The sequence below is a fragment of the Flavobacterium sp. EDS genome (assembly GCF_020991525.1).
Taxonomy (GTDB): domain Bacteria; phylum Bacteroidota; class Bacteroidia; order Flavobacteriales; family Flavobacteriaceae; genus Flavobacterium.
The window spans coordinates 230687-346029 of sequence record NZ_JAJMOZ010000004.1 but is presented as its reverse complement, the minus strand read 5'-3'; the positions used below and the strand labels follow the sequence as shown (position 1 = coordinate 346029).

The window sequence follows — 115343 nt, the reverse complement described above, 5'->3', positions numbered from 1 at the left end:
CAACGTAAATGGCGAATTAAGTAAAGGTGTTGGTCCAAAAGATGTTGCTCTTTATATTATTGCTCAATTAACTACTTCTGGAGGTACTGGATATTTTGTCGAATATGCTGGAGATGTTTTTGAGAATATGTCTATGGAAGGCCGTATGACTGTTTGTAATTTAAGTATCGAAATGGGTGCTCGTGGAGGGATGATTGCTCCCGACCAAAAAACATTCGATTTCCTTGAAGGAAGACTATTTGCTCCAAAAGGAGAAGCTTGGGATAAAGCTGTTGCTTATTGGAAAACCTTAAAAACTGATGCTGATGCTGTTTTTGATGCTGAATTAAACATCAATGCCTCAGATATTGAACCTATGATTACTTATGGTACTAATCCAGGAATGGGAATTGGTATCTCTGCAACTATTCCGAATGCCAATCAAGTTGAAGGTGGTGAGGAAACTTATAAAAAATCTTTAGCCTATATGGGCTTTCATGAAAATGATGTAATGATTGGAAAACCAATCGACTTTGTTTTCTTAGGAAGTTGTACTAATGGCCGTATCGAAGATTTTAGAGCCTTTACAGAAATTGTAAAAGGACGTAAAAAAGCTGATAATGTAACCGCTTGGTTAGTTCCTGGCTCTCATGTTGTTGAAGCACAAATTAAAGAAGAAGGTCTTTTAGATATCTTAACTGAAGCTGGTTTTGTATTACGTCAGCCAGGTTGTTCAGCATGTTTAGCTATGAACGACGATAAGGTTCCTGCTGGAAAATACGCAGTAAGCACTTCCAACAGAAACTTTGAAGGTCGTCAAGGTCCCGGTTCAAGAACACTTTTAGCTAGTCCGATTATGGCAGCAGCAGCGGCTGTAACAGGAAAACTGACAGACCCTAGAGAATTATTTTAATTCTCGCTATACGCTTTAAGCTATAGGCTTTAAGCAAAAAAACTATACAAAATAAACGCTGTGCAAAAAGCTTAAAGCATAAGGCTTATAGCCTAAAGCAGAAAACAGTCTAAAGCAAAAAACAATGGCATACGATAAATTTAATATACTTACTAGTAGTGCAGTGCCGCTACCAATTGAAAACGTTGATACTGACCAAATCATCCCGGCTCGTTTCTTAAAAGCTACAAAACGTGAAGGTTTTGGAGACAATCTTTTTAGAGACTGGAGATATAATGGAGACGACACTCCAAAGACAGACTTCGTTTTAAACGATTCAACTTACAGCGGGAAAATTCTTGTTGGTGGAAAAAACTTTGGTTCTGGATCCTCTAGAGAACATGCTGCTTGGGCTGTTTATGATTACGGATTTCGCGCTGTAGTATCAAGCTTCTTTGCTGACATCTTTAAAGGTAACTGCTTAAATATCGGAGTTCTTCCTGTACAAGTTAGCCCAGAATTTGCTGATACTATTTTTAAAGCTATCGAAGCTGATCCTAAAACAGAATTAGAAATTAATCTTCCTCAACAAACGATTACTTTATTGACAACAGGACAAAAAGAATCTTTTGACATCAATGGATACAAAAAGAATAACATGATTAATGGCTTTGACGACATTGATTACCTGCAAAACATAAAAGGAGACATCGTAACTTTTGCCGATAAGCTTCCTTATTAATACTACAATATAGAAAGCAGTTATATAAGTTTAAGCTTTAGGGCTGAACTCAGTAACTGCTTTTATGATTTTTATTTCAAACCACTTATACGATTTCAAACAAAGAAATAGGTATTAGCACCAAGTTTACAATGGAAAAAAGAAAAATTGAAATAATGGATACGACACTCCGTGATGGAGAACAAACATCAGGAGTGTCTTTTTCTGCTGCAGAAAAACTAACCATTGCACAATTACTGTTAGAAGAATTAAATATTGATCGAATAGAAATCGCTTCGGCACGTGTTAGCGAAGGTGAATTTCAAGGTGTAAAAGGCATCATGTCTTGGGCAGAGGAAAAAGAATACACCAACAGAATCGAAGTTTTGACTTTTGTTGACGGAGGACTTTCTATTGAATGGATGAAAAAATCGGGAGCTAAGGTTCAGAATTTATTAACCAAAGGATCCTTAAATCACCTAACGCATCAATTAAAAAAAACACCTGAACAGCATTTTTCTGAAATTGCAGAAACTATTGCATTGGCAAAACAAAACAATATTGAAACTAATGTTTACTTAGAAGACTGGAGCAACGGAATGCGCAATTCTCCTGAATATGTTTTTCAATATTTAGATTTTTTAGTACAGCAACCCGTAAAAAGAATCTTGCTTCCGGACACTCTTGGCGTATTAATCCCATCTCAAGCTTTTGAATTCATTTCAAAAATCACAGCCAGATATCCTAATATTCATTTTGATTTTCATGCTCATAACGATTACGACTTAAGTGTTGCTAACGTTATGGAAGCTATAAAAGCTGGTATTAAAGGTCTTCACGTCACTGTAAACGGAATGGGTGAACGTGCAGGAAACGCACCACTCGAAAGTACCGTAGCAGTAATCAATGATTATTTACCTGAAGTAAGCATTAACATAAAAGAAACCTCTTTATACTCTGTTAGCAAATTAGTTGAGACATTTACAGGATACAGAATTCCTGCCAACAAGCCAATTGTTGGAGACAATGTATTTACCCAAACAGCAGGAATTCATGCTGATGGAGATAATAAAAACAATTTATATTTTAATGATTTACTTCCAGAACGTTTTGGAAGAAAACGTAAATACGCTCTCGGAAAAACTTCCGGAAAAGCCAATATCGAAAAAAACCTTCAGGAATTAGGACTAAAACTAAATCAAGAGGATTTAAAACTGGTTACCCAACGTATTATCGAATTGGGAGATAAAAAAGAAACGGTCACCAAAGAGGACTTACCATATATCATTTCTGACGTTTTAGACAGTCATACCTATCAAGACAAAATTACAATACAGTCTTACGTATTAATGCACTCGAAAGGAACACGTCCATCATCAACATTAAGTTTAAATCTTGATGGAGAAATCATAGAAGAACACGCACAGGGTGATGGTCAGTTTGATGCCTTCATGAATGCATTGACAAAAATCTACAAAAGCAAAAAAATGACTTTACCAAAGTTGATTGATTATGCCGTTCGAATCCCACCAGGAAGTAGTTCTGACGCTTTATGCGAAACTATCATAACCTGGACAGATAACGGAAAGGAATTTAAAACCAGAGGATTAGATTCTGATCAAACAGTTGCTGCGATTATTGCTACTCAAAAAATGCTTAATGTAGCTAATTAAAGAAGGGACAAAGGTTTCTAATCTTTGTCATTTTAGCTTTAGCCTTTGAACCTTAACAACAAAATATTATAAATAAAATCTCTGACTTACTAAGATGAAACTTAGATTCTTAGAAACTCAGAATCATAGAAACTTAAAAAAAAATGAAATTTAACATCGCCCTTTTAGCAGGAGACGGAATTGGCCCTGAGGTAATTAATGAAGCTGTAAAATTATCTGATGCTATTGCAAAAAAATTCAATCACGAAATAACATGGACACCAGCACTTACAGGTGCTTGCGCAATTGACGCTGTTGGAGTTCCTTATCCTGATGAGACTCACGACATTTGTATGAAAGCAGATGCGGTTTTATTTGGAGCAATTGGTCATCCAAAATATGATAACGATCCTAGCGCTCCCGTTCGACCTGAACAAGGTTTATTGCTAATGCGTAAAAAACTAGGTTTATTCGCTAATGTTCGACCAACATTTACTTTCCCTTCATTAATAGACAATTCACCTCTAAAAAGAGAAAGAATTGAAGGAACTGACTTAGTTTTCTTAAGAGAATTAACTGGAGGTATTTACTTTGGAGAAAAAGGCAGAAAAGACAATGGAGAAACTGCTTACGATAATTGTGTTTATACTAGAGCTGAAGTACAACGTTTGGCTAAAAAAGGTTTCGAGTTAGCAATGACTCGTAGCAAAAAATTATGTTGCGTAGATAAAGCAAACGTACTAGAAACATCTCGCTTATGGAGAGAAACGGTACAAGCAATGGAAAAAGATTACCCTGAAGTAACTGTTTCTTATGAATTTGTTGATGCTGTTGCAATGCGATTAGTACAATGGCCAAACTCATATGATGTATTGATTACCGAAAATTTATTTGGAGATATTTTAACTGATGAAGCATCGGTAATTTCAGGTTCAATGGGATTAATGCCTTCTGCATCTGTTGGAGAACATACTTCATTATATGAACCAATACATGGCTCATATCCACAAGCAACCGGATTAAATATTGCCAATCCACTAGCTACTGTATTATCCGCAGCTATGATGTTTGAAGATGCTTTCGGACTGAAAGACGAAGCAGAAGCAATTAGAGCGGTTGTTAACAAATCACTCGAACAAGGAATCGTTACTGAGGACTTAGCCCCAAAAGGAACCAAAGCATACAAGACCAGCGAAGTTGGAGATTGGTTAGTTGCAAACTTATAGTATTTATTTTGTTTAAGGTTTCACAACGTAGAACTTGAAACAACGTAAAACTTAAAGCAAAATTCTATAACGCAAAAAAGGTGTCAAAATATTGACACCTTTTTTTATATCTTAGAAAAAAATATTAATATCCTCCTCTGTTTCCACCTCCACGGTTGTCTCCACCACGGTTGTTTCCACCATAACCACCACGAGAATCATTTCCTCCACGGTTGTTATTAAAACTTCTTCTTTCGCCTTCTGGTTTTGGCTCAGATTTGTTTACAACGATTGCACGTCCTTGAACAGTAGCTCCGTTCAATTCGTCAATCGCTTTTTGAGCCTCATCATCATTTGTCATTTCAACAAAACCGAATCCTTTACTTCTTCCAGTAAATTTATCAGTAATGATTTTAACTGAATCAACTGCTCCGTAAGCCTCGAAAGACTCTCTTAAATCTGCTTCCTCAATACTGAATGGAAGGCTTCCAACAAAAATATTCATATGTACTTATTTATAATATGCAACAAATGTAATCTTATTTTTTTCTAATCTACTATAAATTAGCTTATTTATGTTTTTATTATCAATAAAAAAAAGTAAGAAGACTCTCAAATACTTTTTTCATAACTTTTAAAATTATCTAATCAGATGAATTAGTCAAAGTAACTGGTACTTTATAAAAAACTCCTTCTTTAAAACGAGCCGATTTTTCGACTGCCATAATATCTTTATTGTCTGGTGCTACAAATGTAAAAGTTCCTGAAATAGTATTCATTTCTTTATTATACTGAGTAATAACTATCTGACCACTTCCTAATTCCTTTCCCGTTTTATATAAAACTCCTTTTTTTGACAATGTACTTGTATAGGTAGCAGTAGAAATATCATCAATACCTAGAACATAAGTCTGAACTTCTGCCAGAGCAGTTTGCAAAATAACACTCTCACTACCCAAATTACCTATAATAATAAGCTTACCATCACTGTCAATGCTTGCGCTAAAATTCGCAGCTCTCCAAAAAACATTATCCTTTAGAGTTTGAAAAGCAGGATTATTAGACACCACCTCTTCCTTGTCGCAAGAAACAAACAACACGAATAAAGACAGTAAAAAGACCCATTTTCTCATAATTCTATTAAAATTTCAGCAAAATTATTAATTAAAAAACAAAATCATCAAATAGCACTCTTAAAAGAAGCATAAAAAACCGACTAATTAGGTACTTAAATTTTTAATCATAAATAAGAAATTGTAATTCAGAATAAAATTATATCTTTGCACCCTTAATTAACAGAGGTCGAGTACCTCAAAATTTAATCATACGATTATGTCAGTAAAAATTAGATTACAAAGACACGGTAAAAAAGGAAAACCTTTTTACTGGGTTGTAGCTGCAGATGCACGCTCAAAAAGAGATGGTAAATACTTAGAGAAAATTGGTACTTACAATCCAAACACAAACCCAGCAACTATCGACTTAAACCTTGATAGTGCAGTTAAATGGTTAAACAACGGTGCGCAACCAACTGATACTGCTAAAGCAATTCTTTCTTACAAAGGAGCTTTGTTGAAACATCACCTTGAAGGTGGTATTCGCAAAGGTGCTTTAACTCAAGAGCAAGCTGATGCAAAATTAGCTACTTGGTTAGAAGCTAAAGCTGGAAAAGTTGATGCTAAGAAAGATGGTTTAACAAAAGCGCAAGCTGATGCTAAAGCTAAAGCTTTCAAAGCTGAACAAGATGTAAACGCAAAACGTTTAGCTGCTGCTGCAAAAGCTGAAGCTGACGCTATAGCTGCTGCTACACCTGCTACAGAAGAAGTTGCTGAAGAAGCTCCTGCTGCTGAAGAAAATAACGAAACAACTGAAGCATAATTATAATTAGCGGGAATGCGTAAAGAAGAATGTTTTTATTTAGGTAAAATCGCTAAAAAATTTAGTTTCAAAGGTGAAGTCTTGGCTTATCTAGACACAGACGAACCTGAGTTATACGAAAACTTGGAATCAGTGTTTGTCGAATGCGACAAACACTTGGTTCCTTTTTTTATTGAAACTAGTTCATTACACAAAAACGATTTCTTAAGAATTCGTTTTGAAGATATGACCACCGAGGAAGATGCTGATGCCATTATAGGCAACGCAATTTACCTTCCTTTAAGTATGTTACCAAAACTTACTGGTAACAAATTTTATTTCCACGAAGTTATCGGATTTGAAATAGAAGACCAACGCTTAGGTATTTTTGGAAAAATAGCTTCCGTAAACGACACTACAGCACAACCTCTTTTTGAAGTTATTAATGGCGAAGTAGAAATGTTAATCCCCATGATTGATCATTTCTTGGTAAAAATAGATCGTGACAACAAAAAAGTTATCATGAATTTACCTGAAGGCTTAGTTGAAATGTACCTATAGAGAAGTATTCAGTTCTCTTTTTTAAATATTCAGTTTTTTTCAGCGAAATCAAAAATCGTTAATCTACAATCATAACTCATTATGTTTCAATTCAAGCAATTTTCTATTCAACAAGATAAAACTGCTATGAAGGTTGGCACTGATGGAGTTTTATTAGGCGCATGGACTCCTATAACCAATCATCCTTTTAGCATCTTAGATATTGGAGCCGGAACAGGTCTTATTGCTTTAATGCTAGCTCAAAGAACAACTGCTGAACAAATTGATGCTTTAGAGATTGACGAAACTGCTTACGAACAAGCGGTAGACAATTTTGAGAATGCTCCTTGGAACGACAGACTATTCTGCTATCATGCTGGACTAGATGAATTCATGGAGGAACCAGAAGATGAATATGACATTATCGTTTCGAATCCACCTTTCTATAGTGAAGATTACAAAACTGATAATGAACAGAGAGATTTAGCCCGTTTTCAAGACGCTATGCCTTTTGAAGATTTAATTGAAGCAGCCGATTTGTTACTTTCAGAAAACGGTATCTTTTCAGTAATTATTCCATTTAAAGAAGAAGATAGGTTTATTACGCTAGCGAAAGAATTCGAATTATTTCCATTTAAAATTACGCGAGTGAAAGGAACACCCACAAGCGACATAAAACGTAGCTTATTAGCCTTTAATCGCATTGAAAAGACAACTATCTCTATCGACGAGTTAATTATCGAAACAGAAAGACATGTTTATACTCCAGAATATATCGAATTAACTAAGGACTTTTATTTAAAGATGTAAATAAAAAGAGAGAAAGAGAACTTCCTCTCTAGTATCTTTTTAAAAACTATTTTTGGCAACACCAGTTTCCAGGATATCTCTTCGGATAAACACCAAAACCACAAGCCTCAACAGAATAGACACAATAACCTGTTTGTTCGGAATATGTCCAATCTCCTACTGCTCCTCCGTTAATTAATTTTTGTTCGCTTTTGGTTAATTTCTGTGTACCCTCTAAGTTTAAAATGCTTTTTAACATAATTTAGATTTTATAGTTTCGTTAATAACCCAACCACTTAAAGACATTTGAGTCTTATGTCTAATCTCGCGCAAGAATATTTTAAATCTATTTTCAAGCTCAAACAAATTATCAGCTTTAAACAGAATAGTATCTTCAAATAACTTTTTCAAACAAACACATGGAATATTAAAAAAACCAAAATGAAAGATAACAATATAACTACGTAAAAGACAGACACATAACTAAAAACAACAAACATAAGGAGTCAATTTTGTTAAATTTTCAACCCAAGATTTCACTGATTTAAAACAGACAAAAAATCAATACAACTAAATTCTAATTCTGTCTAAAAAGACTTTTAAATTGATATAGTATTCTTTCTAGCAATCGAAGATCTTCAGTTACAATTTCAGCATTTCCTTTCATTTCCTGCTGGAAAGGAATCTTCTTATTATATGATGTTTCTAATCCCTTAGTGAGTGAGATATCCAACAATAGATCTCCATCTTTATCTGGAATAAGTGAAATATTTTTAACCTTACCTCTGATGACACCAAATTCCCTATCTGGAAAATTAAATAATCGAATATTAACTTGTTGTCCTAATTTAATTTTCCCTGAATTCTGAGCCTTCGCTTTGGCTTTGCCAATATATCCTTTTTCGGTATCTGGAATAATCGAAAAAACATTCTCCCCCGAAGTAATTGTTTGATTCTCTGTCCATACTTGTAAAAAAGTAACAACACCTGGAATTGATGATCTTAATGTATAAGCCAACTCCCAATCTTTGATTCCTTTTTTTAACTGATAATAAGATTGCATTAAGCTACGCTCTAAATTCACTTCTTCTTTGGTTCCGCTTATTCTCGTACCCTGACTTGATCTAGAGTTTTCTATAAGTGCCGATTTCAACTGCGATATCGATGAAAGCAACCCTTTATAATTCTTATCTGCCTGGAGATAACTTAACTTTTTATTTTCCAGATCCTGTGTCGAAATAACTCCTTTTGAATATAAAGCTTCGAAACGGCTTACATCATTCTTTTGGAGTTGCAATTCGCTTTCATTAATGCTTTTTTGTTGTTGCAAAATAGCTAATCGCTCTTTAATTTGAGTATGCTCAGACTTTTGAGCATTATTTTCTACTTGAAAAGGCTGTAAGTTTTCATTAAGCTTCCAGGCTGCATAATCTTTTTGAAATACTCCATAAGCACTTTCTAACTCACCAAACTGCATATTATTTAACAGAGCAAAAGGAAACTCTTTATTTCTGTCATTTATATTAAAATTATCTACTGTGTTCTTTAAAATAAAGACGTCTTTATAATTTGCTGCATTTTCAATAATTGCAAGTGGTGTATTTTTTGCCACTTTTTCTTTATCTTTTACTAAAATCGCTTCGATTCTACCTGTAGTTTTTCCCACTAATTTCTCAGGTGGTATAGATGTAGTTATACTTATCTCTGTGCCTACTACATCTGGATATTTAAGAAACCAGGAAACAAAAAATAACATACATATTATAGCAAAGATTAAAACCGTTCCCCATCGTATCATCCAATGTGGCACTCGAGTAAGAATATCTTGCACTTCTTCGCTTCTTAATTCAAATTTTGTGTTGTCTTCTGCCATGTTTTAATTTCCTAATTGCAATTGATTACGAACCAATTCAAAATAATTCCCTTTTTGTTCTACTAATGCTGAATGACTTCCAATTTCGATAATCTTTCCTTTGTCTAGAACAACAATCTGATCAGCATTCATTACTGTACTTAATCTGTGTGCAATTACCACAACCGTTTTGTCTTTGAAAAAAATATCTAATTTTCCCATTATAGCTTTTTCATTATTGGCATCTAATGCTGAAGTTGCCTCATCAAAAAATAACATTTCTGGATTTTTATAAACCGCCCTTGCAATTAATAATCGTTGTTTTTGCCCTGTACTCATACCAACACCTTCTGACCCTATCTTGGTATTATAACCAAGTGGCAAACTAGAGATATATTCTTTTATGTTGGCCACATCTGCAGCATACATCAATCGTTCTTTATCTATTTTATCAACTCCAATTGCTATATTATTAGCAATTGTATCACTAAAAATAAACCCTTCTTGCATAACTGCTCCGATGTTATTACGCCATGCTTTTTGCGAAATATTTTTAAGTTGGGTATTCCCTAAATTAATTTCGCCATTATTAGGCTCATAGAATTTTAGCAATAACTTCATTAAAGTAGTTTTTCCGCTTCCACTGACACCTACAATAGCAGTTACTTTGTGCGCAGGAATAATTAGGTTTAGACTATCTAAAACTGGAATATCTGAACCTAAATATCGATACGACAACTCTTTGATGATTATATCACTATCTTGTGGAACATCTTGTGTCTGATGCTCTTCTTGTTGCACCTCATCTTCTTTATCATGGATTTCGGATAAACGAGCTAATGATATTTTTGCATCTTGTACTTCTCGTACAAACTCAATAAGTTGGGTAATGGGTCCATTTAAACTTCCTACAATAGAACTTATAGCCAACATCATCCCAAGTGTAATCTGACCATCGATTACCAATTTTGCCGAAAGGAAAATTATAAAAATATTCTTTAATTCATTAATAACTGATGACCCTATTGTTTGTGTTTGCTCTAAAACCAATCCTTTTATAGAAACACGAAACAGCCTTGCCTGTACATATTCCCATCCCCATCTTTTTTGCTTTTCGGCATTATGCAGTTTTATTTCCTGCATTCCGTTTATAAGTTCCATAACTTTACTTTGCTCCTGACTAACCTCAGAGAATCGCTTATAATCAAGTTCTTCTCTTCGTTTTAAGAATAAGGTTATCCATCCGAAATACAATATACTTCCCGCAAAAAACACTAAGAATATCTGAAGATTATAATAAGCCAAAACGCCACCCATTATAATCATATTGATTACTGAGAACAATACATTTAACGATGAAGTGGTAAGAATTCTTTCTATACGACGATGGTCGTTTATTCGTTGCATGATATCTCCTGTCATCCTCACATCAAAAAATGAGATTGGCAAATTCATTAACTTAATGAAGAAATCCGAAATTAAAGAGATATTTATTCGTGTGGATAAATGCAATAATATCCAACTCCTTATAAGTTCCAATCCTGTCCTTCCTGCAAAAAGAAAGAGTTGCGCAAACAGAATTAAATAAATAAAATGTATGTTTTGATTTTGTATTCCAACATCGACAATACTCTGGGTAAGAAAAGGAAAAATAAGCTGCAACAAACTACTCGCTAGCAAACTTATACTCAACTGAATTAAAAACGATTTATATCGTAAAACATATTGCGATAACAATCCAAATCCTAAGCCTTTTTTATCTTCTTTATCAAAGTCTGATTGAAAAAAGCGCGGAGTAGCCTCTAACAATAAAGCGATTCCTTCTTGTGTAGAATTATCTGCATTATTTCCTATCCAAAATTTAATAAAGTCTTTCTGATTATATTCTATCAATCCAAAGGCTGGATCTGAAATATAATAAACCCCTTTTTTTATTTTATAAAGGACAACATAATGTTCTTTGTTCCAATGCAAGACACAAGGCAACGGAGCTTCTTCTAAACTTTGCACATTCAGCTTTACCCCTAAAGTTCTAAAGCCAATTTTCTCAGCTGCATCGCTTAAAAATAACAAATTACTCCCTTCTCGTGTGGTCTCACTATAATCACGTAGCTCTTGGATATTTATGGACTTTCCATAATACTTGGCTATAATTTTCAAACAGGTAGGTCCGCAGTCCTTAAAATCTGCTTGTATATAATTTGGGAATTTTTTCAATTTTAAATCTTGTTTTACAAGGACAATATAGCATTTTTTTTCACAACCTAATATAAAATAATAAAGAGGAAATTACATCCTCTTTATCATCTTTTCCAATAAGAATAAACTAACTCTTAACAAATTATAATTTTATTTTAGAAATATATTTAACAACAAACTCCTAAAACATTTATGACTCGTCGTTTAAATTAAAACCTTGATCAAGTCCTTTACTTAAGGCTCAATCGGTGGATCTATAAGCTCTATACGACAAGGAGGCGCACAAGATCTATGATATCTTTTACATGTATTTGTAGAAGGATCAATACAATCCATCAAACCTCCTTGAATACTTTTTTGCTCATTTTTAGTTAATTTCTGAGCTCCTTCTAAATTTAAAATAGCTTTTAACATAATAAAATAACTTTTAGAATTAATTAATAAAAACATCAATATTTCCTACAACGAGCATAATTTTCAAAAAACAATCTTGCTAAAATAAACAGTACATCCTTTGATTTTTTTGCTCATTACTATATTAGTTTTCCGTAAACCCGTTTGAATATCCTAACAGGAATTAACTTAAGCGTTCAACGCTTTAACAAAATGTAGTGAAAACTAAACTTGGCATTCAATATACTTACAATCAGGATATGCAATACCATCTTCAGGACAACAAACCTCCCAGTTTGTTTGCCCTCCTTGAATACTTTTTTGCTCATTTTCAGTTAATTCTTGAGCACCTTTTATTTTTGAAATATTCTTTAACATGATATATCTATTAGAATTGAACAAATTGAATTAACAAGGCACACAACGCCATTCTAATTCACCCTCTACTAATACTTTACGTGCGCAAAATCCAGTTTCGCAAATAGGAGCGCCACCTGCACTAATCATTTTTTGTTCATTTTTGGTTAGCTTATGAGCTCCTTCTAAGTTTAAAATTGTTTTTAACATGATATATAATTTTAGGTTAATACTACACTATAGTGACTAGAACTAGACACTTATATTCTTATTTATTACAACATACATGCAGTTCCTCTTGGTACGCACACACATTCTACATCTGGACAGCAAAGAATAACACATGCACCACCATTAACAACTTTTTGCTCATTTTTAGTTAACTCTTGAGCGCCTTTTAGATTTAAAATACTTTTCAACATAATTGATTTTTTTTTTAAAATATGATTATTTAAAACTTACTTTTATTTTGTTTTCAACTACTTTATTGTCCATTGCAAGGAACACATCTCCCCATAGCGTTATCTGCCCAACAATATTCTACACCACCAACTGGCGCACAAGTATCCTTAGGTTTTTCTGTACCTCCTTTAATTGCCTTTTGTTCAATCTTCGTTACTTTTTGAACTCCTTTTAGATTTAAAATATCTTTTAGCATAATTTATTATTTTAGGATTTATTACCGCTCCATTCTATTTTAACAGAATCGAAGCTATTTAACGGTTATTTAAAAAAATTAAATACAAAGATCAGATGGTCTTCTGCATGGCCCTCCTTCAAAATATTGACATGTACCACTTGGACAAAATTTACCTGGTTCAGGAACCCATCCTCCGTTAATATCCTTTTGCTCATTTTTAGTTAATTCCTGAGCACCTTTTAATTTTAAAATCGATTTTAACATAACTGATATTTTTAAAATTTGATTAATATTTTACTATTTTTAAGGATATTTTAATTAAATAATAAGGAAGATTATGATTAATTAAAACTATCGTTTAAATTATAATTTCCTAACAAGGAGCCATCATAATTGAACATTGATTATCTCCAATATACATCGGTCTATAATTACGATTATATCTCTTGCAAGATTCTTCATCTAGATTTAGGATAACATAAGAATTACATTCTCCATCTGGTGGAATTTGCCCACCATTAATCTCTTTTTGCGCATTTTTAGCTATTCTTTGAACTCCTTCTAAATTTAAAATATTCTTTAACATAATTTGGTTTTTGATTTTATTAATACTTTGATTCATTTGAAAACATTTGAAATTTAAGATTCTATTTAATTACATAAATTCCTAAATTTCCATGCAAACAGTATTTGGTGGAGCACATACACATATATTCTGATTAGGACAGCATACGATACTTTCTCCAGCTTGACATGTTTTAGCACCTCCATTAATAGATTTTTGCTCATTTGCAGTCAATACTTGAGCTCCTTTTAATTTTAAAATTGATTTTAACATGATTTGGTTTTTTGATTTTGTTATTACTTCAATCATTTTAAGACACTTGAAGCTTGTGTCTATATTTAAAAACTAAGACATAAAAAGTAAACCTATGTCTAGTCTGAGATGATTAACACTCGGCATAACTATTTGGCCTACAAATCTCATTAAACCTACAATCAGATACACATTTACTTCCTGTTGGACATGAACCATCAAGGTTACAAGCTCTACCTCCATGAAAAGTTTTTTGCTCACTTCTTGTTAATTCTTGTACTCCTGCTAAATTTAAAATGGTTTTTAACATAATGTTTTTTTTGAATTTGTTAATATTTCTAATCATTTTAAGACAAATAAAGCTATGTCATTACTTGTAAGAATTCCATAAGCATTTTTACATATACACTAAAGAATCCCTCTCTATTGTTTCGTTGTTTTCTAAAATATCATTAATAAAATATTTCAGTTCACTTAATTCATATTCACTTGGATATAGCCTTGTGTTTAAAATTTTTACTGGTGTATAATTAAATTCATTTTGTGAACACCAATCATATTGCTCTTGAATTTGCTGATTAACTTTCATAGAAATGGAATCGACAGTCCATTTTTTTAGCCATAGCTCCAATCCCATTTTTTTTATGTGCCAATCAGATATTGCCTCTACAATATTTTCCTGATTAACATTATTAATCATTAACAACCTCTCTACAACAACTTTATAAGGGTTTTGATTATTATCAGGGTTAATATTAAAAAGCACATTTAAAGATATTTTCTCTGGAAATTTCCAAATTAATTCAAATGCTTCTTGAAAGGCCTTATGGCAATGTCCACAACTCGGACTTATTATTATAGAAATTTTCGCTGTAGCATTACTATTACCAAAATGTATTCCTTCTAATTTATCGAACCCTTCTAGCGTAGTAATCTCTTTAGATAAGAATTCAAAGAGAGTAAAGTTCCTTCTAAACTTAGTTAAGTTCTTTACCGATTCCTCTGCTTTTAATCTAGCTTCAATAACTGGTTTTACCACAGACCATAATAACGAAACAACGATTAAAGAAAACAAATATTGAAAAAGATTGGTCAATGTAAAATTCACTCTAAAGCCTGATTCATAAGCCCATACTATTCCTTGAATTATCATTAAAGTAGCAATAGACAAACACAATACACACCATTTTTTCACTTGAAATTTCTGAACCCAAATAGAATATACAATCACTGGCAAAGCCATTAAACTCAGAAAACCAACAAGAAAAGAATTTGTTGACCCTATTAATATTGCTAGTACCGAAGTCATAAAAAAGAGTAACGGTAAATCTGAAAAGCTTAACCATTTGTTAGCCCCTTCATTGTCTGATTTAATAACAGATTCACAAGAAGTACTTGGATTAATATTACACAACTTAGAAACAATCTGATTATCGATACCAAATTTCTCTTGAACAATAAAAACACTAATTAACAATCCTAACAAGGAAGTAATTAAAAGACCATAGTCATATATTTTATAATCATTATAGAAACTAGATAACACAATTAATGCTAAAAATAAAATACCGTATTTTAACCACTTAGGGTTTTCACTTACGATTTTTTCTTCTTGAGCTTCATTTGCCTCTATTGCCAATACCACACCATTCCAACCCTCTGAAAAATCATCAATCGCTAATGTAACTCTCTTTCCTTTTTCTGTTTCAATCACAACAGAAGATTCTGTTTTATCAACCAGAACTAGATCATTATTAAAAATTGCTAGAAAAGAATTAGGTAATTCATTCAATTGTTCTTTTGGAACTTTTATAACAATATTATCTATTGATAATGTATTTAATGAATCTGTAATAGCAAAAAGACTTGGATAGTTGGGATGCGAAAGGAACAGATCCTCGAACTCCTTTTTAGCGTTTAAAAAATTATTCAATTCAAGGTACTTGTCAACTAATTTAATCATGGTGATAATCTTAATTATTACGAAAAGGAACATCACAAATATTACTAATCTTTCAGATAAAAAAAGTTAAATTTTCAATTTTATAAAAAAAATGAATACATAATTTATAAATAGTTAAGCATTTTAAACACGCTTAATTAAATATAAATCAGATATTTACAGAAATCAAAAACGAGAAAACATTACCAAAACTACAATCCAAATTATCACAATAGCTTTTACCTAATTTTGATATTCTAACAAATAAACATATGAAAAAGTCTGCCTTAACATTGAACGATTTTAAAAAAAATGAACTTCCGAAAAAACATTACAAAATGGTTATTGGAGGTGAAGAACCAATAACAGATCCTACTACAGATCCTAAAATGATAGCAAGTATTATCCCGCCAGGAACAGTGAGACCTCCTGGTCAAACTTAGTAGAGGAATAAATTAGAAACTACAGTTTTACCCTCAGAATTCTGTAGTTTCTAGTTTTTTAGTAAACTGAGTTGGTGTTACTCCAGTTCTTTTACTAAAGGATTTTGTAAAAGAAACTGCATTTTTAAAACCTACACTCTCGGCAAGCGCCTGAGTTGAATATTTTCTATATTTTGGATTCGCTATTAATTCGTTGATAACATAATTAATCTTTAATTCATTTGAATATTCACTAAAAGTTTTACCAAACCTCTTATTTACAACATAAGATAAATAACTGGTGTTTGTCTTAATTTTCTTAGCTACAGATTGTTGAGTGAAATCTGAATTTAGATAATAAAACTTCTTTTCTAACTGTTTTAATTTTTCGAATATTTCTTCTTCTTTCTCTGAATCTAAATTCATTTTAGCAACCATTTTAGGCACACTATCTATAACGACTTCAGTCTCATTTATTACTTCTGGAATTGTATTGTTCAACTCTAATCTTTGTTTATACTCTTCGATTAAAGCATTTACTTTTCTGTCTGTTTCTCTTTTTTTCTTAATACTTTTTACGTACAAAACAACCAAAACAACCACCAGTCCTACAAGAATAAAAATCATCAAATTCCAAAATCTAATTTTATTCTGATTTTTAGACTGAAGCTCTTCCATCTCTTTTTTGACATTCACATTACCCAATCGAAAATTAATTTCTAAAGCTTCATTATCAATTTTTGACTGAATGGTCTCGAACTTATCAAAGTATTTTTCAGAATATTTTAATGCTTCTTGAGGTTCATTTTTGATGGTATAAATCTTGGCTAAATAGTAATTAGAGTTAATATAATACAAGTCATCTACCTTGGTAAGGTTATATATAGAATCTACTTTTTTGAAAAAATACAATGACTTATCGTATTCTTTTGTTTCAAAGAATAAACTTCCCAGATTGTAACTAGCAGAAAATAACTCGGGAAGTAATTTATTCTCTTCACTAAACAACAAGACATCATAATATATCTTTTCAGCATTAGCCAAATCATGCTTCATAAAATAAATATTCCCTAAACTCATTTTAGAATTTAGTTTTGTATTTAAATAGTTATTAGAATATAAAATTGCTTTTGTGTAGTACTGTTTTGCTGAATCTAAAAGCTTCGGATTAGAATAATTTTTCCCGTAAGCCTTCTCAAAGGCTCGTCCTAAATTAAAATTAATATTACTCTTGTAGTTTGTGAATTTTTCTTCCGAAAATGAATATTTAATCTTATCTGTTATTTTATTTGACTCTTTGAGAGATAAAATTGCAACCTTATAATTTCCTACTTCAACATTGATTAATGAAATATTCATGTAGAATTTGACCATTCGTATTAAATCATTCTCCTTCTTAGCAATATCCAAACCTTTTTCAAATTTATCAAAAGCGGCTTTCAGATTATTTTTCCTCCAGTCTATAAGTCCTCCATAATTTAATAGATCACTATTCAATATGCTTTTTTCTTTTGATTGCTTTAGTTTTCCTAAAAACACAAAAGCTTGCTGGTAATACTTATTTGATTTAACACTATCTCCTTTAATTTGAAACAAATATGCTTTGGCTCCACTTGCAAAACCTTTATGCAAATAGTTACCCGATTTCTCTATTTTATTTACAAAAACAAGAGCACTATCTGCATTAGAGTTTGTATATAACCTCACTTTATCTTGTAATAAAACATATTTTTTATTGCTTAATTCCGAATTTTTCTGAGAAAAAACGGCACTTGTAATAAAAAGAAATAGGAGGCATTTAACAAATTTCATTAACTTTTTAATTTTGAATTATTCCAAATTTAGTGCAATAATACCAATAAGCAAATAATAATTTACAGCAGAAAATATAAAATAATCACAATTTTATTCTGATTATTATTTATAAATCCTTAAAAAATATAACAATTTACTTTTGTTTTGTTATATCTATATTGTGTAAATTTGTTTTTGAAAAAAAACATAAATTATGAAACCAGACCTATTTCAAGCACCAGATTATTATAACCTAGACGACTTATTAAGCGACGAACATAAACTCGTAAGAGATTCAGCCCGAGCATGGGTAAAAAGAGAAGTATCTCCTATTATCGAAGAGTTTGCGCAAAAGGCAGAATTCCCAAAACAAATCATAAAAGGCTTAGGAGAAATAGGTGGTTTCGGCCCTTATATACCTGTAGAATATGGTGGAGCAGGACTAGATCAAATTTCTTACGGTTTAATTATGCAAGAAATTGAACGTGGTGATTCAGGAGTTCGTTCAACTTCATCTGTTCAATCATCATTAGTAATGTATCCTATTTGGAAATACGGAAACGAAGAACAAAGAATGAAATATTTACCTAAGCTTGCCACTGGTGAATTTATTGGTTGTTTTGGATTAACGGAGCCTAATCATGGTTCTGACCCTGGAAGTATGATTACCAACTTCAAAGACATGGGAGACCATTACTTATTAAACGGGGCAAAAATGTGGATATCAAATGCTCCATTTGCTGATATCGCTGTAGTTTGGGCCAAAAATGAAGAAGGCAGAATACATGGTTTAATTGTTGAACGTGGCATGGAAGGATTTACAACGCCAGAAACTCACAATAAATGGTCACTTCGAGCATCATCTACTGGAGAATTAATATTTGACAATGTAAAAATCCCAAAAGAAAACCTATTACCAAATAAATCTGGATTAGGAGCTCCTTTAGGATGCTTAGATTCGGCTCGTTACGGAATCGCATGGGGTGCAATTGGCGCCGCAATGGATTGTTATGACACTGCTCTAAGATATGCCAAAGAAAGAATCCAATTCGACAAACCAATAGCAGGAACTCAATTACAACAAAAGAAATTAGCCGAAATGATTACTGAAATCACAAAAGCACAATTACTAACTTGGCGTTTAGGAGTTTTAAGAAACGAAGGAAGAGCAACAACTGCTCAAATTTCGATGGCAAAAAGAAACAATGTCGACATGGCAATAAACATCGCTCGCGAAGCCAGACAAATATTAGGCGGAATGGGAATTACTGGTGAATACTCAATCATGCGTCACATGATGAACCTAGAAAGTGTTATTACCTATGAAGGAACTCATGACATCCATTTATTAATTACTGGAATGGATATTACTGGGATATCAGCTTTTAAATAGAAATCATCTATTAAAAAATATATAAAATCAATTCAAAAGCTTCTTCTTACCAAGAAGCTTTTTTATATTTGTAAAAAATTACCAGCATGAATATTGAGACTATAAACAATAGCATTCAACCTCAAAAAGACCTACTATTACAGCATCCTTTATATAAAAAAATTCAAAGTATTGATGACTTACATTGCTTTCTAGAAAGTCATGTATATGCAGTTTGGGATTTTATGTCTTTACTAAAAGCACTACAATCAAAACTTACTTGCACAACAACACCTTGGTTCGCCAGCAAAAACCCTGAAACGAGATACCTAATCAATGAAATTGTACTGGCAGAAGAAACAGATCTAAGTATTGATGGCCGTCGCCTAAGTCACTACGAAATGTATCTTGAAGCAATGGAAGATTGTGGAGCAAGTACAAAAAGTATCGAAGGTTTTCTAAATGAAGTAAACTCTTTACAAAATATATTTGTCGCAATTAAACAAAGCCAATTACACCCTAATATTAAAGCCTTCTTAGACTTTACTTTTAGAGTAATTGAAGAAGGTAAACCACACGAAATTGCCGCAGCTTTTACTTTTGGAAGAGAAGATTTGATTCCAAATATGTTTACTGCAATTTTAAGAAATTTTCAAGAAAACTTTCCTGACACAGATTTAAGCAAGCTTATATATTATTTTGAAAGACATATTGAACTTGACGCAGATGAACATGGCCCTATGGCAATGAAAATGATTACTGATTTATGTGAAAACAATCCGAAAAAATGGTCTGAAGTTCAAGAAATATCTATCCTCTCTCTAGAGAAAAGAATTGGATTGTGGAATGCTATTGAAGAAAAAATTAGCATAAAAATTGAAATGGTGTAAAAACCAAAATAGTATTTTTAGCGTAAGTATTATTGAGAACTACGAATATCTTAATAACCCTATTATGAAAAATGCATTCAAAATAATACTTACACTTTTAATAGCAATCCCTACCATTAGCTGTGATTCTGAAAGCGAAACACCTAAAACACCTACAGCTATTGTCCCACCTGTTATTACAACACCACCTCTCGTTGCAAAAACAATAAATTATTTAGCCCTTGGCGATAGCTATACCATTGGTCAAAGCGTATGCGAAACTTGTAACTACCCTGAACAATTACAACGCAACCTGTCGAATACATACCCAACAACATCTTTTTCGCTAAAAATCATTGCAAAAACAGGCTGGACAACCTCCAACTTATTGTCGGCTATTAAGACTGAGAATCCAAGCTCAAATTACGATTTAGTAACATTATTAATAGGAGTTAACAATCAACTTCAAAATACCCCTTTTTCTGTATACGAAAAGGAATTCCCTGAATTGGTAAGCAAAGCTGTTTTTTTAGCAAAGGAAGAAAAATCTAATGTTATCGTTATTTCTATACCCGACTATGCTTACACTCCTTTTGGGCAATCGCCATTATCTGATAACAAAAAAATCTCATTAGAAATAGACAAATACAATGCGTTTGCAGAAAATTATTGCAAAACCAATAACATCCAATTTGTCAATATAACTGATATTACGCGACAAGGGTTATCCAATCCTAGTTTAGTTACTCAAGACGGATTACATCCTTCAGAATCTGCATACACCTTATTTGTTGAACGCATATTGCCTATAGCAAAACTTGCTATAAATTAAAAAGGCGAGAAAAATTTTCTCGCCTTTTTAATTATTTTTTAATATTCTGGGGCCAATTCTAGCTCTAACCCTTCTAAACTTTCTGTTATTGGAATTTGACATCCCAAACGACTATTAGGCTTAACATAAAAAGCTTCTGAAAGCATCGCCTCTTCTTCATCTCCCATTTCTGGCAATTCTACATCATTTAGTACATAACACTGACAAGATGCACACATCGCCATTCCACCACAAGTTCCTTCTACAGGAAGCTCATAAGCTTTACACAGCTCCATTACATTCATTGCCATATCAGTTGGAGCCTGAAGTTCATGAACAACTCCTTCTCTATCTTTGATCTTTATTAATACATCCATTTTTAAATTATCCGAATTTTGATTATTAACGCATTTTAAGAAAACAAAAATACATTATCTTTTCAAAATACTAATTGCTACGTTTAAAAGAAAATGCATATTCTTTCGAATTATCCTTTAACTGCATTTTTAATCCTATAATATTGTCTTTATTAAGTATTGTAGCCAATGCAACAACCGAAAAATAATCATTTCCGTTCTGAAAAATAAGAGTACCTTCATACGTAGCATTAACAATACCCTGTTTATCTGTTGTTGATCTTATTTTTCGAGGATGTGAAAACTCTGCACTTGTATAACTTTGTTTGTTTCTAAACTTGGCTCTTCCTTCTGAGAGGTTATACAAAAAGTCATAACTAGTAATTCTGAAACTAGCTTCATCAGATTCAGATGTAGGCGAAATAACTATCTGACCTGTAAATTTAAAGTCAGACCATTCTTCATATTCATTAACCCAAGCTTTATCTACATATAGATTTTCACTGATTTGTTGCGCATAAGTAGAAGAAGTAAAAATTAACAGAACTATTAGTTTAAAATAATTATTCATAAATATTAAGGTTTGAGGTTATAGCGCAAATTTAAGTTAAATTTTTACTAAATACCACTGAAAACCTTCTAATTCTTAACACTTTTTTTTACCAAAACTAACTTAATCTGTTATTTAAATGATTATTCGTTAATTTAAACATCATTTTCTTATTAATTAATTTAATTTCAAAATGAAAACAACCTCATTTTGTAGATATACCACTAAACTTCAAAAATAGCTATACAAATGCCAAAACATTCACATTAACACTAGTGATTACCTAAGATAAACCAAAAAAGAGAAAATCATTTTAACTATAGAAAACCACTACAATTACATAATATTTACCACAGTTTCTATCTGTGGAGCAAATTTTTTGATTGTAGTTTCTACTCCTGCTTTAAGTGTCATTTGATTTACACTACAGCTTGTGCAGGCTCCTTCAAGACGAACCTTAACATGTTTATCATCTTCTATAGAGACCAATGTTATATCTCCACCGTCTGAATTCAAAAATGGTCTGATTTCATCTAGAGCTTTTAAAACATTGCTTGTTAATTCTTCTGTTGTCATAATTTTAATATTCAATTAGAGAAAGAGGCAATTAAAAAATGTATCAATTAGATAATTAGAAGAATTATAAATCAAAAAGGCTAAACTCTCTAATTTTACAAAACTGCTAATTATCTAATATCTTAATTATCTAATTTTTCTCATTATCTAAATTATCTAATTTATCTAATTTATTTTTTCTTTACTGCAGAACATCCTGCCATTGTTGTAATTTTTATTGCTTCGGTAGCAGGCAAACTTTCATTACGATTTACCACTTCTTGCACAACGTTTCTAGTAATCTCCTCAAAAACAGTTTCGATAGCTGATGCTGTTTGTAGAGCTGCAGGTCGACCGTAATCCCCAGCCTCACGAATAGACTGTACGATTGGAACTTCTCCTAAAAACGGGACACCTAAATCTTCTGCTAAATTCTTAGCTCCTTCTTTTCCAAAGATATAATATTTATTTTCAGGTAATTCCTCTGGTGTAAAATAAGCCATATTTTCTATAATACCTAAAACAGGCACATTGATGTTATCTTGCATAAACATCGAAACTCCTTTTTTAGCATCTGCTAAAGCTACAGCTTGCGGAGTACTTACTACAACCGCTCCAGTTATAGGAAGTGATTGCATGATTGAAAGATGAATATCACCAGTTCCTGGAGGTAAATCAATTAACATAAAGTCTAATTCTCCCCAATCAGCATCAAAAATCATCTGATTTAAAGCTTTAGAAGCCATTGGACCTCTCCATATTACTGCTTGACTTGGCGCAGTAAAAAATCCAATAGAAAGTATTTTAACTTCATAACTTTCAATAGGCTTCATTTTTGACTTTCCATCAACTAAAATTGAAACTGGTTTTTCCGCTTCTACATCAAACATAATTGGCATAGATGGCCCATAGATATCAGCATCTAATACTCCAACTGAAAAACCCATCTTAGCTAATGTAACAGCTAAATTTGCTGTTACTGTCGATTTACCAACTCCTCCTTTTCCAGAGGCTACAGCAATAATATTTTTAATACCTGGTATTGCACGACCTTTAATTTCGTTTTTCTCAGGTGTTTCAACTTTAATATTTACTTTAATTTTTGCATCTGCAGAAACTAACTCATGAATTGTTTTTTTAACATCGTCCTCTGCACGTTTTTTTATGTGCATCGCTGGTGTGTGCAAAACTAAATCAACTACAACCTCATCACCAAAAGTTATAACATTTGCAACTGCTCCACTTTCAACCATATTCTTGCCTTCTCCAGCTATAGTAATCGTCTCTAAAGCTTTAAGGATTTCTTTTCTGTCTAATTTCATTTTAACTTACTATTTTCTATTGACAATAATCGCTTCAAAAACTATATTAATTTAAACCGATTTCGGATTACAAAGATAACTGATTAAGTTCTTATTCTAACGGTTTTAAATTGGATTTATTGATAGGTTAATCGTTTGAAGTTATTGCTAAATCATTTTTCACGAATAATAAAACATTTCACTAACAAGAGATTTATTTTTTTCAAATTGCAAAATCAAGTATTCAATGATATATAAATATAATATTATTAAATATAGCAATTAAATTTTCCCTACCTTTATTAATACATTGAGTGCCAGACTTTTTTTAACATGTCACCGTATTAATCAAATAATTATGAGAAAAATTACTTTATTATCCGCAATCCTAATGTTGGCATTTTCCTTGACTTCATTTAACTCCAACAAAAAACATATTTTATTTGATGAGTACCCTCCATTTTTTAATGTTCATAAAGAAACTAATAACAGCAAAACAATCACCGGAATTAACAATGCTACAATTGCTTCTTTCTTTAAAAACTATCCCAAATTCAGCACTTATCAATCTGATGTAGATCAGCTTTATAAAAGTCGAAATTATAAAATGATATGGTATGACAATAATGAACTTATAGAATTTGCTCATTTGTTATATCAAAAAGTAAACATGCTTGAAAAAGAGGGAGTAAAATCGACTGTACCATACAGAGATCAAATTGATTTTATTTTTAACGAAACCGAAGCCAATAAGCCTTCACAATCCGACACAGAATTATTACTAACTTCTTTATATGTCTTTTACACTAACAAAGTCTATGAAGGACTTGACGCAAAACAAGTTCAGAATTTAGGATGGTTTTTACCCAAAAAAAGCATCTCTTATGACAAATTATTAGATTCTTTATTAGTTGATCCGAAGTTATTAGATAAAGGAAAAATAGGCTTATTTAGTCAATATTATAAATTACGTGATGTTTTAGACAAATACCGTAAAATTCAAAAAACCAATGATTGGGAACCAATAACTATGGATCCATCAATACAAATACTAAAACCTCTTGATAGCTCAAAAACTATTGGACAAATCAGACATCGTTTAGTGGTTCTTGGAGATTTAAAACAAGACTCCAAAAGAAATGTATACGACCAAGAACTAATGGATGCTGTTTTAAATTATAAAAGAAAATATGGTTTAGCATTAAATTACAAAATTGATGCAGAACAAATTAGTCAGATGAATGAGCCTATCGAGGACCGCATAAGAACAATTATGCTAAATATGGAACGTTGCCGATGGATTCCTGCAGAATTAGAAAAAGGTAAAGAATATGTAATGGTAAATATTCCTTCTTACCATTTAGTTTATGTAAAAAACGGAGCTTACGAATTGGTTTCGGATGTTTTTGTTGGATCTAGACTTAACAAAACAGTAATTTTTAGTAGCAAAATGGACCGAATCGTATTTAGCCCATATTGGACAGTTCCGCAAAGTATTGTCAAAAATGAGCTAAGGTCTTTAATAGCTTCTGATAAGAATTATTTAAAAGACCACAACATGGAGTGGTTCAACGGTACTATCAGGCAAAAGCCAGGGCCAAATAATTCTTTAGGATTAGTAAAATTCTTGTTTCCGAACCCAAATGACATCTACATGCATGATACTCCTGCCAAAAGTTTATTTCTTGCTCAAGACAGAGCTTTTAGTCATGGTTGTATAAATGTTCAAAAAGCAAAAGACCTTGCAGTTGCCATCCTGAAAGATTATCCAGACTGGCCTATTGATCGTATTGATAATGCTATGAGTGGAGAAAAAGAAACTGTTTGCATGCTAAAAAACAAAATACCTGTTTATATTGGATACTTTACGGCTTGGGTAAATGATGCAGGCGAAATCAGTTTTTACAAAGATGTATATGATAGAGATAGTAGTTTATCCTCACTATTGTTTCCTGACAAAACAGTTAACTAACAATTCATCAAGCTAAAACATAGTTTACAAATAATTACACTTTACCAATTATTCTATATTATTTGGTTCAAAAAAAAAGACCCGACCAGCGATTACACTGTCGGGTCTGGAACCAAAACTCAATTCTAATTAATTGCTCAGATTAATTATTCGTATTTAAGATATTTAAGTATATCTATCTTAGTTATTTGATATGCTTTTGCCAAAACGATTACCAAAGTTAACAAAAGCAACACAACCAATGCAACAATAAATGGCAAGAATGAAACATCAATCCTAAAAGCAAAATTCTCCAACCATTTATTAAGTAAAAAATAGGCAGGAAAGATTCCTATTACAAAGCCTATAAGGCAAAAAAGCACATATTGTTTCGACAATTCTTTAAGTAAAGCATCTGTTTCTGCGCCAAGTGTTTTTCTGATTGCAATTTCTTTCAACCTTCTTTCCATTGAAAATGATGCTAATGCAAATAAACCGAAAATCGCAATAATAATCACAATAACATTAAGTACAAAAAACAAATTTTTCTGTTTTATCTGCTCATTATATGTTTTTGCAAATGCCTTATCTACAAACTGATAATTAAAAGGATAATCAGGATTGATATTCTTTTGCCAGTAAGTCTCTAATTTAGACAATGTTTCAGTCAAGTTCTCAGGTGAAACTTTTACATATATATTCTCTAAATTATCCCATTTTAAGGTTTTAATATTGACAAAAACCATCGGTGGAACTTTATTTTTAAAACCTAGAATATGAAAATCTTTTACCACACCTACAATCTTAAATTTTAAATTGCCATCTTTATTTCCCCAACCAGAACTAATTACCGTATTTATGGGGTTTTTAAGATTTAACATCTTAGCACAAGTTTCGTTTATCAACCAATTATTTATTGTATCTAATGCATATTGAGGCGATAAATCTCGTCCTTGACTCATCTTAATTTTCATCATTTCAAGAAAACCAAAATCCATTGTTACATTTTGAGGTTGAACAAAAATGCCATTGTGCTTAAATCCTGAACTTGAATTCGCTCCTTGACCAAAGGAACCCGCAAAAGTAGAAACATGTTTAACGCCAGTTATTTTCATCAATTCATCTCTGGTCGTAAAATACTTTTCTAATCTTTTTTCTTGGTCTTTATAATTAAATGAAATACTAATTACTTGACTTCCGCTGAAACCTAAATCTTTATTCATCATATAACTTACTTGAGAATAAACAACTAATGCTCCTATGATAAAAAAGGCTGCAATTGTAAACTGAAAAATCAACATCGAATTCCTAATCCAGATACCACTTTTACTCCTCGAAAAATTCCCTCTTAAAACTTTTAATGTTTCAAAATTAGCCACATAAACAGCAGGAAATATACCCGCCAGAATAATTACAATAACAAAAATAATGATGATTTGCAGATAAAATTCAGCCCCGTGCATCGCAAGTGTTTTACCCAAAAAGTCATTAAAAAAAGGCAAAGAAAGCTCTACAATTGCTAACGCCAAAAGAATAGCGAAAACAACAATTATTGCTGTTTCGAATATAAACTGCCAGATAATTTGAGATTTATTTGCTCCAACAATTTTTCGTACACCAACTTCTTTAGCTCGTTTAATTGCTGATGCTGTTGCTAAATTAATATAGTTTACTAAGGATAATGCCAAAATAAGTCCAGACAAACCTACCATAATATACAATAACTGCAAATCCCCTCTACCTTCTGGATAACTCCCTCCAATCCTAGAACCTATGCCATAAAGTCGAGCCTCTTTTAGCCGATCCAAAATAATAGTAATAACTCCATTATCTTTCACATATTGCTCAACAGTCTGTCCATTTTCTTTCGCATCTTTCATTGTTCGGTTAACGAAATCCACATGTTGCATTTTCTTTAAAACACTTGCGGCATCTGTTCCTTTTTTCACCTTTATACAAAGCGAATGACTAAAGTTCCCCCAATGATCCATTTCATACTCTTTCAAAAGCCCTCCGAAAACATAATTAGGTTCAACAGAAGATGGTCTCATGATTTTATAAACTGCTTTTACAATAAAAACATTTCCATCCTTGACAAGAGTTTTCCCTATAGGATCTTCATTTTTAAAAACCACTTTTGCTTCGTCTTCCGAAATGGCAACACTATTTTTCTCTTTAAGAATATCTTTTTTAGCACCTTTAACAATTGGAAATGGAAATATTTCAAAAAAATCGTAATCAGCAACTATGATTTTTTTACCCATCCATTTTTGATTGTTATATTTGAGTATATCTTCATAATACCAACTATCAAAAAAAGTAATATTTTCAATTTCAGGAATTGTAGCCTTACATGTTACTCCAAAGGGAACTGGACTTGAATTCCATATATTCTCTGTTGCGCCATCTATACTATTAAGAACCTGATATACATTCTCCTTCTCAGGATTCCATTGATCATACGAATTCTCATTGTTCCAATATAAAATTGCAAAAATAACTCCTGCAATTCCTATGCTTAATCCTAATACATTTAAAAACGAAAACAGTTTGTTTTGCTTTAAATGATAAACAAATATTTTTATCCAGTTAAATATCATCTTATTTATGATTTAGTTTGATTGATTGATTGATTTAAAATGTTTTATAAAAACAATGTTTTACAAAATTCTATCACTACTATAATTACTATTGTTATCAATTTTATCATGATTTCTATACTTTAAAAACATCTACATTTCTTTGATTTAATTTTTCCGAAAAAATAATCCCATCTTTCATGTGAATTGTTTTTTGAGAAAAAGATGCGTCGTAATCCGAATGCGTTACCATAAGTATTGTTGCTCCTTTGGCATGCAGATCAGTTAAGAGCTCCATAACTTCGTTACCATTTTTACTATCTAAGTTTCCTGTTGGCTCATCTGCCAAAATAATCTTAGGATCATTTACTAAAGCTCTTGCAACTGCAACACGTTGTTGCTGTCCTCCTGAAAGCTGTTGCGGAAAATGTTTTAATCGATGAGAAATATTTAACTTCTCTGCAATTGCTCCTACTTTTTGTTTTCTATCAGACACCTTCACATTATTGTAAATTAAAGGCAGCTCTATATTATCATAAACTGATAGCTCATCGATAAGATTGAAATTTTGAAAAATAAATCCAATATTTTCTTTACGTACATTAGCTCTTCCTTTTTCTTTAAGTCCAACCATTTCGTTATCCAATAATTTATAACTTCCACCGCTTGCACTATCCAAAAGCCCGATTATATTAAGCAAAGTAGATTTTCCACAACCCGAAGGCCCCATTATTGTTAAGAAATCACCTTTTTTTATCTTTAAATTAATTCCGCTTAACGCTGCTGTTTCTACTTCTTCCGTTCTAAAAACTCTAGTTAAATCTTGTATTGTTATCATATCTTTTAAAATATTTGTTGTTATTGATTGTATTTTTTGATTGATGATTGAATGTTATATTTTATAAAATGTAAACCGAGATTGAATGCTAGTTTACTTCGAACGTATCGAAAGCTCTTCCATATCTTTATAATCTAGATAAGAAGATACTATGACTTTTTCACCTTCTTTTAACCCGCTTAAAACTTCATAATATGAAGGATTTTCTCTTCCTAATTTTATTGTTCTTTTCTCTGCTTTATTTCCGTTTACAACAAAAATCCATTTTCCTGCTGTCTCCTGATTAAAGCTTCCTTTTGGCAAAACAAGGATTTTATTTCTTTCAGATAAAATTAATTTTATTCCAAAACTTAATCCATCCTGTAAAGCAATTTTATCTTTAGAAATAAAATTTAATTCAACGGAAAAATGACCGCTTTTAACCTCTGGAATTACCTTTGTCACAATTACTTCTAAAGTTTTCCCCTGATAATCAACTTGCCCTTTTAGTCCTTCGCGCATTTTTTCTAAATAAAATTCATCTACTTCAGCTACCAATTTATAACCTTGTCTAGAATCTATTCTACCGATACTTTCTCCCGCTTGAAATGTCTTTCCTAAAACGGGTTGAAATGAAGTTAACCTTCCTGATTCTGGCGCCGTTATTAAAAAGTTCTTTTTATTATTCCTTAAAATATCCAGACTCTTTTCCATCGTTTGAATCGAACGATTGATTTGTGAAATCTGCAATTGATTCGTTTGTTTCTCCTTTTGAATACTTTGTTGAATTGTTTTTCTTCGTTCATCCTGAAAACGCAAACTTTCTTTAAATGCATTCCAATCATTTCTAGAAATCACATCTTTATCATACAATTTCGAATTCATATCGTACAAACGTTTTGCATCATTATAATCATGCTCTATCGCAACTAAATCTTTAGTCAAATTCAGCTCTTGATTTCTAATATTTAATTTCCCAGTATTCAGATTATTAATCTGCTCTATGATTGCTGTTTCTTGTGTAAGATAATTAAGTTCAGTATTCGGATTATACAATCGAGCCAATGATTGCCCTTTAATAACTGTTGCTCCATTTTCAACAAATATTTCTTTAACCGATCCTCCTTCAGTTACATTGACCAACATCACATTCAAAGGTTCAACTTTTGCCTGAAAAACCATAAAATCTTCAAAGAAATCTGTTTCGACCGTTTTTATAATCAATTCATCTCCCTTCACATTAAGGGTTCTTTTTTTGTTAAAAGAAAAAAAGACTACAATTGCCAATGCTAAAAAAGCTCCGATTCCTATTGCCAAATACCTAATTTTTTTACTTTTACGAGGAATTACTTTATCCATGTGTTCTAATAATTTACTGATTACCAATAGGTAAATATTGTGCCAAAAGAATTAAAATCTATAAAGTGTTGATTTATAAAGCAGTTTCAAAACCATCAAAAAAAGTAGTGTTCGATAATGAACAGTTGACCGTTCATAACCGAACATAAAAACATATCATGCGAAAAAAACAAGCCAATATATTAGTTGTCGATGATCAGGAAGAAATTCTTTTTTCAGTAAAAATGATTCTAAAAAAACAGTTTGAATCTATTTTTACTACAAACGACCCAAAAAAAATCATCTCTCTTTTATCCGAAAATCCAATTGATGTTGTTTTATTAGACATGAATTATCGTATTGGTTTTGAAGATGGCCGCGAAGGAATTCATTGGCTAAAAGAAATCAAGTTACTATCTCCACAAACTGTTGTTATTTTGATGACTGGTTTTGGAAAAATAGAAACTGCTGTAGAAGGCATAAAAATAGGTGCCTTTGATTATGTTTTAAAACCTTGGAACAATGAAAAGCTATTAACGACAATTGATAATGCGGTTAATGAAAGTCGAAAAAAATCAAAAAAACTAATCGTAAAAACGGAAGAAAAAAGATATTTCACCGGAACTTCTGATAAAATAAAGCGAGCCTATACAATTGCCGATAAAGTTGCTAAAACAGATGCCAACGTACTAATTTTAGGAGAAAACGGAACGGGTAAATTTGTTTTTGCACAACATATCCATCAAAATTCGCAACGAAAAGACAACCCTTTTGTTCATGTAGATTTAGGCTCTTTAAGCGATAATTTATTCGAAAGCGAACTATTTGGTTATGCCAAAGGAGCATTTACAGATGCTCAAACCGATACTCCGGGACGATTTGAAACTGCTTCAGAGGGAACTATTTTTCTAGACGAAATAGGAAATATCCCTTTGCACTTACAAGCGAAGCTATTGCACGTTTTACAAACCAAATCGGTCACACGCTTAGGCGAAAGTAAAGCCAGACCTCTAAACGTACGCATAATAGCGGCTACTAATAGCGATATCAAAGCCGAAGTAATAAACAAAACATTTCGTGAAGATTTATTGTATCGCATCAATACCATGGAAATTACTTTGCCTGCTTTGCGCGAGCGAAAAGACGACATTGTACCAATGGCTGAATACCTTCTTAATCAAATTGGAGAAAAATACAATCAACCTGATATAGTCTTTGATGATAACGTTGCCAAGTATTTAGAAAAATATCCTTGGAAAGGAAACGTGCGTGAGATGGAAAACAAAATTGAAAGAGCTTTAATTCTATCCGAAAATAATATCATTACTGTAAATGATTTAGACATCCTTGATTTTGAAGACATTCTGATTGATGACGAAAATCCTTTATCTGAGATGGAGAAAAATGCTATTGAAAAATCTTTACTTAAGAACAACAGAAACATTAGCAAAACTGCCGAAGAACTAGGATTATCCAGAGCTTCTCTTTACCGAAGAATTGAAAAATATGGTTTAAAAAATATCGAATAATGAAAAACTGGAAATTTTACAACCTCTTATTTTTACGTGTTTTTATTGTTATAATCATCCTTTTTAGTTCGTTGTATCTTGCACAAAAGGAACTGTACCACAATAGCATATTGGTAGGTGTTGCTCTTATTATTGCTCTAATAGAAATGTATTCTTTTATCAAAGCAAAAATGAGCTTTTATGACAAAACAATTCTCTCTATTCTTCAAAATGACTACTCGACCAATTTTCCTAAAGAAGAAAAAAAAGGCAGTTTCAAGAACCTCGCTCTATTATATGATACTTTAAAAGAAAAGCAACAAGAACAAACATCAAAAGAATTAATTTATCGTTCTATTTTAAACAATATAGATACTGCCACTTTAATTCTGGAAAAAGATAATAACGATTGGAATATCTTCTTAATGAATGATTATTTCTCTTCCCTATTTAATGTACCCAAAGTAAGTCATTGGAGTTACCTTAAAAATCACCTTCCATCATTGTGCGACGAAATTGAAAACACTCATTTTAGCGAATTAAAAACAGCTATCAGCGTTAAGATTGAGCAACAGGATTTACAAACTTTTACGCTCCAGACCTCGCTTACAAAATCATTAAATAAAGAATACTTTATTATCTTGCTAGACAGCATACAGCGTGTTATTGACAAAAAAGAAAAAGAAGCCTGGATTACCTTAATGAAGGTTATCTCACACGAATTAATGAATTCCTTAACTCCAATTCGTTCGCTTTCGCAAAATTTACTTCAAATAATTGATCAGGAAAAGCTTGAAGAAGATGATTTTGAGGACATCAAAAATAGTATATCGACTATTATAAACCGTAGTGATCATTTACAGGTTTTCGTAGAAAATTATCGAAAACTAACTATGTTGCCTACTCCAAATAAAATCCCAACATCGATTAATTCTCTTTTTACTGATTGTTTAAAAATCATGTCGCCAATTTTAAAGGAACAAGGAATTGAATTGATAAACAGTATCAACAGTTCCCGTAACATCCTCATTGATAAAAGTCAAATGGAACAAGTTATTATCAACTTGATTACCAATAGTATTTTTGCTTTAAAAGAAAGACAAGAGAAAAAAATATTCTTATCGGCATTGACCGAAAACAATCGTTTTTTTATTACAATATCCGACACTGGGAAAGGAATTGACCCTGAAATAAGAAATAAAATATTCCTTCCCTTTTTTACAACCCGAAAAGAAGGTGCAGGAATAGGGCTTACGCTTTCAAAGAATATTATTGAAGCTCACGGTGGCTATTTAACCTACCAAGCCGATGAAAACAGAACGAATTTTGTGATTTGCCTGATTACATCCTAAAAACGGTTTGAAGTCACAGTTTGAAGTCACAATCACAATCACAACCTGAAATTTGAAACTTAAAACTTGAAACAAAAATAAACAGTCGCAGTTTACGGTCTCAGTCGAAAACCTGAAACTTAAAATTATTCGCAAAAAAATTTTAACTGGAAACTGGAACTGAAAACTGAATTCATCACATTTTAAATAGACTAAATCTCTATTGCTGGTTGCCAAAAATGCTTTTCAAAATCTACAATCTGATTGTCTTTGACTTCGATACCTTCATTTTCGAGTAATTGCTGCATTAGGTTGGTTCCGTCAAAATGATGTTTGCCACTTAACAATCCTTTTCTATTTACTACACGATGCGCAGGTACATCATCCCTATTATAGCAAGCATTCATTGCCCAACCTACCATTCTTGCTGAACGTGAAGTTCCTAAAGCCTTTGCAATAGCACCATACGATGTTACTTTCCCGTACGGAATCTGTCTTGCAATTACATATACCCTTTCGAAAAAATTATCCTCTGCCATGGCTTTATTTTTAAGTAAAAACTAAGCGAAATAATATCGTATAATATTAAAAAGTGTGATTATCGAAATCACCCCTGTAATGCTTCCGATAATGATATTCATGTTCTTAAGTATATAATCTGTTTTTTGCTCTATCTTTTGAAAAAAAGCAATGTAGCAGTAAAAAACGGTAAACGATCCCAAAACTGATCCCGTTACAAACACAGATATAAAATAGTTTTCGAACAAAAACAATTTATAGGAAGCCAGTGTTACACTAACAAAGACATAATACGGAATTGGAAAAAAATTAAGCCCTGAAAGTAACATTCCTAAAAAGAAACGACTTTTCTTGCTGTTATTTTTAATCTTGTTTTTCTTTTTCTTAGGCTCTTTTGCAATCCAAAGAAAATAGATCGTTAGAATAGCAAAGATTATAAAACCAATTTCGCGCAATAAGATTACAACATCTGGTCGCTGATCAATAATTCTTGCCGATAAAATCGCCAAATATACTTGACAGAAAATAATAAGTACTGCTCCAACAACAAACCACAAGGCATTTTTTCTCCCTTCTTTTAAATTCACTTTAGCTGCCGTCATGTTTATTAGTCCTGGTGGAATAATACCAATAAAAGCCGTAATAAAACCTAAAATTAAAGGGATAATAAATGTCATGCGCTACGTATCATGTATTAAAAAATGGGCATTGGGAATTTTAAAAAAGAACTACGCTTTAATCTTAAAACGAATATACGTAATTGCCTTATTAATTTCTAAGTATTGCTTCTCATAAAACGTTTGAAAAGCAGTTACCTCTTCTGGACTTCCCTCATTTACGTACACATTATGGTTTGCATACAAAACCTCATGACCTTCTCCATGTAACAACCCTAAGGTGTAACCATGCATAAATTCACTATCTGTTTTTAAATTGACAACACCATCTTTTTTAAGGATTTTTTTATACAACTGTAAAAATTCCGAATTAGTCATTCGATGCTTGGTACGCTTGTATTTTATTTGAGGATCTGGAAAAGTAATCCAGATTTCATCTACTTCATTTTCGGCAAAAATATGGTTTATCAATTCGATTTGAGTACGAATAAATGCAACATTGTGCAAACCTGTTTCTACAGCAGTCTTAGCACCACGCCAGAAACGAGCTCCTTTAATATCGATTCCAACAAAATTTTTGTTCGGATATCTCTCTGCTAATCCTACAGAATATTCTCCTTTTCCACAACCTAATTCAAGTACCAACGGATTATCATTCTTAAAGAAGTCTGCATTCCATTTCCCTTTTAGCGGAAATAAATCGCCTACAACTTCTTCTCTCGTTGGTTGAAAAACGTTATCAAATGTTTCGTTCTCCTTGAATCTCTTTAGTTTATTTTTACTTCCCACTTTTTTACAAATATTTCGGCAAAATTAAGGAATATATACGAATGAAACGCATCGGATTTCAAAAATGAAAAAAACCACATCGAATGGCTTTTTTCTACAAAAACATTTGATGTGGTTTTCTTTATAAAATCACCTAATTAAACAGCACTTTTCATTTTAGGCTCTAGCGTTTCGTCGTGTTGAGATAAGTCCAATCCGATGTGCTCTGATTCTTCTGACACACGCATTGGGATAATTAGATTTGTTACCTTAAATAGTAAATAAGCTCCGAAGAAAGTAAATATCGATACCAAGACCAATGCTATCATATGGTGAGCAAAAACCATCCATCCGCCGTGAAGCAAACTTGCTTTTTCGCCATGTGCAAAGATTGCAGTAAGAATCATTCCCATAATCCCTCCCACTCCATGACAAGCAAAAACATCTAGAGTATCATCTATTTTCTTCAAGAAAGTAGCATTTACCACCATATTTGAAACTAGTGCAGCACTGAATCCAAAAAATATACTTTCTGGCACGGATATAAATCCGGCTGCTGGAGTAATCGAAACCAATCCTACTACTGCTCCTATACACGCTCCTAAAGCTGATACTTTTCGCCCGTTTATTCTATCAAAAAATACCCACGTTAACATTGCTGCTGCAGATGCTGTTGTTGTGGTAGCAAAAGCCATTGCTGCAACACCATTTGCTGCCAAAGCTGAACCTGCATTAAAACCAAACCAGCCAAACCACAGCATTCCGGTTCCTAATAATACAAAAGGAATATTGGTCGGTATATGTCGGCTATTTTTTCTTTTTCCTAATACAAGAACTCCTGCTAGTGCTGCAAAACCAGCGCTCATATGAACAACTGTTCCTCCTGCAAAATCTTTAACTCCAAAATAAGTTCCTAAAATTCCTGTAGGATACCAAACTGCATGACATAAAGGAGCATAAATAAATATGGTAAACAAACAGATAAAAAGAAGGTACGAGATAAACCGAACACGCTCCGCAAATGAACCTGTAATAATTGCTGGCGCTATAACTGCAAATTTCATTTGGAACAAGGCAAACAACATAAACGGAATCGTATTTGCTAATTGCTTATGAGGCAAAACACCCACATAATCCATAAAGGCGAATGTTGTTGGATTTCCTACGAAGCTATAAAAATTTCCTCCTGAATGAATCCCTATTGGCTCACCAAAAGCAAGACTAAAACCAACTACAACCCACAAAAGTGTTACTACTCCAAGGCAAATAAAACTTTGAAGCATCGTTGATATTACATTCTTTTTTCCAACCATTCCTCCATAAAAAAAGGAAAGCCCAGGAGTCATAATCAAAACCAGGCAACAAGAGGTAAGCATCCAAGCAACATCGGCAGGAACAATATGATCTGTGGTTCCAAATTCTGAAAGGACACAATCAGTTCCACTAACTGCTGGCCAAAATGCACCCGTTATAGATACGATACTTATAATGACAAAGGAAATAACCCACCACTTTTCTGTTTTCATTTTCAAAATACTTTACTTTAACCCCATTTTTATAGGGGTCAAAGTTATAAAAAAACAAGTATTTTACTTTTTAAAGGCTAAAAAATAGCGGGCTATCATTAAATTATAATCAATATTACAATTTTGAAAGCTTTTTATTGCCAGTATCCCATTTTGAGGTTCAAATTAATATATCAAATTAGCAATCCTATTATAACGAAATTAGAACCTTTGTTTTTAAAAGACTAAAAACAAAGTCTTTACTTACTTTTTCTTTAATTTAGTAATTAGAACATCCTCAATTGGAGCCTTAATTTTAATAATTTCATCCACATTGTCGTTTGGAATCGTCATAGACAAAACATAATGCTTTACTTTCCATTCTTTCCCCACTTTTACCATAACACCCGATCCGCGACAAATTTTCATTTGAGTATCTAGCAATTCATCAAACCAAGCTGTTTTTCCTGTTGCATCAAAAAAGACATGACGTTCTAATGCTGTAAAATTCCACGCTTTCCCTCTATCAAAAAAAGGCTTCGCCCAAACTTTAAAATCGGCTTTGTTCCAATTTTCGGTTGCATCTGTTCCGATAAAAATCGCATCATCGGCCATTAAAGCAAAATAAGGCTCAAAACTAGCATCGGCTGCAGCTTTATGCCAAGCATCAAGAGTTTTATTGATTTTATCGACCTCAACAGTTTGTGCTTGCGCAAAAGAGGTAATGAATAAAAGAAGTAAAATTGATTTTTTCATAGTATTTGGTTAGTTGTTTTTTTAAAGCAGAAATATAGTAAATATGTGGCTAAAAAAGGTACTGAGGTTCTAAGTCACAAAGGTTCAAAGATTTTGCTGTAGAATACGCATAAAAAAGGTACTGAGGGACTAAGTTACAAAGGTTCAAAGGTCTTTTTAAAACCATATAAGAAATAGTAGTTCATATATAAATATGGCGTAAACTTAAATGCTCTTACATTACTTACATGGTTAAACCTCTTTTATTATTTTAAAAAAGGCACTGAGGTACTAAGCAACAAAGGCTCAAAGGTTTTTACACAGGAGTACTAACTGAAAAATTAACCAAAAAGAGCATAAAACTTTGTGCTCTTTGCGTAAATCCTTGTGGCCTTTGCAGTAAAAAGGCTAGCTAAAAACTTGTTTTAACAACGAATGATTTATAAAATCAATCAAAAACGAGTATATTTGAGAACTTTAAAATTACTCAACCATGAATTCGAAAATCTTTATAAGCTCGTTAATCATTTCTTCAATCCTTTTTATCTCTTGTAAAAAAGGATTAGAACCTCAAGAAAGCACTCCTGCGTCTGAATTGGTAAAACTAGGATTGGCGCAAGACACGACAAAAGCAAATTCGGCAGTTCAAACACCAGCACCAGCAGCAAATCCAAACACTGTAATGGGTGCCACTGGAGGAATTAATCCTGCTCACGGACAACCTGGTCACCGTTGCGACATTGAAGTTGGAGCTCCTTTAAACTCTGCAGCTCCTTCACAAGTAACACAAACAACTACACAAACCCAAACGGCTCCTACAACAACTGTAGTAACAAATACAGCAACTGCTCAACCAACAACAACTACAGCCAAAGGAATGAATCCTCCTCACGGACAAAAAGGACATCGTTGTGATATTGCTGTAGGTGCACCATTAAATTCTGCGGCTCCAAAAACAACTACTCAACAAACACAATCTGAATCGGGTACGGTTAGTCAACAAATGGCTATTCCGCTTCCTGCTCCAAATACCGATGTTACTGCTCCTGGAATGAATCCGCCACACGGACAAGAAGGCCACCGTTGTGATATTGCCGTAGGTGCAGCATTACCAAAATCATAAAGTATCGATCATAATCGACCTCATATAAAGCAAAAACCCGAATACACAACATGTATTCGGGTTTTGTCTTTTTAATCTAAATCTATTTTTATTCGATTTCGAAAATTGCCTGAATTTCAACTGCCGAATTTATCGGTAACGAAACTGCTCCAACTGTCGCTCTTGCATGTTTTCCTTTTTCTCCAAAAACCAATGCTGTTAAATTAGAAGCCGAATTCATAAGACCTGCATGTTGTGTATATTCAGGTGTTGTATTAAAATATCCTGTTAACTGTACACATTGTTTTACTTTATTCAAATCACCTCCGCAAGCTACTTTTAATACCGCAATAACATTTAGCATGGTTTGATACGTTGCTTCTTTGGCTTGTTCGTCTGTAACTGTTGCACCCACTTTACCTGGATTTAATATCTTACCATCTTTTAATGCAACTTGATTGATGTACACTTTATTATTCGAAATGGTAAAGGGTACGTAATTCCCAACTGGCATAGGAGCTTCAGGAATCACAATATTATTATCTTTTAATACTTTATTCACATCAAAACCTACTTTTTCTGCTGGAGTTAGTTTGAGCATTTTAGCGCTTTCTGTGTTTTTTAAGCCCGAAGCTACTCTTGCCAAAGCTTTACCTTGTTCTTTTGCCAAATTCAATTCGCTAGCCGAAGGTCTTGTTCCTGTTGATCCAGCCAATGAAGTTGCTCCAAAAGGAGTATTTCCTTGTGGAACTGTTTTATCCAAAGTAGCTGTTCCCATAATTCCTGTAGGTACAATTACCATTCCGTGTGAGGCAAGGATGTTCCAAAAAGACAAAATTGCCGCTTCTTTCCCTGCTCCCGATCCAGCCGACATAAAAACAGTTGCTGGTTTTCCTTCTAAAGCTCTTGATGTCCAAATTGGAATACTTTTGCTAAAAAAGTAATTCATATCGGCACTGATGTTTGCAAAATGAACTGGACTACCAAAAGCGATTCCATCGTAATTAGCCAATTCTTCGATTGTTGCCACTGGCAATTTCTCTACCTCAACAGTTAATTTTTCTTTTGGATTTATCGAAGCAACTCTTTTTATTGTTGCTTTTGTATTTGGATACTCCTGAATTCCCTCTGCCATAGCTTTAGCCATTTTATATGTTCCTCCGCTCTGAGAATGGATAAGAACCAAAACAGTAGTCTCAGGTGTTTTAACTTGCGCATTTGCACCAAAACCTATAAAAATTACGGTTAATAATGCGAGTAATTGCTTTTTCATGAATTTATTTTAAATGATTTATTATTCGATACCCAAATTAATTCGCTTGTCCTTTTATCAAAAACAAGCAACTTTTTTTGGGGCTACAAAATTACTTCTTACAACAGGGAAAAGCGTTATTATTATCTTAATTTTATTTTTTGAGTTTCGCAGAGATTCACATAGGATCCACAGAGTAACACAAAGATTCATGTAGAAAAAAATCAGCTTAATCTCCAAAATCTGCGTGAAACAAAATATAAATACCTAAAAACATATAGTTATATTGCTATGTTGGAGCTTTAGATAAAAGTTAGAGAGTTGTTTTTTTGCCACAGATTAAGGGATTAAAAAAGATTAATCATTCTAATCTGTGAAATCTGTGGCAAAAATTTCTAACTTACGCTAAACAAATCACTCAATTTTATGAAAAAAGCAATTATTTATGGAGCAAGCGGACTAGTTGGATCTTATATACTTGAATATTTGCTAAACAATCCTAATTACGAACAAATCATTATCGTTGTTCGGAAAGACCTAAACATTCAGCATCCTAAACTAAAAATTCTTATTGGTGATTTTCATTCTTTAGACAACGTAGTAAAAGGCATTCAGACAGACGAAATTTATATCGCTCTTGGAACCACGCAAAAGAAAACCCCTGATAAAAAAATATATTACCAAATTGATCATGACTATCCTGTATTAGCTTCAAAATTGGCTAAGGAGAATGGAGCAAAAGCTGTATTTTTGGTTTCCGCAGTTGGAGCAAATCCAAATTCATCTGTATTTTACACTAAGACAAAAGGAGAAGCCGAAGAGGATATCCTCAACCTAAATTTCGATCATACGTATATCTTTCGTCCTTCGATGATTTTAGGAAATAGAAAAGAAAACCGACCTCTTGAAAAAGGTTTAAAGACACTCTTTAAAATCATCAACCCTTTATTCGTAGCTAGTCTAAGCAAATACAAAGGCATTGAAGCTAGTGATATTGCCAAAGCAATGGTTAATAGTGCTGATGGGGCTAATGAAAGAGTCAAAATATTGCATTGGAAAGAAATGATTGCTTTATTAAAATAAAAAATGGCATTATCTTAATTTTAGATAATGCCATTTTACAATTATATAGGTATGTAAATTAATACTCCTTCATTTTTTCGAAAGTTGTAGTAAGTGATTTTTTGATTTTACCCAAAGCACCTTGAAAAGCTTTTTCAAGTGTATCGGCGTGATCGGTAACAGTAATAGGCTGTAATTTTACAGGACGAACTTCAATCACACATTTCTTGTCGTTTAGGCTGAATTTCTCTCCGTTTTCGTCTCCAAAATGTACTTCGATGCGTGTAACCTTATCTTCAAAACGTGCCAACGATTTATTTAATTCGCCAGAGAAATAAGCTTCTAATCTTTCGTGTCCTTCTATGTTTTTGTCGGTGTTGATTTGAATTTTCATCTTACTATATATTTAATGTTTGTTTCTCAAAGCTATCAAATTTTGAATAAAAAAACGAAAGAGTTAATAAAACATTATGAAAATAAATTACGATTTTTTTCACCCCATTTGCCTTTCCGCCAAAGAAGAAATCACAACAGAAACCCTGCACTAACAGACAAGTTAAATACCAAGGTAATTCGCGGGAAATTTCATATGTTTGCAGTCCTAAAACTTTCAGATTATGAACTTGACAAAACTTTTGCCCGTGTGGTATGCTGGCGGTATTGGAAACAACTGCAACGCTCTGAAAGGCGTAGGACAGCTAACCCATGCGGGTTTTATATTCCTTAAACTTTCAGATTATGAGTACAAACACCCTTACCAAAGAAACAGAAACGCGATTAGTTGAATTTTTCAACAATTCAATTGCGCCTCAAAACATGGCAAAGACAATTAGACAAGTAAATCACATTCTTGCGCTAAGTCTAATGCGAGAATGCGAAACCCTTCAACTCGAAAAAACAACTCTCGAAAATGGTTTTTATTGGCTGAATGAATTAGCTGAAATTTTAAACCCTTATTTGGATGTTGAATAATTTAAAAAGCCACTGTAAATAGTGGCTTTTGTTCTATAATCTTGTTTTCAGTTAACTAAAACTACTGAAATTGTTTTCTTTTAAATAAAATTAAGTTTACATAGGACTTTTATCGAAATAAGAAGCAAGAGCTTTTGAAAAAAGCATTTGATCTAGTTTTAGTAATTCAGCTTTCACATCACAATCTTTAATCATCTCTTCGTCTTCATCGCAAATTTGTTCATTATTTAATTTTCTAAACAAAATATCACTTAAAAGAATATCTTCACACGAATAATAATTTGGGTAATATTTTTCTATAAACTCCCAATAATCAAACTTGCAATTTTCATTCGCTTCCATAGTGATTTTTTATTTCAAACTTACAAAAGGCAGACTACACTCCATTCTTTTATAAACAACATTTAACAAAATTGGCTTCTAAGAATATTAAGCCAAAAATTGAGCTTAAAAAACTAAAAGGATTGCCTCAAGAAAACATAGCTAATTTGGCTGAGATAGATCGAACTTATTTTGCTTGTTTTATCATACTGAGACAAGAAGATTATGGAATTTCTTATGGAGATTTCTCCTGCGTCGAAAAGACAAGATTGGGGACGTATTTTATGGAGCTACTTGTGTGTCTTTTGGCTCCATCTCAGGATTAGGAAGATATTTCGTGGAGTTAGTTGATTGCAAATCTACGCAGTATTGTCATTTCGAAGAATGAGAAATCTTCACGAGTAACTCCATAATAATTATCAAGCCAAAGAATTAAAAATTGTATCAAGATGATATTCAAGAAACTCTTTTCTAGGTAAATATTTTTGAGCAATATTGATTTTTTGATTTTCAATTGGAGAAAAATATGCTTGATAAAATTCCGTTTCTCTTTTCTTTTTAATTGCATTCGAAAATACAATTTCATGGTTTGTATTTATTCCTATCAATCCTTTATCAAAAGCTTTATCGTAAAGTGCCGAAAAACAGATTCCATTTTCAGGATTTAACCGATGTTCTTCATTTTTCGACCAAGGTATTATATGACTAGCTAACAAAAGTTCAGGAATATCAATTCCCGTAATTGCACATTTATTATTATAATTAGATAAAACCATTTTTCTAAAAACGGATTGATTTACTCTAGTTCTTACCTCTCTAACAACATCTTCTCCTTTTAAATCTTTTATATCAGAGAGTATATCTTCAAATTTGCTTTCTATAGTAGTATTTTCTTTTTCTGCTAAAATTTTCTCGCTTTGAAACACTAACTCTTCTTGATTATTAAAAAATTCATCCCAAATAGGTTGAGTTTGTCTGATGCCATTTTTTAAACCAACAATGCCTCTATTTATATGAAAAGGATCCACACTTGCAAAATTCCCTAATCTCATTCCTATTGAACTAGGTGTTCTACCAAGTATTTCAGCAAGTTTTTTGACTTCGGGGGTAGATTTATTCATTTTTCCGAAAGGTAACTTTAAATATAAATTGAAAGCTAGTATTAATTCCTCACGCGTCCACAGTTTTTTTGAAGTCATTTTTTATTATGATGATTGCATTCAAATATAGATTTTATTATTCTTATTTGAAGTTATTTTTTCAATTATAAGATATCCTTACTTATCCTTTTTCCCCCATTTAATTTTGATTTTGCCTCCATCATCAACTGCTAGTAAGTGCAAAACAATTCCTCTGTTGCGAATGGCGTCGCGTTCGGCTTTGGTGGCTAGTTTGGCATCGTTTTTAGAATTTCGGAGTGGAACTGTCATCGCTAGATTGGTATTGTTGTCAATAGAATAAACTCCTTCGACATCAAAATTCAGAACACTCGAGCTTACTCTTAAATCCAAGACATCGATATCATGTCCTCTTAAAACAAGGTTTCCTGACAAATCGCTGAATGTGATATTCTTTACATCACGAAACGGAAAGGCAAACTTCCCGATTTTTACAATTGGCTCAAAGTTTACCAAAGCGCCGTTATTGACTTTAAAACTAACATTTCCAGTTGCCGATTTGGGCACTAAATTGCCTTGAGCATCCATTAATCCTCCAATATTTGCTTTGGTTGTTAGTTTTCCTTTTATATCTTTTGCATCAAATGACTTAATATCGAAGTTATTAAATGATGTTAGGAAACTGGTAATATCTACATCATTAACCTGCGCATTAGATTGAAGATTGTACTTATTCCCTTTAGGACTCAATACTCCCGAAAAAGCTACTGCTCCTCCTGATGTTTTCAGAAATCCATCATGTACTGTTACATTGGAATTCGTTAATTTAATAGTTGCTTTAGCATTTGAAGCGGTTAATTTTCCATAGACTAACTTATCTAAATTAAGTTGCAATACTACCTGACATTTATTTATAACGGTATGAAGCTGATCTGAGAAACTCTCCCGACTGGCTGTCTTTTTTGCAACTTGTTTCTTTTTTTGCGTTGCGGCAATAACTCCTATAAATTGTTTCACATCGATACTCGGGCTATAAATCTTCCAATCGATTAACATTTTTTCGGGAGCATCATAATACAGATTCAAAAAATTATCGACTCTTCCTTCTACATAAACTGTATTATGACGATCTTTAAACACGAATTTTTTAATCAAAAGTGCTTGTTCGGTAAAATCTAACTGAATGTTTGTTTTTTCAAAATTAAGCCCTTTAGGAACGTACTTTAAACTAGCATTTGCAACGCGAACACTTCCTATAAATTTTGGTTTTCTGAAATATAAATCAACGATATCACATTCAAACTTAAAATCAACTTTAGCTTGACCGTTAGAAAAATGCATTAAATCGGCATTTATTATACTGTTGAGTTTTTCAACTTCAAAATTGGCATTTAAAATTCCCGTCGCTACTGGTTTATCAAAATTATGAATCATTGCATCCGGAATTACAAACGCCATTTTGTTATAGGCTCCTTTAAAATCTTTTATTATCACCGCCGAATTTGCATCTTCACATCCTAGCTCTTCTTTGAATATGTTTGTAAACTTACCATTGAAGCTACAATCTGAGATAGATCCATCTGGAATATGCAATTCATTATTCTTTACTACGGCTGTTACATTAATCTTAGGATCGCCTTCGGCATTAAAATCTCCATCGAGAATGCAGGTTACATCTATCGGTTTTTTTAAATCATAGAATTTTAGTTTTGAACTAATATTATTTGCCAATAAATTGGTTGCATCCTTCCAGAGAATCTTTGTTTTTATTTCAATCAAGAAATTGGAACTGGGTTCATTACCTACATCAAAACTGGATTTAACATCAAATTTATCTCCTCCTATTTCGAGTCCATCTACATTGGCTGTAATTTTGTTTTGATCTGACTTGTATACCGCTGCAATAATTCCTCTGATTCGTTTGTCTTTGGCAAAGCTTCCTTTTTCGGTATTGAATGCCATACTTTTTACATTTGTATCTACAAAAAGATTGGTGTTCCAATTATTCCCATCGTAATTAATTTTGGCTTTTAAGGCCATTACTTCAAAATCGAATAATTTATTTCGTGGTTTGTTTTCAGAAATAAAATGCACATTGGTCATGCTTATTTCATCAATCAATGTTGTTTTAGTGTTGGTTTTTTCTTCTTTTTTAGTTTTTTTTCTGAAGATGTCCGTGTTTGTTATTCCGTTTGGGCCGTTGTACAAATCGAGTGTTGCATCATTTATTTCGATTTTATGAAAGTCTATTTTATCAGATAGTAAACTCATAATATTTAATCGCACTTCTATTTCTTTTGCCACTAGAAATGTTCTTTTGTGTTCAGCCCACAAACTATCTTTTAGATTAACATCTTTTAATGCCAATGTAAGATTAGGAAATCCCGTAAGAAACTTATACTGAATATCTCCTATATCAATTGCCCCACTGATATTGTCGTTTATCTTATTATTTATTTTAGAAACAATTTCGGTTTTGTTATGACTAAAGTAAAACGCCAATCCGCCTGATGCTATTAATACCAAACCAATGAGTCCTAAGAAAAAGAAAATAATGCGTTTGGCATACTTTTTAAAATGAGCCGACTGAAGAAAATGTTTCATTTAAGCGTAGATTTTTATAGGAATATTAAAGATAATCTAAAACAGCAGAAATAACACCTTTTACTTACAGAAAAGCGCCTTTATTGTGGGATGTGGCATGTAAGATGTATGATGTGAAATGTGAAATGTGGGATGTGAAATGTGGGATGTAAGATGTGAAATGTGGGATGTATGATGTATAGTATATCAAAATTACTTAACCTCTACTTTTCACTCTTTATTCTTTACTCTTTATTCTTTACATCTCACAATATACTTTTCACATCTCACACCTAACTTTTCACCTCTCACACTTATTACTTTTTATATCCTTCTCTAAATCCTTTTAAAACTTCATCGATTACCCAAGTGGTTCTCGCTGCTGAAATTCCATTAGACGGACAACCAGAAGCGCCTAGAATTTCCTGCACTACGGTTTCTATAAGTGGCTGTTGGATATGCAACGGATTCTCTATCGGGAAGCTTTCTATTTTTCCGTCTTTATCTTCGAGCTGTATTGGATCGTTGCCAAAAGTTGAAAAGGAAATTTTACCTTTATCGCCTACAATTTCGACAATATCATGTCGTTTGTGACTACCAAAATTCCACAGTCCTGTACCGTGAATTCCGTTTTCAAACAGAAACGACATCGAAACACTATCTTCTGCTGGATATGCCATAAGTTGTGATGTGGCATGACCTCGAACCGACTTAATTGGTCCAAAAACAAAATCTAGAAAGTCTAATGTATGACATGCTAAATCAACAAATATTCCACCGCCTGAAATATGTGGTAAAACTGTCCAAGGCAAATTGATTTCGTCGTCGTATCTTGCTTCAAAAGAATGATACAAAACACAGTTTACATGTCTTGGTGTTCCTATGATTCCGTTATCGATTAATTCCTTTATCTTTAGGAAACGTGGTAAACATCTGCGATAATAAGCTACAAATAATGGCACATTATTCGCTTTACAAGCTTGTATCATTTCGTTGCATTCTTCAAAATTTAGTGCCATTGGTTTTTCGACATAAACGGGCTTTCCTGCTTTGGCACATAAAAGCGTATATTCTTTATGTGATGATGGTGGCGTTGCTATATAAACAGCATCGACATCTGGATCATTTATCAAATCGACAGCATTCGAATACCATTTGGGTACATTGTGGCGTTTAGCATAATCCGCTGCCAAGGTAGCATCTCTGCGCATTACTGCTACTAGAGCTGAGTTTTTTGCTTTTTGAAACGCTGGTCCGCTTTTAACTTCGGTTACATTACCACAGCCTATAATTCCCCATCTAACAATTTCCATTTTTTTGGTTTTTAGTTGTTCCAAATTTAAGAGAAAAGAATTGCTTAAAAAAGCTAGTCACCAATTCGTGGATTATTTTTTCACTGCTCCCTATAGCTATCGGGATAAAAGGATTTGAGCGGATGCGCACTGATTTTTTTGCGAATTAAATCGGCCTAAATCTGCAAAATCTGCGAGAAACATTAAAAATAAGCTATGAATTTTAAAAACTCTACAGTTAATCTTTTACCACTCCCGATAGCTATCGGGATAAAGGATTTAAAATAGTTAGTCCGAATTATTTTTCTCGCAGATTTAAAAGGATTAGAGGGATTCTAAATCTTTGCGCTCTATGTGTAAATCTTTGCGAACTTTGCGGTTAATTTTGCCACAGATTAAAGGATTAAAATGATTTTAAAACTTTGCGCTCTTTGCGGTTAATTCTTGCCACAGATTTAAAGGATTAAAATGATTTAATTGTATTGTACAAAAAAACACGGATCTCTCTAATTAGTGTTAATTAGTGAAATCCGTGTTAGTATTAAATTAGCCCCAAATAAATTAATCTTAATCTGTGGCTGAAAAATTATTTAAATTACTTTTTAGGTAATGCTTTAAATCCCATATTGTACAATGTAAATGCCTGAATATCGACATTTTCCTGAATTGTAGCTGCTACTGATTTTCCTGCACCATGTCCTGCTTTTACATCGATACGGATTAAAACTGGATTATCTCCTGTTTGTTTTTCCTGTAATTCGGCTGCAAATTTAAAACTATGTGCTGGTACTACTCTATCGTCATGATCTCCTGTAGTTACCATAGTTGCTGGGTAATGAACTCCTTTTTTTACATTGTGAACTGGTGAATATCCTTTGATATATTCGAACATTTCTTTGCTATCCTGAGACGTTCCATAATCGTATGCCCATCCTGCTCCTGCAGTAAATGTATGGTAACGCAACATATCCATAACTCCTACTGCTGGCAACGCCACTTTCATTAATTCTGGACGTTGTGTCATTGTTGCTCCTACTAATAATCCTCCGTTTGAACCGCCACGAATCGCTAAGAAATCTGAAGAGGTATATTTTTGAGCAATAAGATATTCTGCTGCTGCGATGAAATCATCAAATACATTTTGCTTTTGCATTTTTGTTCCTGCATCATGCCATTTTTTACCGTATTCTCCACCTCCACGAAGATTTGGAACTGCGTAAACTCCTCCATTTTCCATCCAAACTGCATTAGCAATACCAAATGATGGCGTTAAGCTTGCATTAAACCCTCCGTAACCATATAAAATAGTTGGGTTTTTACCGTCTAATTTTAATCCTTTTTTATAAGTGATTATCATAGGAACTTTTGTTCCATCCTTAGACGTATAGAATACTTGTTTTGATTCGTAATCTGCACTTTTGAAATCAACTTTAGGCTGCTGATAAATTCCTGATTTTCCAGACTTAACATCAAAAGAATAAATAGTTCCTGGAGTGGTGTAATTTGTAAATGAGTAATACACTACTTTATCATCTTTTTCTCCTGCAAAACCACCTGCTGTTCCTACTGCTGGTAATTTTATCTCTCTAACTAATTTCCCAGTATAATCATATTGTTTTACTGAAGAAACAGCATCTTTCATATAATGTGCAAAGAAATAACCTCCTCCAGTTGATGGAGACAATACATTTTCTGTTTCTGCGATAAAGTTTTTCCAGTTTTCTGGTTTTGCATTATTTGCATCAACTGTTACAATACGCTTGTTTGGTGCATTTAAATCGGTTTGAATAAACAATTTAGATCCTTCGTTTTCAATTACTGAATTGGCACTTTTAAAATTATCTACAATAGTAACAATTGGGCTATTTTCTTTAGTTAGATCTTTAATATACAACTCGTTTCCGTAAGTAGAATTAGCTGCTGTGATAATTAAATATTTCATATCATCGGTTACATAACCTCCAACATATCTTCTTTTTTGATCTAATCCAAAAATAACTTTATCCTCTTTTTGAGCTGTTCCTAATTTATGGAAATACAATTTATGCTGATCTGTTTTTGCAGACAATTCGCTTCCTTTTGGTTTATCGTAACTAGAATAGTAGAATCCTTCGTTTCCTTTCCAAGAAATACCACTAAACTTTACATCTACGATTGTATCTTCTAATATTTTACGAGTTTGTGCATCAATGATAATTACTTTTCTCCAATCGCTTCCTCCTTCAGAAATAGAATATGCAGCTATGGTTCCGTCTTTAGTAAAATCCAATCCTCCTAACGATGTGGTTCCGTCTTTTGAGAATGTATTTGGATCTAAGAAAACCTCATCTTTTCCATTTTGTCCTTTTCTATATACAACAGATTGGTTTTGCAATCCATTATTTTTAGAATAATATGTTGCTTTTCCTTTTACAGAAGGAGCTCCAATTTTTTCATAGTTCCATAACTTTTCCATTCGTTTTTTTAACTCATCACGAAAAGGAATTTGGTCTAAATACGCATAGGTAACTTTATTTTGCTCTTTTACCCAAGCCGCTGTTTCTGCAGATTTATCATCTTCTAGCCAACGATATGGATCGCTTACTTTAGCATCAAAATAGGTATCAATAGTTTCTCCCTTTTTGGTCTCAGGGTATTTTATTGAGTTTGATTTTTGACTTTGTCCAAACGCCACTGTAGTTGCAGTTATAGCCATTAGAATACTAATTTTTTTCATTGTTATAATATTTGGTTTGTAACAAAAATAGTTATTTTTTCTATCTAATTAATATAAAAACCGCCAACTATATCGTTAGCGCTTTTAGAGGTCTTCTTTAGGAATTATTATCTTACAAATCGAAGTTAACTCCTAAAACTATGTTGCGTCCTATGTTAGGAATCCCATCAGTTTTTAATCGAGACAAGTGCGCAATGTATTTTTTATCGAATAAGTTATTTCCGTTTATATTTACATCAAAAGCAGTTTTACCAAATTTCACTGTTCCTCCAAAACCTAGATTAACTAATGAATATCCTTTTGAAGCTGTTTCGAAACCACTTACATTATCCTGATTAAAAGTAGAACTTACATTTAAAGTAGCAAATCCATCATGGAACCAGTTTTTAATATTAAACTCGGTTCTTATTGTGTTATTCCAGTTGTTTGCAGGAATTAATGGCAGGTAATCTCCGTTTTGTTTTTTACCCGTTACAGTTTCAAAACTAGTTTCAAAATGCAACCAATCTAATGGATGTGGATGAAAATGCAATCCAATCTCTCCACCATACAATTTAGCATTGTCCTGTACATAAGCAAAAACATCATTGTTATCGATTATTTCTCCTGTTGGCGAAGTATAGATATAATTGTTTACATGATTATAAAATCCATTTACAAAAAACTCAAAATGGCTGTTTTTATATTCCAGATTCAAATCGGTTTGTACGTTTTGCTCTGTTTTTAAAGCGCCACTTCCAATTTCATAACGATTTGTTCCTTCATGTACTCCATTTGATGTTAGTTCTGCTAAGTTTGGTGCTCTAAATCCTGAAGCAACATTCAAACGCATTGTCAGATTATCTGCAAGATTGGTTTTATACCCCAACGATGCGTTGAAACTATCAAACGATCTGTCTAATGCCTGAAAATAGCCTTCTTCTCCTTCTGTTCCGTGTGCAATCGAAGTTACATTTCGGTTATCGAAACGTAATCCTGCCTGTAACACATTACTTTTCCACTCATAGTTTGCTGTTCCAAAAACTCCAAAATCATTTGTTGTTGCATCTGGAATTAAATATTCTTCCCCCGAGTTAGCATTGGTTTGGTGCATTCCCTGAACTCCAACAATGGTTTCTATTTTTCCCATTTTAGGCAAATGATATTTTGCATTGTAATTAAATGTTTTCAGTTTCATGTGCAATGCAGCTTCATTACTATCTTCAAACTCACTTCTGTCATTTGTGATATATCCTAAATCGACATCTAATTTTGAATTCTGAAAAAAGAACACATTATTCAAACTCAACAAATGATTAAAAACTCCTTGTCTAGGAAACTCTGTATTTTTTGTTGTTGTTTGTTCTCCAAATCCTTCTTCTGAAATTCCTAAATCTAATTTATTGTAATTGTAACGTAAAACACTTGAGAAACTAGAATTGCTATATCCTATTCCGGTTTTAAAATCGGTTTCGTTATAACGCGTATTTGTCACACGGTCACTATCTCCTGCTTTATAATCAGAATGTGAATTAAAACTTCCACGTGCTAAAAACTTCCAGTTTTCTGTAGATGTTTTTAACCCAATTGAAGAATTACTTCCTTGTGTATTGGTGAAATATTTCTGACTGAAATTTGCCTTAAAATCTCCTGCATCAGCAAATTTTTCTGGATTAAAATACAAAACTCCTCCCAAAGCATCTGAACCATATAATAAAGATGCTGGCCCTTTTATAACCTCAACACTTTCGACCCCTGAATCATTTAATCCTAATCCATGTTCGTCTCCAAATTGTTGATTCTCTAATCGAACTCCTTGCGAATAAACTAAAACACGGTTTCCGCTTAATCCTCGAATTACGGGTTTACCAATAGAAGTTCCTGTAGAAATTTGAGAAACTCCCGGTATTGTTGCTAACCCTTCTATTAATGTTGAAGTCCCTTTTTGCTGTAATGTTTTAATGGTTTCATGTTCCACTTTCATTACATTTTGTGATTGTAATTTGCTAAAAGCTGTTGACACAATTACCTCATCCATTTCAAAGGCTGCTTGCGTAAGCAAGATATCCAAGGTGTTCTCTTTTAATAATTTTTCGATGTTTTTATTTTGAGTTGTATACCCTACAAACGTAAATGCGATACGCAGTCCTCCTTTTGGAAGATTATTTAAGCTGTACTTTCCATTTTCGTCGGTTGTAGTTCCTTTATGTAGTTCTGAAACATAAACTGAAACTCCTGGAACGGGTTGATTTTGCAAATCGGTTACGGTTCCTGAAACTGTATTTTGGGCATTAAGTAAGCCCGAGAACCCTAAAATTAGGGCTATTATGATTTTTTTCATTGTAAATGATACTATAGTTAGATGATTTCTCCATTTAAAAAAAACTCAAAAAATTGTATAAATACGCTCAACAACTCCGATAACTATCAGAATTGGTAAACCATTTTTACCATTCGAATCTATAAACGAAAATTTTGTTTGATTTTTATAAAAATCAAAACTGGGTAAATACGTTGTATTCCGAAAATATCGGATACCAAAAATCTAAACTATAGGAGGGCCTCGAAGGGAGTATAAACTTCCGGAAAATGAAATAGCTGTTTCCGAAAAGGTGAAGAAATAAGGAATTTCATCATGAAAAACGGGTAACTGAAAAGTAAATCTTTCAGGTGTTATATAACTACTTATTGCAAAATGACACACATAGCAATAATCTAAATTATGGTGCTGATGCGTTATTTCGGTATTTGTTACATTATACTCGTGATGACATTGTTTTTTTGAAAACTCTTGAACAATATGCTCATAACTATGGAATGACTGAAACAGCATTGAGAACAATACCGTCATCGTCAAAGAAATACTTATTATGAGCTGTTTTCTTTTCATGCGCTACAAAGGTATAAAAAACATGTAAGCGAAATGAACACTATAGGAAAAAGGTTCTGAGGCACTAAGTTGCAAAGGTTCAAAGTTTTTTTATTGTCTACTAAAAAAATTAGTTGAAAAGCTGATAAAATTTTAAATCTGTGATGAAAAAATTAACCTCAAAGGTCGCAAAGCTTTTCCTTGATCTTGTCATCCTGAGCGGAGTCGAAGGACCATAATCTTTGTCGAGTAACCCGTGGAGACCCTTCCTACGTCAGGGTGACAATATTGTGGCTTGTTTGTCTTTAGAGTTTAAATACTATAATGTGTAGTTTTTACTCTCAACAAAACATTTGTGTTAATTTGAGCAATTTGTGGTAACCTTTTTTAATCTGTGATGAAAAAATTAATCGCAAAGGTCGCAAAGCTTTTCCTCGATCTTGTCATCCTGAGCGGAGTCGAAGGACCATAATCTTTGTCGAGTAACTTGTGGAGACCCTTCCTACGTCAGGGTGACAATATTATGGCTTATTTGTCTTTAGAGTTTAAATACTATAATGTGTAGTTTTTACTCTCAACAAAACATTTGTGTTAATTTGAGCAATTTGTGGTAACCTTTTTTAATCTGTGATGAAAAAATTAATCGCAAAGGTCGCAAAGCTTTTCCTCAATCTTGTCATCCTGAGCGGAATCGAAGGACCATAAACTTTGTCGAGTAACTCGTGGAGACCCTTCCTTCGTCAGGGTGACAATATTGTGGCTTGTTTGTCTTTAGAGTTTAAATGCTATATGTGTAGCTTTTACTCTCAAAAAAACATTTGTGTTAATTTGAGCAATTTGTGGTAACCTTTTTTAAATCCATTTAATCCTCTATCCCGATAGCTATCGGGAGTGGCAAAAAAATTAACCGCAATCAAATCACAACTGAACCTCCAAAATCTTATATTTGTATAGTTTATTTCATAATACTAAAATCCCCCTATACTCTTGGAACAATCATTAAAACCAAAATCCAATATGCGATTATTTTTTAGTTGTTTATTTTTAGTATCGTTTCTAAATGTTTTTTCTCAAGAAGAAAAGACTCCTGCTACTGAGGCTCCAAAAGTAAAGATTGATTCTCTATACCGAGAAGATCAGTTTTATTTTGCGGTTACCTATAATGCATTGAACAATGCTCCAGAAGGATTATCACAAAAGAAATTTTCAGCAGGATTAAGCTTTGGTTTTCTAAGAGATATGCCTATTAACAAAAACCGAAATATTGCAATTGCAGCTGGTTTAGGTTTGAGTTACAAAAATTACTTTCAAAATATTGGAATAACGGGAACTAGTGATGCTCCTATTTATAATGTAATAAATTATTCTAATGTTAACTCAAACAAATTCACTCAATACTTAGTCGATTTCCCTATTGAATTCAGATGGCGAACTTCAACATTTGAGAGCTATAAATTCTGGAGAATATACGGCGGTATAAAATTTAGTTATGTTTTATTTGACCGTTCTGTTTACAAAGATTCAGAACAAAAAGTAATCATTAAAAACAATCGTGATTTCGAAAAATTCCAATACGGTGTGTATATGTCAGCAGGATTTAATACCTGGAATATTTATGCCTATTATGGTTTAAAACCTTTATTTAAATCAGCAAAAACGAGTACTCAAAGTATCGATATGAGAACAATGAATATTGGTGTAATCTTTTATATATTATAACCAAAAAACCAAAAATAGTACTTGCGGAATTATCCCTATCAGCAATCCAATAATGAGTTCCTTATTGGTATGAGCATTCATTTCCAGACGGGATGAAGCTACAAAACCATTCATTAATATGAAAAAGGCAACCCAATACATCATATATGGTACTTGAAGATGTCGGCTTAAACCAATTGCGAAAATCGTTAATCCGCTAATGGCTATCATATGCAAACTGGCTTTTATTTTAAAAAAAGACAATACCAGTGCAATTATAGTACTAAACAATGCTCCTAAAAAGAAGAAATGCAACTCTGGATATCGCATAATCACGACACTACGCTTAACCAATAAAATGATTAAAAAACAATGAAGTACCAACGGAATCTTACGTTGTGAAGTTTCATGAATCATAATCGAATCGACATTTCCTGTTGAACGAAGCAGCAAGAAAAACAATATTGGAACCAAAACCGTAATAATTAATATCTGAAAAAGTATAAAGAATTTCTCCTCATTGGCAAATGCATCTTCTTTAAAAAAAAGATAAAATATACTCGCATACATCGAAATAAACAATGGATGAAATAAATAAGAAATTGCTGGAAGAATCTTTTTCAACGGCTTGATTTTATTGTCTTGAACAAATATAAAAAAATATATGACTTTCTATAAATTGCTCAAAATTTTAACAGCAACTAAAAAGGGAACGCGGATGACGCAGATTCGCCAAGGCGAAACGCGGATAAAAACGGATTTTTATCTTATCATTTTTAAAAAATCCGCTTTTATCCGCGTCTTTACTTTAATATCCCGATAGCTATCGGGACCGTGTCATCCGCGTTCCATTATAGACAAACTTTACAATTTGAATAATTGCATTTTTAAGAAAATATTAAAAAACTCTTTTCTACCTTTAATGTTTCAAACAACAATATGTTTTTCTAACTCATCACAACTACCATTTCACATTTTACAAAAAACATTTTACAAAAAACATCCAACATAAAACACTTCATAATTCGATGCCTATAAATCTTAAAAACATAATTCAAATACTTCATGCTAAATGGTTTGGTGGCAATTCTGACATTAACATCGACCATCTTTCTATTGATAGCCGTTCTTTACAAAACGGACCCAAAACTTTATTTTTCGCTTTAAGCGGACCAAACAATAATGCGCATGACTATATTCCAGATCTAATCGAAAAAGGCGTTCATAATTTTGTGGTAACACATATTCCTGAAAATTATACACAAAGAGCTAATTATATAGTTGTCGAAAATTCACTAACGGCTTTACAGACAGTAGCTGCTTACTATCGAAGTCTTTTTGATTTTCCTATTATCGGATTGACTGGAAGTAACGGCAAAACGATAGTTAAGGAATGGCTTAATTTCTTATTGAGTCCTGACCATAACATTATAAGAAGTCCAAAAAGCTACAACTCTCAGGTTGGCGTTCCGTTGTCTATTATTGCAATTAACGAAAAACACAATCTAGGTATTTTTGAAGCTGGAATTTCTACCGTTTCTGAAATGGATAAACTAGAAAAAATCATCAAACCGACTATCGGACTTCTTACCAATATTGGTTCGGCACACGATGAAGGTTTTTTAAATCTTGTACAAAAGATTGATGAAAAACTACTTTTGTTTAAAGAAACTCCTGTAATTATTTATCAGAAAACAGAGGTTGTTCATTCTTGTTTGACACAATTTGCTGCCGAATATATGTTGGATTCCAGAAAATTGTTTTCTTGGAGTTTTACGGATAAACATGCTGCTGTTTTAATTTCTACAAAAGAGACTCATAACGACAGCACTATAATTGAGTACCGATATAAGAACGAAAAAAGCCAATTTACTATTCCGTTTCAAGACGATGCTTCGATAGAAAATGCTATTTCGTGTCTAATGGTTTTGTTGTACTTAAAATACGATTCGGCTACAATCGAGAATCGAATGCATTTATTGTATCCTGTAGAAATGCGTTTGGAAGTAAAAAACGGAATCAACAACTGCAGTATAATCGATGATAGTTACAGTTCGGATTTTCAATCGCTAAAAATAGCATTAGATTTTCTGGAAAGTCAGCATAAATTCAAGAAGAAAACCGTGATTTTATCTGACATTCTTCAGAGCGGATTTACAAATGACGAATTATATTCAAAAGTGGCTCAACTTATCGAATCTAATAAAATAACCCGTGTTATTGGTATTGGTTCAACCATTTCGTCGTTTAAAGATAAATTCACCAATTGCATTACATTTCCCAATACTGCCGAATTCATTGCGCATTATGAATCATTAGATTTTGAAAATGAAACCATTCTAATAAAGGGAGCACGTTCGTTTCAGTTTGAAGAAATTGTAGCATTACTTGAGGAGAAAACTCATGAAACAATTCTGGAGATTAACCTCAATGCTATTGGTCATAATCTTAATTTCTTTAAATCTAAAATAAATCCAACCACCAAAATGATGGTGATGGTTAAAGCATATAGTTATGGTAATGGCGGTCTTGAAATCGCCAAATTACTCGAACATCACAAAGTAGATTATTTGGGTGTGGCTTTCGCCGATGAAGGAATTTCACTTAAAAACGGCGGTATAAAACTCCCGATAATGGTACTTAATCCCGAGTCGACTAGTTTTTCTGCCATTATTCAGCACCAATTAGAACCCGAAATTTATAGTTTAAAAGGGCTGAAATCCTTTTTGAAAATTGCTAACGAAAAAAAACTACATCATTTCCCGATTCATATAAAATTAGATACAGGAATGCACCGATTGGGTTTTGAAGCCAATACGCTCGATGAATTAATCACTACTCTAAAAGGAAATACAACTGTTGAAGTAAAAAGTGTTTTATCGCATTTGGCTACAAGTGATGAAGAAAAGCACTTTGATTTTGTTCTTTCTCAAATTGACTTATTCGAAAAATTGTCTTCTAAATTAATAGAAGCATTAGATATTAATCCAATTCGTCATATTTTGAATACTTCTGGAATTAGTAATTTCCCGCAGGCACAATACAATATGGTTCGTTTAGGAATTGGTTTATACGGAGTTTCTAATGATCCTGCTGAACAAAAATATTTAGAAAATGTAAGCACGTTAAAATCGATTATTTCACAAGTAAGAACTATTCCTGCTGATGATAGCGTAGGATATGGACGTCGCTTTATGGCCGAAAAAGAAACTCGAATCGCTACAATTCCAATTGGTTATGCCGATGGAATTGCCAGACTTTGGGGTAATGGAGTGGGCTTTGTAACTATAAAAGGACAAAAAGCACGTATTGTTGGAAACATCTGTATGGATATGCTCATGGTTGATGTAAGTGCCATTGATTGTAAAGAAGGTGACGATGTGGTGATCTTTGGCGAAAGCCCAACTGTAGTCGAAATGGCACGGGAATTACGAACAATTCCGTATGAAATCTTAACTAGTATTTCGCAACGTGTGAAGCGTGTGTTTTTCCGTCAATAATATTTTAGTCGATATTTAATTAAAATATGCGAAATATTACTTATTTTCGAGTAAGAAAAAATTTTAAACTAAAACAATATCAAATATGGGAATGTTATCTGAATTTAAGGAATTTGCAATGAAGGGCAACGTGGTCGATTTAGCTGTCGGTGTCATAATTGGTGGAGCTTTTGGTAAAATTGTAAGCTCTTTTATCGAAGATGTAATTACTCCGTTGTTATTAAAGCCTGCATTAGATGCTGCGCATTTATCTACAATCGAAGAACTAACCGCTTTTGGAGGTGTAAAATACGGTTTGTTTATTTCGGCAGTAATTAACTTTTTAATTGTTGCTTTTGTATTGTTTATAATCATCAAAGGAATAAACCATGCTAAGAAAAAAGAAGTTGTCCCTCCACCTGCTCCAGCTGGACCGACACAAGAAGAATTATTGACTCAAATTAGAGATTTATTAAAGAAATAATCCGCTACACTATTGTCTATCTAAACCGTTCAAAATCTGAACGGTTTTTTTATAAAGAAAATAAATTAAGAAACACAATGGGACACGACACAAGTGCTTTGATTGGGCGTATGCCAATTAATATTGATAAGATAAAATTTTATGGATTAGCAGTTGCATTTGAAGACGATTTTGCTATAATTTTTTTAGACGAAGATCATCTTTTCCGTTGGAGTTTAAAACTAAATTTAGATTATTATTCCGGCAATGAGAATTTACGGTTTGGTGATGAATTAATTCATTTTTTAGCCAAAGAAATTGAACTCGAAGAATATATAATTACTTATCTAAGTTTCGAATTTTACGGTGAACTATATAAAAATGCTCTTAAAATTGACGAAGGGGAGATAAATTTAATACTGCGAAAAATTGGCGTCGATGCTTATAACAGTGCAAATGAATTCCACAAATTAAATCTTGACAATTATAGAATGTCTGAATGTTATTATTGGGAAGGAGAGTCGAATTGGGCAAATTTGCGTAAAAACATCATAGCAGGTCATATAGATAACTAAACCGTTCAAAATGGGAACGGTTTTTCTTTTTTGTTACAAATATAACATTTTGTTGTTTTTTGTGAACCCGCTTGTTTTCAACTTCATTATACCTATTTTTGCACTTCAAATAACAAACATTCACAATAAAAAATATAAAAATGAGAATAGCGATTGTAGGCGCTACCGGTATGGTTGGCGAAGTAATGCTAAAAGTGTTGGCAGAAAGAAATTTCCCTGTTACAGAATTAATTTTGGTTGCATCTGAGAAATCAGTTGGTAAACAAATCGAATATAAAGGAACTAATTATACGGTTGTTGGATTACAAACTGCTGTTGATTTGAAAGCTGATATTGCTATTTTCTCAGCTGGTGGTGAAACTTCATTAGAGTGGGCTCCAAAATTTGCTGCTGCAGGAACTACCGTTATCGATAACTCATCAGCTTGGAGAATGGATCCTACAAAAAAATTGATCGTTCCTGAAATCAATGCTTCTTCATTAACCAAAGAAGATAAAATTATAGCAAACCCAAACTGTTCAACTATTCAAATGGTTTTAACATTGGCGCCGTTGCACAAAAAATACGATATCAAAAGAATTGTTGTTTCTACTTACCAATCTATCACTGGAACTGGTGTAAAAGCTGTAAAGCAACTTGAAAATGAATACGCTGGAGTAAAAGGCGAAATGGTTTATAAATATCCTATTCACAGAAATGCTATCCCTCATTGCGATAGCTTTGAAGAAAATGGATACACCAAAGAAGAAATGAAACTAGTTCGTGAAACTCAAAAAATTCTTGGTGACAATACTATTGCTGTAACTGCAACTGCAGTTCGTGTTCCTGTTGTTGGTGGACATAGCGAAGCTGTAAATGTTGAGTTTACAAATGATTTTGATGTAAATGAAGTACGTGAAATTTTACATCATACGGATGGTATTGTTGTTCAGGATAACCTTGACACATTTACTTACCCAATGCCTCTTTATGCTGAAGGTAAAAATGATGTTTTTGTAGGTCGTATTCGTCGTGACGAAAGCCAGCCAAACACTTTAAACATGTGGATTGTTGCTGATAACTTAAGAAAAGGTGCTGCAACAAATACAATCCAAATTGCAGAATATCTTGTCGCTGCAAAATTGGTATAATTCACCTCCTAATATCTGATAAAAGCCGTAATCGCAAAGTTGTGATTACGGCTTTTCTGTAGAAAAAGAGTATTCTCAACAATAAAAAAAGCCATATCTTAGCTACTAAAAACTCAGAACGCATGAACTTCGATAACTATAAAGTAATTCCGAATTACAACACCCACAGAACCGACTTGTTTCTTGCTGATGATGAAGACATTCAGGCTTGCGAACAAACTTTAAACATCACTTTTGACAACAATTATAAGGAATATGTTGTAACGTACGGAAGCGGCATTCTAGGCGGAACCTACGTAAGAATCTATCTTCCTGAAACGATTGTACTCACTGTTGATGCATGGAAAAAAAGAATTAACGAATATTGGTTTTGGGATGAGGGAGCAACTGTTCTAACAAAAGAGCAGGTTTTAGACTCAGTAAGAATTGGAGATACATTTGACGGTGACGAAATTATTCTCTACAAAAACGAGTATTTCATTTTACCAAGAAATAGTGAAATGATATACAAAGCAGGTAAAACACTTGAAGAAACTATAAATTGGTTGTGCAATTCTGGAATTTTAACTGAAGCTTTTTCCGAAAGAGAATTCGAACCTTTTGACCCAAGCGAATGGGGCGATAAATTATAATAAAACAATAGCATTTAAATAAAATGGCAGAAGAACAAGACAAATATGTCAAAATAGTTTTTAAATTTTTCAGTAATATTCTTAACGAATCGGCTGTAGAAACGTTATGGGCAACAACAATTAATGCTGAAAATGGATTGTATAAATTGGATAATATTCCGTTTTATGCACCCGTTTCTTGTGAAGATGTTGTCTTTGCAACATTTGACGAAACAGAACAAAAATTAGTCTACAAACAAACTATTGAACATTCAGGAAATTCAACAATTCAAGTTATTGTATTAGATAAAAATGTGCCAATAAACGATTTACGTGAAGTATTTAATGAACTTGGCTGTGAGTCTGAAAAATTCAATAATGACTATTTTGTAATACAAATTCCAGCAGCTTTAAAATACGAACCGATCCGACAAAAATTAATTGAGTTAGAAGAAAACAAGATTATAAATTATGCTGAACCTGATTTATCAGATAATCATTGGTATTAAAAGTGTAAGATGTGAAATGTGAAATGTGAAATGTAAACTGTAAACTGTGAAATGTGAAATGTGAAATGAGAGACGTCGAAGAATTAATAAACACTACAGATCCAGGTTGGCCAATTGTAACCGAATGGATTAAGGAAGCAAATAACAAAATAGAAATTCTAACTGTTGACGATGCTAAAGCAAAAGAAGCATTGTATAAAACTCAGGTTTCTACACGCTCCCCAATGGGTGCAATTATTTTCAGCACAGGGGGAATATTAGTTGATAATGGCTGGATTAGAATTCTAGGCTCAGGTAGTGAAAAACTCGATCGTTCCTTACCCGATTGGAATGTTGGAAAATTCACTGAAGAGTTTGGAGAAAATCCAAGATTATTATTAATTGCTGATGATGCTCTCGGTGGATTTTTTATATTAAATGGTGGTGATCTGGGAAGTGATTTGGGGAACATATATTATTTTTCTCCAGACAATTTAGAATATGAGCCACTTGATATAACATACAGTGAATTTTTATCTTTTTGTTTCAATAATGATTTGGATGAATTTTACCGCAACCAAAGATGGAACAACTGGCAAGCAGAAGTTTCTAGATTAGATGGTAATTCCGTTTTTAATTTTATTCCGTTTCTTTGGAGTAAAGAAGGCAAAGACATAAACAAGAATAGCCGTAAGGAAATTCCAGTTGAAGAACAATTCAATTTTAATATTGAAATGAGAAAGCAATTAGCCTATAAAGGGTAAGATGTAAAATGAGAATAGTAAAATGACAAGTTTGGGATTGTTTTGCGTAAAACTAAAATTGCTTACAATCTTGGAATACTACTTTTAGAAAACATATTTCTTCTTATAAATTCAAGGGTCATTTACATACTAATTTATTTAGCCCTTGAATCTAATTACTCTTCTTTTTACTCAGGTGATTATTTCCTATCTAATACATAGAAACATAGGTTTTCACTACAAGAATCCTCAAAAAGAAATCTATTTCTTTCAAATAATAATACTTCAGTTATCACAAATCGAACAAAAAACTTACTTTTGCCCCAAAAAAATGTGCTTTAAAATAATAATAGCTAACCGATTTATTTACTAATTTAGATATGAAGTAAATCGCTTTGCATTAATTTATTTTTGTTTGTTTATTTGTTAGAGTAACCCTCTTTTATTTTTTTACAAAAAAGAGAATCTATTGTATTAAATCAATCTGTGTTATCTTATTTTAAGCACAATTGACGCCTATTCTTATTCAGATTACATCAAAAACTCTTTCGAAAATTATAGTACGTAAATACAAAAACGAACTAGAAAATGATCAATACTATTGCACAATAGACAAATTTTGATAAAATGAAAAAAACTATTTTAATTGTTTTATTTATATTTTCCTTTTTAAGTATTACTGTTTCTGCTCAAAACTACAACAAGAAACAAATCGATAGTTTAATCGTAGTATGCGAAAAATATATATACGATATGAATGGCAAAACAAAACCACTGGCTTTGGATATTATAAAACATTCTGAAAAAATAAAATATCCTCATGGAATCATTCTTGGTTACGAACTCATTATTTCTAATTATGGTTTTTTAGGAGATTTTAAAACAGCACTAGAATATATTACCCTTGCAGAGAAAGAAATGCCTAAAATACAAGATAGTACCCTATTTATTGGTATTATCCGTTTAAAAGGAGATTGCTTGAGCAGAACAGGTCTTTATCAAAGAGCAAGAAAAGAGTTTAACAGAAGCCTGAGATTAGCTGATAAAATAGAAAATAAAGATTATAAACACAGTTTCAAAGCAAACATTTATAATTCTATTGCAATGACTATAAGCAAACAAGATGAGACTAACGATTCTATATTTTATTATTACAGAAAATGTATTTCTGAATTTCAGCAAAGAACAACTCATCAGGAAGGGAAGAAAAGATCTATAGCACAAATTAATTTAAATATAAGCACTTGTTTTATTCAGATTAAGCAATATGATTCTGCAGCCTATTATGTTCAGAGAGCCCTTAAATTACTCGATAAAAAAGATACTACCGTCCTTAAACTAAATGCTTATAAAAATTTAGGAGATATTCATTTAGGAAAAAGAGACTATAACTCCGCAATTTATTACTATGAATCCATATTAGACAAAGCAAAAACAGCGCATCAAATATATATTTTAAGTAATGCTTATTCTAAATTATCAACTATTTATGCTATTCTGGGTGATGATCAGAAATCAAGAGCGTATCAGGAAAAATTTACAATAATAAACAGAGAGATCAATAAATCAGAAAAAGATGCCTTAGAAGTTTCTGTTAAAAATATAGAAAAAAAACATGACGACAACGTTAAGTCTTCCCGACTAATTTTTAACGTTATCCTAAGTTGTGTACTATTACTTTCAGGTATTGTAGTGTACTTTCTTATTAAGAAATTAAAAAACACAAAAGCAGCTAAAAAAAATAAAGCCAAACTACTTTATGAGAAAGAATTAGAATTAGAGCGTTTAGCAGATTCTAACAAAGTTACTTTACAGGAAGTATGGCAATTAGCAGTTGATAAAGACCCTTCTTTTAATACTAAATTTCAGGAATTAGAACCCGACTTTTATGACAAATTAAATCAAAAAGCCATTGTTCCGCTTAATTATAACGATCTATTATTTTGTGCTATGATTCGTTTAGGATTTATAACAAAAGAAATAGCACAAAATCTAAATTTGTCAGTAGGAGCTATTGAAACCCGAAAATCTCGATTACGAAAAAAGTTCAATATGATTTCTTCAGAGGACGATCTTACAATCTGGATGATGAATCTTTAAACCTTTCTTTTGTATTTATCTGATTCTAAAAAAACACAGCTAATTCTATAAATTATAAAAAAAATTATAGGTTTAGAATTGACTCTGTATCTCAAAAATTATTGATTTAAAAAGACAAAAAAATATGTTTTAGACAGGCCATAAATGGTGTTTTTTGTCATCCCCTGATTAAAATTTTCTTCTCATTATTTTTATCTCTTAAAAAAATAAAAATAAAAAGCTATTTTTTTAAATTTTCAACCTACTAAAAAACAACCACTTACAAAATAAAATACGCCTTGTAATAAATTGTAATGTTTAAAAATAGTTCTGAATTATAATTTCACGCTACTTTTGCACTCCCCCTTTGTAGCCAAAAATTATCATACGCCTAATTATTGCTTCGCACCCAAATCCAGCTAGATTATAAAACAAGTATATTTTTCATCTTGCTGTCCTCCCACGAAATAATCTGATTGTTATTGCCCCAACATCATATCTAAAAACTTAAATAAAAAACACGTGTTTTTTATTTTAAAGATGTCTTGCCTTTGGTTCTATTTTACCAAAATAGTATAAGATATCCTGTCATATTAAAAAATTAAAGTAAAAAAAATGATAACTAAAAGAATACTATTGACGCTCTTTTTTGTTTACAATTGTGCCACATGGGCACAGAATATTACTATCTCATTTATAAAATTCCCTTCAAAAAGCTATGCATTAATTGAATATAAAGGAACAAAATCTGATACGATAGTAAAAGGTTATTTAGACAAGCAAGGAAACGCAAAATTACAGCTGCCTACTTCGGTTAAAAACTATCAAGGAATGGTATCGCTTATTATAGATAAAGATGCAAAAATGGATATGATTTTGAACAATGAGAATTTTTCAGTTGCATCGATCTATGCCTATCCTGATACGCGTACATCACAATTTATAGGATCTGAAGAAAACCAATTTCTCAAAGATTATCTTTTGGGAAATGAAGTAATTGCTAATCCTAAATTATACGTTAATCAATTGAAGAAAGAAATGGACTATCTCAATCGAATTTTAGTAGCAGCGAATGCTTCAGATTCTGCCATAGAAAGTCTGCGCTCAGAATTTTTAAATGTAGACATGCCTGTACTTTATCATTCTCCATTTTGGAAAACAATGCTTACTTATTGGGTAATAATGTATAACAATCGAATAAAAGATGATGATAAACTAATCGCTGATGCTTTACAAATCATGAAAAACATAAAGCAGGAAGCAACATTAGACGAGTTTGCCAATAACCTGGTAGATATATGCGAACAATATGGTTGGGAATATATTAAAAATCAGTTGGTACAACAGATCTATAATTCAGGGATGATCAAATCTCCAACCCGTCATCTAGCTATACTTTTAAAAAGTAGCGGAGTGCAAATAGGAGAAACACCACCTGATTTTTTAGTAGATAAAAAAACTAAACTGAGCTCTTTATTTAAAGATAAACTGTTATTGTTTTTTTACGACAGTGCTTGCTATAAATGCAGTAATGAAATAAAAGAATTGAAGGCCTATTCAGAAAAACTAACAGAAAATAAGATAAAAATAGTATCCATTTCGGTAGATCCTACTAAAGATGAATTAGAAGAAAACACCAAGGATTTTTCATGGAAGTACAAACTAAATGATCCAGACAATCATATTTTCCATCCTTATGGAGTAATCATGACACCTACCTATTTTGTAATAGAAAAAGGAAAGATAGCAGGTAGATATGCCCGATTGGAAGATATAGGATTACATAAATAAATTTCAAATTAATTAAACTTTACAAACATTAAAAATATTATGAGAACTAGAATGAGAATGAGATTTTTAATTCCTTTTTTATTACTGTTGCCTACAGTAATTTTAGCACAAACAGTTATAGGATCGGTTTCAAAGCCTGCCAGTTATTCCTTGCTGGAATTATCTACAGCAAAAATTAAAGGAGGTATTAGAATGCCTCAACTTACCACAGTAGAAAGAGACAATCTTACTACGCCAAGCTTTATTAGTGATGCAAAAGCAATAGGGCTTACAATATATAATATAGATACCAAATGTATAGAGTACTGGAATACAAACAAATGGGTAAGTTTATGTTCTGGTAATGCTGATATTGGCTTTAAGCCAAATGATCCCTCCAAGCCTGTTTATCCTCCAGAAGGCGGAATAGTAGGCCCTTTTATCCCTATAGAAACTCCTCCTTGTACAGGAAAGATTCCTTATACTCATACAGTTATAACAGGTAGTGATTTTATTTCTATCGACATTACAGATAGTAATACTGGAGCATTTACTATAAAAATGGAGCCTAACTTAACTGCGACTTCGCGTACAGCGATTGTACGTTCTACAAATAATTGTACAGGAGAGTATAAAGAGTTTTTATTTACACAAGATGGTGATACTCAATTATGCGATTTAACAGTAGCAAAGCCGCTAATAGCTGTGAGCAACAATGGCGTGCTTTGTATCGGTGGAGATGTATTTATGGAAGTAACAAACGTTAAATCTGGGGCAAATTATATCTGGACAATTAATAATATTGTACAAGGACAAGGAACGAGCTTTAGAGCAACCCAATCAGGTATTTATAAGGTATATGTGGGAGCAATAGGTTGCGATAAATTAAATGCAAATAGTGTCTCGGATAATATAAAAGTCACTACAGGTTCTGGTACCGCACCAAACAATAATACAGTTTTATATGCAACTAATAACGGAATAATCTGTGGAGCTACAGGAGAAGTTACACTAACTGCTTATAATTTTTCACAACTCAGTGAGCTTACTTGGTATAAAAATGGAAAAAAAACAACTAAAAAAGGGACTGCAATTATTCTTAAAGCAGCAGATAAGGGAGAATGGACTGCTGTTATAGAACGCGATAATTGTAGTTCTTTACCTAGCAAAAGCGTTACTGTATCTGTAGATGAGTCAAGCAAACCGCTTAAACAACCGATAATTTCGATTAATGGAAAACTACTGTCACAATTAAATGATTTTTGTAGTAACGGGCGTTTAAAACTAGAATTAAGTAACCCACCTAGCGATTATACAAATGCTGTGACTGTTAAGTGGTATAACGGCCTAGAGTATCTTGGTGAAGGCAAAGAGCTTACGATAACGGCGCCTTCTAGTGGCAATAATATTATACTGCGTTGTGTCGTTTCAGATAATACAGGAGTTCTTTGTTCAGCAGAATTTACCGAGACTAAAAAATTGCAAGGAACAGCACCAGCAACTCCAGTAATTACAGCTAATCCGCCACTTATTTGTGGTAGTGTAGATGCTCAGTTAACAGCAACTGTAACTGGTGGTCCTTTTACTTTTCAGTGGTACAAAGAAGGAGTACTTATGCCTGATAAAGTAAGCCAAACTCTTACTGTTGATAAAATAGGTTCGTACCAAGTAGAAGCAATTAATCAATCCGGTTGTATTAGTTCTTTATCAGCTACACTTTTGATAGACTTGTCTGATTTTCCAGTTTTAGAATGGAAGGCAGTTTATGATAAAGCCGAGCTCAACCAAACAAAAATATTTCAGGTATCCGATACATTTAATCCTACATCCTATACCTGGACAGCAGATAATGGAGCAACAATAGAAAATGGACAAGGTACAAATACCGTTCGTATAAAATTTCCTAATGCAGATGCAATAGTGAATATAACAATTGAGGCAGAAAATGGTTGTGGTATTAGTAACAAATTGAATCAGAAAGTGACAGTAGCTCCTGCTTGTATTGCAGCTGTTATAAAAAAAACTACCATGTCTCCTACAGGAACAGTTCTTACGGGTAACTCGGTAACTATGTCAGTACTCGCAGAGGGATCAAACACGGCTACAGCACCTATTACCTATCAGTGGAAGTTTAATGGTACCTCAATTTCTGGAGCAACTTCGGCTACGTACACAATAAACAATCTAAAAACGAATAATAGTGGTAGTTATAGCTGTGTTGTAAACAATTGTAGTAACAAACCCGTTACAACCACAGCTGGAACAATTGATGTTATTGACGAAACTACGCTTCCAAAAGGGAGTGGTGCTATAGCTGGAGAAGATTGTTTTGATATTGCCTCTGCATCAAGTAATAATGCTAAATGTGGGCTACTCTCATCTAGAGAATCCCACAGAGCCGATTTTAATAAATCGTACACTTATACATTTACAAGTATTGGTTCAAGTAATACAAATTTACGCTTTGTTATTAATGATCCTGAAAAAGCAGTGGAGAGTTATCAAGTACAAAAAGACATACCAGCCACTTTAGGGAATGGAGCAAAATATACAGTTACGATTAAATATAAGCAATCTTTAATGACTACTGCAGCAGGTAGAGACAATGACAATCCTGTTAGAGTTACACTAGTAGCTCTTTATAAAACGGGAGGTGTTGAGGGTAAATCGAAACTAGAAATTACAATTAAAGATTGTACGTGTTGTTCTGTGGCTACAGATCTTGATGGGAATGTATATACAGCAAAACTTTTTGGAGATACTTGCTGGATGACCCAAAACTTACGCACAACTGTAGACAAAGATGGAAAAAGTTTGGGTGGAGTATATCTATATGCTGGAAGTGGGATTTCAGGCATTTATAATGCAAGTGATCTGAAAAGCGGTACTGTAACTTATGTTGTAAATGATGTACGTACAACTGAATCTCGTGCAGATTTTGCGTCTAAATTTGGTTTATTATATAATGATTACCAAAAGGCTCTTAATCCTTGTCCAGAGGGATGGCACGTATCTACAATTTCAGAATGGATTAACTTACGTAGTTTGTTGTTGGCAAAAAATAGTAAGTATGGCAAACAAGCAAAGGCAAATAATAATAAATATCAGCCATCGTATGGCGGTGGATATACCTGGGGAGGGTACGCTCCAAATGACAGTAACAATTCAGGCTTTAACCTGTTGCCAACAGGATATACATACAATAGTGGGAGTGGTACTTATGGTCAAAATTTTGCAAGCGTTGCAATGATGGCGTTATCTGGAACTACTCAATATATTTGGTTGACAAACAATAGCGATGTTTTTTATTTTACGAATGCTACAGCAGATACAAAGTATAATAAACCTATTAGATGTGTTAAAAATTAATTTTATATTTTAAAAAAAATAATGAAACAGTAGTATTGGTTTAGTTGTATAGTAAACGATTATTATAAAAACAAGCCATTATTGATAAGCTGAGCATAGTCAAGGTTATAGATAACTTCTTGATTCTGCTCAGCTTTTTTAATTAAAAAAATGAATAAATCTGTGTCTTCATAATAACGAATCCGTCTAATCTGCCTCAGAATATATAGTTTTTGAATTCTAACTAATTGGTTATAATTATTGTATTTCTAAAAAAACAAGGTGGAAAAAGAAGCTATACGTACTAATAAAATTCATCAAATCATTTAATACACAAACCCTTATTTATATTCTAATCTTGAAATCGAAAGACATAAACTTCAAAAACTCTAAAACATTTTTTTTTATTATATTTGATACAAGTATTGACTTCGTTTATTTACGAATTAAAAACCCTAAATATCAATATATTAATTAAAACTAATTCCGTGTTTTCACTTAAACTAATTACACTCTACTACATTTTTTAGCAATTAGAACTTAAGTAAATCGCTTGGATTGATTCAATTTTAATAGTGAATTAAAAAGTACAAATTACTAAACATCTGAACTAAACTTATTAGGTATTCTTTGTCACTACAAGATGAGAAATGGTTAAAACTAAAGTCAATATTTGAGAAGAATTTACAAAAAACAGAATAAATTAAATATTCATGGAAACCATTAAAATTGAGAAAGTCACGATAAATGATATTGAAAAACTGCAAAATATCGGAAGACAAACGTTTCTAGAAACTTTTTCGAAGCCAAATACGGAAGAAAACATGAACCATTATTTGTCTACCAGTTTTGCCTTTGATAAACTAAAAAAGGAAATTGAAAATCCTGATTCCGAATTCTTCTTTGCAGTATTGAATGATGTCGTTATTGGATACTTAAAAACAAATTCAGGAGAAGCACAAACAGAATTAAAAGATAATAATGCCTTAGAAATAGAACGTATTTACGTTTCACAAGAATTCTTAGGCAAAAAGGTTGGGCAGCTTTTGTATGACAAAGCATTACAAATTGCCAAAGAAAAAAATGTAGGCTATTTATGGCTTGGCGTTTGGGAGCAAAACCATAGAGCATTGGCTTTTTATAAAAAAAATGGCTTTGTTGAATTTGACAAACATATTTTTAAATTAGGAAATGACCCGCAAACAGATATAATGATGAAATTGACCTTAAATTGTCTATAGAGGAACGCGGATTAAACAGATTCTAAAACTTTGCGACCTTTGCAGTTAATTCTTTTGCCACAGATTAAAATAGTTAGTCGCGAAATATTTTTTCTCGCAGATCAAAAAAAAATTGAGCAGATGCGCACAGATTTTTTGCAAATTAAATCGGCTTGGATTCGCCTAAATCTGTAGAATCTGCGTGAAACAATAAAAAAACTACGAATCTCAAAACTTTGCGGTTAATTTTTTAGCCACTCCCGATAGCTATCGGGATAAAGGATTAAAAACTTTGCGACCTTTGCGGTTAATTCTTTTACTACAGATTAAAAACAAAAACACAAAATGAGTTTAGAGCTTGATAATTTCTACCTAAAACAAGAAGAACCTAATAAAGGGTGCTTGCTGGCATTACGACAAATTATTCTTTCACAAGATTCTGAAATCACCCATACTTTAAAATATGGCATGCCTTTTTTCTGTTATAAAGGAAAGATGTTTTGCTATTTATGGGTTCATAAAACAAATAACAAACCCTATCTCGGAATCGTTGAAGGCAAACACTTTGACAATCCTGAATTAGTAGCCGAAAAACGCTCACGGATGAAAACAATGTTATTTGATCCAAACGAAGACCTACCAATAGATACCATAAAGTCAATTTTGGAGAAAGCAGTCGACCTTTACAAAAGTGGAAAAATTAAAATAGTAAAAAGAGGAAAATAGTAACATTAAGAATCAATTATGCCATTTGTTAGAATAAGTTTACCGAAAAAATTATCGCAAGAAACCAAAGAAAACATTTCGATCTCGATACACGAATCTTTAATTCAGGAGTTCAATATCCCGCAAGATGATTATTTTCATGTAATAGAAGAATTAGAAACCTCCCAAATTAAATTTCCTAAGAGTTATCTTGGTATTACCCATTCAGAAAATATTATTTACGTTCAGATAACAGCTGGGCAAGGGAGAACAAAAGAGCAAAAAACAAAACTATATGCTCAGATTGCTGCTAGGATTTCGAATACTACCGAAATTCTAAAAAATGACATTATCATAATTTTATTAGAGAATAATGGTAGCGAAAATTGGTCATTCGGAAATGGAGAAATTCAAGAACCAAAACATTTAAAACAATAAGTAACAAGCACTATAATGGACAATTACCTAAGACAATTAATAGCAATCGAATTTGAAGACAGAAAAGAAATTTTTACGGGTTTTCTTATTGATTATACCGACGATTGGATTTTAATTAAAAATAATCCTGTTGATTTTATAATTGATGGTTACGTAATTTTAAAGAACAAAAATATAAAGTCAATAACTCGAGATAGCGATAATGCATTTACAGAAAGTGTCATTAGACTGAAAGGATTGAAAACCAACTCAGACGAAATAATTCCGCTAAGAGATTTATCTTCAATACTTACCTTTATAACCAACAAATATGAAATTTTTCAGATTGCAAAAAAATCCGAAAAAGCGGTTTATCTTGGTAAATTAATAAAATTAGACGATGAAGAACTGGTTATTGATTTTCTTGAGACAAGAGGAAAATTTGGTGGTGAGCTAAGTTTTAATCCTAACAAAATAAGAGTAATAGAATTTGATACCGATTATATCAATTCATTAAAGCTTCTGGTTAATGAAGGAAGAAAGTAATTTGTTAGAACCCTAAAGCAAAAACATATTCTACAGGAACATGCTGGATAGAATAAAAAATTTAAACAATCATGGAAATTACCATACGACAAGAAAATAAAGACGATTACCCAAAAGTTTTCGAAATCATCGAAGAAGCATTTAAAAATGAGGAATACAGCGATCATAAAGAACAATTTCTAGTTGAAAAACTAAGAAACTCTGATGCATTTATTCCTGAATTATCCCTTGTTGCCGAAATCGACAATGAAATAGTTGGACATATTTTGTTGACCAAATTACAAATCGAAAACAAAGACCAAGTATTTGATTCACTTGCTTTAGCTCCTGTTTCGGTAAAACCAGCATTTCAGGGAAAAGGAATTGGTGCAAAACTGATTCTAGAAAGTCATGCTATCGCAAAAAAACTAGGTTACAAATCGATAATTCTTTTGGGTCATGAAAACTATTATCCTAGATTTGGATACGAACTTACTAGCAAATACAATATCGAAATGCCGTTTGATGTTCCCGCAGAAAACTGTATGGTAATTTCGTTAACCGAAAATGGATTAGATGGTGTAAGCGGAAAAGTAAAATATCCAGCAGCATTCATGGAGTAAAATAGTAGCTAAATAGTACTAGAATGGATTTAGATAAACTGAAGATAAGCATTCCATACGAGCAACCGATTGAAATCATAATCGAATTTCCAATGGATATTCTCTCTGAATATAATGGGCCTTCTGATCTTGATGTTACTTGGGATGATAACATAATGTACTTTATCAATGATTCCTTAATCAACAACGGAATTCATATCAAACAATCACAGTTAGAAATAGGAGAACGTACTCTTTCTTACTCACTAGTACTTGTTGCAAAACCTCCAATACTAGATTTAAGTTGTATTGTTGACCGCTTGATCAAAGAAAATTTTCAAAAAGGATTAGCTATTAAACAGAAAACAAAATACAACAATTCAATGAAATTATTTTAGCCCTGTAAAGTGGTTGGCTTTTTGGTTATAATTTTAATTAATTCAGATAGAATGAAAAAACAAGCAAAATCAAACCCGATAGTTTCAGACAATTTTGTTTTACAAGATTATCTGGACAGAATTCATTTTGTTGGCGATATTAAATCAAATATCAAAAGCATAAGTAAATTAATGCAATGTCAGTTGTTCTCCATTCCTTTTGAAGATTTAGATGTTCAGGCAGGAAAAACCATTTCATTAGCAGGAGACGATATTGTCGATAAACTCATTACTCGTAAACGTGGCGGGTATTGTTATGAACTCAATGGTTTGTTTGCTCTAATGCTTCAAAAAATGGATATTCCGTATCGTTTTGTGGCCGCTCGTCCATTGGTAACTCCTGCTGAAAATCCTAAAACGCATATAGCAATTATTGTAACTGTTGAAGATGAAGAGTATTTAGTCGATTTAGGCTTTGGTGGCAACGGAATAAGAGAACCATTAAAACTAAATGATACTACAGCAGCACAACAAGGCGCTGAAACATTTGCTATAGTAAAAGCCGAAAACGGAAATTATCTATTGCAAACTTTATCACATAAGGAATGGAAAGATTTATATTCATTTGATTTATCACATCAGGAATGGATTGATTTTAAACCAGCTAATCATTATAACTCAACACATCCTGATTCCTTTTTTACCCAAAATCTTGTCGTTGTTTTACAAAATCCATTAGGTAAAAAAATACTTTTTAAAAACACATTCAAGTCTATAGAAAACGGAAAAGCCCAAAGTTATACTTTCGAACCCGATCAACTTGAGGGTATTCTAGCAACCGAATTTAACTTATAAAAAACGTAGTAATCAATATTGTCAAGGCTACCTGCTCTGTTTTTTAAGTAGACTGAAGTCAAAACCATAATTCGAAAAATATACTTAATTTTGCAGAATGTCAGTTCATAACAAACCAAAAGAAACAGATTAAAAGCAATGTTATGAAATTAACATCCGAAGAATTATTAGTAATTATTGATCCTCAAAAAGATTTTACGGCTAGTAATGGTGCTTACGCAAAAAGACATCCTGATAGTCGCAACATAGAAGAAGTGAAGTCCAGAATAAATCAATTAACAAAACTAGTCGATAAGAATAGGCTGGTAATTGTTTTTTCAAATTATCAAAAAGACCAATTCGGAACTGGATTATCAATGTGCATTGAAGGAACTGATGGTCATGAAATTGATATCGATTTTGATGCTAATTCTAAGCTAATCCCAAAAACGCAACATAGTTGCTTTTCGTCAGAAGATTTTAATAATTACCTAAAAACCAACAGCATTCGAACCCTTATTTTATGTGGTTTCCTAGCAGAATACTGTGTAAAACAAACCGCAATCGATGGACTTCAAAATGGGTACAACATATCGCTGCTAAAGGAATACATAGGAACTGGAAATGATGTACAACATAGAAAACAAGAAATGCTACTCGATTTAGAAAACAGAGGAGTGACAATAATTGAGAATATCTTCGATTAAGTAATTATTTTATAAAACATGCAAGTTTTACCTCCAAAGGAATTATCACCTTATATCAAACACTATCTTTTTTTAGAAAATAAAGGTAATGATACTCAGAAGCTCCGTTTGTTTTCTGATGGTAATACTGGTGTTGTGTTCTCTTTGAAAAGTAAACTTATTTCTGGCTTCAGCAATTATGAAGCACAAAATTACTTACCAAGCTCTTTTTTGTACGGACAACTAAATGGTTTTAAAGACATTTATTCAGGCAGTGAAATGTCGATCGTTATTGTTGTTTTCCAACCTAACGGAATCAACCAATTATTAGGAATTACAAGTAGCGAACTGCGTGATACCATAATCACGATCGATGATATATTTGGCTTAGAAGGAATTGAACTTCAGGAAAAACTATCCGAACAAGCTACTATTCAGGAAAAACTAAGTCTTTTAAATCATTTTTTTAAAACGCTTGAAGCGAAAAAACCACTATCAAACCAATTGATTGCAGCGGCTTCATTAGATTTCATTATCAAAACCAAAGGACAGTTTTCGCTCAAACAATTAGTTGATTATACGGGTTATACTGAAAGACATATTGAAAGAAAATTTACAGAATGCGTGGGATTAAATCCAAAGAAATTTGGCAATATTGTGAAGATTCATGGCTTTTTAAAACTACTCAAAAACAAATCAGAAGATACCAGTCTCACCACTATTTCTTATGACGCAGGATTCTCAGATCAATCTCATCTGATACGAGAATTCAAAAAACATACCGGAATGACTCCCAGAGAATATTTGTATAATGCCGGAAAACTAACCAATAACTTTATAGAAACTCTTCCTGCGAAAGCAATTTAATAATGCTGTCATCTACAATTAAACACGAATTTCACTAATTAACACGAATTTCGTTTGTAGAATTAATTTCACCAATCAAATCATTTATTTAGAATTTGTGCAAATTCGTGAAATTCGTGTTCAAACTATTTTAACCTATTTATATTCCATGATTTGTTTCAAAATGTCGGTTTTATACAATTTGTAAAGTATCGCCAACACTATTTTTGTCTAAAATTAATAGTGTACAATTATGAAAAAACTAAAAATAGCCACTGCTCAGTTTGAGAATAAAAGCGGCGATAAAAACTATAATTTATCTGTAATCGAGAAACTTTCGCAAAAAGCATCTGGTGAAGGTTGTGATGTAATTGCATTTCACGAATGCTCTATAACCGGATATACATTTGCAAAGCATTTATCGAAAGAACAAATGCTGAACCTGGCAGAAGTCATCCCAAACGGAGAAAGCGTCTTAAAACTTACAGAAATAGCCAAAAACAATGACATAGTTATATTAGCAGGGCTTTTTGAAAAAGATGAGAATGATAATTTATTCAAAGCCTATGTTTGCGTAGATAAAAATGGTTTGGTTGCCAAATACCGAAAACTGCATCCGTTTATAAATCCTTACCTAACACCTGGAGATCGTTATTGCATCTTTGAAATCAAGGGATGGAAATGTGGAATCTTGATTTGCTACGACAACAACATCATCGAAAACGTACGTGCAACAACACTTTTGGGTGCTAATATTATTTTTATGCCACACGTAACGATGTGTACTCCTTCTACCCGACCTGGCGCAGGTTTTGTTGCACCTCAACTTTGGGAGAATCGCGAAGCCGATCCAACTTCGTTACGATTGGAATTTGACGGAATGAAAGGTCGTGATTGGTTAATGAAATGGTTGCCTGCAAGAGCATACGACAATGCTATTTATGCCGTTTTCTCCAATCCAATTGGTATGGACGATGACCAATTGAAAAATGGATGTTCTATGATTATTGACCCTTTTGGAGATGTAATTGCCGAATGCCGTTCTTTTGATGACTCATTTACAACAGCAATCATTACTCCCGAAAAATGCATTCAAGCTGGAGGGAATCGCTACATAAAAGCTAGAAGACCAGAATTATACCGAGATATTATCGGGCAAGAACATAAATCGGAACAAAATGTAGTTTGGCTTAACACCGACGAAAAAAGTAAAAACTAATAATTTTACAGGCTTATAGCAAATGAAAGATTTATCTTTGAGGAATTGATTAATCTACAGAATAAAACACTACAATGGAATTTTTTAAAACTACAAATGAAGATATTGATGCCGTTTTCGATATCTATAATGAAGCTACATCTTATCAAAAAACAGTCAATAATAAAAGCTGGAGAGGTTTTGAAAAAGCACTAATAGAAAAAGAAATCGCCGAAGACCGACATTTTATAATCAAAGACGAAGGTGAAGTTGCTTGTACATTTGTACTTACTTTTAATGATTTGATTATCTGGAAAGAAGCGGCTCAAGATCCTGCAGTATATCTTCATCGTATTGCTACTAACCCTAAATTTAGAGGTCGTTCTTATGTTACAAAAATCATAGAGTGGGTAAAAATATATGCCAAAGAAAATGGTAAATCGTATATAAGACTAGACACGCATAGCGGAAACGAAAGAATAAACAAATACTACACAAGTTGTGGTTTTGAATACAAAGGAATCAGCACAATAGAATGGACAAACGAATTACCGGAACATTACAAAGAAGGTTCTTTTAGCTTATTTGAGATTAAATTGTAGTTTAAAATTATATCATTATTGAGAATATGAATACGCATAAAGATTTTGAAGTTGGTCAATGGGTTAAATCCTATGCAAAAGGGATTCATCGAATTGAGAAATTTGTTCCTATTGAGTTTGAAGAATATCATTTTTTCGTTCGTGCTATAACAAAAGATAAGATTGGAACTCTAGATGAACCTTTTGTAATACTGAAACGTCTTTTTAATTCAAAATTCAAGAAACAAGTAGGAACCGACTTTTGCTCAAGTACCTTTTTGAAACCAATATCTGCAGAAGAAAAAGCCAATATTGAGGAACAATTAAAGCTAAATCCAAAATTCATAACTGATTTGGACAAGTACAGCATTTCAAAATTTGAATCGAGATATGGATTAAACATCCATATTTCAGAAGAAACAAAATCTATTCTTCCAGAACTGGCTTCGTTTATAAGAGAAGGAGGCAAAACCTTTACAGAAATATTCGAATGGCTAGACAATAAAAACTGTAAAGACCTTTTGGACAACAGAAGTAGTTTAGGCAATACAGATCGTTCCCATTATCTGCAATTTATAAATTGGAGCTACGAAACGAAAGATAACAAACTCCTGTTTACAGATTTACTTGCCTTTACGCCTAACTTTGAAAAAATTGATTTAGGATAGACTTCTATGTTATAACATAAACAAAAATACTGCATTTAAAAATTGATGGATTGTGTTTTAATTAATCATCTGAAAAACTGTATTTTTGCATACATAATGAAAACCGTATCTTACAAAAACAAGTCTGTTTTTACTAAAATATATTTTCCTTTAAGAATTTTAAATATCTTTGATTTATGAGCACAACAACCAAACCATATCATATAGGGCGAAAAATAAGCCGTATTCGTGAACTTAAAGACATGAAACAAGAAGCTCTTGCGCAGGCTTTGGGAACAAATCAGCAAGCAATTTCGGTTCTGGAAAACAGCGAAAACATAGACGAAGAGAAACTGAAAGAAGTTGCAAAAGCTCTTGGAGTATCTGTTGAAGCAATTAAAAATTTTACAGAAGAAAATGTGATTAATTATTTCAATAACATTTATGATAATGAAATTAATGGAAGTATTGTTGCTCCACAATCTAGTCATTGTAATTTCAATCCATTAGATAAACTAATGGAAGTTTATGAAGAGAAAGAAAAGCTTTATGAACGTTTGCTACAATCTGAAAAAGACAAAAATGAATATTTGGAGAAATTATTAAAAGAGAAATAAATATCCTTTTAAAAACATACGTTTATACCAAAAGAGATCTCAAATTTGAGATCTCTTTTTTGTTTTAAGATTACAGTTGAGAAATGATTTTATCCTTTAAAAAACAGATAAACTTAATCATTAAAAAAAGTATCAATAAAATTTAAAAACTTACCTAAAATAGTATCTCCAACAGTGGCTCGTTGTAAAATAGAAGGTTGATTTTCTAAAAGCGAAACTACTTCTTGTTTTGTTGGAATACGCTGTGAGAACAAATAATCCTCAGTTAATTTTCTTAGCTTATCGGCATTTAATTTTTCATCGGCTACAAATTGATCAAAAGCTTTTTTCTGCTCTATTATCATAAAAGAATTATACCCTTCTTCAATATTAGAATCGTCTATTAAGGGTAGATTTTCTTCAATAAAACGCTCAATTAATTCTCGCTTGCTTCGCAATTTTACATCGCCGGAAACCATATCCAGAATTTCTTTTTGTTTGCGCTGTTTTTCTTCAAATGTTATTCCTTTTAATTTTGCTAATAATAAAAGGATATAAGATACCGTAATGTCATCGCGATGAATTAATTCTAATTCAAAATCGACTTCATTTAAAATAGAAGTTTTTACCTTTTTCCCTTTGTCTGATAATTCTAAATATTTTGATTTATACTCATTAAACTCTTGCTCATCTAAATCAATATCTTCAAAACTAAAATCTACAAATGAGGCAATAATATTTTTTAATCGAATGATTTCTCTAAAAGCCTTTACAAATTCCAGCTCTTCATCTTCTGTATATAAATCATCTACAGACTCATACGTTGGCACAATACTTTTTAATTTATCATAGGCTTCATTTATTTCTTCTACATATTTTTCATAAGGTTGCAGAATAATAATTTCTTTAGCATTTTTATCCGAAAACAAAGCAATTGCATCATCCGTTGCTTTCTTCAAATTTCTAAAAACCACAATATTTCCCTGTGATTTTTTATCTCCCAGTATTCTGTTGGTTCTGGAATAAGCCTGAATTAAACCGTGGTATTTTAAATTTTTATCTACAAATAATGTATTTAATGATTTACTATCAAAACCAGTTAAAAACATATTTACTACAAAAAGTAAATCAATTTGCTTGGCACGTACTCGTTGCGCAATATCTTTATAATAACAATAGAATGATTCACTGTCTTTTGTACTGTAATTTGTTCTAAAAGTCTGGTTATAATCTGTAATGTAACTTTCGAGTTTATCTCTTTTATGATAAGAATTATAATCATCTCTATTATCATTATCGGCTACCAGATTAAAATCTTGTTCGTCAAAGTCGGTTACATCACTTATCATTTCATCATTGGCACCAAAACTAAAGATTGTTGCTGTTCTTAAGTTGTGTTTCCCTTCTTCTTTTAGTTTTAAAAACAAGTCATAATACTTAATCAGCATATCTACACTGCTTACACAAAACATAGCTGTAAACGTCTTATTTTGTGTTTTAACGGGATGTTGCTGAATAATGTAGTTTGCTATTTTTTCGATACGATCTTTACTTTCCAGTAATTCCTGTGTATCAATTGCTTCTACATCAATATCTATTTCATTTTGAGAATCTTGTTTCTCTTTATATTTCCCTACATATTCTACAGAAAATCGCAATACATTTTCGTCCTTAATCGCATCTGTAATTACATAACTATGCAGTTGTTCTCCAAACAAACTTGCCGTAGTTTGGTTTTGTTTGTTTTTAGATAATGCATTTTCAACAAAAATTGGCGTTCCTGTAAAACCAAACATTTGATAATTATCAAAATACTGCGTGATTTTTTTGTGCGTATCACCAAACTGACTGCGATGACATTCATCAAAAATAAAGACAATCTTTTTATCTTTTAGATTATCCATCGTTTTCAGGTGATGCTCACGAGTAATCGCATTATACAATTTTTGTATTGTTGTAACAATTAACTTATTGTTGTTGTCATTAAACTGACGAACCAAGTTTTTAGTATTGTTTGTAGGATCAATACAATCGGGTTTAAAAGCATTGAACTCTTTTGCTGTCTGATAATCTAAATCTTGTCTGTCTACACAAAAAACAACTTTATCTACTTTTGGTAACTGCGATAATATCTGGCTTGCTTTAAATGAAGTCAACGTTTTTCCTGATCCTGTAGTATGCCAGATATAACCATTTTTATTAGTATTTTTAACTCTATCAATAATACGCTCTACTGCATAAAACTGATACGGTCGCAAAACCATCAGCATTTTATCGGTATCATGCAAAACGATATATTTGGTAATCATTTTAGACAAATGACATTTCTCCAGAAATACATTTGCAAAATCCTCTAGTTTAGAAACACGTTTGTTATTATCGTCTGTCCAATAAAACGTTTGTTTAAAATCTGGTTTCTTGTTCCCAAAATTGCTGAAATATTTGGTATTTACCCCGTTACTGATAATAAACAATTGCACAAAATTAAATAATCCTGTATTTGCCGAAAAGGAATGTTTCTGATAACGATCTATCTGATTGTAGGCTTCTTTTAACTCAAGTCCGGTTTTCTTTAATTCTATTTGTACCAAAGGTAAACCGTTTATCAAAATCGTAACATCATAACGATTTTTATACGTTCCTTCAACCGTAATTTGATTGGTTACCTGATATTCGTTCTGGCACCAGAAATCCATATTCAGGAATTCGATATATACCAATTCATTAGCTTCATTACGAAAAGCAAATTTATCCCGAAGCAATAATGCCTTCTCAAAAACATTATTAGACTTGGTTAAATGATTTAAAATCTGCTTAAAATCACTATCCGAAAACACTTTGTTATTGTGTTTCTCTAATTGTTTTTTAAGATTAACCAATAAATCTGCTTCATTCATAACGGTTACTCGATCATAACCATTTGAAGTTAATTGATTGATTAAATTCTGTTCTAAAATTAATTCGGATTGTGATGTCATTATTTATCAGAATATTTAATCATAGCTTGAGCAAAATTATTATAAGATCTAAGTTCTCCAGAATCTATTGCCATAGAAATACCACCCAAAAGAGTATAACCTTCTTTAATTTTCTCCAAAACCTTAAATTCAACTAATTCCTTAGATTCAAAAGTTATTATAATGTAATCTACTATTTTCTTGTTTTCCATATTTTTTTTTAAACAAACATTTGCTGTAATAACCCTTTTTTATATTCCTGCGTATCTTCTATTTGCGTTGCTACCAAAGCGATTTTTTTATCTATTGAAGAAAGAAAATTGGCAATTTTGGTTTGTTCTAAAATTGATGGAAGTGAAAATTTAAATTCATTAAAGAAATTTGATTTACTGATACGTACTCTACCAGAACCACTAGAAAGGTTTAATAATTTTATTTGATTCTCTTTAAATAAAATCAAGGACATAAAAAAATAATTACTAAAATATAAATTTTCTCTAATCCAACAGACATCAACACTTGTAATATAATCTCCTTCCTTATCCAATAAACAACAATACAAATTACTATCAACCATTCTGTTAATCAACAAATCTCCCTTTTTTAACAACGTCCCCTTTAATTCATTAAATTTCAATAAAGATATACTTTTTAAGTTTTTATCTACATAATTACCAAATCCAATATTACCTAATTGTATTAGTTTATATTTCCCACCTATTGATAAATCCTTCGACAAAATCCAATCTCCATCTCCATGAATTAAATCTTTAAAATCACCTAAGACTTTCTCTTCCCAATCCTCAAAATTGTTCCCATTATCATCCTTAAATCGAATCTCCTGATTAAAGATTTTCTGCATCATTCCTTTTTTGTATTCTTCTAAAAGAGCTTTTTTTTCTTTTAATAAAATGATTTTTTCATCTATTGAAGAAAGGAAATTGGCGATTTTAGTTTGTTCGTGTAAAGAAGGGAGCAGAATTGGCATATCAAAAATCATTTCTCTTCTAACGGAATCGACTGAATTTTTTGCATTCATTCTTGTTATCCTTCTTAAGAAATTTTCTGAAAAATAATGAAATACAAATTGCCCATAAACATCATCTTTGAATTTATTTAAACAATATACTCTTTGATGAAAATCAAATTTCCCATTTATATAATGAAAATTTTTTCCGACACCAACTCCATCTCCAGAAGTTAAAATCGCCTCACCATTATATGAATACGAATTTATTCTTTCAACTGTTTGAGAACGAACAAAAAATGGATATTTTCCATCATCGATTTTGTTTTGCGTGTCTTTATTCCCCGTTGTTAAATTACAAACATCTCCTATTATTTTAGATCTTAATTCCCCATCAAACTCAGGAAACCGTAATTTTGGCTGTAAAATTTGTTCTGCAGTCATTAGTTAAGTTTTTTAAGGTTTATATTTCCTAATAATGACTTTATTTGCGTTATAGCAATAGCATTCAACTGCTGTAACCGTTGGCTTTGCATAACTCCCTGATGTATTAACATGGCATTAATACTTTCGATATTACTAAGTACAACCAATTGTTCTATTGTTGCTTCGTCCCTAATATTTCCTTTTGCACTTGGGTTCTCTATCCTCCATTGTTTGGCTGTTTTTCCAAACAGGGCCACATTTAGCAAGTCTGCCTCATCGGCATATACAAAATTTATTTTTTCTTTGGTAAGTAATTGAGGGATGAGATTCTCTTTTATAGCATCTGTATGTATCTTGTAATTTACTTTTGCCAAAGTTCGTTGCAAATTCCATGTTAGATTTAACCTTTCGTTTTCGTCTTCTTTAAGTCTTTGAAATTCTTTTACTAATAATAATTGAAACTTAGCACTTATCCACATTCCAAAATGAAAAGCGATATCTTTATGTCCATAAGTCCCTCCATATCGCCCAGCGGTTGCAGTAAGCCCTATTGCTCCAGTGCTCTTAATCCAATGTTTTACTGAAAGCACAAAATTATTACTACCAGCTTCATTTTTAATTATACCGAATTCGGTATAATTAAAATCTGGATTATATAGTGCTTCCCATTCGCCAAGATATTCAATTGTACTCTTAAGACTCAGCCATTTTATAATTACAACTTCTTGCAATTGGCTGTGTGCCATATCTGTTAAGGAAATATATTCGTCCTTTCCATCCTTTGACAAAATAGTTATTTGGGTTCCTGCAACAATTATACTTTTACTTTTTGCCATTCTATTATTTTTTTATAAAACTATTATTACTCCTATGAGCTTAATAATTATAACTTTATCATATCTAAAAAAAAAATCAATAACCAGAAATCGTAATGTACAAAATTTACACATTGCCTTTTCCGTCTAATTCACCCTCCTTAAAAACATTTGCAATATGTTTAGTAACAACAGTTTTGTCTTTACCATTTGTGCTTGTGTAAGCCAAACAGTATCATTTTCTAATCGTGTTTAAATTTTCGTTAAACCACCGGTTGTACTGTATATTATGAATTCACTTTTCGTCATTTTTAATAATTAAAAAGGTGTTTTTATATTCAGTTCTGCGCAAAAAGAAGCAATTGTACTATCAACTGTTTCCATTTTGCCATCAATACTTTGCAATTGCTCAGCTATAACATTTATATCAATACTTACAGCCTCTTCAAACGTATTTACATAACGAGGAATATTCAGGTTGTAATCGTTAGCTTTTACTTGCTCAAGAGTGGCAACATTAGAGTATTTCTCTATTACTTCTCGCGATTGGTAAGTAGCTACAATTTTATTAATATGTTCGTCTCGCAGTACGTTTTGGTTTTTAACTTTTTCAAAATCGTTACTGGCATCTATAAATAAAATATCATCGGGATTTTCTTTGCATTTTTTAAATACCAAAATACAAGTCGGGATGCTCGTACCGTAAAACAAATTGGCAGGCAAACCAATAATTGCATCTATATAATTGCGCTCTTCTATTAAAAACTTTCGGATATGACCTTCGGCGGCACCACGAAACAAAACACCATGAGGTGCAATGCACGCCATGATTCCGTTATCGTCAAGATGGTGCACCATATGTTGTATAAAAGCAAAATCGGCTTTGGTTCCGGGCGCTAATCTTCCGTATTGCGAGAAACGTTCTTCGTTAGAGAATAGTGGGTTGGCACTCCACTTTGCCGAGAATGGCGGGTTGGCAACAATGGCTTCAAATTTTAATCCTTCGTGTTGTGGACGCTCAAGTGTATCTTCATGTTTAATATCGAATTTATGATAATTTACATCGTGCAGAATCATATTCATTCGAGCCAAATTGTAAGTTGTACGGTTTTGTTCCTGTCCGTAAAAATGTCCTACATCATCAACTTCTTTTGCTACGCGAAGCAATAATGATCCACTACCACAAGTTGGGTCGTAAACCGATTTTAGCTTACTTTTTTTGGTCGTTACAATTTTTGCTAAAATACTTGAAACCTGTTGTGGCGTATAAAATTCTCCTGCTTTTTGTCCAGCTCCAGCGGCAAATTGCGCAATAAGATATTCGTATGCATCACCAAGGACATCACCTTCGGTATTATCCAAATCAAAATCAATGGCATCAAGAGCGGTTAATATCTTTACGATAACATCGTTCCTGTCTTTTGTAGTTCGCCCAATTTTGGTAGAGTTTAAATCAATATCATAAAAAAGCTGGTCAAAATCGTCCTGACTCTCAGAACCCATCGTACTTTTTTCGATACTGCTTAAAACATTAGCTAAATCTTCGAGTATAAAAGTGCTTTGTATTTGTTCTTCATCCTCTTCATTAATTACTTTAGCATTTCCTTTTTTTGCCAAATTACTAAATAGTTCAGATGGTTTTAAAAAATAGCCTAAAGCGTCAACAGTTGAACTTTTTAATGCCTCTAAATACATTTTTCCCTGCTCACTGTTTTCATCAATTTCGGCAAAAATCAAATTGTCAGGTTGTAGAAATTCATTTGCCTTTTTCTCCAGTTTTTCTGAGAGGTATTTGTAAAAAATAAAACCTAATATATAATCCTGAAATTGATTGGCACTAATTTTTCCACGTAAAATGTTGGCAATATCCCAAAGTTTTTGCTCAAGAAGTTTCTTTTGGTCGTCTGACATTATAATTTATAATTTGATAATTGGAGAAAGTTAATAAAAAACCCCGAAATAAATAAATTTCGAGGTTCAGATATTATTTTGAAATTTGCAGAGAGGATGGGATTCGAACCCACGATATGTTGCCATATACACGCTTTCCAAGCGTGCGCCTTCAGCCACTCGGCCACCTCTCTATTATAGGATTGCAAATAACATGAAAAAAACTGAGCTATTAAAATAAAATCAACTAATCCTTACATACTTTTCCTAAATTCTTCTACAAACAGTTTTACTGCCTTTTTTTGATACGCTCCTCCGATAGTAAGCATAAACGAATCTCTCTTGGTAGCCACTCCCGTTATCTGGATTGCTTTAAGGTTATCCCAGCCTTTTAGTGCTTTTTCAGTAACTACAGTCGCCCAATGACCCCCTTCAACCAATCGAAATAAGGCATGAATTGCATTTAACTCTATAGAAACTCTAGGTTTCATATTATTCTTTATAAACAATTCATCCAAAAACTCTCTTGAATTAAACCCCCTTGCTGGTAAAATAAGCGGTAGCTTTTCTATTTCTTTAAAAGCAATTGTATCTAAACTTGCGAGTTCATGCGATTTAGCAACAGCCATAATTAAATCAGAAGTAAACAAAGGGACTTTATGAAATGGCTCTTCTATTTCATATGAAGAAATTAATAAAACTAAATCCAGCTCATTATTCAATAATTTTTTCTGCATGGGTTCTGTAGTCCCATATTCAACCACAATTTTTAAATTCGGGTAGGTTCTCGCAAATAAATTGACAATTGGCAAAACCAAAAGACCAAAAATATAAGTAACCCCAATTCGGAGTTCTCCCCCGATCATTTCATTCAAATCATCAATCGCTTGCTTCCCACTCTGAACGTTTTCTATTACTTGTTTGGCATGGATCAAAAAAACGCCCCCAGCTTCGGTGAGTTGCACTTTTTTACCAATCCTAGCAAACAAAGGCATTCCGAGTTCTTCTTCGAGTTTTTTTATTTGCTGTGACAAGCCCGATTGGGTTACAAAACACAATTCGGCAGCTTTTGTAAAATGAAGTACTTCTGCTGTTTTAATAAAATAGTGCAATTGATAGATTTCCATATTGATAAGTTTTACTACTTAGTATCAGTAAAATTATTAATTTTTCTAATGAAATCATAATTCCGAACTTTGTAAAAAAATATTCAGCATCATGTTTAAAGCATTAAAATCAAAAAACTTCAAACTATTCTTTTACGGACAATCAGTGTCTGTGATTGGTACATGGTTGCAAAAAACGGCCGTAAGTTGGATGGTTTATAGCATTACAGGTTCTGTTTTTCTATTAGGGCTAACTACTTTTTTAAGCATGATTCCTTCTTTGTTTCTTGCTCCTTTGGCCGGAAGCATCATTGGCCGTTACGACAGACACCGCAGTATAATTATCTTACAATCTTTGGCAATGTTTCAGGCTGGTGCATTGGCTCTGCTCATTTATCTCAAAATATATAACATCAACTTTATTTTAGCATTGAGTCTTTTCCAGGGAATCATAAATGCATTTGATATGACCTGCAGGCAAACAATGATGATTGACATCGTTGACAATAAAGAAGATTTACCAAATGCTGTAGCGCTAAACTCTACCCTTAATAATTTTGCCCGAATTGCTGGTCCTGCCTTAGCGGGAATTATTTTACATCAATATGGCGAAGACATCTGTTTTATTGGAAACTTCCTGAGTTATATTCCAGTTATTATTTCTTTATTAATGATGAAAATTACCCCTCACATTAAAGCAACGGATAAACTTAAAATGCTTGAAGACTTTATTGAAGGCTGGGATTATGTAAAAAAAGAAAAAGAAATGGCAAGAATGCTTTTAATGCTAATGTGCAGTAGTTTGTTTGTTATCTCTTTCAATACGTTAATGCCTGTTTTTGCAAAAGATATCTTTAGTGGTAACGCTGAAACTTTTAGTTGGTTCGAAAGTGCTGCTGGTATAGGTTCTATTGTTTCGGCTATTTACCTAGCCAATTTAAAAACAGCAAAAAATATGAATAAAATAATGATTGCTGCCAGTCTTTTAATGGGCTTTAGTATTATTATTTTGGCCTATTCAAACAGTTTAACAATAGCTCTTATTTGCATGGGGTTAAGTGGCGTTGGAATGATGGCACAAACCTCATCGATAAACATATACATCCAAACGCAAAGCACCGTTAATATGCGTTCGAGAAGCATTAGTTATTATCTTATGGCCTATCAAGGAATGATTCCTGTGGGAAGTTTAATAATTGGTTATGTATCACACACATTAGGAGTACGCCACACAGTTGCAATACAAGGAATAGTATGTATTATCTCAGTAATTGTTTATGTGTATTACAAAAAAGTTAGTTCTCAAGAAGAGTTTGAAACTTGCGAGGTTCGTTATAAGAATTAATAAATTCCTATTTTTTAAAGCCAAAAAGAAAGCACAGCTTAAACCAGATAAGTGATATAAGAAAATATAAGTCTAGCATAAATAACCTGAGCCGAAATCCTAATTATCGACAAACTTGTCATTTCGACGAAAGGAGAAATCTTAGCAAGTAACTCGACAAAGATTGGCGATTATGATAACGGAGTTTCTCATGAAGATTTCTCCTTTCGTCGAAATGACAATATTAGGAAAGAAGTTCATTAAAATGAACTTAATCATTTATATGTTCAACTGAATTTAAAGAGAAATCTCACCGCGTAATGCCGTTTCAAAAATGGTTTTAAAGTTTTCGGCTTCAATTTCATGTCCCAACAAATACATTAGTTTTGTAATTGCTGCTTCGGTTGTAATATCTTTTCCTGAGATAATACCAAGTTGTTTAAGCTCAGTACTTGTTTCATATTGTCCCATATTCACACTTCCGCCTGAACACTGCGTTACGTTTACGATATGTATACCTGATTGAATTGCCTTTTTAATGGCATTCAGAAACCAGTCTTCTGTTGGTGCATTTCCAGATCCATAGGTTTCCAGAACAATTCCTTTTAAACCTGGGATTGTTAGTATTCCTGCAAAAACAATTTCGCTCATTCCCGGAAACATTTTTATGATAGCAACATGATTGTCTAGCTTTTTGTGAACAATCAGTTTAGCATCTGTTTTTATAGGAAGAAACAAATGTCTGTTTAATTTTAAGTGAACTCCAGATTCTACTAATTCAGGATAATTTGGAGCTGTAAAAGCTTTAAAATGCTCTGCATTTACTTTAGAAGTTCTGTTACCACGGTACAATTTGTATTCAAAATACAAACAAACTTCATTAATTACTGGCTTCCCATTTTCCTGAAGTGAAGCAATCTGAATCGCCGTGATTAGATTTTCTTTCGCATCCGTTCGCAAATCTCCAATTGGCAGTTGCGATCCAGTAAAAATAACTGGTTTTGCTAAGTTTTCGAGCATAAAACTCAATGCTGATGCTGAATAGGACATGGTATCCGAACCGTGCAAAACTACAAATCCATCAAAAAAATTGTAATTATCTTCGATAATCGTGGCGATTTCTGTCCACTTATCCGGATTCATATTCGATGAATCAATAGGATTGTCATATGAAACCGTTTCGATTTCACAATCCAATTGTTTTAGCTCTGGAATTTTTTGCAATAATTTATTAAAGTTGAAGGCTTTGAGCGCTCCAGTCTCAAAATCTTTACTCATACCGATAGTTCCTCCGGTATAAATTAAAAGTATTTTGGCTTTAGATGGCATCTTCGTATTTTAATTTATTGACAACTGGATTGGCATACATTGACAAAATTCCTTGTACTGCAATTGGATTATCGCTACCAATACGCATTTCTAAACGTCTTTCAAATAATGATTTTTCACTTTCTTTATACAAATGCGAAAACTTATCTGTCTTATTCAGAATATCGTACGCAATATAATTTGTTGGCCATAATTTATAGTTTTTCAATATCGAATCGTCTATAGCCTGTGCCAGTGCTTGAATTTGCTTATTTGCGTTGTCATTTTCTGCTGCGATCTGATCAATTTCTTTATCCAGAACATCCCCAACAGAAATATGTATTCTTTTTTTAGTTCCCATGATACCACTTAAAATGGTCATGAAATCTTCATTTTTTTCTTTAATGTAAATCTCGTTATTAGCTTCTGCCATTAACTGTGGCATTTTTAACGCATCCGTCGGGTCATATTCGTATGAAATAGATACAGGAACTATTTTCATTTTCTTGAAATAATCCATCAGGTTTGCTTCATCCGATCCCATTCCTAGCATTTTTAAAACACCTGGATTCGTAGCATCATTACCGTCTTTAGTTCTTCCTTCACGCTGTGCAATCCAAACAGAACGGTTTTCGCGGAACAATAAATGTCCGATATACTCCGCCAATAACTTTGAACTTTGCAACATTTCACGAGGTGAAAGTCCACGCAGAACCAAGAAATTACGATTTAATTTAGCTAGTATGTTTAAAAATGATTTTTTAACTAAATTATCTCCAATTGCTGAAGCGGTCATTACTAAACCATGCTCAAATAAGCAAACATTTAATAATGTGGTATCTAAAAGTATGTCTCTATGATTAGAAACAAATAAATAAGAAGTGTTTTTTTCAAGTTTCTCGAATCCGGAAGTCGTTAATCCTTCTGAGCTTCTTTCTAGAACTTTTTGAATTGTCTGATAAATAAAATTGCATTGAAAATCACGAATAGAGTGAGTTCTCTTCAATTGTTCCTTCCAAACTTCGTCTTCTAACTCTGGAAATGAAAAGTTCATCATAGCTTTCATCATCGGATGATTTGCCACACCATGAAGGGCTTCATTTACTTCTGAATCATAAAACGGTCGAATCGCATCAAATTTCTGCATTATTAATATCTATATTTAAGTGGACAAATGAACAAAAAAAAAATTAAAGTATCATATGTTCTAAGTTAAATCCCAAAAACGTCTTTTGAGTTTTGGGTTGTTATTGTTGCTATTTCTTCTTCGGAAACATCATATATATCGGCTAATTTCGACACAACGTTCACCAGATAACTACTTTCGTTTCGCTTGCCGCGAAAAGGAATTGGTGCTAAATAAGGCGAATCAGTTTCTAACACTATATGTTTTAAATCGATCTGATTAAGGAATTGATCGATTTTTCCGTTTTTAAATGTTACTACACCACCGATTCCGAGTTTCATATTATAAGATATCGCTTGCAATGCTTGCTCATGAGTTCCTGTAAAGCAATGAAAAATACCAAATAAATCAGCTGATTTTTCTGCTTCTAAGATCTCAAAAATTTCATCGAAAGCATCCCTGCAATGAATCACGATTGGCAATTTATATTGTTTTGCCCATTGAATCTGTGTTCTAAAAGCAATTTGTTGCTCCTTAAGATGTGTTTTATCCCAATACAAATCGATTCCGATTTCTCCAACTGCATAAAATTTTCGTTTTGCTAATTCGGTTTCTACATGCTTTAGCTCATCAAGATAATTATCTTTCACGTAAGTGGGATGCAAACCCATCATTAAGAATACATTATCTGGATATTTCTGCTCCAAATCATACATTGGTTGTGTAGAAGCAGCATCAATTGCAGGAATAAAAAAACGAGAAACACCTGCATCGATTGCTCTTTGAATCATCTGATCGCGGTCTTGATCAAATTCTTCTGAGTATAAATGGGTATGTGTATCAGTAATAATTGTATTTGGATTCAATTTTATAATTTTAAAAGCCCAAAATTACGACAATAATAAAAACTTTCCCAATTTGATTACAATTACTAAAAAAGAGACAGAATTTATCACTTTACTATTTACTTATCATTGCTTTAGATAAAATATTGCTTTTCTGATAACGGAAAAACTAAGTCTATTTTCCCGTTTCAACAAACAACAAAGCACGATCAAGAACCTCATCTTTTCCTTGCTGAATCCCTAAAATCGTAGGCTTAACTTCTATATCTGGAACAATTCCTATTCTTTGTGTCTGACGTTTATCGGGATAATAAACCCCAATTCCTGAAAATAGCGTATGAAATCCCTTATAGTCAAAATGACTTACATTCCCATCGGCACCAGCAGTTTGACTTCCAATAATAGTCGTATTACCAGCTGTTTGAAAACACATTGCTGTCCATTCGGACTGACTCACAGATTTTTCGTTAAGCAATACAATTACTTTTCCCTTATAATTATCTTTATTTTCAAAACCACTAGAAGATCCCCCGCTCCATCTATACCTACCAGGATAACTCAAATCTGGACGAGTATATATTGCAAATTGCTTTTTCTGAGGATTCAAAAATTTTGAAATTTCCTCATAAGTACCATTAGGATAATTTCTCATATCAAAAATAATAGCTTTAGTAGGTTTGAGCATTTCAATCATATCTGGAATATGTCTAATTTTTATAATCCCCATATCGACATAACCAATATTATTCTCTAAAACTTTAAATTTATCTTTCTTTTTTTGAGCCCCTTTTTTAAATTCATTCCTATGAGAATCATGATAATCAAACCAAGTCATTGTTTTAGTTGTGTACTTTCCATCTTTTAAAAACTCAACTTTAACAGTATCCAAATTATTCATCAAGATTACCTTTACCAATTTATCTAGATACGACGCTTCATTTGACGCACAAATTAAATCCCTATTCTCTGCTATATACTCTTTAATACTTTTATCATTTACTTTGGTAATTACATCCCCAATTTTTATATCATCCGCTTGTGCTAAACTATCTCCTAAAATTTCTGTAACAACTATTTTTTCTTCAATTATCTTCCCATCAGCTGGAAAATAAGTTTTAATATTAGAATTTGACGAAGATTGATAGGTAACAAATTCAACATGACTATCGTCCAGTTTACTCACTACTTTTCTCATTGCAGTAAAAAAACTACTTGCATCTTTTGCAATGATGACATTAGGTACTGCTTTTTCTAAAACTGTTTCCCATTTCTCACCCATTTGATATTTATAAGGAAAAAAGTATTCAATTAGATTCCAATACATAAACAACATTCGGAGCTTTGAATTTGTATCATTGAAATCTGGATTCAGATAACTTTCATTTTTCAAGGTAACATTCCCTACATGTTCTGCTCCATCAATATAAAACTGAACTCCTTGGAATCTATTTACCTCAATAAATTGCAACTTTTTTGAAAGTTTTTTCGAAAACAGTTTATTGGTGTTTATCCATGATAAATCAAAATTTTTATCAAAATACTCAACAGCTGTTGCAGGAGTAATTGGCGCAATCGATGGTACTTCGCCTAATGAATCAATCCAGTTTTCTATTACTAACGAAAATTCTTCTTTTGTTTGTGCTTTGTCAATTTTTGGTAAGACTTCAAGAAGTTGATTGTCCCAATTAAAATCACCATTGGCTACTTTTGGGTGGTAATATTTTAAAAAGCCCCATACTTTACAAGTGGCAGCTAATTTTTCGGTTTCGGTAATTTTGGTTTGACTAAAAATGGTATGTGAGAAAACAAGAAGAAGAAATAGGGTAATTTTTTGCATTCAGTAAAAAGATTTAAATTATAAATAGTTTGAGGTTAGGGTATTTGCAAAATCGAATTTAGAAATTAAAATCATAACTTGATTATAATCATAAAAAAAAGCAACAAAGAATGTTGCTTTTTTTTCTATTTATCATTGTTTTACACACCCCTTGTCAGACTGAGTATCTCGAAAATATTATGGCAAATGATACGCAGATTAAACGGATTTTCTATTCGTAATCTTGTCTCGTCCCAATATTGTCAAACTGAGCGAAACCGAAGTTCCGCAAGTAACACTACAAAAAAATTCGCAAAGTATCTTAACTCTTTGCGAATCCTTGTGTAAACTCTTTTTCTATTTAGTAAAAAACTTCTTAATCCAATTCGTTCAAGAGTTCTTGTACATCATCATAGCCTTCATAATCTTGAGAAATTGTCTCCAAAATTTCTTTACACGATTGGTAATCTTTCTGTTTTAATTTGCTCAAAGCAAGATTCCATAGTGCTTTGTCTTTATATACAGATGTTCCCATTTTTAATTCGTTAAAGACCGTTTCGGCTTTCTGAAACTCATTTTCTTGTAATAATGCAACACCATAAAAATATTGAACTTCAGGTGTTTTTATTCCTTTTAGAGTTTCCTCAAAAAGAGGAATTGCTTCTTTATACTTTCTTGCATTAAATGCGATTTCAGCTTGTTTTAAAGTAATATTTAAATCCCCTCTTTCGGTAAAAGAAGCTTGCTCAGGATGATTAAAATCTTCAAAAGTAGGGTTCGAATCATAATTGAAAAAGAACAAACCAATTAAAACGGCCACAGAAGCAGCTACTGCATAATACCAAGGCTTTAAGGATACTGCTTTGGATTTTTTCTTCTTTTTATTAAAATGAGAATTCGAAATCTGAGTTAGATTTTCTTTAAACTCTTCTCTTTCTTTTTTATAACCAAATTTGGTTTCCAAATGAAGATTTACCGTTTTAAAAGCCTCAAATGCCGAAGCAAATTCTGGATTTTCAGCTAATTGTTTTTCAAAACTATTTTTTTCTTCAACAGTCATCTCTCCCTGAAGATATTGATCGAATAATATATAGCGTTCTTCGTTCATGGCTACTTGTTTTTTAGAGATTTAAAGTTTTTACTTTCCTGAATCCACTCGGTTAACTGACCAATACAAAGCGATTTTTTTTTGCGAACATAGCCGTAAGTAACATTTAGTTTCTCGGCCACTTCTTCCATCGATTTTATCGTAAAGCTTAACTTTAGCAACTCTTGACATTTGTCTCCTAATTTCTGAAACATAGTGTCAAACAATTGCTGTTTTTCTTCAAATTCTTCGGCTTGATCAACCAATTCGTGTGCAGATTCATTTATAGATGCTGCATCTTCGTTAATTGTTACCCCTTTATTCGATGTTTTTTTTAGTTCATTCAACCACTTTCTTTTACACAACAAAAAAAAGTAAGCATCAAATGGGCAAGTCAATTGTAAGACATTGGCTTTAGCCTGATTAAAAAGCAAAATCATTATTTCCTGAACTACATCTTGCGCCTGATCTCTATCACCAGAATTATTCATTACATATGAAACCACTTTAGGAACAAACTTCTTATAGATGGATTCTATAACTGCCGAATCATTTGCAGCAAGCCCTTCAATATATATTTGATCTACATGAATTTTAGATTGGCTCATAAAATGACTTTTTAATTAGCTAATGTAAAAAAAATCTAAAAACAAATTCCACATAAATGGGTAACAATTGCAAAATCAAGTTGATATACAAAAACAAGAGTCTTTTAAAACAATTAAAAAATTAAGAGAAATGGAAAGTTATCAATTTATAAACAATAAGAATTTAGAGCAATTTCATAAGATGCTTTCTACCAAAATCCAAAATGGTTTTGTCATTATTGAGCATAACGAAAAATTACCATATGTCGTTTTATCCAAAAAGAAAAAAGAAATCGATCATTCTTTACAGCTCTTTCTTACTTGCACCACACTCGGCTTTTGGTCGATCATTTGGTTGTATCAAATCATTACACTTTCTAAGAAAAAAAACATTCTGGTTGCCTTAGATGAAGATGGCAATCTCTTTGAAGAAAAATGTCTTTTAAAATAAAACCAAAAACTAGGGTAACAAATTATTACCCCAAAACATCTATTACTATAACAACCATTAAAACTAGAAATCATGAACACAAATTTTAAAACAATCGGACTTTTATTCTTAGCAATAATCACTTTTGCAAGTTGCGACAATAGCGACAACAACGACAGCAATATTGTTATTCCTCCATCTGGAGTAGCATTTAAAAGCATCAGCGAAAAAGGACTTAAAAAAAATACACAAAACTTTACCATCACAGCAGGAACAGGAGTTGTAACACTTACTTCTGCCAAAGGAGTAAAACTAAGCATTAACGGAGATTGCCTTACCAAAAACGGAAATCCTGTAACTGGAGTAGTTGATATCGAATACGTAGAACTTTTTGACAAAGGCAATATGCTTATCTCCAACAAACCTACTATGGGAGTTATGCCCGACGGAAAGAAAAATTTATTAATCTCAGGCGGAGAATTCTTTATTAAAGCTACACAAAGTGGCGTTGAGCTTAAAACAACTTGTTATATGGATTTAGTTGTTCCTACAAGCTTAACTGGCGGAGTAGATAATTTAATGACTTTTTGGAAAGGCGCAATCGATGATAAAGGAGAATTAGCATGGGAACAACCTAAACCAGATGCTGCTGGAAATGGGGGTAAAGATGGAGTTCAGGCAGAAGGAGGTAATTATTATGTACATTTCGGAAGCTTTGGCTGGACAAACGTAGACCGTTTTTACAGTGACCCAAGACCTAAAACTACACTATTGGTAAAAGCTCCAGAAGGATACACCAACATAAATAGTGCAGTTTATCTATCTTACGATGGTGAAGGAACAAATGCACTTGCAAAACTAGACACTTATACGCCTGCCGGATTATTCAGCGAACACTACGGACAAATACCTATCGGACTTGCCTGTCACGTAATTTTTGTTACCGAAGATAATGGCCAATGGCGTTACGCTATCAAAGCAGTCACAGTTGCTGCCAATGATGTTTATACTTTTACTCTTAGCCAAACAACTGTCGGCACCGAAGCCCAGCTGATAGCGGCAATCAATGCTATTCAGTAACTTACAAAATACTTTTTAAGAAAAAGTGGTGATTTGCTCATCACTTTTTTTTACATTTAATCCAGTTTAAAACTTATTCTGATAATTTCAAGAAGCTAATCCTGCTTCCCGATAACTATCGGGACGTATAATCTTTTCCTTCCTAAAGAAGTCAGAAAAAGGATTTCCACTGCTATCAGGGCTAAAAAACAATAGTTATGAAACCACTATCATCTATTTTCTTTATTCTATTTTCTATTCTCTCAATAGGACAAACCAAAGTAAAAGATACTATAACCCGAAGAGCCATCATTGGTTACAATCAAAACGGAAATCTGGTAAGTTTCAAACCCGAAACTCCGCCATTAATCCCTATTGCTGGAGCACCAAAACCAAGCTATTCTTATTTATGGGAACTTGGCGATGGTCATTACAGCAAACAAGCTGAGCCCAAACATGTTTATAAAAACAAAGGAACATATACCACGAGACTTGCCGTAACTAACAATTATGATAACGGAAAACCTCCCGCAACACGACCTAAAAAAGTTGCCATTAATGATATTACCGATAACAGCTACAAAGATATTGCTTCGATAGCTGATCAAAATGGATTTGCAATCCTAAAAAATTGTGACCCAATTCCAGATCAGGAAATGGTAGTTGTAGTAAGCTACCAAAATCTGGAAAACTATGTTTCTAGCGGAAAACTCTATCTTTTTTACAACGAAAAACAATTCAAAGACAATAATTTCCAATTGGTCGATTTTCGAACCTACGCTGGCGAACGCGAGATAAAAGAAAACACAATCGCTTCAGTTAATGATCTTGATAATACCAGCACTTATTTGGCTTCAGTCGAAAATAATATTAAAACCAAAAAATACCGAAACACAACCACCGAAGAAGATCTTGACGCATCATTACTAGACGCAAATAAAACCTATCATAATGTTTCTGTTTTAGAATTTGACGATGCCAACCCGAGTGAAACCCGAAATGTATTTTACACTTTTAAGACCACTCCCGAAATGATTAAAGATACCAGCGCAACTGTAACCATGCGAGGCATATTTGTACCAAATCGAAGCTATAAAAATCATAAAATAAAAAACCTCGAAATGGAAATTGTGACTTCTCACGACCCAAACAAAATGGGCTCCAACGGAAGTTTTATGAATTACAGATTAGTACGTTTTAAAAGAGTCAATTTTAAAACACGCTTCCAAAACAATGGCGAAGGCCCAGCAAGAATGATTCGACTCGAAACGGACATTCCTGATATGTTTGACAAAAAAACATTTCAGATAGAAGATATGTATCCAAAATGTCCTATTTGCCCCAAAGATGAAATTCCTACCACAAGTTGTTTAGATACAATCATAAAGAAAAACCAGATATTCTTTACTTTCAAAAACATTTATTTACCCGGAAGCGAACAAAAAAATGTAAAAGAAAAAGATAGTACCAAAGGTTTTGTAAAATACTCTATGAAGTTTGGTGATGACTTTCATAAAGTAAAAACCCGAAGCCGAACCGCCATAATATTCGACAAGAATGAGCCTATTATTACCAATTATGCCACTACCCGATTCCTGCCCGGAATATCTATTGGTGCTAAAGCTGGTTATAATTTATATCCTGATTTAGACAAATCAACGAGTTACTTTGTAGGCGCAACTATTTCACCTTTTAAATCCTATCGATTTTATTGGCAAGTCGAATGGCTCAACGCGATAAACAAATACGAAAGCGGCACCACAATACGAGAAGGAATTGGGATAAATCCGAATGGAATGAAACAATTTCAACGCATAACAAATAGTACCGAAAACAAAAATATCAATTGGGAAGTTCCTATACTTATTCGGTATAACATTAATAATTACATAGGAGTTGGAGCAGGTTTACAAGCCAACATCAATGTTTCCGAAGAACAGAATCAAACCATAAAAACAGAAAGTTTTGAAGGAGGAACCGATCAGTTCTTAATGGACGCCAAAACGGAATCAAACACAATAAAAAACTCATTCACAGGATTTAAAACAGGCATCTTATTTGATTTAACGGCAGGTTTTGCCCGAATTGGTCCTAGTTTAGGCGCCCGTTATGTGATAAACTTTGAGCAGAATTTTAATTATTTTCAGTTTTATGGGATTTGGAAGTTTTAGTTATTACACTAAGCTGCACAAAGAAAAAGAAGATACGCTAAGTTTCTAAATATCAAACTTTTATTTTCTTTGCGAAAAAGCTTTGCGAACCTTTGCGAAACAACATTTTATGAAAAAACGATATTGTTATATCTTATTCTTCTCAACGATAATTCTATTCGGGCAACGTCAGGAGGACAAAATATATCTTGCAATCGATTCTTTTATAGCACATCCATCTCCCAAAGCATTACAAAATCTAACAAATACAGAAACCTCGTTTTGGAAAAGCCAAAATTCTAAAACCAAAGATGAATTACTGGCAGTCGTCGTTTTAAACTGCAACAAAGCCTATTATGAAAATCAGTTTGGACAAACAGAAAAAGCAATTGCGAGTTACGAAAAAGCTTGGCAGATTTACGAAAAAAACAAACTAAAAGATTACGATATTATCGAATATTGCCTGAAACCTTTGGGCAATTTATATACCGTTCTGGGTGATTACGATAGTGCTGAAAACACCATAAAACAATATTTTTATATTGTAAATACTTCTAAGAATTATCCCGAAGCTCAGAAACAAAAATTTGCTGCAATTCTGAATTTATCAAATGTATATCAGAGTTCTGGTAAAATTTCTTTGGCAATTGAATTGTTAGAAAGTACCTTAAAAACGGAACAATTATCAAATGCTCAAAAAGGAATTTTATGGAATAATCTCGGGAATAATTATTGGCTAGGTTTAAAACAACTAGTGTTGATTAGAAATTCGCCAGACGACGCCGAAAAAGCATTTGAATCTTCTATAAAATATCTAAAAAACGAAAAAGGTCAATCCGAAACTTTATCGAATTCTTATCGCAATCTGGCTTCAATGAACAGACAATGGCAACGATTTGAAATTGCAAATTCATATTTAGAAAAAGCAGAAAAATTATTTTTAGAAACACCAAACCAACAACCGCGAAAACTAGCAAAACTATATTATGAAAAAGCGTTATTGCTTTTTGATGAACAAAAATATGATGAAAGTGCAAAACAAGTTCAGGCTATTTTTAAAATCCTGATTCCGAATTATAATTCAAAAAATACATTACCCAATAAAAATCAATTGTATGCCGAAACGGTCTTGATTGATGTTCTGGATTTGCAAGCAGAAATCTTTTCTAAACAAAATCAATCCAAAAAAGCACTCGAAGCATTTAGTCTTTCTTTTGATATTGAAGATTTACTAATGAATGTTTTGGTTTATGAAAATTCTAAAATCATTACACAAATACGAACACGAAATCGTACCGAAAAATGCATTTCGATTTATGATGAACTGTTTAAAAAAGAAAACAAAATTCAATACCTGGAAAAAGCTTTTCAATTATCAGAAAGAAGTAAATCGGGTATTTTAAAAGGATATAGATCGAATATTAAAACCGCTACTGCAGAAGAGAAATTCTTATTACAACAGCTTCAAAACTTAAACAATGAAATTTTAAAGGAACAGCAAAAAGGAGATTTAGCTACTATTTCTAACATTAATTCAGCAATAAAAAAACAAAACGAATTAATGCTTTCGCTGAAGAAAATCCAAACCAAAAACCTCAATTATATTCCTGAGAATTGTGATATGAAAGCGCTTTTATCAAAACTGGAAAAAGATAAAGCCGTAATGGTTTACTATTTTCTGGGCTTGGAAGAAATCTATTATTTCACATTACAGGATAAAAAAATTGCATTGAACCATTTTAATATCACCGATACAGCAATGCCTCAAATTATGGAATTCATTGAATATTTCGGTAATTCAAACAATATTAATGATGACATTTCCGGATATAACAGAATCGGAAAAAAAGTTTTTGATATGATGAGATTACCTAAAGATGCTATTTATAAAAACCTCATTATTGTTCCCGATGGAATCCTTAATTTCTTACCATTTGAAGCTTTGATTACTCAGGAATCCAGCACAACAAATTTTGCTAAAATGCATTATTTACTCCATGATTTTAAAATTGCCTATAACACTTCAGCTAGTAATTATCTGAATTCAAAATCAGTTTCAAAATCAGAAAAAACTGTTTTAGGGATTTTCCCTGTTTTCCAAAAAACTGCTTATGAATTGACTTATTCGAAGAAAGAACTGGAATCAATTCAGAGCAATTTTAAAGGGAAATATTTAGAAAACTCAGATGCCAGTTTTTCTAACTTTAAAAATAATGCAAACCAATATTCGATTTTACATTTGAGTACACACGCCTCTTCTGGCGATGTCGAAACTCATGCAAGTATCAAATTCTACGACCAGGAAATCCTGTATTCTGAATTATATAACCTTACCCTAAATCCAGATTTAGTCGTTTTGAGTGCCTGCGAAACAGGAATCGGAAAATTATATAAAGGCGAAGGCGCCATGAGCATTGCAAGAGGTTTTCAGTTTGCCGGAGCTCAAAACCTGTTATTTTCGTTATGGAAAGTAAATGATTATACAACATCCATTTTTATGGCTGATTTTTATAAAAACATAAAAAACAATGTTCCGTATTTTGAAGCCAATACCAATGCAAAGCTTGATTTTTTAAACAACAAATCGATTCCTAATACCAAGAAATCTCCTTATTATTGGAGTTCTTTTGTTTATTATGGTTCGATTTCTCCCGAAGAGAAATCTTCAAATTATATGCTATACATCATTAGTTTTTTGGCTGTAATTGCTTTATTTTTGATATTCAATCAGTACCAAAAATGGAAAACCTTCACGATGTTCTCAAAAAAGAGAAATACAAAAAAATAAAATTCAAAGTTACCAAAACACAACACCTTTTAATAAAAGCAAAAATCAATGGTGTTTCTGGTAATTTCATTCTAGATACTGGCGCATCTAATACTTGTGTAGGCTTTGAGAGTATTGAGCGTTTTGCATTGGGTGCTGAAGCTTCTAAAACTAAAGCCGCTGGTGCTGGTGCTACAGGAATGCTTACTCAAACAGCATCTAACAATATATTGCAAATTGGTTCTTGGAAAGATTTAGATTTTGCCTTAGTAATTTTTGACCTTTCACACGTAAACGAAGCTTTACGCCAATACAAAGCCAGACCTGTTCATGGAATTATAGGAGCCGATGTTTTGCTACAGGGCAAAGCGATTATCGACTATTATAATCATTATGTATATCTGCAATAAAAAGAGGCTAGTTTAAATACATAAACTAACACGAATTTCACTAATTATCACTAATTCGTTCGTCGAAATAATTTCGCAAACTAATTAAACTAACAGGAAAGTCACAATACTTTACCGAATGAATCTCTCGCCAAGTCGCAAAAGCGCAAAGAAATCATACCAAAACATCGCCTTTGATAACAGAAACTCATTTATTTTCAAAAACCACATAACTACAGATACATATGTAATTAAAATTCAGTTTTTTAAGTATATTTGTTTCGGAATTTAACAAACCGATACGTATGAAAAAAACTTTACTCTATCTATTCTTTTTACTTACATCCTTTAGCTTTTATGCACAAATCAGTCCTATTGTGCATTGCGATGGAAATACTTTATTTGATTTAACTATTCGAGAGCCAGAAATAATTGGAGATTTAAATCCTGCCGAAACTACAATTAGTTATCACCTCAGTAACTATGATGCTAGTAGGGGCGCTTATGCAATTCCAATCCCAACTTCGTTTGAAAGTACAGGTTCATCAACTAGTGTTTATGCCCGAATTAATAACAAAGGAAATGTTACTGTAAAATCTTTCCTTTTAAACGTTAGCCGTTCTCCTCTTATCTTAAATGCTACCATTAAACATTCCGGATGTTACAAATCATTAATAACCTTAAATGCTTCAGGTGGCACCTTTCCATATCAGTATTCAAAAGACGGATTTAACTATCAAATCGAGAACTATTTTTATAATATGATCCCAGGGGCTTATACAGTATATACCAAAGACTCAAATGGGTGCACAAATTCAATAATTATAGTTGTACAAGATATAACGATTCCCCCTTTAGAAGCGAAGACACTAAATACTATGGCTAGATGTAATGGTGATTCCAGCGCAGAAATAATATCATTTGTATCTGGAGGAACTCCGCCTTATAGTTGTTATATTGAAGAGAAAATGGATGCTTTTGTGAGTGTATATGAAAATAGCTACACCATTCGTAATATACCTGCTGGCATGTACAGGGTAGTTATTAAAGACGCCATGGGATGTGCTGTAATGAACCCTATAGAAGTTCAGGAACCTAAAGCACTTACAGCTACTGTTGTAATTACAGACCAAACAATAACGGTTAATGCAACTGGCGGAACTGGCAAATACAGTTATTCTATAAATCACATGCCTTATCAGTCTGGTAATGTTTTCACAAATATATCTCCAGGAATATATGATGCTTATGTTATAGATGAAAATGGATGCATAGTATTAATTACTCAAAATATTGTAAATCCGCCTGCACCTCTAGTAGAGGGCAAAAAAGCAATTACTTTAAATCTTACTGCGGGACAAACTCTTGCAGATATTAACATTCCTGTTACTGGTATTAAATGGTATAGTAATGCTACTTCGCTATCTGGGAAGACTAAAAGGGTAAACGAAACTTTTTTACCATTATCAACTGTATTAGTAGACAACACTACTTATTATGCTTCTCAAACTATTAATGATATTGAAAGTAAAGAAAAACTAGCGGTAACTGTAAAGCTAAATACGTTATCGAATCCTGACTTTGAATTTGGTAGTTTTAAATATCATCCTAATCCTGTAAAAAACATATTAAGTATCGAAAACTCATCGGTAATTGACGAAGTAACTCTATTCTCTGTTGCTGGAAAGGTCATTCTCGATAAAAAAATAAATAGTCTGCATTCAGATCTTGATTTATCACATGTAGCAATAGGAATTTATTTCCTTAAAGTAAAATCTGAAGGTCGCGAAAAAACAATTAAAATTATAAAAGAATAAAACTCTACATCGATCAGAATAAAAAAAGCCGTCATTTAATAAAAAATGACGGCTTTTCAATTGAAAATTATTATAAACTATAACTCTAATGCTTTCTTAGGATTGTTATCCATCAATAATTCAACTGGGTTTTCTAATGCTTCTTTAATAGCAACTAAGAATCCTACTGACTCACGACCATCGATAATTCTGTGGTCATAAGAAAGTGCTACGTACATCATTGGGTGAATTTCTACTTTACCATTTACAGCAATCGGACGCTCAATAATATTGTGCATTCCTAAAATTCCTGATTGTGGTGGATTGATGATTGGTGTACTTAACATACTTCCGAAAACTCCTCCGTTTGTAATTGTAAATGTACCACCTGTCATATCATCAACTGTAATCTGTCCGTCACGCGCTTTAATAGCTAATCTTTTGATTTCTGCTTCTACACCACGGAAAGTCAAATTCTCTGCGTTACGAACTACAGGAACCATTAATCCTTTTGGTCCAGATACTGCGATTGAGATATCACAGAAATCATAAGCTACTTTATAGTCACCATCCATCATAGAGTTTACGTCTGGATATAATGCTAAAGCTCTTGTTACAGCTTTTGTAAAGAATGACATGAATCCTAAACCTACACCTCCGTGTTTAGCTTTGAAAGCGTCTTTGTATTCGTTACGCAAGTTGTTTATTGGTGTCATGTTAACTTCATTGAATGTAGTTAACATAGCTGTTTCGTTTTTAGCTGCTACTAATCTTTCTGCTACTTTACGACGTAACATAGAAAGTTTTGTACGCTCTGAACCACGGTTTCCTCCTGTTGGAGTTCCCATAGAAGGTACTGCATTTAAAGCATCTTCTTTAGTGATTCTTCCATCTTTACCTGTTCCTGAAACAGTTGAAGCTGTTATATTTTTTTCGTCTAAAATTTTTCTTGCTGCTGGCGATGGCGTCCCAGATGCATATGTTGCAGCTGGTGCTGGAGCCGCTTTTGGAGCTTCTGCCTTAACTTCAGCTTTAGGCGCTTCTGCCTTTGGAGCTTCTGCTGCTGGAGCAGATCCAGATGGTTTTGCTGCACTAGTATCGATTAAGCATACTACTGCCCCTACTGCTACTGCATCTCCTTCTTCAGCTTTTAATGTGATTGTCCCACTAGCTTCTGCTGGTAATTCAAGTGTTGCTTTATCAGAATCAACTTCAGCAATTGCTTGGTCTTTTTCTACATAATCTCCGTCTTTTACTAACCAAGTTGCAATTTCAACTTCCTTTATTGACTCCCCTGGTGATGGGACTTTCATTTCTAAAATCATGTCTTATTATTTTAAATTATGAATTTTATATTTTTAAATTGTTTTAAAAACAACTTTCGTTAATTGATTTTTATTCTTTTAGCCTTGATGACAGTAGGTCACGATAGCTCCTTATTATCTGAACAGATTTTTATCAAAAACCATTCTGATAGCATCTGCATGACGGCGTTTTGCACGTGTATAACTTCCTGATGCTGGCGCAGCGTATGCTTTTAATGATGCTAATCTCCATTTTACAAGGTCAAAGTTCATTAACATAAAACTATAAGCTCCCATGTTTTTAGGCTCTTCTTGTGCCCAAACATAATCATCTGCATTAGGGTACTGTGCAATAATTGCTTTTAATTGCTCAACTGGGAATGGGAATAATTGCTCGATACGAACAACAGCAACATCATTACGTCCATTATTTTCTCTTTCAGCAACTATATCATAGTAGAATTTACCTGTAACAAAAACTAATGTTTTCACGTCTTTTTTGTTAACCGTATTATCATCTATTGTTTCTTGAAAACTTCCAGTTGCTAATTCCTCTACTGTAGATACACATCTTGGATCACGCAATAAACTTTTTGGAGAGAAAACTACCAAAGGTTTACGGAATGTTGTTTTCATTTGTCTTCTCAATAAGTGGAAGAAGTTAGCTGGCGTTGTACAATCGGCAACATACATGTTTTGTCTTGCACAAAGTTGTAGGTAACGCTCCATTCTTGCTGAAGAGTGCTCTGCTCCTTGTCCTTCGTATCCGTGTGGTAACAATAAAACAATCCCATTTTGGTTGTTCCATTTGTCTTCTCCACATGAAATATATTGGTCGATCATGATTTGTGCTCCATTTGAGAAATCCCCAAATTGTGCTTCCCAAATTGTCAATGCATTAGGATTAGCCAAAGCATATCCGTAGTCAAATCCTAAAACTCCGTACTCTGATAATAATGAGTTGAATACCCCGAATTTCCCTTTTTTGTTCTCAATAGCATTCAATAGAATTACTTCTTCTTCTGAATCTTCTACTTTTACCACTGCATGACGGTGTGAGAATGTACCACGCTCTACGTCTTGACCAGAAATACGAACATCAAATCCTTCTGTTAATAGTGAACCGTAAGCTAATGCTTCTGCAGTTCCCCAATCGATAGTATTGTTGTCATAACCTGTTTTTCTATCAGTAACAATTTTGGTTATTTTGTTAATGAATTTTTTATCTGATGGTAAACTTGAGATTGTTTTTATGATTGAATCTAATCCTTCTTTAGCAAAAGTAGTATCAAATTTCTTCAACATCACAACATCTGAAACCTGCTCAAATCCTTTCCATTCATTTTGCATAAATGGTGTAATGATTGTCAAGTCTTTTTTACGAGATGCTTCAAGGTTTACCTCCATTGTCGATTTGTATTCTTTCTCTAATGCGTTTACATAAGTTGCATCGATAATACCTTCTGACAATAATTTTTGCGCATAAATATCTCTTGGATTTTGATGCTTAGCAATGATTTTATATAAAACCGGTTGTGTAAAACGAGGTTCGTCACCTTCGTTATGACCGTATTTTCTGTATCCTAATAAATCAATAAATACATCACGACCAAATGTCATTCTGTAATCTAATGCAAATGAAACGGCATGAACTACAGCTTCTGCATCATCTGCATTAACGTGTAATACTGGCGAAAGTGTTACTTTGGCAACATCTGTACAATAAGTAGATGAACGTGCATCAAGGTAATTCGTTGTAAAACCAACTTGGTTGTTAATTACAATGTGAATTGTTCCTCCAGTTTTATATCCGTCTAATTGTGCCATTTGTATGATCTCGTACAAGATACCTTGTCCTGCTATCGCAGCATCACCGTGAACGGCAATAGGTAATACTTTTGAGAAATCATCTGCGTAATATTTATCTTGTTTAGCTCTGGTAATCCCTTCAATAACAGCTCCAACTGTCTCTAAGTGAGATGGATTTGGCGCTAGGTTAATATTGATATTTTTACCAGCTCTTGTTTTTCTGTCGGCAGTAAGTCCTAAGTGGTATTTTACGTCACCATCAAAATATTCTTGATCGTAATCTTTACCATCAAATTCTCCGAAGATGTCTTGCGTTGATTTACCAAAGATATTGGCCAATACGTTAAGACGTCCACGGTGAGCCATACCCATTACAAATTGCTCTACTCCTTTTTCAGCTGCTTTTTCGATTAGAGCATCTAAAGCTGGAATAATTGATTCTCCTCCTTCTAGCGAGAATCGTTTTTGCCCAACATATTTGGTATGCAAGAAGTTCTCGAAAGAAACTGCTTGATTTAATTTATTTAAGATAACCTTTTTCTCATCTGTAGAGAAATTCGGCTGATTGTCATTTACTCCAAGTTTGTCCTGAATCCATTTTACAACATTAGGATTACGAATATACATATACTCTACCCCGATATGCTGACAATAAATTGCCTGAAGTCGTCTCACAATATCTTGCAATGAGCAAGGTGGAACACCAATTACTTTGGCTGCATCGAAAACAGTCGAAAGATCTGCCGATGTAAGTCCAAAATTTTCGATGTCTAAAGTTGGTGATGATGTTCTACGATCTCTTACCGGGTTTGTTTTGGTAAACAAGTGACCGCGAGAACGATATCCATCAATCAATTTTAATACGTTGAATTCTTTTTGCAATTTTTCAGATACCAAACTACAATCGGTGTTGTTCGCTGCGAATTCAACAATTTGCTGAACTGGTGCTTCGTCGTTGTAAGTTGTCATTCCAAAATCAAAACCTTGGAAAAAACTTCTCCAGCTTGGCTCTACACTATCTGGGTTTTGTGTATATTGATCGTACAATTGTGCGAAAAACTCTGTATGCGCTGCATTTAAAAATGAAAACCTATCCATAATATTAGTGAATATACTTTTTGTTAAATAGAATGGCAAAAGTACGATAATCGAGTTTATTTAAATCTTTTTTTTACGTACTTTTACGTAAAAATTTGTTAAAATCCGCTTAACTATGAAGAAAAATCATTTTTCAATCGTTTTCAAATCAATTTTTATCATTTTGGGTCTATTATTTTCATCTGGTGCAGTTGCACAACAAAAATATTACATTCCACAAAAGCAAAATGATTTCTGGAGCAATGTACAATTTGGTGGTGGAGTCGGTTTAAGTTTCGGATCTGGATATACCGATATTTCATTATTACCTAGTGCTATTTACAACATTAATCCAATTGTTGCCGTTGGTGTAGGTCTGCAAATAGGATATGTATCTTCTAAAAACCAATACTCTTCTTTTCTTTACGGAGGAAGTCTTATCGGATTAGTAAGTCCTATTCCTGAAATTCAGCTTTCGGCAGAATTAGAACAAATCAATGTTAATACTGATTATAAATATTTTGGAGAGCCTCGTTTTAGTGACAATTTCTGGAATACATCTTTATATCTAGGTGCAGGTTATCGAACAGGAAATGTAACTATGGGAGTACGTTATAATGTACTACATGACAATAATAAAAGCATTTATGGAGAAGCTTTTATGCCGTTTGTGAGGGTATATTTCTAACTTGAAGTTCCTAAGGTTCTAAGTCGCTGAGTTACTAAGTTTTTAAATACAAAAATGAAGAGATTTTTTTTTATATTAATGGTTGTTTTAATTTCGAGTTGCAACAATTCTAAGAAAGCTGAAGTCGAAAATCTAAAAGTTGTAAAAAAAGAATTAAGACCTTTTTTTGATTCAGATAAAATTGATCATTATTATTTAGAATTTTCCAAAAGAGGATTTGAGCATTTAGTTGGCGAAAATGCACAGGAAATTGAAAAGAAAAAGGAATTCTCCCATTTTTTTTACGGGAATTATCCAGACAGTATTCCAAAGAAGAGTTTTGAAAAACTTCTCTTAAAGTACAAATACAAAAAATCAATCTTGTCAACCAAGCAAGAAAAAGAAATTCAAAGCGTATTTAGTGAGAAAGATTCACTGCAAAATAGCGGTTATGCCTGCATTGCAGAATATCGGGATATTTTTATTTTTAAGAAGAAAGAAAAAACCGTAGGAATAGCAAAAATCTGTTTTAAATGTAGTCGTTTTCAGATTACAGGAAGCAAAATAGATACTAATGGATTTGGGCTATGGTCCGAATTAGACAGATTAAAAAACATTATTCGTCCAGGTAAAAAATCTTAGCCACTTAGAACCTTAGCGTCTTCGCCTCTATCTGCTATAAAAATTCCTAAACCAAACCTTCTGCCATTCTCTTTTTAAGATCAAAAAAGAAACTTGTTCAGCTAGGATTACTAAATCAGATCCGTCTAGTTTTTTTATTTCGGCTTCAGAAACATCTATAATATAAAGCAGATTTAAATACTCGGCAAACTTATACTGAATCATTCGGTATACTTTTTCGTGCATCTGGATCTTAAGTTCTTCTGGAGAAATACTCATCGGAAAATCAATTCCTTCATTAGCCAAATTAAAATCCTTATTAATTTGTTCGATTAATTTAAGATACAAAGCTTCTTTCTCAGCTTCCTGAAGTAATAGATCTGTATTTTGTGGAGCTACAAACATTTGATTAAAAAATTGAAAGATTTAATGATTGAAAGATTTAAAAATCTGAATCTCAATTAAAATAAAAACCTGATTACTAAAAACTGAAACTGGAAACTGAACGCTGCAACTGGGAACTGAATACTAAACCTTTCTCCCCATTAAGTTTTCACCAAATGTTCGCAATGACAATTTCTTTTCATCGCTAATATCCATTTTATCTAATGTTTTAAAAGCCTCAAGTGTGTACATTTCTATTGCCTCTTGCGTTTCTTTTGAAGCACCCGATGCATTAAAAATATTTTTTGCTATCTCTATTTTTTTCGAATTATCCTCAGGTTGTGTTGTAAACAATTCTTTTAATTGCTTTGCGGTCTCGTCATTAGAATGTGCTAATGCTTTTAGATACAAATATGTTTTTTTATTTTCAATGATATCTCCACCTACTTGTTTTCCAAAAGTTTCTGGATCTCCAAACGCATCTAAATAATCATCTTGTAACTGGAAAGCCAAACCTAATTTTAATCCAAAATCATATATTAAATTGGCATTGTCTTCAGATGTTTTAGCCACAATAGCACCCATTTTCATAGCTGCCGCAACCAAAACTGCCGTTTTATACTCAATCATTTTTAGATATTCAGGAATTGTAACATCATTCCTTTGTTCAAAATCAACATCCAACTGTTGCCCTTCACAAACTTCTAAAGCTGTTTTACTAAAAAGCTTAGCTAATTCTCTAAAAGTATTTGGTTCATATTGCTCAAAATATTGATATGCCAAAATAAGCATTGCATCACCAGAAAGTATTCCTGTATTAAGATCCCATTTTTCATGAACTGTTTTTTGTCCTCTTCGCAAAGGAGCATCATCCATTATATCATCATGCACTAATGAAAAGTTATGAAAAACTTCGACTGCCATAGCTGCCGGAAGCGCTTGATTGTATGCAACATCAAAAACTTCTGCAGTCATTAATGTTAATACTGGACGCATTCTTTTTCCGCCAAGACTTACAATATATTCAATTGGTTCATAAAGATTTTTAGGCTCTTTACTTATGGTTTGTTTTTCTAGATAATCAACAAAAAATTCCTGGTATTGATAAATGGCATGCATAAAACTAATTTTCGGCTAATTTACGGCATTAAGCCTGCAATGCAAACTCCGTTTCTTAATGAAATGTTAAATAATCAAAAATACTTTGGAAACTATTTTGGTGTTTAGAGTTTCCGATATACATTTGCACCGAAATTTAACATGTAGAGGCTCTTATCAATTTCCAAATAAACTTGTTAAATCACATTTATTAATAAATAATAATACTTATGAAAACACACTGGACAATTGATTCTGCTCAATCTGATGTTTTAATTAAAATGAGACATTCTATCCTTGCTTATTTAGATGGGTCTATTAATACATTTAATGGTCATGTAGATTTACAAAACAATGAAATAGAGGATGCTACTATAGAATTTTCATTGGATGTAAACAATAGAGAATCTAAACTAGAACAAATAAATACTTACCTGAAACTAAATGATTTCTTTGATGTAAACAAATACCCAACGATAAGATTTAAGTCGACTTCTTTTCAAAAAGTAAACAAAAACATCAACTTCTTAAAAGGCGATTTAACGATAAAAGATGTTACAAAAACTGTTGAACTCGATGTAGAATTGGTAGAAACTGATTACTATAATGGCAACAAAAAAGTTTCCTTTGAGCTTACAGGTGACATCAACCGTAAAGATTTTGGGCTAGCTTATAATTCATTTAATCACAACAGTGGTTTATCAACTGGACAAGACATTAAACTAGTGGCTAATTTAGAATTTTCGATCTAAAATTTGCATTAAATTAAAGTTTTAAAAATAGATTAAGAAAAACGAAATGAAAGAAAAAATTATATCAAAAGCGAGTGACTTATTTTTAAGATTGGGTTTTAAAAGTGTTACTATGGATGATATTGCAGGTGAAATGTGCATCTCAAAAAAAACTATTTATAAGTATTTCTGCAATAAAGAGGTTCTAATTCAAGAAAGCACTTCGGCTGTTCATAAACAAGTTCACGAATTAATTGACTCAATAGTTATTAAAAAACTTAATGCAATTGAAGAAAATTTTGAGATTAGACAAACTTTTAAAAATTTATTTCAATCTTCAATTGATACATCGCCAATATACCAATTGAAAAAACACTATCCTGAAATTTACACTAATTTGATGCGACATGAAATAGATCAATGTAGTCAATATTTTAGAGATAATATCGCTAATGGAATATCACAAAAATTATATCGTGCAGACATCAATGTCGATATATATGTAAAATTTTATTACACACTGATATTTCATATAAATGAAAACACAAGCTCTGAAAAAGAAGCACAACAGGCAGAACTCGAAGCCTTAGAATACCATACTAGAGCCATGGCAACTCCAGCAGGAATACTAGAACTCGAAAAGCAAATACAAAAAATTAGCAATTAATCAATCAGCAATCCATAATCCATGAAAAGAATACTGTTTCTATTTCTCTTGACCTTTGCAATAACTGCAAATGCACAAGACACAAACAATAGCAATCTGAGCAAGCAAGGTGTACAGACTTTGACCTTAAAAGACGCTATCAACTATGCTCTGCAAAACAAATCGGACTCTAAGAAAGCCAAAATGCAAGTAGAAAATAGTGAGTATAAAATACAGGAAGTACGTTCAAGAGCATTGCCTCAAATTTCTGCAAACGGAAATTTAACTTACAATCCAGTAATACAAACTACCGTTATTGATGGTGCGGGATTTGGAGCTCCAGGAACTACGATTCAAGCCGCTTTTGGTCAGAAATGGACTTCTACTGCAGGAGTCACATTAACTCAGAACATATTTGATCAGGCAGTATTTACAGGTTTAAGAGCCGCAAAAAGTACTCGTGAGTTTTATCAAATTAACGAGCAACTTACTGAAGAAGATGTAATCGAAAGAGTAGCAAATAGTTATTACGATGTATATGTACAACGTTTAAACTTAACTGTATTAGACACTAATTACGTAAATACTACCCGAGTAAAAAATATTCTTCAAGGACAGTATGATAATGGTTTAGCAAAAAAAATTGACCTAAATAGAATTATTGTAAAACTTTCTAACATTAGTACGCAACGTCAACAAGTAATCAACAAAGTTGCATTACAAGAAAATGCTTTGAAATTCTATATGGGAATGCCTGTAGAAACTCAAATTGTAATTCCGAATTCCGAATTTGAAATTACTCCTCAAGCTTTATCAGAAACTCCAAATGTTGAAAATCTAACTCAATATTTGCTTCTGAAAAAACAAGAAGAGCTTTTAGTTTTTCAAAAGAAAGCAGTTCAGGCCGAATATTACCCAACACTTTCTTTAAGTGCAGGATACAACTATATTGGTCAGGGTCCAGAAATGCCTTGGTTTGCAAAACCATCGTCTGGAGTATACTGGTCTGATTTTTCGGCTATCGGATTAAATCTGAGAGTGCCAATTTTTACAGGTTTTGGTACTCGTGCCAAAGTTCGTCAGGCAGATGTTGCTATTCGTTCTTTACAAGAAGACCTAAAAGACACCAAGCTTTCGCTTGACATTGCATACAGCAATGCCATGATTCAGATGGAAAATAGCCTTATAACTATTAATAATCAAAAAGAAAACAGAGAGCTTGCACAGCAAGTTTTACAAAACACAAAAAACAATTACCTACAAGGATTGGCCTCATTAAATGATTTATTAGATGTAGAAAATGCCTATATCGAAGCAGAAAATAATTATTCATCGGCAGTGCTAGGATATAAAATAGCAGAAATTCAAGTAATCAAATCAAAAGGCCAACTAAAATCACTTATAAATAACTAAACAAATGAAAAAAACAATAATAATAACAATAGTAGTCATAATCGGGGCATTAGCATTAATAGGCTTCATTTTAACGAAGAACAAAGAAGAGAACAAAGCTAAAACTGATATTGTTGCTGAAAAGAATGCTGCCGTTTCAGTTAAAGTTTCTACTGTAAAAACAGAAGAAGTTTCATTAGATTTTGTTGCAAACGGAAACTTTCAACCTATTCAAGAACTAACTTTCTCTGCTGAAAAATCAGGAAAAGTAATTACTGTTTTAGCAAAAGAAGGTGATTATGTAAAAGTAGGTCAGACGTTATTAACCGTTAGAGGTGATGTAATTAATGTAAATGCACAAGCCGCACAGGCTGCATACCAAAATGCAAAAGCAGATTACATGAGATATGAAAATGCTTTTAAAACTGATGGAGTTACGAGACAACAATTAGATCAGGCAAAATTAGCATTAACAAATGCTGAAGCAAACCTAAAACAAGCAAATATCAATGTTGGAGATACCAAAGTAAAAGCCCCTATTAACGGTTTCATTAATAAAAAATATATTGAGCCAGGATCTATTTTAGCTGGTATGCCTGCAACTGCATTATTTGACATCGTAAATGTTTCAAAATTAAAACTAGTTGTAACTGTAAATGAAAATCAGGTTACAAGTATAAAATTAGGAAATACTATAAAAGTAACTGCTAGTGTGTATCCTGACAAAGTCTTTTCTGGAAAAATCACTTTTATTGCAGCAAAGGCTGATGAAAGTTTAAACTTCCCAGTGGAAATCGAAATCACAAATAATATAAATAACGACCTTAAAGCAGGTATGTACGGAACTGCAAATTTTGCATCAAACCAACAAAACCAAAACTTGATGGTTGTACCTAGAAATGCATTCGTAGGAAGTGTGAGCAGTAACCAAATATTTGTAGTTGAAAATGGTATTGCAAAATTGAAAAAAGTAACAGCTGGAAGAATTTTAGGTGATAAAGTAGAAATTATAAACGGACTAACTGATGGAGAAATCGTAATTACTACAGGTCAAATTAACCTACAAGACGGAAATACTGTAGAAATTATTAAATAATTGTAGGCTATAAGCCGTAAGCAATAGGCTTTAAGCGCAATTTTAAAAGCATAAAGTCTACAACTTACAGCCTAAGGCATAAAAAAAAACATATGAAATTAGCCGAAATATCCATAAAACGTCCGTCGTTGATAATTGTAATGTTTACAATTTTGATACTTGGTGGATTATTCAGCTATAGCCAATTAGGTTATGAGCTGATCCCAAAATTTGAACAAAACGTTATTACCATTTCTACTGTTTACCCTGGAGCATCTCCTAGTGAGGTAGAAAACACTGTAACAAAGAAAATTGAAGATGCGATTGCATCCTTAGAGAATGTTAAAAAAATCGACTCAAAGTCGTATGAAAGTTTGTCAATTGTTTCAATCACACTGACATCAAACGCAAAAGTTGACTTTTCTCTGAATGATGCGCAACGAAAAATCAATGCAATCATTAGTGATTTACCTGATGATGTTAAAACACCCGCGCTAACAAAATTCTCGTTGAGTGATTTACCAATTATGACTCTTGGTGCCAACGGAAAAATGGACGAAGCTGCATTTTATGACTTAATTGATAAAAAAATTGCTCCTATATTATCTCGTGTACAAGGTGTTGCTCAGGTAAATATCATTGGTGGTTCAGAGCGTGAAATTCAAGTAAATCTTGATGCATTAAAAATGCAAGGTTACGGACTTTCGATTCCTCAGGTACAACAAAACATTCTGACTTCGAATTTAGATTTCCCAACAGGAAACATTCAAACTCGTGAACAAAAAATATTAATTCGTTTAGCGGGTAAATATAAAAGTGTTGACGAATTAAGAAACTTAGTGGTATCATCTCAAAACGGAATTCAAGTTCGTTTAAGTGATATTGCTGATGTTCAGGATACTCAAAAAGTTGCAGAAAAAATATCTCGCGTTGATCAAAAAAGTGCGATTATTTTACAAATCATTAAACAGTCAGATGCAAATGCAGTTGCTGTAAGTGAGCAATTATTAAAAACAATTACTGTTCTTGAAAATGATTATAAAGAAAATCAGCTAAAACTAGAAGTTGCAAAAGACAGTACTGTTTTTACACTTGAAGCTGCTGACTCTGTAGTTCATGATTTATTAATTGCAGTAGTTCTGGTTGCATTAGTAATGTTGTTCTTCTTGCACAGTATCAGAAACTCATTGATTGTAATGGTTGCAATTCCTGCATCTTTAATTTCTACGTTTATTGGTATTTACTTTATGGGATACACACTAAACTTAATGAGTTTA

109 protein-coding genes and 1 tRNA gene (2 of these 110 running past the window's edge) are annotated in these 115343 nt (G+C 32.6%); 56 read left to right on the top strand and 54 right to left on the bottom strand.

Annotation, left to right across the window (positions count from 1 at the left end; genetic code table 11):
• The 4 genes from leuC to leuB form a co-directional block, all read left to right on the top strand.
• Positions 1-892, top strand: partial view of a 3-isopropylmalate dehydratase large subunit gene (gene leuC / locus LPB87_RS08745; protein WP_129540042.1) — the 3' portion only. It extends 503 nt beyond the left edge of the window; only the last 892 of its 1395 coding nucleotides appear in the window; its start codon lies beyond the left edge, outside the window; its stop codon occupies positions 890-892.
• A gap of 124 nt (positions 893-1016) precedes the next feature.
• Positions 1017-1613: a 3-isopropylmalate dehydratase small subunit gene (gene leuD / locus LPB87_RS08740; RefSeq protein WP_230605771.1), complete on the top strand. Its 597-nt coding sequence runs from the start codon at positions 1017-1019 to the stop codon at positions 1611-1613.
• A 131-nt stretch (positions 1614-1744) separates the two neighbouring features.
• On the top strand, positions 1745-3265 hold the full coding sequence (locus tag LPB87_RS08735; protein ID WP_129540044.1) for an alpha-isopropylmalate synthase regulatory domain-containing protein: 1521 nt from the start codon (positions 1745-1747) through the stop codon (positions 3263-3265).
• A 143-nt stretch (positions 3266-3408) separates the two neighbouring features.
• Positions 3409-4470 (top strand): 3-isopropylmalate dehydrogenase, encoded by a 1062-nt coding sequence (gene leuB, locus LPB87_RS08730; protein ID WP_129540045.1) that lies wholly within the window; start codon positions 3409-3411, stop codon positions 4468-4470.
• Positions 4471-4594: 124 nt separating this feature from the next.
• On the opposite strand, the gene LPB87_RS08725 is transcribed toward leuB, so the two are convergent.
• Both LPB87_RS08725 and LPB87_RS08720 read right to left on the bottom strand, forming a co-directional pair.
• Complete coding sequence (locus LPB87_RS08725) at positions 4595-4954, bottom strand: RNA-binding protein (protein ID WP_035621959.1); 360 nt, start codon at positions 4952-4954, stop codon at positions 4595-4597.
• 139 nt (positions 4955-5093) lie between these two features.
• Positions 5094-5582, bottom strand: a complete 489-nt coding sequence (locus LPB87_RS08720) for a DUF6252 family protein (RefSeq protein ID WP_129540046.1) — start codon at positions 5580-5582, stop codon at positions 5094-5096.
• A gap of 199 nt (positions 5583-5781) precedes the next feature.
• On the opposite strand from LPB87_RS08720, the gene LPB87_RS08715 reads away from it, so the two are divergent.
• From LPB87_RS08715 to LPB87_RS08705, 3 genes are all read left to right on the top strand, one after another.
• Positions 5782-6327 (top strand): 30S ribosomal protein S16, encoded by a 546-nt coding sequence (locus LPB87_RS08715; RefSeq protein ID WP_230605768.1) that lies wholly within the window; start codon positions 5782-5784, stop codon positions 6325-6327.
• Positions 6328-6342: 15 nt separating this feature from the next.
• Positions 6343-6867 (top strand): ribosome maturation factor RimM, encoded by a 525-nt coding sequence (rimM, locus tag LPB87_RS08710; protein WP_129540048.1) that lies wholly within the window; start codon positions 6343-6345, stop codon positions 6865-6867.
• A gap of 81 nt (positions 6868-6948) precedes the next feature.
• On the top strand, positions 6949-7656 hold the full coding sequence (locus tag LPB87_RS08705) for a methyltransferase (protein ID WP_230605765.1): 708 nt from the start codon (positions 6949-6951) through the stop codon (positions 7654-7656).
• Positions 7657-7702: 46 nt separating this feature from the next.
• Here the strand turns inward: LPB87_RS08705 and LPB87_RS08700 are convergent, their stop codons facing one another.
• The 12 genes from LPB87_RS08700 to LPB87_RS08645 form a co-directional block, all read right to left on the bottom strand.
• Entirely contained in the window at positions 7703-7894 is a 192-nt protein-coding gene (locus LPB87_RS08700) for a hypothetical protein (RefSeq protein ID WP_230605762.1), read from the bottom strand.
• A gap of 318 nt (positions 7895-8212) precedes the next feature.
• Complete coding sequence (locus LPB87_RS08695) at positions 8213-9508, bottom strand: HlyD family efflux transporter periplasmic adaptor subunit (RefSeq protein WP_230605760.1); 1296 nt, start codon at positions 9506-9508, stop codon at positions 8213-8215.
• A gap of 3 nt (positions 9509-9511) precedes the next feature.
• Positions 9512-11704 (bottom strand): peptidase domain-containing ABC transporter, encoded by a 2193-nt coding sequence (locus LPB87_RS08690; protein ID WP_230605757.1) that lies wholly within the window; start codon positions 11702-11704, stop codon positions 9512-9514.
• A 216-nt stretch (positions 11705-11920) separates the two neighbouring features.
• Positions 11921-12100: a hypothetical protein gene (locus LPB87_RS08685; protein ID WP_129540052.1), complete on the bottom strand. Its 180-nt coding sequence runs from the start codon at positions 12098-12100 to the stop codon at positions 11921-11923.
• 204 nt (positions 12101-12304) lie between these two features.
• Complete coding sequence (locus tag LPB87_RS08680) at positions 12305-12457, bottom strand: hypothetical protein (RefSeq protein ID WP_230605754.1); 153 nt, start codon at positions 12455-12457, stop codon at positions 12305-12307.
• A 30-nt stretch (positions 12458-12487) separates the two neighbouring features.
• Positions 12488-12646: a hypothetical protein gene (locus tag LPB87_RS08675; protein WP_164998717.1), complete on the bottom strand. Its 159-nt coding sequence runs from the start codon at positions 12644-12646 to the stop codon at positions 12488-12490.
• A 274-nt stretch (positions 12647-12920) separates the two neighbouring features.
• Entirely contained in the window at positions 12921-13094 is a 174-nt protein-coding gene (locus LPB87_RS08670; protein WP_164998719.1) for a hypothetical protein, read from the bottom strand.
• Between the two features lie 78 nt (positions 13095-13172).
• A complete protein-coding gene (locus LPB87_RS08665; RefSeq protein ID WP_164998720.1) occupies positions 13173-13340 on the bottom strand; it encodes a hypothetical protein in 168 nt (55 codons plus the stop codon).
• Positions 13341-13449: 109 nt separating this feature from the next.
• Positions 13450-13698, bottom strand: a complete 249-nt coding sequence (locus LPB87_RS08660) for a hypothetical protein (RefSeq protein WP_230605751.1) — start codon at positions 13696-13698, stop codon at positions 13450-13452.
• Positions 13699-13743: 45 nt separating this feature from the next.
• Entirely contained in the window at positions 13744-13914 is a 171-nt protein-coding gene (locus LPB87_RS08655) for a hypothetical protein (RefSeq protein WP_164998721.1), read from the bottom strand.
• A gap of 112 nt (positions 13915-14026) precedes the next feature.
• Positions 14027-14203 (bottom strand): hypothetical protein, encoded by a 177-nt coding sequence (locus LPB87_RS08650; protein WP_230605748.1) that lies wholly within the window; start codon positions 14201-14203, stop codon positions 14027-14029.
• Between the two features lie 87 nt (positions 14204-14290).
• On the bottom strand, positions 14291-15856 hold the full coding sequence (locus LPB87_RS08645) for a vitamin K epoxide reductase family protein (RefSeq protein WP_230605745.1): 1566 nt from the start codon (positions 15854-15856) through the stop codon (positions 14291-14293).
• 251 nt (positions 15857-16107) lie between these two features.
• Between LPB87_RS08645 and LPB87_RS08640 the strand changes: the two genes are divergently transcribed.
• Positions 16108-16278 carry a hypothetical protein gene (locus LPB87_RS08640; RefSeq protein ID WP_164998723.1) on the top strand — a complete coding sequence of 57 codons (171 nt, stop codon included), beginning with the start codon at positions 16108-16110 and terminating at the stop codon, positions 16276-16278.
• Between the two features lie 33 nt (positions 16279-16311).
• Here LPB87_RS08640 and LPB87_RS08635 read toward each other — a convergent pair whose 3' ends face one another.
• On the bottom strand, positions 16312-18069 hold the full coding sequence (locus tag LPB87_RS08635; RefSeq protein WP_230605743.1) for an AraC family transcriptional regulator: 1758 nt from the start codon (positions 18067-18069) through the stop codon (positions 16312-16314).
• A gap of 196 nt (positions 18070-18265) precedes the next feature.
• Here LPB87_RS08635 and LPB87_RS08630 point away from each other — a divergent pair, with 196 nt between their 5' ends.
• The 3 genes from LPB87_RS08630 to LPB87_RS08620 all read left to right on the top strand — a co-directional run bounded on the left by LPB87_RS08630 (position 18266) and on the right by LPB87_RS08620 (position 21124).
• On the top strand, positions 18266-19444 hold the full coding sequence (locus tag LPB87_RS08630; protein WP_230605740.1) for an acyl-CoA dehydrogenase family protein: 1179 nt from the start codon (positions 18266-18268) through the stop codon (positions 19442-19444).
• A gap of 86 nt (positions 19445-19530) precedes the next feature.
• Positions 19531-20313, top strand: coding sequence for a DUF3050 domain-containing protein (locus LPB87_RS08625; RefSeq protein ID WP_230605738.1), 783 nt, complete (start codon positions 19531-19533; stop codon positions 20311-20313).
• A gap of 64 nt (positions 20314-20377) precedes the next feature.
• The gene (locus LPB87_RS08620) at positions 20378-21124 is read left to right on the top strand and encodes an SGNH/GDSL hydrolase family protein (protein WP_230605736.1); all 747 of its coding nucleotides are present in this window, start codon (positions 20378-20380) and stop codon (positions 21122-21124) included.
• 38 nt (positions 21125-21162) lie between these two features.
• On the opposite strand, the gene LPB87_RS08615 is transcribed toward LPB87_RS08620, so the two are convergent.
• The 4 genes from LPB87_RS08615 to LPB87_RS08600 form a co-directional block, all read right to left on the bottom strand.
• On the bottom strand, positions 21163-21480 hold the full coding sequence (locus LPB87_RS08615; RefSeq protein WP_129540061.1) for a 2Fe-2S iron-sulfur cluster-binding protein: 318 nt from the start codon (positions 21478-21480) through the stop codon (positions 21163-21165).
• 70 nt (positions 21481-21550) lie between these two features.
• The gene (locus tag LPB87_RS08610; RefSeq protein ID WP_230605733.1) at positions 21551-22030 is read right to left on the bottom strand and encodes a hypothetical protein; all 480 of its coding nucleotides are present in this window, start codon (positions 22028-22030) and stop codon (positions 21551-21553) included.
• 315 nt (positions 22031-22345) lie between these two features.
• Entirely contained in the window at positions 22346-22585 is a 240-nt protein-coding gene (locus LPB87_RS08605; RefSeq protein WP_039113776.1) for a NifU family protein, read from the bottom strand.
• 170 nt (positions 22586-22755) lie between these two features.
• Positions 22756-23886, bottom strand: coding sequence for an Mrp/NBP35 family ATP-binding protein (locus tag LPB87_RS08600; protein ID WP_129540063.1), 1131 nt, complete (start codon positions 23884-23886; stop codon positions 22756-22758).
• Positions 23887-24223: 337 nt separating this feature from the next.
• Here LPB87_RS08600 and LPB87_RS08595 point away from each other — a divergent pair, with 337 nt between their 5' ends.
• Entirely contained in the window at positions 24224-25837 is a 1614-nt protein-coding gene (locus LPB87_RS08595; RefSeq protein WP_230605731.1) for a L,D-transpeptidase family protein, read from the top strand.
• A 146-nt stretch (positions 25838-25983) separates the two neighbouring features.
• Here LPB87_RS08595 and LPB87_RS08590 read toward each other — a convergent pair whose 3' ends face one another.
• The 3 genes from LPB87_RS08590 to LPB87_RS08580 all read right to left on the bottom strand — a co-directional run bounded on the left by LPB87_RS08590 (position 25984) and on the right by LPB87_RS08580 (position 30571).
• Positions 25984-28416 carry an ABC transporter permease gene (locus LPB87_RS08590; RefSeq protein ID WP_230605729.1) on the bottom strand — a complete coding sequence of 811 codons (2433 nt, stop codon included), beginning with the start codon at positions 28414-28416 and terminating at the stop codon, positions 25984-25986.
• A 115-nt stretch (positions 28417-28531) separates the two neighbouring features.
• Positions 28532-29233 carry an ABC transporter ATP-binding protein gene (locus LPB87_RS08585; RefSeq protein WP_230605726.1) on the bottom strand — a complete coding sequence of 234 codons (702 nt, stop codon included), beginning with the start codon at positions 29231-29233 and terminating at the stop codon, positions 28532-28534.
• 93 nt (positions 29234-29326) lie between these two features.
• Positions 29327-30571, bottom strand: coding sequence for an efflux RND transporter periplasmic adaptor subunit (locus LPB87_RS08580; protein ID WP_129540067.1), 1245 nt, complete (start codon positions 30569-30571; stop codon positions 29327-29329).
• Positions 30572-30729: 158 nt separating this feature from the next.
• Here LPB87_RS08580 and LPB87_RS08575 point away from each other — a divergent pair, with 158 nt between their 5' ends.
• Together LPB87_RS08575 and LPB87_RS08570 are read left to right on the top strand one after the other, a co-directional pair.
• A complete protein-coding gene (locus LPB87_RS08575) occupies positions 30730-32079 on the top strand; it encodes a sigma-54 dependent transcriptional regulator (protein WP_230605724.1) in 1350 nt (449 codons plus the stop codon).
• Entirely contained in the window at positions 32079-33410 is a 1332-nt protein-coding gene (locus LPB87_RS08570; RefSeq protein WP_230605721.1) for a HAMP domain-containing sensor histidine kinase, read from the top strand. The genes LPB87_RS08575 and LPB87_RS08570 overlap by 1 nt, the downstream gene beginning before the upstream one ends.
• Positions 33411-33601: 191 nt before the next feature.
• Here the strand turns inward: LPB87_RS08570 and LPB87_RS08565 are convergent, their stop codons facing one another.
• The 5 genes from LPB87_RS08565 to LPB87_RS08545 all read right to left on the bottom strand — a co-directional run bounded on the left by LPB87_RS08565 (position 33602) and on the right by LPB87_RS08545 (position 37554).
• Positions 33602-33928, bottom strand: coding sequence for an MGMT family protein (locus LPB87_RS08565; protein ID WP_230605719.1), 327 nt, complete (start codon positions 33926-33928; stop codon positions 33602-33604).
• 21 nt (positions 33929-33949) lie between these two features.
• The gene (locus LPB87_RS08560) at positions 33950-34585 is read right to left on the bottom strand and encodes a LysE family transporter (protein ID WP_129540070.1); all 636 of its coding nucleotides are present in this window, start codon (positions 34583-34585) and stop codon (positions 33950-33952) included.
• A 51-nt stretch (positions 34586-34636) separates the two neighbouring features.
• A complete protein-coding gene (gene trmB, locus LPB87_RS08555) occupies positions 34637-35314 on the bottom strand; it encodes a tRNA (guanosine(46)-N7)-methyltransferase TrmB (RefSeq protein WP_230605717.1) in 678 nt (225 codons plus the stop codon).
• 137 nt (positions 35315-35451) lie between these two features.
• A complete protein-coding gene (locus LPB87_RS08550) occupies positions 35452-36819 on the bottom strand; it encodes an ammonium transporter (protein ID WP_230605715.1) in 1368 nt (455 codons plus the stop codon).
• Between the two features lie 243 nt (positions 36820-37062).
• Positions 37063-37554: a nuclear transport factor 2 family protein gene (locus LPB87_RS08545; protein WP_230605713.1), complete on the bottom strand. Its 492-nt coding sequence runs from the start codon at positions 37552-37554 to the stop codon at positions 37063-37065.
• Between the two features lie 472 nt (positions 37555-38026).
• Here LPB87_RS08545 and LPB87_RS08540 point away from each other — a divergent pair, with 472 nt between their 5' ends.
• Positions 38027-38656: a hypothetical protein gene (locus tag LPB87_RS08540; RefSeq protein WP_230605711.1), complete on the top strand. Its 630-nt coding sequence runs from the start codon at positions 38027-38029 to the stop codon at positions 38654-38656.
• Between the two features lie 88 nt (positions 38657-38744).
• Here the strand turns inward: LPB87_RS08540 and wrbA are convergent, their stop codons facing one another.
• Complete coding sequence (gene wrbA, locus LPB87_RS08535; protein ID WP_230605709.1) at positions 38745-39908, bottom strand: NAD(P)H:quinone oxidoreductase; 1164 nt, start codon at positions 39906-39908, stop codon at positions 38745-38747.
• Between the two features lie 405 nt (positions 39909-40313).
• On the opposite strand from wrbA, the gene LPB87_RS08530 reads away from it, so the two are divergent.
• Positions 40314-40970: an NAD(P)H-binding protein gene (locus LPB87_RS08530; protein WP_230605708.1), complete on the top strand. Its 657-nt coding sequence runs from the start codon at positions 40314-40316 to the stop codon at positions 40968-40970.
• 58 nt (positions 40971-41028) lie between these two features.
• Here LPB87_RS08530 and LPB87_RS08525 read toward each other — a convergent pair whose 3' ends face one another.
• Entirely contained in the window at positions 41029-41343 is a 315-nt protein-coding gene (locus LPB87_RS08525; protein WP_129540076.1) for an HPF/RaiA family ribosome-associated protein, read from the bottom strand.
• A gap of 344 nt (positions 41344-41687) precedes the next feature.
• On the opposite strand from LPB87_RS08525, the gene LPB87_RS08520 reads away from it, so the two are divergent.
• Positions 41688-41921 (top strand): hypothetical protein, encoded by a 234-nt coding sequence (locus tag LPB87_RS08520; RefSeq protein WP_230605705.1) that lies wholly within the window; start codon positions 41688-41690, stop codon positions 41919-41921.
• A gap of 96 nt (positions 41922-42017) precedes the next feature.
• Here the strand turns inward: LPB87_RS08520 and LPB87_RS08515 are convergent, their stop codons facing one another.
• The gene (locus LPB87_RS08515) at positions 42018-42263 is read right to left on the bottom strand and encodes a hypothetical protein (protein WP_230605702.1); all 246 of its coding nucleotides are present in this window, start codon (positions 42261-42263) and stop codon (positions 42018-42020) included.
• Positions 42264-42334: 71 nt separating this feature from the next.
• On the opposite strand from LPB87_RS08515, the gene LPB87_RS08510 reads away from it, so the two are divergent.
• Positions 42335-42568: a hypothetical protein gene (locus tag LPB87_RS08510; protein ID WP_230605700.1), complete on the top strand. Its 234-nt coding sequence runs from the start codon at positions 42335-42337 to the stop codon at positions 42566-42568.
• A gap of 93 nt (positions 42569-42661) precedes the next feature.
• Here the strand turns inward: LPB87_RS08510 and LPB87_RS08505 are convergent, their stop codons facing one another.
• The 6 genes from LPB87_RS08505 to LPB87_RS08480 all read right to left on the bottom strand — a co-directional run bounded on the left by LPB87_RS08505 (position 42662) and on the right by LPB87_RS08480 (position 52820).
• Positions 42662-43441, bottom strand: coding sequence for an HNH endonuclease (locus LPB87_RS08505; protein ID WP_230605698.1), 780 nt, complete (start codon positions 43439-43441; stop codon positions 42662-42664).
• Between the two features lie 78 nt (positions 43442-43519).
• Complete coding sequence (locus LPB87_RS08500; protein WP_230605695.1) at positions 43520-45964, bottom strand: AsmA-like C-terminal region-containing protein; 2445 nt, start codon at positions 45962-45964, stop codon at positions 43520-43522.
• 296 nt (positions 45965-46260) lie between these two features.
• Positions 46261-47256 carry a Gfo/Idh/MocA family oxidoreductase gene (locus tag LPB87_RS08495; protein ID WP_230605693.1) on the bottom strand — a complete coding sequence of 332 codons (996 nt, stop codon included), beginning with the start codon at positions 47254-47256 and terminating at the stop codon, positions 46261-46263.
• A gap of 574 nt (positions 47257-47830) precedes the next feature.
• Positions 47831-49951, bottom strand: a complete 2121-nt coding sequence (locus LPB87_RS08490; RefSeq protein ID WP_230605690.1) for a prolyl oligopeptidase family serine peptidase — start codon at positions 49949-49951, stop codon at positions 47831-47833.
• Between the two features lie 112 nt (positions 49952-50063).
• Positions 50064-52271, bottom strand: a complete 2208-nt coding sequence (locus tag LPB87_RS08485; RefSeq protein ID WP_230605688.1) for a TonB-dependent receptor — start codon at positions 52269-52271, stop codon at positions 50064-50066.
• Between the two features lie 204 nt (positions 52272-52475).
• Positions 52476-52820: a hypothetical protein gene (locus LPB87_RS08480; RefSeq protein ID WP_230605686.1), complete on the bottom strand. Its 345-nt coding sequence runs from the start codon at positions 52818-52820 to the stop codon at positions 52476-52478.
• Positions 52821-53816: 996 nt separating this feature from the next.
• Between LPB87_RS08480 and LPB87_RS08475 the strand changes: the two genes are divergently transcribed.
• Positions 53817-54518, top strand: coding sequence for a porin family protein (locus LPB87_RS08475; RefSeq protein ID WP_230605683.1), 702 nt, complete (start codon positions 53817-53819; stop codon positions 54516-54518).
• On the opposite strand, the gene LPB87_RS08470 is transcribed toward LPB87_RS08475, so the two are convergent.
• Positions 54513-55121, bottom strand: a complete 609-nt coding sequence (locus tag LPB87_RS08470) for a hypothetical protein (protein ID WP_230605681.1) — start codon at positions 55119-55121, stop codon at positions 54513-54515. The genes LPB87_RS08475 and LPB87_RS08470 overlap by 6 nt on opposite strands.
• Positions 55122-55525: 404 nt before the next feature.
• Here LPB87_RS08470 and LPB87_RS08465 point away from each other — a divergent pair, with 404 nt between their 5' ends.
• From LPB87_RS08465 to LPB87_RS08355, 23 genes are all read left to right on the top strand, one after another.
• Positions 55526-57997, top strand: a complete 2472-nt coding sequence (locus tag LPB87_RS08465) for a bifunctional UDP-N-acetylmuramoyl-tripeptide:D-alanyl-D-alanine ligase/alanine racemase (protein ID WP_230605679.1) — start codon at positions 55526-55528, stop codon at positions 57995-57997.
• Between the two features lie 85 nt (positions 57998-58082).
• Positions 58083-58460, top strand: coding sequence for a large conductance mechanosensitive channel protein MscL (gene mscL, locus LPB87_RS08460; RefSeq protein ID WP_129540084.1), 378 nt, complete (start codon positions 58083-58085; stop codon positions 58458-58460).
• 77 nt (positions 58461-58537) lie between these two features.
• Positions 58538-59014 carry a hypothetical protein gene (locus LPB87_RS08455; RefSeq protein WP_129540085.1) on the top strand — a complete coding sequence of 159 codons (477 nt, stop codon included), beginning with the start codon at positions 58538-58540 and terminating at the stop codon, positions 59012-59014.
• Positions 59015-59154: 140 nt separating this feature from the next.
• Positions 59155-60144 carry an aspartate-semialdehyde dehydrogenase gene (locus LPB87_RS08450; protein ID WP_129540086.1) on the top strand — a complete coding sequence of 330 codons (990 nt, stop codon included), beginning with the start codon at positions 59155-59157 and terminating at the stop codon, positions 60142-60144.
• A 122-nt stretch (positions 60145-60266) separates the two neighbouring features.
• A complete protein-coding gene (locus LPB87_RS08445) occupies positions 60267-60776 on the top strand; it encodes an SMI1/KNR4 family protein (RefSeq protein ID WP_129540087.1) in 510 nt (169 codons plus the stop codon).
• A gap of 23 nt (positions 60777-60799) precedes the next feature.
• The gene (locus tag LPB87_RS08440) at positions 60800-61264 is read left to right on the top strand and encodes a DUF4265 domain-containing protein (RefSeq protein ID WP_230605677.1); all 465 of its coding nucleotides are present in this window, start codon (positions 60800-60802) and stop codon (positions 61262-61264) included.
• A 65-nt stretch (positions 61265-61329) separates the two neighbouring features.
• On the top strand, positions 61330-62007 hold the full coding sequence (locus LPB87_RS08435) for a DUF2625 domain-containing protein (RefSeq protein WP_129540089.1): 678 nt from the start codon (positions 61330-61332) through the stop codon (positions 62005-62007).
• 606 nt (positions 62008-62613) lie between these two features.
• Positions 62614-64086, top strand: coding sequence for a tetratricopeptide repeat protein (locus tag LPB87_RS08430; RefSeq protein WP_230605675.1), 1473 nt, complete (start codon positions 62614-62616; stop codon positions 64084-64086).
• A gap of 594 nt (positions 64087-64680) precedes the next feature.
• Positions 64681-65856, top strand: coding sequence for a redoxin domain-containing protein (locus LPB87_RS08425; RefSeq protein WP_230605674.1), 1176 nt, complete (start codon positions 64681-64683; stop codon positions 65854-65856).
• 39 nt (positions 65857-65895) lie between these two features.
• Positions 65896-69204 carry an FISUMP domain-containing protein gene (locus tag LPB87_RS08420; RefSeq protein ID WP_230605672.1) on the top strand — a complete coding sequence of 1103 codons (3309 nt, stop codon included), beginning with the start codon at positions 65896-65898 and terminating at the stop codon, positions 69202-69204.
• Positions 69205-69896: 692 nt separating this feature from the next.
• Positions 69897-70424, top strand: a complete 528-nt coding sequence (locus tag LPB87_RS08415) for a GNAT family N-acetyltransferase (RefSeq protein WP_129540097.1) — start codon at positions 69897-69899, stop codon at positions 70422-70424.
• A gap of 324 nt (positions 70425-70748) precedes the next feature.
• A complete protein-coding gene (locus tag LPB87_RS08410) occupies positions 70749-71129 on the top strand; it encodes a DUF1801 domain-containing protein (RefSeq protein ID WP_129540098.1) in 381 nt (126 codons plus the stop codon).
• A gap of 18 nt (positions 71130-71147) precedes the next feature.
• Positions 71148-71546 carry a tautomerase family protein gene (locus tag LPB87_RS08405; RefSeq protein ID WP_129540099.1) on the top strand — a complete coding sequence of 133 codons (399 nt, stop codon included), beginning with the start codon at positions 71148-71150 and terminating at the stop codon, positions 71544-71546.
• A gap of 15 nt (positions 71547-71561) precedes the next feature.
• Positions 71562-72071 (top strand): hypothetical protein, encoded by a 510-nt coding sequence (locus LPB87_RS08400; RefSeq protein WP_129540100.1) that lies wholly within the window; start codon positions 71562-71564, stop codon positions 72069-72071.
• A 71-nt stretch (positions 72072-72142) separates the two neighbouring features.
• Positions 72143-72673: an N-acetyltransferase gene (locus tag LPB87_RS08395; protein ID WP_129540101.1), complete on the top strand. Its 531-nt coding sequence runs from the start codon at positions 72143-72145 to the stop codon at positions 72671-72673.
• A gap of 23 nt (positions 72674-72696) precedes the next feature.
• Positions 72697-73050, top strand: coding sequence for a hypothetical protein (locus LPB87_RS08390; protein WP_129540102.1), 354 nt, complete (start codon positions 72697-72699; stop codon positions 73048-73050).
• 51 nt (positions 73051-73101) lie between these two features.
• The gene (locus LPB87_RS08385; RefSeq protein WP_230605670.1) at positions 73102-73884 is read left to right on the top strand and encodes an arylamine N-acetyltransferase; all 783 of its coding nucleotides are present in this window, start codon (positions 73102-73104) and stop codon (positions 73882-73884) included.
• A gap of 143 nt (positions 73885-74027) precedes the next feature.
• The gene (locus LPB87_RS08380) at positions 74028-74570 is read left to right on the top strand and encodes an isochorismatase family cysteine hydrolase (RefSeq protein ID WP_230605669.1); all 543 of its coding nucleotides are present in this window, start codon (positions 74028-74030) and stop codon (positions 74568-74570) included.
• A gap of 18 nt (positions 74571-74588) precedes the next feature.
• Positions 74589-75416 carry a helix-turn-helix domain-containing protein gene (locus LPB87_RS08375; protein ID WP_230605668.1) on the top strand — a complete coding sequence of 276 codons (828 nt, stop codon included), beginning with the start codon at positions 74589-74591 and terminating at the stop codon, positions 75414-75416.
• Positions 75417-75648: 232 nt separating this feature from the next.
• On the top strand, positions 75649-76614 hold the full coding sequence (locus tag LPB87_RS08370) for a nitrilase family protein (RefSeq protein ID WP_230605666.1): 966 nt from the start codon (positions 75649-75651) through the stop codon (positions 76612-76614).
• 74 nt (positions 76615-76688) lie between these two features.
• The gene (locus LPB87_RS08365; protein WP_129540106.1) at positions 76689-77195 is read left to right on the top strand and encodes a GNAT family N-acetyltransferase; all 507 of its coding nucleotides are present in this window, start codon (positions 76689-76691) and stop codon (positions 77193-77195) included.
• 26 nt (positions 77196-77221) lie between these two features.
• Positions 77222-77842, top strand: coding sequence for a hypothetical protein (locus LPB87_RS08360; RefSeq protein WP_230605664.1), 621 nt, complete (start codon positions 77222-77224; stop codon positions 77840-77842).
• 176 nt (positions 77843-78018) lie between these two features.
• Entirely contained in the window at positions 78019-78438 is a 420-nt protein-coding gene (locus LPB87_RS08355; protein WP_230605662.1) for a helix-turn-helix transcriptional regulator, read from the top strand.
• 113 nt (positions 78439-78551) lie between these two features.
• Here LPB87_RS08355 and LPB87_RS08350 read toward each other — a convergent pair whose 3' ends face one another.
• From LPB87_RS08350 to LPB87_RS08320, 7 genes are all read right to left on the bottom strand, one after another.
• Entirely contained in the window at positions 78552-81395 is a 2844-nt protein-coding gene (locus tag LPB87_RS08350) for a type I restriction endonuclease subunit R (RefSeq protein ID WP_230605661.1), read from the bottom strand.
• Positions 81395-81586, bottom strand: coding sequence for a DUF1737 domain-containing protein (locus LPB87_RS08345; RefSeq protein ID WP_230605660.1), 192 nt, complete (start codon positions 81584-81586; stop codon positions 81395-81397). The genes LPB87_RS08350 and LPB87_RS08345 overlap by 1 nt, the downstream gene beginning before the upstream one ends.
• A gap of 8 nt (positions 81587-81594) precedes the next feature.
• Positions 81595-82785: a restriction endonuclease subunit S gene (locus tag LPB87_RS08340; protein ID WP_230605658.1), complete on the bottom strand. Its 1191-nt coding sequence runs from the start codon at positions 82783-82785 to the stop codon at positions 81595-81597.
• Entirely contained in the window at positions 82785-83603 is an 819-nt protein-coding gene (locus tag LPB87_RS08335) for a KilA-N domain-containing protein (RefSeq protein ID WP_230605657.1), read from the bottom strand. The genes LPB87_RS08340 and LPB87_RS08335 overlap by 1 nt, the downstream gene beginning before the upstream one ends.
• A 297-nt stretch (positions 83604-83900) precedes the next feature.
• Positions 83901-85493: a type I restriction-modification system subunit M gene (locus LPB87_RS08330; protein ID WP_230605656.1), complete on the bottom strand. Its 1593-nt coding sequence runs from the start codon at positions 85491-85493 to the stop codon at positions 83901-83903.
• Between the two features lie 88 nt (positions 85494-85581).
• Positions 85582-85666, bottom strand: a tRNA-Ser gene (locus LPB87_RS08325).
• Between the two features lie 60 nt (positions 85667-85726).
• Positions 85727-86599, bottom strand: coding sequence for a LysR substrate-binding domain-containing protein (locus LPB87_RS08320; protein ID WP_230605655.1), 873 nt, complete (start codon positions 86597-86599; stop codon positions 85727-85729).
• Positions 86600-86690: 91 nt separating this feature from the next.
• Between LPB87_RS08320 and LPB87_RS08315 the strand changes: the two genes are divergently transcribed.
• Entirely contained in the window at positions 86691-87923 is a 1233-nt protein-coding gene (locus LPB87_RS08315; RefSeq protein ID WP_230605654.1) for an MFS transporter, read from the top strand.
• Positions 87924-88199: 276 nt separating this feature from the next.
• On the opposite strand, the gene LPB87_RS08310 is transcribed toward LPB87_RS08315, so the two are convergent.
• The 6 genes from LPB87_RS08310 to LPB87_RS08285 all read right to left on the bottom strand — a co-directional run bounded on the left by LPB87_RS08310 (position 88200) and on the right by LPB87_RS08285 (position 94692).
• Positions 88200-89231, bottom strand: a complete 1032-nt coding sequence (locus LPB87_RS08310; protein ID WP_230605653.1) for an asparaginase — start codon at positions 89229-89231, stop codon at positions 88200-88202.
• Positions 89221-90357 (bottom strand): 1-acyl-sn-glycerol-3-phosphate acyltransferase, encoded by a 1137-nt coding sequence (locus LPB87_RS08305; RefSeq protein ID WP_230605651.1) that lies wholly within the window; start codon positions 90355-90357, stop codon positions 89221-89223. Before LPB87_RS08305 ends, LPB87_RS08310 begins: the two co-directional genes overlap by 11 nt.
• A 65-nt stretch (positions 90358-90422) precedes the next feature.
• Entirely contained in the window at positions 90423-91202 is a 780-nt protein-coding gene (locus LPB87_RS08300; protein ID WP_230605650.1) for a TatD family hydrolase, read from the bottom strand.
• 154 nt (positions 91203-91356) lie between these two features.
• Entirely contained in the window at positions 91357-93018 is a 1662-nt protein-coding gene (locus LPB87_RS08295; RefSeq protein ID WP_230605648.1) for a S41 family peptidase, read from the bottom strand.
• A 355-nt stretch (positions 93019-93373) separates the two neighbouring features.
• Positions 93374-94105 (bottom strand): tetratricopeptide repeat protein, encoded by a 732-nt coding sequence (locus LPB87_RS08290; protein WP_230605646.1) that lies wholly within the window; start codon positions 94103-94105, stop codon positions 93374-93376.
• A gap of 2 nt (positions 94106-94107) precedes the next feature.
• Complete coding sequence (locus LPB87_RS08285; RefSeq protein WP_230605645.1) at positions 94108-94692, bottom strand: sigma-70 family RNA polymerase sigma factor; 585 nt, start codon at positions 94690-94692, stop codon at positions 94108-94110.
• A 130-nt stretch (positions 94693-94822) separates the two neighbouring features.
• Here LPB87_RS08285 and LPB87_RS08280 point away from each other — a divergent pair, with 130 nt between their 5' ends.
• The 6 genes from LPB87_RS08280 to LPB87_RS08255 all read left to right on the top strand — a co-directional run bounded on the left by LPB87_RS08280 (position 94823) and on the right by LPB87_RS08255 (position 103283).
• Positions 94823-95122 (top strand): hypothetical protein, encoded by a 300-nt coding sequence (locus tag LPB87_RS08280; RefSeq protein ID WP_230605643.1) that lies wholly within the window; start codon positions 94823-94825, stop codon positions 95120-95122.
• A 72-nt stretch (positions 95123-95194) separates the two neighbouring features.
• Positions 95195-96181: a hypothetical protein gene (locus LPB87_RS08275; RefSeq protein ID WP_230605642.1), complete on the top strand. Its 987-nt coding sequence runs from the start codon at positions 95195-95197 to the stop codon at positions 96179-96181.
• A gap of 197 nt (positions 96182-96378) precedes the next feature.
• A complete protein-coding gene (locus tag LPB87_RS08270; protein WP_230605641.1) occupies positions 96379-98331 on the top strand; it encodes a PKD domain-containing protein in 1953 nt (650 codons plus the stop codon).
• Positions 98332-98440: 109 nt separating this feature from the next.
• Positions 98441-101098 (top strand): CHAT domain-containing protein, encoded by a 2658-nt coding sequence (locus LPB87_RS08265; RefSeq protein WP_230605640.1) that lies wholly within the window; start codon positions 98441-98443, stop codon positions 101096-101098.
• Entirely contained in the window at positions 101050-101487 is a 438-nt protein-coding gene (locus tag LPB87_RS08260) for a retropepsin-like aspartic protease (protein ID WP_230605638.1), read from the top strand. The genes LPB87_RS08265 and LPB87_RS08260 overlap by 49 nt, the downstream gene beginning before the upstream one ends.
• 284 nt (positions 101488-101771) lie before the next feature.
• The gene (locus tag LPB87_RS08255; RefSeq protein ID WP_230605637.1) at positions 101772-103283 is read left to right on the top strand and encodes a T9SS type A sorting domain-containing protein; all 1512 of its coding nucleotides are present in this window, start codon (positions 101772-101774) and stop codon (positions 103281-103283) included.
• Between the two features lie 77 nt (positions 103284-103360).
• Here the strand turns inward: LPB87_RS08255 and odhB are convergent, their stop codons facing one another.
• Both odhB and LPB87_RS08245 read right to left on the bottom strand, forming a co-directional pair.
• Positions 103361-104587, bottom strand: a complete 1227-nt coding sequence (gene odhB, locus LPB87_RS08250; protein ID WP_129540119.1) for a 2-oxoglutarate dehydrogenase complex dihydrolipoyllysine-residue succinyltransferase — start codon at positions 104585-104587, stop codon at positions 103361-103363.
• Positions 104588-104701: 114 nt separating this feature from the next.
• Positions 104702-107473: a 2-oxoglutarate dehydrogenase E1 component gene (locus tag LPB87_RS08245; protein WP_129540120.1), complete on the bottom strand. Its 2772-nt coding sequence runs from the start codon at positions 107471-107473 to the stop codon at positions 104702-104704.
• A 115-nt stretch (positions 107474-107588) separates the two neighbouring features.
• On the opposite strand from LPB87_RS08245, the gene LPB87_RS08240 reads away from it, so the two are divergent.
• Both LPB87_RS08240 and LPB87_RS08235 read left to right on the top strand, forming a co-directional pair.
• Complete coding sequence (locus LPB87_RS08240; protein WP_129540121.1) at positions 107589-108140, top strand: hypothetical protein; 552 nt, start codon at positions 107589-107591, stop codon at positions 108138-108140.
• A gap of 54 nt (positions 108141-108194) precedes the next feature.
• Positions 108195-108761, top strand: coding sequence for a hypothetical protein (locus LPB87_RS08235; RefSeq protein WP_230605636.1), 567 nt, complete (start codon positions 108195-108197; stop codon positions 108759-108761).
• Between the two features lie 27 nt (positions 108762-108788).
• Here the strand turns inward: LPB87_RS08235 and LPB87_RS08230 are convergent, their stop codons facing one another.
• On the bottom strand, positions 108789-109145 hold the full coding sequence (locus LPB87_RS08230) for a hypothetical protein (protein ID WP_129540123.1): 357 nt from the start codon (positions 109143-109145) through the stop codon (positions 108789-108791).
• 123 nt (positions 109146-109268) lie between these two features.
• Positions 109269-110243: a polyprenyl synthetase family protein gene (locus LPB87_RS08225; protein ID WP_230605635.1), complete on the bottom strand. Its 975-nt coding sequence runs from the start codon at positions 110241-110243 to the stop codon at positions 109269-109271.
• Between the two features lie 209 nt (positions 110244-110452).
• Between LPB87_RS08225 and LPB87_RS08220 the strand changes: the two genes are divergently transcribed.
• The 5 genes from LPB87_RS08220 to LPB87_RS08200 all read left to right on the top strand — a co-directional run.
• Positions 110453-110974 carry a YceI family protein gene (locus tag LPB87_RS08220; RefSeq protein WP_129540125.1) on the top strand — a complete coding sequence of 174 codons (522 nt, stop codon included), beginning with the start codon at positions 110453-110455 and terminating at the stop codon, positions 110972-110974.
• 46 nt (positions 110975-111020) lie between these two features.
• A complete protein-coding gene (locus LPB87_RS08215) occupies positions 111021-111620 on the top strand; it encodes a TetR/AcrR family transcriptional regulator (RefSeq protein ID WP_230605634.1) in 600 nt (199 codons plus the stop codon).
• 21 nt (positions 111621-111641) lie between these two features.
• Complete coding sequence (locus LPB87_RS08210; RefSeq protein WP_129540127.1) at positions 111642-113012, top strand: TolC family protein; 1371 nt, start codon at positions 111642-111644, stop codon at positions 113010-113012.
• 4 nt (positions 113013-113016) lie between these two features.
• A complete protein-coding gene (locus tag LPB87_RS08205; protein ID WP_230605633.1) occupies positions 113017-114087 on the top strand; it encodes an efflux RND transporter periplasmic adaptor subunit in 1071 nt (356 codons plus the stop codon).
• A 92-nt stretch (positions 114088-114179) separates the two neighbouring features.
• A protein-coding gene (locus LPB87_RS08200) for an efflux RND transporter permease subunit (protein WP_230605632.1) crosses the window boundary here: on the top strand, positions 114180-115343 show its beginning. Its footprint extends 2013 nt past the window's final position; 1164 of the gene's 3177 nt are visible here — the first part of the coding sequence; its start codon is at positions 114180-114182; its stop codon lies beyond the right edge, outside the window.

What these genes read in the sequence shown, in the direction of transcription:
- leuD (WP_230605771.1), top strand. Translation starts at nt 1,017, where the DNA reads ATGGCATACGATAAATTTAATATACTTACTAGTAGTGCAGTGCCGCTA.
- LPB87_RS08735 (WP_129540044.1), top strand. Translation starts at nt 1,745, where the DNA reads ATGGAAAAAAGAAAAATTGAAATAATGGATACGACACTCCGTGATGGA.
- leuB (WP_129540045.1), top strand. Translation starts at nt 3,409, where the DNA reads ATGAAATTTAACATCGCCCTTTTAGCAGGAGACGGAATTGGCCCTGAG.
- LPB87_RS08725 (WP_035621959.1), bottom strand. Translation starts at nt 4,954, where the DNA reads ATGAATATTTTTGTTGGAAGCCTTCCATTCAGTATTGAGGAAGCAGAT.
- LPB87_RS08720 (WP_129540046.1), bottom strand. Translation starts at nt 5,582, where the DNA reads ATGAGAAAATGGGTCTTTTTACTGTCTTTATTCGTGTTGTTTGTTTCT.
- LPB87_RS08715 (WP_230605768.1), top strand. Translation starts at nt 5,782, where the DNA reads ATGTCAGTAAAAATTAGATTACAAAGACACGGTAAAAAAGGAAAACCT.
- rimM (WP_129540048.1), top strand. Translation starts at nt 6,343, where the DNA reads ATGCGTAAAGAAGAATGTTTTTATTTAGGTAAAATCGCTAAAAAATTT.
- LPB87_RS08705 (WP_230605765.1), top strand. Translation starts at nt 6,949, where the DNA reads ATGTTTCAATTCAAGCAATTTTCTATTCAACAAGATAAAACTGCTATG.
- LPB87_RS08700 (WP_230605762.1), bottom strand. Translation starts at nt 7,894, where the DNA reads ATGTTAAAAAGCATTTTAAACTTAGAGGGTACACAGAAATTAACCAAA.
- LPB87_RS08695 (WP_230605760.1), bottom strand. Translation starts at nt 9,508, where the DNA reads ATGGCAGAAGACAACACAAAATTTGAATTAAGAAGCGAAGAAGTGCAA.
- LPB87_RS08685 (WP_129540052.1), bottom strand. Translation starts at nt 12,100, where the DNA reads ATGTTAAAAGCTATTTTAAATTTAGAAGGAGCTCAGAAATTAACTAAA.
- LPB87_RS08680 (WP_230605754.1), bottom strand. Translation starts at nt 12,457, where the DNA reads ATGTTAAAGAATATTTCAAAAATAAAAGGTGCTCAAGAATTAACTGAA.
- LPB87_RS08675 (WP_164998717.1), bottom strand. Translation starts at nt 12,646, where the DNA reads ATGTTAAAAACAATTTTAAACTTAGAAGGAGCTCATAAGCTAACCAAA.
- LPB87_RS08670 (WP_164998719.1), bottom strand. Translation starts at nt 13,094, where the DNA reads ATGCTAAAAGATATTTTAAATCTAAAAGGAGTTCAAAAAGTAACGAAG.
- LPB87_RS08665 (WP_164998720.1), bottom strand. Translation starts at nt 13,340, where the DNA reads ATGTTAAAATCGATTTTAAAATTAAAAGGTGCTCAGGAATTAACTAAA.
- LPB87_RS08660 (WP_230605751.1), bottom strand. Translation starts at nt 13,698, where the DNA reads ATGAATCAAAGTATTAATAAAATCAAAAACCAAATTATGTTAAAGAAT.
- LPB87_RS08655 (WP_164998721.1), bottom strand. Translation starts at nt 13,914, where the DNA reads ATGTTAAAATCAATTTTAAAATTAAAAGGAGCTCAAGTATTGACTGCA.
- LPB87_RS08650 (WP_230605748.1), bottom strand. Translation starts at nt 14,203, where the DNA reads ATGTTAAAAACCATTTTAAATTTAGCAGGAGTACAAGAATTAACAAGA.
- LPB87_RS08645 (WP_230605745.1), bottom strand. Translation starts at nt 15,856, where the DNA reads ATGATTAAATTAGTTGACAAGTACCTTGAATTGAATAATTTTTTAAAC.
- LPB87_RS08640 (WP_164998723.1), top strand. Translation starts at nt 16,108, where the DNA reads ATGAAAAAGTCTGCCTTAACATTGAACGATTTTAAAAAAAATGAACTT.
- LPB87_RS08635 (WP_230605743.1), bottom strand. Translation starts at nt 18,069, where the DNA reads ATGAAATTTGTTAAATGCCTCCTATTTCTTTTTATTACAAGTGCCGTT.
- LPB87_RS08630 (WP_230605740.1), top strand. Translation starts at nt 18,266, where the DNA reads ATGAAACCAGACCTATTTCAAGCACCAGATTATTATAACCTAGACGAC.
- LPB87_RS08625 (WP_230605738.1), top strand. Translation starts at nt 19,531, where the DNA reads ATGAATATTGAGACTATAAACAATAGCATTCAACCTCAAAAAGACCTA.
- LPB87_RS08620 (WP_230605736.1), top strand. Translation starts at nt 20,378, where the DNA reads ATGAAAAATGCATTCAAAATAATACTTACACTTTTAATAGCAATCCCT.
- LPB87_RS08615 (WP_129540061.1), bottom strand. Translation starts at nt 21,480, where the DNA reads ATGGATGTATTAATAAAGATCAAAGATAGAGAAGGAGTTGTTCATGAA.
- LPB87_RS08610 (WP_230605733.1), bottom strand. Translation starts at nt 22,030, where the DNA reads ATGAATAATTATTTTAAACTAATAGTTCTGTTAATTTTTACTTCTTCT.
- LPB87_RS08605 (WP_039113776.1), bottom strand. Translation starts at nt 22,585, where the DNA reads ATGACAACAGAAGAATTAACAAGCAATGTTTTAAAAGCTCTAGATGAA.
- LPB87_RS08600 (WP_129540063.1), bottom strand. Translation starts at nt 23,886, where the DNA reads ATGAAATTAGACAGAAAAGAAATCCTTAAAGCTTTAGAGACGATTACT.
- LPB87_RS08595 (WP_230605731.1), top strand. Translation starts at nt 24,224, where the DNA reads ATGAGAAAAATTACTTTATTATCCGCAATCCTAATGTTGGCATTTTCC.
- LPB87_RS08590 (WP_230605729.1), bottom strand. Translation starts at nt 28,416, where the DNA reads ATGATATTTAACTGGATAAAAATATTTGTTTATCATTTAAAGCAAAAC.
- LPB87_RS08585 (WP_230605726.1), bottom strand. Translation starts at nt 29,233, where the DNA reads ATGATAACAATACAAGATTTAACTAGAGTTTTTAGAACGGAAGAAGTA.
- LPB87_RS08580 (WP_129540067.1), bottom strand. Translation starts at nt 30,571, where the DNA reads ATGGATAAAGTAATTCCTCGTAAAAGTAAAAAAATTAGGTATTTGGCA.
- LPB87_RS08575 (WP_230605724.1), top strand. Translation starts at nt 30,730, where the DNA reads ATGCGAAAAAAACAAGCCAATATATTAGTTGTCGATGATCAGGAAGAA.
- LPB87_RS08570 (WP_230605721.1), top strand. Translation starts at nt 32,079, where the DNA reads ATGAAAAACTGGAAATTTTACAACCTCTTATTTTTACGTGTTTTTATT.
- LPB87_RS08565 (WP_230605719.1), bottom strand. Translation starts at nt 33,928, where the DNA reads ATGGCAGAGGATAATTTTTTCGAAAGGGTATATGTAATTGCAAGACAG.
- LPB87_RS08560 (WP_129540070.1), bottom strand. Translation starts at nt 34,585, where the DNA reads ATGACATTTATTATCCCTTTAATTTTAGGTTTTATTACGGCTTTTATT.
- LPB87_RS08550 (WP_230605715.1), bottom strand. Translation starts at nt 36,819, where the DNA reads ATGAAAACAGAAAAGTGGTGGGTTATTTCCTTTGTCATTATAAGTATC.
- LPB87_RS08545 (WP_230605713.1), bottom strand. Translation starts at nt 37,554, where the DNA reads ATGAAAAAATCAATTTTACTTCTTTTATTCATTACCTCTTTTGCGCAA.
- LPB87_RS08540 (WP_230605711.1), top strand. Translation starts at nt 38,027, where the DNA reads ATGAATTCGAAAATCTTTATAAGCTCGTTAATCATTTCTTCAATCCTT.
- wrbA (WP_230605709.1), bottom strand. Translation starts at nt 39,908, where the DNA reads ATGAAAAAGCAATTACTCGCATTATTAACCGTAATTTTTATAGGTTTT.
- LPB87_RS08530 (WP_230605708.1), top strand. Translation starts at nt 40,314, where the DNA reads ATGAAAAAAGCAATTATTTATGGAGCAAGCGGACTAGTTGGATCTTAT.
- LPB87_RS08525 (WP_129540076.1), bottom strand. Translation starts at nt 41,343, where the DNA reads ATGAAAATTCAAATCAACACCGACAAAAACATAGAAGGACACGAAAGA.
- LPB87_RS08520 (WP_230605705.1), top strand. Translation starts at nt 41,688, where the DNA reads ATGAGTACAAACACCCTTACCAAAGAAACAGAAACGCGATTAGTTGAA.
- LPB87_RS08515 (WP_230605702.1), bottom strand. Translation starts at nt 42,263, where the DNA reads ATGGAAGCGAATGAAAATTGCAAGTTTGATTATTGGGAGTTTATAGAA.
- LPB87_RS08505 (WP_230605698.1), bottom strand. Translation starts at nt 43,441, where the DNA reads ATGACTTCAAAAAAACTGTGGACGCGTGAGGAATTAATACTAGCTTTC.
- LPB87_RS08500 (WP_230605695.1), bottom strand. Translation starts at nt 45,964, where the DNA reads ATGAAACATTTTCTTCAGTCGGCTCATTTTAAAAAGTATGCCAAACGC.
- LPB87_RS08495 (WP_230605693.1), bottom strand. Translation starts at nt 47,256, where the DNA reads ATGGAAATTGTTAGATGGGGAATTATAGGCTGTGGTAATGTAACCGAA.
- LPB87_RS08490 (WP_230605690.1), bottom strand. Translation starts at nt 49,951, where the DNA reads ATGAAAAAAATTAGTATTCTAATGGCTATAACTGCAACTACAGTGGCG.
- LPB87_RS08485 (WP_230605688.1), bottom strand. Translation starts at nt 52,271, where the DNA reads ATGAAAAAAATCATAATAGCCCTAATTTTAGGGTTCTCGGGCTTACTT.
- LPB87_RS08480 (WP_230605686.1), bottom strand. Translation starts at nt 52,820, where the DNA reads ATGAAAAGAAAACAGCTCATAATAAGTATTTCTTTGACGATGACGGTA.
- LPB87_RS08475 (WP_230605683.1), top strand. Translation starts at nt 53,817, where the DNA reads ATGCGATTATTTTTTAGTTGTTTATTTTTAGTATCGTTTCTAAATGTT.
- LPB87_RS08465 (WP_230605679.1), top strand. Translation starts at nt 55,526, where the DNA reads ATGCCTATAAATCTTAAAAACATAATTCAAATACTTCATGCTAAATGG.
- mscL (WP_129540084.1), top strand. Translation starts at nt 58,083, where the DNA reads ATGGGAATGTTATCTGAATTTAAGGAATTTGCAATGAAGGGCAACGTG.
- LPB87_RS08455 (WP_129540085.1), top strand. Translation starts at nt 58,538, where the DNA reads ATGGGACACGACACAAGTGCTTTGATTGGGCGTATGCCAATTAATATT.
- LPB87_RS08450 (WP_129540086.1), top strand. Translation starts at nt 59,155, where the DNA reads ATGAGAATAGCGATTGTAGGCGCTACCGGTATGGTTGGCGAAGTAATG.
- LPB87_RS08445 (WP_129540087.1), top strand. Translation starts at nt 60,267, where the DNA reads ATGAACTTCGATAACTATAAAGTAATTCCGAATTACAACACCCACAGA.
- LPB87_RS08440 (WP_230605677.1), top strand. Translation starts at nt 60,800, where the DNA reads ATGGCAGAAGAACAAGACAAATATGTCAAAATAGTTTTTAAATTTTTC.
- LPB87_RS08435 (WP_129540089.1), top strand. Translation starts at nt 61,330, where the DNA reads ATGAGAGACGTCGAAGAATTAATAAACACTACAGATCCAGGTTGGCCA.
- LPB87_RS08430 (WP_230605675.1), top strand. Translation starts at nt 62,614, where the DNA reads ATGAAAAAAACTATTTTAATTGTTTTATTTATATTTTCCTTTTTAAGT.
- LPB87_RS08425 (WP_230605674.1), top strand. Translation starts at nt 64,681, where the DNA reads ATGATAACTAAAAGAATACTATTGACGCTCTTTTTTGTTTACAATTGT.
- LPB87_RS08420 (WP_230605672.1), top strand. Translation starts at nt 65,896, where the DNA reads ATGAGAACTAGAATGAGAATGAGATTTTTAATTCCTTTTTTATTACTG.
- LPB87_RS08415 (WP_129540097.1), top strand. Translation starts at nt 69,897, where the DNA reads ATGGAAACCATTAAAATTGAGAAAGTCACGATAAATGATATTGAAAAA.
- LPB87_RS08410 (WP_129540098.1), top strand. Translation starts at nt 70,749, where the DNA reads ATGAGTTTAGAGCTTGATAATTTCTACCTAAAACAAGAAGAACCTAAT.
- LPB87_RS08405 (WP_129540099.1), top strand. Translation starts at nt 71,148, where the DNA reads ATGCCATTTGTTAGAATAAGTTTACCGAAAAAATTATCGCAAGAAACC.
- LPB87_RS08400 (WP_129540100.1), top strand. Translation starts at nt 71,562, where the DNA reads ATGGACAATTACCTAAGACAATTAATAGCAATCGAATTTGAAGACAGA.
- LPB87_RS08395 (WP_129540101.1), top strand. Translation starts at nt 72,143, where the DNA reads ATGGAAATTACCATACGACAAGAAAATAAAGACGATTACCCAAAAGTT.
- LPB87_RS08390 (WP_129540102.1), top strand. Translation starts at nt 72,697, where the DNA reads ATGGATTTAGATAAACTGAAGATAAGCATTCCATACGAGCAACCGATT.
- LPB87_RS08385 (WP_230605670.1), top strand. Translation starts at nt 73,102, where the DNA reads ATGAAAAAACAAGCAAAATCAAACCCGATAGTTTCAGACAATTTTGTT.
- LPB87_RS08380 (WP_230605669.1), top strand. Translation starts at nt 74,028, where the DNA reads ATGAAATTAACATCCGAAGAATTATTAGTAATTATTGATCCTCAAAAA.
- LPB87_RS08375 (WP_230605668.1), top strand. Translation starts at nt 74,589, where the DNA reads ATGCAAGTTTTACCTCCAAAGGAATTATCACCTTATATCAAACACTAT.
- LPB87_RS08370 (WP_230605666.1), top strand. Translation starts at nt 75,649, where the DNA reads ATGAAAAAACTAAAAATAGCCACTGCTCAGTTTGAGAATAAAAGCGGC.
- LPB87_RS08365 (WP_129540106.1), top strand. Translation starts at nt 76,689, where the DNA reads ATGGAATTTTTTAAAACTACAAATGAAGATATTGATGCCGTTTTCGAT.
- LPB87_RS08360 (WP_230605664.1), top strand. Translation starts at nt 77,222, where the DNA reads ATGAATACGCATAAAGATTTTGAAGTTGGTCAATGGGTTAAATCCTAT.
- LPB87_RS08355 (WP_230605662.1), top strand. Translation starts at nt 78,019, where the DNA reads ATGAGCACAACAACCAAACCATATCATATAGGGCGAAAAATAAGCCGT.
- LPB87_RS08350 (WP_230605661.1), bottom strand. Translation starts at nt 81,395, where the DNA reads ATGACATCACAATCCGAATTAATTTTAGAACAGAATTTAATCAATCAA.
- LPB87_RS08345 (WP_230605660.1), bottom strand. Translation starts at nt 81,586, where the DNA reads ATGGAAAACAAGAAAATAGTAGATTACATTATAATAACTTTTGAATCT.
- LPB87_RS08340 (WP_230605658.1), bottom strand. Translation starts at nt 82,785, where the DNA reads ATGACTGCAGAACAAATTTTACAGCCAAAATTACGGTTTCCTGAGTTT.
- LPB87_RS08335 (WP_230605657.1), bottom strand. Translation starts at nt 83,603, where the DNA reads ATGGCAAAAAGTAAAAGTATAATTGTTGCAGGAACCCAAATAACTATT.
- LPB87_RS08330 (WP_230605656.1), bottom strand. Translation starts at nt 85,493, where the DNA reads ATGTCAGACGACCAAAAGAAACTTCTTGAGCAAAAACTTTGGGATATT.
- LPB87_RS08320 (WP_230605655.1), bottom strand. Translation starts at nt 86,599, where the DNA reads ATGGAAATCTATCAATTGCACTATTTTATTAAAACAGCAGAAGTACTT.
- LPB87_RS08315 (WP_230605654.1), top strand. Translation starts at nt 86,691, where the DNA reads ATGTTTAAAGCATTAAAATCAAAAAACTTCAAACTATTCTTTTACGGA.
- LPB87_RS08310 (WP_230605653.1), bottom strand. Translation starts at nt 89,231, where the DNA reads ATGCCATCTAAAGCCAAAATACTTTTAATTTATACCGGAGGAACTATC.
- LPB87_RS08305 (WP_230605651.1), bottom strand. Translation starts at nt 90,357, where the DNA reads ATGCAGAAATTTGATGCGATTCGACCGTTTTATGATTCAGAAGTAAAT.
- LPB87_RS08295 (WP_230605648.1), bottom strand. Translation starts at nt 93,018, where the DNA reads ATGCAAAAAATTACCCTATTTCTTCTTCTTGTTTTCTCACATACCATT.
- LPB87_RS08290 (WP_230605646.1), bottom strand. Translation starts at nt 94,105, where the DNA reads ATGAACGAAGAACGCTATATATTATTCGATCAATATCTTCAGGGAGAG.
- LPB87_RS08285 (WP_230605645.1), bottom strand. Translation starts at nt 94,692, where the DNA reads ATGAGCCAATCTAAAATTCATGTAGATCAAATATATATTGAAGGGCTT.
- LPB87_RS08280 (WP_230605643.1), top strand. Translation starts at nt 94,823, where the DNA reads ATGGAAAGTTATCAATTTATAAACAATAAGAATTTAGAGCAATTTCAT.
- LPB87_RS08275 (WP_230605642.1), top strand. Translation starts at nt 95,195, where the DNA reads ATGAACACAAATTTTAAAACAATCGGACTTTTATTCTTAGCAATAATC.
- LPB87_RS08270 (WP_230605641.1), top strand. Translation starts at nt 96,379, where the DNA reads ATGAAACCACTATCATCTATTTTCTTTATTCTATTTTCTATTCTCTCA.
- LPB87_RS08265 (WP_230605640.1), top strand. Translation starts at nt 98,441, where the DNA reads ATGAAAAAACGATATTGTTATATCTTATTCTTCTCAACGATAATTCTA.
- LPB87_RS08260 (WP_230605638.1), top strand. Translation starts at nt 101,050, where the DNA reads ATGGAAAACCTTCACGATGTTCTCAAAAAAGAGAAATACAAAAAAATA.
- LPB87_RS08255 (WP_230605637.1), top strand. Translation starts at nt 101,772, where the DNA reads ATGAAAAAAACTTTACTCTATCTATTCTTTTTACTTACATCCTTTAGC.
- odhB (WP_129540119.1), bottom strand. Translation starts at nt 104,587, where the DNA reads ATGATTTTAGAAATGAAAGTCCCATCACCAGGGGAGTCAATAAAGGAA.
- LPB87_RS08245 (WP_129540120.1), bottom strand. Translation starts at nt 107,473, where the DNA reads ATGGATAGGTTTTCATTTTTAAATGCAGCGCATACAGAGTTTTTCGCA.
- LPB87_RS08240 (WP_129540121.1), top strand. Translation starts at nt 107,589, where the DNA reads ATGAAGAAAAATCATTTTTCAATCGTTTTCAAATCAATTTTTATCATT.
- LPB87_RS08235 (WP_230605636.1), top strand. Translation starts at nt 108,195, where the DNA reads ATGAAGAGATTTTTTTTTATATTAATGGTTGTTTTAATTTCGAGTTGC.
- LPB87_RS08230 (WP_129540123.1), bottom strand. Translation starts at nt 109,145, where the DNA reads ATGTTTGTAGCTCCACAAAATACAGATCTATTACTTCAGGAAGCTGAG.
- LPB87_RS08225 (WP_230605635.1), bottom strand. Translation starts at nt 110,243, where the DNA reads ATGCATGCCATTTATCAATACCAGGAATTTTTTGTTGATTATCTAGAA.
- LPB87_RS08220 (WP_129540125.1), top strand. Translation starts at nt 110,453, where the DNA reads ATGAAAACACACTGGACAATTGATTCTGCTCAATCTGATGTTTTAATT.
- LPB87_RS08215 (WP_230605634.1), top strand. Translation starts at nt 111,021, where the DNA reads ATGAAAGAAAAAATTATATCAAAAGCGAGTGACTTATTTTTAAGATTG.
- LPB87_RS08210 (WP_129540127.1), top strand. Translation starts at nt 111,642, where the DNA reads ATGAAAAGAATACTGTTTCTATTTCTCTTGACCTTTGCAATAACTGCA.
- LPB87_RS08205 (WP_230605633.1), top strand. Translation starts at nt 113,017, where the DNA reads ATGAAAAAAACAATAATAATAACAATAGTAGTCATAATCGGGGCATTA.